This is a genomic window from Shewanella canadensis, from assembly GCF_003966225.1.
GTDB lineage: Bacteria > Pseudomonadota > Gammaproteobacteria > Enterobacterales > Shewanellaceae > Shewanella > Shewanella canadensis.
In genome coordinates, this window is record NZ_RXNU01000003.1 from 230686 (window position 1) to 346028 (window position 115343).

At 44.5% G+C, this 115343-nt stretch carries 102 protein-coding genes and 2 pseudogenes (1 of these 104 running past the window's edge); 61 read left to right on the forward strand and 43 right to left on the reverse strand.

From position 1 onward, the window contains the following. A protein-coding gene (locus EKG38_RS07145; RefSeq protein ID WP_126519596.1) for an acyl-CoA dehydrogenase C-terminal domain-containing protein crosses the window boundary here: on the forward strand, nt 1-1004 show its 3' portion. The gene continues 787 nt to the left of window position 1, outside the view; only the last 1004 of its 1791 coding nucleotides appear in the window; its start codon lies beyond the left edge, outside the window; the stop codon is at nt 1002-1004. Nucleotides 1005-1179: 175 nt separating this feature from the next. Here the strand turns inward: EKG38_RS07145 and EKG38_RS07150 are convergent, their stop codons facing one another. The 4 genes from EKG38_RS07150 to EKG38_RS07165 form a co-directional block, all read right to left on the reverse strand. Continuing rightward, on the reverse strand, nt 1180-2394 hold the full coding sequence (locus tag EKG38_RS07150) for a YibE/F family protein (protein ID WP_126519597.1): 1215 nt from the start codon (nt 2392-2394) through the stop codon (nt 1180-1182). A 391-nt stretch (nt 2395-2785) separates the two neighbouring features. Next, nucleotides 2786-4921, reverse strand: a complete 2136-nt coding sequence (locus EKG38_RS07155) for a bifunctional metallophosphatase/5'-nucleotidase (protein ID WP_126519598.1) — start codon at nt 4919-4921, stop codon at nt 2786-2788. Nucleotides 4922-5505: 584 nt separating this feature from the next. Continuing rightward, nucleotides 5506-6108 carry a DUF938 domain-containing protein gene (locus EKG38_RS07160; RefSeq protein WP_126519599.1) on the reverse strand — a complete coding sequence of 201 codons (603 nt, stop codon included), beginning with the start codon at nt 6106-6108 and terminating at the stop codon, nt 5506-5508. A gap of 115 nt (nt 6109-6223) precedes the next feature. After that, nucleotides 6224-8404 (reverse strand): M3 family metallopeptidase, encoded by a 2181-nt coding sequence (locus EKG38_RS07165; RefSeq protein WP_126519600.1) that lies wholly within the window; start codon nt 8402-8404, stop codon nt 6224-6226. Between the two features lie 278 nt (nt 8405-8682). On the opposite strand from EKG38_RS07165, the gene EKG38_RS07170 reads away from it, so the two are divergent. Together EKG38_RS07170 and EKG38_RS07175 are read left to right on the forward strand one after the other, a co-directional pair. Then, entirely contained in the window at nt 8683-10197 is a 1515-nt protein-coding gene (locus EKG38_RS07170; protein WP_126519601.1) for a dipeptidase, read from the forward strand. 289 nt (nt 10198-10486) lie between these two features. After that, nucleotides 10487-12061, forward strand: coding sequence for a methyl-accepting chemotaxis protein (locus EKG38_RS07175; protein ID WP_126519602.1), 1575 nt, complete (start codon nt 10487-10489; stop codon nt 12059-12061). Nucleotides 12062-12151: 90 nt separating this feature from the next. Here the strand turns inward: EKG38_RS07175 and ggt are convergent, their stop codons facing one another. After that, the gene (gene ggt, locus EKG38_RS07180) at nt 12152-13900 is read right to left on the reverse strand and encodes a gamma-glutamyltransferase (RefSeq protein WP_126519603.1); all 1749 of its coding nucleotides are present in this window, start codon (nt 13898-13900) and stop codon (nt 12152-12154) included. A 100-nt stretch (nt 13901-14000) separates the two neighbouring features. Here ggt and EKG38_RS07185 point away from each other — a divergent pair, with 100 nt between their 5' ends. After that, nucleotides 14001-15197, forward strand: a complete 1197-nt coding sequence (locus EKG38_RS07185; RefSeq protein ID WP_126519834.1) for a GNAT family N-acetyltransferase — start codon at nt 14001-14003, stop codon at nt 15195-15197. Between the two features lie 84 nt (nt 15198-15281). On the opposite strand, the gene EKG38_RS07190 is transcribed toward EKG38_RS07185, so the two are convergent. Both EKG38_RS07190 and hppD read right to left on the reverse strand, forming a co-directional pair. Continuing rightward, nucleotides 15282-15899, reverse strand: a complete 618-nt coding sequence (locus EKG38_RS07190; protein WP_126519604.1) for a LysE family translocator — start codon at nt 15897-15899, stop codon at nt 15282-15284. Between the two features lie 119 nt (nt 15900-16018). Continuing rightward, nucleotides 16019-17059 (reverse strand): 4-hydroxyphenylpyruvate dioxygenase, encoded by a 1041-nt coding sequence (hppD, locus tag EKG38_RS07195; protein ID WP_126519605.1) that lies wholly within the window; start codon nt 17057-17059, stop codon nt 16019-16021. A gap of 314 nt (nt 17060-17373) precedes the next feature. Between hppD and EKG38_RS07200 the strand changes: the two genes are divergently transcribed. Both EKG38_RS07200 and EKG38_RS07205 read left to right on the forward strand, forming a co-directional pair. Further along, on the forward strand, nt 17374-18267 hold the full coding sequence (locus EKG38_RS07200) for a LysR family transcriptional regulator (RefSeq protein ID WP_126519606.1): 894 nt from the start codon (nt 17374-17376) through the stop codon (nt 18265-18267). 430 nt (nt 18268-18697) lie between these two features. Further along, nucleotides 18698-19054: a DUF6508 domain-containing protein gene (locus EKG38_RS07205; protein WP_126519607.1), complete on the forward strand. Its 357-nt coding sequence runs from the start codon at nt 18698-18700 to the stop codon at nt 19052-19054. Between the two features lie 82 nt (nt 19055-19136). Here the strand turns inward: EKG38_RS07205 and EKG38_RS07210 are convergent, their stop codons facing one another. Both EKG38_RS07210 and EKG38_RS07215 read right to left on the reverse strand, forming a co-directional pair. Next, entirely contained in the window at nt 19137-20129 is a 993-nt protein-coding gene (locus EKG38_RS07210; protein ID WP_126519608.1) for a cytochrome-c peroxidase, read from the reverse strand. Nucleotides 20130-20359: 230 nt separating this feature from the next. After that, complete coding sequence (locus tag EKG38_RS07215) at nt 20360-20587, reverse strand: PGPGW domain-containing protein (RefSeq protein ID WP_126519609.1); 228 nt, start codon at nt 20585-20587, stop codon at nt 20360-20362. 213 nt (nt 20588-20800) lie between these two features. Between EKG38_RS07215 and EKG38_RS07220 the strand changes: the two genes are divergently transcribed. Further along, nucleotides 20801-21532 (forward strand): substrate-binding periplasmic protein, encoded by a 732-nt coding sequence (locus EKG38_RS07220; RefSeq protein ID WP_126519835.1) that lies wholly within the window; start codon nt 20801-20803, stop codon nt 21530-21532. Nucleotides 21533-21666: 134 nt separating this feature from the next. Here the strand turns inward: EKG38_RS07220 and EKG38_RS07225 are convergent, their stop codons facing one another. After that, entirely contained in the window at nt 21667-22074 is a 408-nt protein-coding gene (locus EKG38_RS07225) for a YccF domain-containing protein (protein WP_126519610.1), read from the reverse strand. Between the two features lie 205 nt (nt 22075-22279). Here EKG38_RS07225 and EKG38_RS07230 point away from each other — a divergent pair, with 205 nt between their 5' ends. Then, on the forward strand, nt 22280-23200 hold the full coding sequence (locus tag EKG38_RS07230; protein WP_126519611.1) for a 1-aminocyclopropane-1-carboxylate deaminase/D-cysteine desulfhydrase: 921 nt from the start codon (nt 22280-22282) through the stop codon (nt 23198-23200). A 326-nt stretch (nt 23201-23526) separates the two neighbouring features. Here the strand turns inward: EKG38_RS07230 and EKG38_RS07235 are convergent, their stop codons facing one another. Beyond that, nucleotides 23527-23700, reverse strand: a complete 174-nt coding sequence (locus EKG38_RS07235; protein WP_012143017.1) for a hypothetical protein — start codon at nt 23698-23700, stop codon at nt 23527-23529. An 831-nt stretch (nt 23701-24531) separates the two neighbouring features. Here EKG38_RS07235 and EKG38_RS07240 point away from each other — a divergent pair. Further along, nucleotides 24532-25470, forward strand: coding sequence for a chemotaxis protein CheV (locus EKG38_RS07240; protein ID WP_126519612.1), 939 nt, complete (start codon nt 24532-24534; stop codon nt 25468-25470). Nucleotides 25471-25510: 40 nt separating this feature from the next. Here the strand turns inward: EKG38_RS07240 and EKG38_RS07245 are convergent, their stop codons facing one another. Further along, the gene (locus EKG38_RS07245) at nt 25511-26176 is read right to left on the reverse strand and encodes a hypothetical protein (RefSeq protein WP_126519613.1); all 666 of its coding nucleotides are present in this window, start codon (nt 26174-26176) and stop codon (nt 25511-25513) included. A gap of 117 nt (nt 26177-26293) precedes the next feature. Next, nucleotides 26294-26653: a DUF2750 domain-containing protein gene (locus EKG38_RS07250; RefSeq protein ID WP_126519614.1), complete on the reverse strand. Its 360-nt coding sequence runs from the start codon at nt 26651-26653 to the stop codon at nt 26294-26296. Nucleotides 26654-26913: 260 nt separating this feature from the next. Here EKG38_RS07250 and EKG38_RS07255 point away from each other — a divergent pair, with 260 nt between their 5' ends. The 4 genes from EKG38_RS07255 to EKG38_RS07270 all read left to right on the forward strand — a co-directional run bounded on the left by EKG38_RS07255 (nt 26914) and on the right by EKG38_RS07270 (nt 30006). Next, nucleotides 26914-28101 (forward strand): lytic murein transglycosylase, encoded by a 1188-nt coding sequence (locus tag EKG38_RS07255; protein ID WP_342775824.1) that lies wholly within the window; start codon nt 26914-26916, stop codon nt 28099-28101. Nucleotides 28102-28271: 170 nt separating this feature from the next. Then, the gene (locus tag EKG38_RS07260) at nt 28272-29144 is read left to right on the forward strand and encodes a WYL domain-containing protein (RefSeq protein WP_126519615.1); all 873 of its coding nucleotides are present in this window, start codon (nt 28272-28274) and stop codon (nt 29142-29144) included. 82 nt (nt 29145-29226) lie between these two features. After that, a complete protein-coding gene (locus tag EKG38_RS07265) occupies nt 29227-29709 on the forward strand; it encodes an FKBP-type peptidyl-prolyl cis-trans isomerase (protein WP_126519616.1) in 483 nt (160 codons plus the stop codon). 75 nt (nt 29710-29784) lie between these two features. Further along, nucleotides 29785-30006 carry a DUF3389 domain-containing protein gene (locus EKG38_RS07270; RefSeq protein WP_126519617.1) on the forward strand — a complete coding sequence of 74 codons (222 nt, stop codon included), beginning with the start codon at nt 29785-29787 and terminating at the stop codon, nt 30004-30006. 85 nt (nt 30007-30091) lie between these two features. On the opposite strand, the gene EKG38_RS07275 is transcribed toward EKG38_RS07270, so the two are convergent. After that, on the reverse strand, nt 30092-31105 hold the full coding sequence (locus EKG38_RS07275) for a glutathione S-transferase family protein (protein ID WP_126519837.1): 1014 nt from the start codon (nt 31103-31105) through the stop codon (nt 30092-30094). Nucleotides 31106-31274: 169 nt separating this feature from the next. Between EKG38_RS07275 and EKG38_RS07280 the strand changes: the two genes are divergently transcribed. The 3 genes from EKG38_RS07280 to EKG38_RS07290 all read left to right on the forward strand — a co-directional run bounded on the left by EKG38_RS07280 (nt 31275) and on the right by EKG38_RS07290 (nt 35024). Further along, nucleotides 31275-31946, forward strand: coding sequence for an alpha/beta hydrolase (locus tag EKG38_RS07280; protein ID WP_126519618.1), 672 nt, complete (start codon nt 31275-31277; stop codon nt 31944-31946). A gap of 365 nt (nt 31947-32311) precedes the next feature. Beyond that, complete coding sequence (locus tag EKG38_RS07285) at nt 32312-34225, forward strand: bifunctional metallophosphatase/5'-nucleotidase (RefSeq protein WP_126519619.1); 1914 nt, start codon at nt 32312-32314, stop codon at nt 34223-34225. A 355-nt stretch (nt 34226-34580) separates the two neighbouring features. Further along, nucleotides 34581-35024: an Hsp20 family protein gene (locus EKG38_RS07290; protein ID WP_126519620.1), complete on the forward strand. Its 444-nt coding sequence runs from the start codon at nt 34581-34583 to the stop codon at nt 35022-35024. A 127-nt stretch (nt 35025-35151) separates the two neighbouring features. Here the strand turns inward: EKG38_RS07290 and ilvN are convergent, their stop codons facing one another. The 6 genes from ilvN to EKG38_RS07320 form a co-directional block, all read right to left on the reverse strand. Further along, nucleotides 35152-35646, reverse strand: a complete 495-nt coding sequence (gene ilvN / locus EKG38_RS07295; RefSeq protein WP_126519621.1) for an acetolactate synthase small subunit — start codon at nt 35644-35646, stop codon at nt 35152-35154. Next, entirely contained in the window at nt 35646-37367 is a 1722-nt protein-coding gene (locus EKG38_RS07300; protein ID WP_126519622.1) for an acetolactate synthase 3 large subunit, read from the reverse strand. The genes ilvN and EKG38_RS07300 overlap by 1 nt, the downstream gene beginning before the upstream one ends. 556 nt (nt 37368-37923) lie before the next feature. Further along, nucleotides 37924-39150 (reverse strand): multidrug effflux MFS transporter, encoded by a 1227-nt coding sequence (locus tag EKG38_RS07305; RefSeq protein ID WP_126519623.1) that lies wholly within the window; start codon nt 39148-39150, stop codon nt 37924-37926. Nucleotides 39151-39406: 256 nt separating this feature from the next. Next, nucleotides 39407-40039 (reverse strand): class I SAM-dependent DNA methyltransferase, encoded by a 633-nt coding sequence (locus EKG38_RS07310; protein ID WP_126519624.1) that lies wholly within the window; start codon nt 40037-40039, stop codon nt 39407-39409. 170 nt (nt 40040-40209) lie between these two features. Next, nucleotides 40210-40680, reverse strand: coding sequence for a glutaredoxin family protein (locus EKG38_RS07315; RefSeq protein ID WP_126519625.1), 471 nt, complete (start codon nt 40678-40680; stop codon nt 40210-40212). Between the two features lie 206 nt (nt 40681-40886). Continuing rightward, on the reverse strand, nt 40887-41552 hold the full coding sequence (locus tag EKG38_RS07320) for a glutathione S-transferase (protein ID WP_126519626.1): 666 nt from the start codon (nt 41550-41552) through the stop codon (nt 40887-40889). Between the two features lie 218 nt (nt 41553-41770). Between EKG38_RS07320 and trhO the strand changes: the two genes are divergently transcribed. After that, nucleotides 41771-42760 carry an oxygen-dependent tRNA uridine(34) hydroxylase TrhO gene (gene trhO / locus EKG38_RS07325; protein WP_126519838.1) on the forward strand — a complete coding sequence of 330 codons (990 nt, stop codon included), beginning with the start codon at nt 41771-41773 and terminating at the stop codon, nt 42758-42760. 154 nt (nt 42761-42914) lie between these two features. Here trhO and EKG38_RS07330 read toward each other — a convergent pair whose 3' ends face one another. Together EKG38_RS07330 and EKG38_RS07335 are read right to left on the reverse strand one after the other, a co-directional pair. Further along, a complete protein-coding gene (locus tag EKG38_RS07330; protein ID WP_126519627.1) occupies nt 42915-43715 on the reverse strand; it encodes a slipin family protein in 801 nt (266 codons plus the stop codon). After that, nucleotides 43696-45171 (reverse strand): NfeD family protein, encoded by a 1476-nt coding sequence (locus EKG38_RS07335; RefSeq protein WP_126519628.1) that lies wholly within the window; start codon nt 45169-45171, stop codon nt 43696-43698. The genes EKG38_RS07330 and EKG38_RS07335 overlap by 20 nt, the downstream gene beginning before the upstream one ends. Before the next feature lie 233 nt (nt 45172-45404). Here EKG38_RS07335 and EKG38_RS07340 point away from each other — a divergent pair, with 233 nt between their 5' ends. From EKG38_RS07340 to EKG38_RS07350, 3 genes are all read left to right on the forward strand, one after another. Next, entirely contained in the window at nt 45405-45914 is a 510-nt protein-coding gene (locus EKG38_RS07340; RefSeq protein ID WP_126519629.1) for an aminoacyl-tRNA deacylase, read from the forward strand. A 175-nt stretch (nt 45915-46089) separates the two neighbouring features. Then, nucleotides 46090-47472 carry a molecular chaperone gene (gene yegD, locus EKG38_RS07345; protein WP_126519630.1) on the forward strand — a complete coding sequence of 461 codons (1383 nt, stop codon included), beginning with the start codon at nt 46090-46092 and terminating at the stop codon, nt 47470-47472. Continuing rightward, nucleotides 47469-47960 carry a CreA family protein gene (locus EKG38_RS07350; protein WP_126519631.1) on the forward strand — a complete coding sequence of 164 codons (492 nt, stop codon included), beginning with the start codon at nt 47469-47471 and terminating at the stop codon, nt 47958-47960. The genes yegD and EKG38_RS07350 overlap by 4 nt, the downstream gene beginning before the upstream one ends. Before the next feature lie 141 nt (nt 47961-48101). Here EKG38_RS07350 and metG read toward each other — a convergent pair whose 3' ends face one another. Beyond that, nucleotides 48102-50180 carry a methionine--tRNA ligase gene (gene metG, locus EKG38_RS07355; RefSeq protein WP_126519632.1) on the reverse strand — a complete coding sequence of 693 codons (2079 nt, stop codon included), beginning with the start codon at nt 50178-50180 and terminating at the stop codon, nt 48102-48104. A gap of 161 nt (nt 50181-50341) precedes the next feature. On the opposite strand from metG, the gene apbC reads away from it, so the two are divergent. From apbC to EKG38_RS07395, 8 genes are all read left to right on the forward strand, one after another. Further along, entirely contained in the window at nt 50342-51457 is a 1116-nt protein-coding gene (apbC, locus tag EKG38_RS07360; RefSeq protein ID WP_126519633.1) for an iron-sulfur cluster carrier protein ApbC, read from the forward strand. A 12-nt stretch (nt 51458-51469) separates the two neighbouring features. Continuing rightward, nucleotides 51470-52105 (forward strand): uridine kinase, encoded by a 636-nt coding sequence (gene udk, locus EKG38_RS07365; protein WP_126519634.1) that lies wholly within the window; start codon nt 51470-51472, stop codon nt 52103-52105. A 251-nt stretch (nt 52106-52356) separates the two neighbouring features. After that, nucleotides 52357-53172, forward strand: coding sequence for an aminodeoxychorismate lyase (gene pabC, locus EKG38_RS07370; protein WP_126519635.1), 816 nt, complete (start codon nt 52357-52359; stop codon nt 53170-53172). After that, nucleotides 53169-54176 carry an endolytic transglycosylase MltG gene (mltG, locus tag EKG38_RS07375; RefSeq protein ID WP_126519636.1) on the forward strand — a complete coding sequence of 336 codons (1008 nt, stop codon included), beginning with the start codon at nt 53169-53171 and terminating at the stop codon, nt 54174-54176. Before pabC ends, mltG begins: the two co-directional genes overlap by 4 nt. Further along, nucleotides 54173-54805, forward strand: a complete 633-nt coding sequence (tmk, locus tag EKG38_RS07380) for a dTMP kinase (RefSeq protein WP_126519637.1) — start codon at nt 54173-54175, stop codon at nt 54803-54805. The genes mltG and tmk overlap by 4 nt, the downstream gene beginning before the upstream one ends. Then, nucleotides 54805-55719 carry a DNA polymerase III subunit delta' gene (holB, locus tag EKG38_RS07385; RefSeq protein WP_126519638.1) on the forward strand — a complete coding sequence of 305 codons (915 nt, stop codon included), beginning with the start codon at nt 54805-54807 and terminating at the stop codon, nt 55717-55719. Before tmk ends, holB begins: the two co-directional genes overlap by 1 nt. Nucleotides 55720-55726: 7 nt before the next feature. Then, nucleotides 55727-56053, forward strand: a complete 327-nt coding sequence (locus tag EKG38_RS07390) for a PilZ domain-containing protein (RefSeq protein ID WP_012142984.1) — start codon at nt 55727-55729, stop codon at nt 56051-56053. Nucleotides 56054-56164: 111 nt separating this feature from the next. Continuing rightward, complete coding sequence (locus EKG38_RS07395; protein ID WP_126519639.1) at nt 56165-56953, forward strand: TatD family hydrolase; 789 nt, start codon at nt 56165-56167, stop codon at nt 56951-56953. Nucleotides 56954-57171: 218 nt separating this feature from the next. Here EKG38_RS07395 and rsmF read toward each other — a convergent pair whose 3' ends face one another. Continuing rightward, nucleotides 57172-58608 (reverse strand): 16S rRNA (cytosine(1407)-C(5))-methyltransferase RsmF, encoded by a 1437-nt coding sequence (gene rsmF / locus EKG38_RS07400; protein WP_126519640.1) that lies wholly within the window; start codon nt 58606-58608, stop codon nt 57172-57174. Between the two features lie 178 nt (nt 58609-58786). Between rsmF and EKG38_RS07405 the strand changes: the two genes are divergently transcribed. Next, nucleotides 58787-60013 (forward strand): nucleoside recognition domain-containing protein, encoded by a 1227-nt coding sequence (locus EKG38_RS07405; RefSeq protein ID WP_126519641.1) that lies wholly within the window; start codon nt 58787-58789, stop codon nt 60011-60013. A gap of 84 nt (nt 60014-60097) precedes the next feature. Here the strand turns inward: EKG38_RS07405 and EKG38_RS07410 are convergent, their stop codons facing one another. Both EKG38_RS07410 and EKG38_RS07415 read right to left on the reverse strand, forming a co-directional pair. Further along, nucleotides 60098-60991 carry a hypothetical protein gene (locus tag EKG38_RS07410; protein WP_126519642.1) on the reverse strand — a complete coding sequence of 298 codons (894 nt, stop codon included), beginning with the start codon at nt 60989-60991 and terminating at the stop codon, nt 60098-60100. A 323-nt stretch (nt 60992-61314) separates the two neighbouring features. Then, complete coding sequence (locus EKG38_RS07415; protein ID WP_126519643.1) at nt 61315-61686, reverse strand: diacylglycerol kinase; 372 nt, start codon at nt 61684-61686, stop codon at nt 61315-61317. Between the two features lie 308 nt (nt 61687-61994). Here EKG38_RS07415 and EKG38_RS07420 point away from each other — a divergent pair, with 308 nt between their 5' ends. Further along, nucleotides 61995-62840 (forward strand): DNA ligase, encoded by an 846-nt coding sequence (locus EKG38_RS07420; RefSeq protein ID WP_126519644.1) that lies wholly within the window; start codon nt 61995-61997, stop codon nt 62838-62840. A 296-nt stretch (nt 62841-63136) separates the two neighbouring features. On the opposite strand, the gene EKG38_RS07425 is transcribed toward EKG38_RS07420, so the two are convergent. The 3 genes from EKG38_RS07425 to EKG38_RS07435 all read right to left on the reverse strand — a co-directional run bounded on the left by EKG38_RS07425 (nt 63137) and on the right by EKG38_RS07435 (nt 65918). After that, a complete protein-coding gene (locus EKG38_RS07425; RefSeq protein ID WP_126519645.1) occupies nt 63137-64165 on the reverse strand; it encodes an AraC family transcriptional regulator in 1029 nt (342 codons plus the stop codon). 200 nt (nt 64166-64365) lie between these two features. After that, entirely contained in the window at nt 64366-65589 is a 1224-nt protein-coding gene (locus EKG38_RS07430; RefSeq protein ID WP_126519646.1) for an HlyD family secretion protein, read from the reverse strand. Continuing rightward, nucleotides 65589-65918: an MFS transporter gene (locus tag EKG38_RS07435; RefSeq protein WP_126519839.1), complete on the reverse strand. Its 330-nt coding sequence runs from the start codon at nt 65916-65918 to the stop codon at nt 65589-65591. Before EKG38_RS07435 ends, EKG38_RS07430 begins: the two co-directional genes overlap by 1 nt. Nucleotides 65919-66108: 190 nt before the next feature. On the opposite strand from EKG38_RS07435, the gene EKG38_RS07440 reads away from it, so the two are divergent. The 6 genes and pseudogenes from EKG38_RS07440 to EKG38_RS25465 all read left to right on the forward strand — a co-directional run bounded on the left by EKG38_RS07440 (nt 66109) and on the right by EKG38_RS25465 (nt 71389). Beyond that, complete coding sequence (locus EKG38_RS07440) at nt 66109-66426, forward strand: hypothetical protein (protein ID WP_126519647.1); 318 nt, start codon at nt 66109-66111, stop codon at nt 66424-66426. Nucleotides 66427-66813: 387 nt separating this feature from the next. Next, nucleotides 66814-67932, forward strand: coding sequence for an HlyD family secretion protein (locus EKG38_RS07445; protein WP_126519648.1), 1119 nt, complete (start codon nt 66814-66816; stop codon nt 67930-67932). Next, a complete protein-coding gene (locus EKG38_RS07450) occupies nt 67922-68956 on the forward strand; it encodes a DUF2955 domain-containing protein (RefSeq protein ID WP_126519649.1) in 1035 nt (344 codons plus the stop codon). Before EKG38_RS07445 ends, EKG38_RS07450 begins: the two co-directional genes overlap by 11 nt. Before the next feature lie 717 nt (nt 68957-69673). Further along, nucleotides 69674-70504 (forward strand): annotated as a pseudogene (locus tag EKG38_RS25455) (NAD(P)/FAD-dependent oxidoreductase); the annotation flags it as partial. 54 nt (nt 70505-70558) lie between these two features. Continuing rightward, nucleotides 70559-70939: pseudogene (locus tag EKG38_RS25460) on the forward strand (oxidoreductase dimerization domain-containing protein); the annotation flags it as partial. A gap of 39 nt (nt 70940-70978) precedes the next feature. Next, the gene (locus EKG38_RS25465) at nt 70979-71389 is read left to right on the forward strand and encodes a rhodanese-like domain-containing protein (RefSeq protein ID WP_439332646.1); all 411 of its coding nucleotides are present in this window, start codon (nt 70979-70981) and stop codon (nt 71387-71389) included. Nucleotides 71390-71731: 342 nt separating this feature from the next. On the opposite strand, the gene ylqF is transcribed toward EKG38_RS25465, so the two are convergent. Both ylqF and EKG38_RS07465 read right to left on the reverse strand, forming a co-directional pair. Next, nucleotides 71732-72670: a ribosome biogenesis GTPase YlqF gene (gene ylqF / locus EKG38_RS07460; RefSeq protein WP_126519651.1), complete on the reverse strand. Its 939-nt coding sequence runs from the start codon at nt 72668-72670 to the stop codon at nt 71732-71734. Nucleotides 72671-72861: 191 nt separating this feature from the next. Continuing rightward, the gene (locus EKG38_RS07465) at nt 72862-73701 is read right to left on the reverse strand and encodes an isopenicillin N synthase family dioxygenase (protein WP_126519652.1); all 840 of its coding nucleotides are present in this window, start codon (nt 73699-73701) and stop codon (nt 72862-72864) included. 317 nt (nt 73702-74018) lie between these two features. Here EKG38_RS07465 and EKG38_RS07470 point away from each other — a divergent pair, with 317 nt between their 5' ends. Beyond that, nucleotides 74019-74921 (forward strand): bifunctional methionine sulfoxide reductase B/A protein, encoded by a 903-nt coding sequence (locus tag EKG38_RS07470; protein WP_126519653.1) that lies wholly within the window; start codon nt 74019-74021, stop codon nt 74919-74921. Nucleotides 74922-74988: 67 nt separating this feature from the next. Here EKG38_RS07470 and EKG38_RS07475 read toward each other — a convergent pair whose 3' ends face one another. Together EKG38_RS07475 and rne are read right to left on the reverse strand one after the other, a co-directional pair. Continuing rightward, complete coding sequence (locus EKG38_RS07475) at nt 74989-76545, reverse strand: SulP family inorganic anion transporter (RefSeq protein WP_126519654.1); 1557 nt, start codon at nt 76543-76545, stop codon at nt 74989-74991. A 132-nt stretch (nt 76546-76677) separates the two neighbouring features. Further along, nucleotides 76678-80235 (reverse strand): ribonuclease E, encoded by a 3558-nt coding sequence (gene rne, locus EKG38_RS07480; RefSeq protein ID WP_126519655.1) that lies wholly within the window; start codon nt 80233-80235, stop codon nt 76678-76680. Between the two features lie 590 nt (nt 80236-80825). Between rne and rluC the strand changes: the two genes are divergently transcribed. Beyond that, nucleotides 80826-81785, forward strand: coding sequence for a 23S rRNA pseudouridine(955/2504/2580) synthase RluC (gene rluC / locus EKG38_RS07485; protein WP_126519656.1), 960 nt, complete (start codon nt 80826-80828; stop codon nt 81783-81785). Next, nucleotides 81782-82432 (forward strand): HAD-IIIA family hydrolase, encoded by a 651-nt coding sequence (locus tag EKG38_RS07490; RefSeq protein WP_126519657.1) that lies wholly within the window; start codon nt 81782-81784, stop codon nt 82430-82432. The genes rluC and EKG38_RS07490 overlap by 4 nt, the downstream gene beginning before the upstream one ends. 113 nt (nt 82433-82545) lie before the next feature. Here the strand turns inward: EKG38_RS07490 and EKG38_RS07495 are convergent, their stop codons facing one another. Continuing rightward, nucleotides 82546-83940 (reverse strand): sensor domain-containing diguanylate cyclase, encoded by a 1395-nt coding sequence (locus EKG38_RS07495; RefSeq protein ID WP_126519658.1) that lies wholly within the window; start codon nt 83938-83940, stop codon nt 82546-82548. A 126-nt stretch (nt 83941-84066) separates the two neighbouring features. After that, on the reverse strand, nt 84067-84660 hold the full coding sequence (locus EKG38_RS07500) for a Maf family protein (RefSeq protein WP_126519659.1): 594 nt from the start codon (nt 84658-84660) through the stop codon (nt 84067-84069). 337 nt (nt 84661-84997) lie between these two features. Between EKG38_RS07500 and yceD the strand changes: the two genes are divergently transcribed. The 11 genes from yceD (at nt 84998) to EKG38_RS07555 (ending at nt 93558) form a co-directional block, all read left to right on the forward strand. Next, nucleotides 84998-85522 (forward strand): 23S rRNA accumulation protein YceD, encoded by a 525-nt coding sequence (yceD, locus tag EKG38_RS07505; RefSeq protein ID WP_126519660.1) that lies wholly within the window; start codon nt 84998-85000, stop codon nt 85520-85522. Nucleotides 85523-85539: 17 nt separating this feature from the next. Continuing rightward, on the forward strand, nt 85540-85710 hold the full coding sequence (gene rpmF, locus EKG38_RS07510) for a 50S ribosomal protein L32 (protein ID WP_012142966.1): 171 nt from the start codon (nt 85540-85542) through the stop codon (nt 85708-85710). Nucleotides 85711-85725: 15 nt separating this feature from the next. Further along, on the forward strand, nt 85726-86754 hold the full coding sequence (gene plsX / locus EKG38_RS07515) for a phosphate acyltransferase PlsX (RefSeq protein ID WP_126519661.1): 1029 nt from the start codon (nt 85726-85728) through the stop codon (nt 86752-86754). A gap of 11 nt (nt 86755-86765) precedes the next feature. After that, on the forward strand, nt 86766-87725 hold the full coding sequence (locus EKG38_RS07520; protein WP_126519662.1) for a beta-ketoacyl-ACP synthase III: 960 nt from the start codon (nt 86766-86768) through the stop codon (nt 87723-87725). A gap of 53 nt (nt 87726-87778) precedes the next feature. Next, a complete protein-coding gene (fabD, locus tag EKG38_RS07525) occupies nt 87779-88705 on the forward strand; it encodes an ACP S-malonyltransferase (protein ID WP_126519840.1) in 927 nt (308 codons plus the stop codon). Nucleotides 88706-88714: 9 nt separating this feature from the next. Further along, on the forward strand, nt 88715-89461 hold the full coding sequence (fabG, locus tag EKG38_RS07530; protein WP_126519663.1) for a 3-oxoacyl-ACP reductase FabG: 747 nt from the start codon (nt 88715-88717) through the stop codon (nt 89459-89461). Nucleotides 89462-89620: 159 nt separating this feature from the next. Next, nucleotides 89621-89854, forward strand: a complete 234-nt coding sequence (acpP, locus tag EKG38_RS07535; RefSeq protein ID WP_012324673.1) for an acyl carrier protein — start codon at nt 89621-89623, stop codon at nt 89852-89854. Nucleotides 89855-90079: 225 nt separating this feature from the next. Next, nucleotides 90080-91318, forward strand: coding sequence for a beta-ketoacyl-ACP synthase II (gene fabF / locus EKG38_RS07540; RefSeq protein ID WP_126519664.1), 1239 nt, complete (start codon nt 90080-90082; stop codon nt 91316-91318). Between the two features lie 289 nt (nt 91319-91607). Next, nucleotides 91608-91976, forward strand: a complete 369-nt coding sequence (locus tag EKG38_RS07545) for a hypothetical protein (RefSeq protein WP_126519665.1) — start codon at nt 91608-91610, stop codon at nt 91974-91976. Nucleotides 91977-92083: 107 nt separating this feature from the next. After that, nucleotides 92084-92566 carry an acyl-CoA thioesterase gene (locus EKG38_RS07550; RefSeq protein ID WP_126519666.1) on the forward strand — a complete coding sequence of 161 codons (483 nt, stop codon included), beginning with the start codon at nt 92084-92086 and terminating at the stop codon, nt 92564-92566. A gap of 116 nt (nt 92567-92682) precedes the next feature. Beyond that, complete coding sequence (locus EKG38_RS07555) at nt 92683-93558, forward strand: NAD(P)-dependent oxidoreductase (RefSeq protein WP_126519667.1); 876 nt, start codon at nt 92683-92685, stop codon at nt 93556-93558. 82 nt (nt 93559-93640) lie between these two features. Here EKG38_RS07555 and cdd read toward each other — a convergent pair whose 3' ends face one another. After that, entirely contained in the window at nt 93641-94531 is an 891-nt protein-coding gene (cdd, locus tag EKG38_RS07560; RefSeq protein WP_126519668.1) for a cytidine deaminase, read from the reverse strand. 96 nt (nt 94532-94627) lie between these two features. Then, complete coding sequence (gene sbcB / locus EKG38_RS07565) at nt 94628-96040, reverse strand: exodeoxyribonuclease I (RefSeq protein WP_126519669.1); 1413 nt, start codon at nt 96038-96040, stop codon at nt 94628-94630. Nucleotides 96041-96352: 312 nt separating this feature from the next. On the opposite strand from sbcB, the gene EKG38_RS07570 reads away from it, so the two are divergent. The 3 genes from EKG38_RS07570 (at nt 96353) to EKG38_RS07580 (ending at nt 98517) form a co-directional block, all read left to right on the forward strand. Then, on the forward strand, nt 96353-97174 hold the full coding sequence (locus EKG38_RS07570; RefSeq protein WP_126519670.1) for a hypothetical protein: 822 nt from the start codon (nt 96353-96355) through the stop codon (nt 97172-97174). A gap of 23 nt (nt 97175-97197) precedes the next feature. Next, the gene (gene rlmA / locus EKG38_RS07575; protein ID WP_185826809.1) at nt 97198-98010 is read left to right on the forward strand and encodes a 23S rRNA (guanine(745)-N(1))-methyltransferase; all 813 of its coding nucleotides are present in this window, start codon (nt 97198-97200) and stop codon (nt 98008-98010) included. Nucleotides 98011-98310: 300 nt separating this feature from the next. After that, nucleotides 98311-98517 (forward strand): cold-shock protein, encoded by a 207-nt coding sequence (locus tag EKG38_RS07580; RefSeq protein WP_012142953.1) that lies wholly within the window; start codon nt 98311-98313, stop codon nt 98515-98517. 843 nt (nt 98518-99360) lie between these two features. Here EKG38_RS07580 and EKG38_RS07590 read toward each other — a convergent pair. The 4 genes from EKG38_RS07590 to EKG38_RS07605 form a co-directional block, all read right to left on the reverse strand. Continuing rightward, nucleotides 99361-100260 (reverse strand): ABC transporter ATP-binding protein, encoded by a 900-nt coding sequence (locus EKG38_RS07590; protein WP_126519672.1) that lies wholly within the window; start codon nt 100258-100260, stop codon nt 99361-99363. Further along, on the reverse strand, nt 100257-101093 hold the full coding sequence (locus EKG38_RS07595; RefSeq protein WP_126519673.1) for an ABC transporter permease: 837 nt from the start codon (nt 101091-101093) through the stop codon (nt 100257-100259). Before EKG38_RS07595 ends, EKG38_RS07590 begins: the two co-directional genes overlap by 4 nt. Nucleotides 101094-101226: 133 nt before the next feature. After that, the gene (locus EKG38_RS07600) at nt 101227-101892 is read right to left on the reverse strand and encodes a YceH family protein (RefSeq protein ID WP_126519674.1); all 666 of its coding nucleotides are present in this window, start codon (nt 101890-101892) and stop codon (nt 101227-101229) included. 155 nt (nt 101893-102047) lie between these two features. Beyond that, nucleotides 102048-102881 carry a CvfB family protein gene (locus tag EKG38_RS07605; RefSeq protein WP_126519675.1) on the reverse strand — a complete coding sequence of 278 codons (834 nt, stop codon included), beginning with the start codon at nt 102879-102881 and terminating at the stop codon, nt 102048-102050. A 428-nt stretch (nt 102882-103309) separates the two neighbouring features. Here EKG38_RS07605 and speA point away from each other — a divergent pair, with 428 nt between their 5' ends. The 8 genes from speA to EKG38_RS07650 all read left to right on the forward strand — a co-directional run bounded on the left by speA (nt 103310) and on the right by EKG38_RS07650 (nt 110972). Next, nucleotides 103310-105223: a biosynthetic arginine decarboxylase gene (gene speA, locus EKG38_RS07610; protein ID WP_126519676.1), complete on the forward strand. Its 1914-nt coding sequence runs from the start codon at nt 103310-103312 to the stop codon at nt 105221-105223. Nucleotides 105224-105273: 50 nt separating this feature from the next. Continuing rightward, nucleotides 105274-106203 (forward strand): adenosylmethionine decarboxylase, encoded by a 930-nt coding sequence (locus tag EKG38_RS07615; RefSeq protein ID WP_126519677.1) that lies wholly within the window; start codon nt 105274-105276, stop codon nt 106201-106203. A gap of 30 nt (nt 106204-106233) precedes the next feature. Further along, complete coding sequence (gene speB, locus EKG38_RS07620; protein WP_126519678.1) at nt 106234-107154, forward strand: agmatinase; 921 nt, start codon at nt 106234-106236, stop codon at nt 107152-107154. A 63-nt stretch (nt 107155-107217) separates the two neighbouring features. Beyond that, nucleotides 107218-107859 (forward strand): pyridoxamine 5'-phosphate oxidase, encoded by a 642-nt coding sequence (pdxH, locus tag EKG38_RS07625; RefSeq protein ID WP_126519679.1) that lies wholly within the window; start codon nt 107218-107220, stop codon nt 107857-107859. A 158-nt stretch (nt 107860-108017) separates the two neighbouring features. Then, nucleotides 108018-108593 (forward strand): YceI family protein, encoded by a 576-nt coding sequence (locus EKG38_RS07630; protein ID WP_126519680.1) that lies wholly within the window; start codon nt 108018-108020, stop codon nt 108591-108593. 130 nt (nt 108594-108723) lie between these two features. Continuing rightward, a complete protein-coding gene (locus EKG38_RS07635; RefSeq protein WP_012142943.1) occupies nt 108724-109080 on the forward strand; it encodes a DUF3802 family protein in 357 nt (118 codons plus the stop codon). Nucleotides 109081-109497: 417 nt separating this feature from the next. Next, nucleotides 109498-109881 carry a SpoIIAA family protein gene (locus EKG38_RS07645; RefSeq protein WP_126519682.1) on the forward strand — a complete coding sequence of 128 codons (384 nt, stop codon included), beginning with the start codon at nt 109498-109500 and terminating at the stop codon, nt 109879-109881. 221 nt (nt 109882-110102) lie between these two features. Continuing rightward, nucleotides 110103-110972, forward strand: coding sequence for a putative ATP-dependent zinc protease (locus EKG38_RS07650; RefSeq protein WP_126519683.1), 870 nt, complete (start codon nt 110103-110105; stop codon nt 110970-110972). Nucleotides 110973-111020: 48 nt separating this feature from the next. Here EKG38_RS07650 and EKG38_RS07655 read toward each other — a convergent pair whose 3' ends face one another. Both EKG38_RS07655 and EKG38_RS07660 read right to left on the reverse strand, forming a co-directional pair. Continuing rightward, on the reverse strand, nt 111021-113633 hold the full coding sequence (locus tag EKG38_RS07655; RefSeq protein ID WP_126519684.1) for a PDC sensor domain-containing protein: 2613 nt from the start codon (nt 113631-113633) through the stop codon (nt 111021-111023). A gap of 171 nt (nt 113634-113804) precedes the next feature. After that, on the reverse strand, nt 113805-115310 hold the full coding sequence (locus EKG38_RS07660; RefSeq protein ID WP_126519685.1) for a methyl-accepting chemotaxis protein: 1506 nt from the start codon (nt 115308-115310) through the stop codon (nt 113805-113807). Nucleotides 115311-115343: the final 33 nt, after the last annotated feature.

Genomic DNA, 115343 nt, shown 5'->3' on the forward strand with positions numbered 1-115343 from the left:
CAACCTGCGTGATGAACTTCGATGGCGCCATCGGTGAGTTGGTCGGTGATCCGCATCAAGGTCTAAGAGCAATGTTTACCATGATGAACCAAGCGAGACTCGGCGTTGGGGTTCAAGGACTGGGCGTGTCAGAAATCGCGTACCAAAATGCACTCGCCTATGCCAAAGATAGAATTCAGGGGCGCGGACTCAGTGGGGTTAAAGCACCGGATATGGCGGCGGATCCTATCTTAGTTCATGGTGACGTAAGACGCATGTTGATGTCGCAAAAGGCCTTCAATGAAGGGGCGAGGGCGATGATAGGTCAACAGGCGCTATGGCTCGATGAGGCCGAGCGTCACAGCGATCCGGAAAAAGCTAAAATGGCAAATAAGCTTGCCGCGCTATTTACCCCGATCGTCAAAGGGTTTGTAACCGATAGAGGCTTCAATGCCTGTGTCGATGCCCAGCAGGTATTCGGTGGTCATGGTTACATTCACGAGTGGGGCATGGAACAATTTGTACGTGATATTCGTATCTCTATGCTCTATGAAGGCACTAATGGTATCCAGGCACTGGATCTCGTTGGTCGAAAGATACTGTCCGACAAGGCAGCAACCTTGATGAGCTGGTCGGCTCTTGTGAAACAGCTTATCGAAGAGAACATGGGCAATGACGCAATGAAGCCCTATCTTTCAGGTTTGATGGATGCGTCAAAGGATCTGGAAAAAGCCACGCAATATATCGCCATGAATGCGCCGAAGAATCCGGATATTCTGGGTGCAGCCTCTATGCCTTATATGCAAATTTTGGGGATCACAGCACTAGCCTGGATGTGGACTCGCACGGCGTCGATAGCATTAGCGGCGCTGGAAACTGATACTTCCGAGAGAGAGTTTTATCAGGGCAAACTGAAAACAGCCCAGTTCTATATGGGTTATTGGACAGTGCAGACCCGCAGTTTGCGTAAGCAGATAGAGTCGAGCAGTGAACAACTGACCGAACTCGATGAGGCAGACTTTTAGTTTGTTTTGCAGGCGTCGATGATGAGCCGAATTTAGGCTGATTTAAGCGACAAGCATAAAAAAAGAGAACAGAGCTACTGGCTCGTTCTCTTTTTTTTGATTCGCTTTAACTACAGCCGTTCCGGTCTAAAGTTAACATTTTACTGAATGCTATCGTTGCCAGTCAGGTTACCAATTAAGACTCTAACGCTTGAATGTTTACATTATCTGGCTGAGCAGTAACGGATTGAGCTGTTTGGGTAACTTTTTCTGACTCATTGAGCTCGGTAACGTCTTCGGGAGCACTGAGCATGTACCTTGCGAGCCAAGCCGTAAGAGGAATGGTCAGTACGATGCCGACACTTCCGGCCAGAGCATGGATGATACTTAACGCGATAACGGGTGTATTGATAAACTGAGTCAGCGGCATATCCAGTCCCCAAACCATCATAATCGTGGTTAAAGAGCTGCCGGCAAACGCGAGTATCAAGGTGTTGGTCATGGTGCCCATGATATCACGACCGATATTCATACTGGCTGTCATCAGCTGCTTTGGACTGAGCTTAGGATCGGTAATTTTAAGTTCGTTATAGGCCGATGCTATTGATATGGCAACATCCATCACGGCGCCAAGAGCCGAGACCATGATGGCGACAAACATCAGCCAACGGATCTGAATCGGTTGAGTGGCCAGGTAGATAACATCTTCGCCCTTATCTAAGTAGATGCCGGAAAGGTGCGCAAACTCGCCAAATACCTGCGCCATAATACCTGCCGCAATGACGCCGAGCAGGGTGCCCCCCATGGCGCAGAAGCTCTTTTTGTTATAACCGGATACCAGAATAAAATTGACGACAATCTTTAACCCCATTAGGAAAATGGTGACTATTACCGGGTTCCAACCGGCAAAAATAGCCGGGATCAAGACGCCAATGATGAGCGCCGCGGTGAAGTAGAGTGAGATAACTGAATTCAACCCCTCCTTCTTACCGAAAGAGAGCAGCAACAAGAGGAAGGCAAAACACATCCAGTAGATGGCTGTCGAGCGCTTGTGGTTATAGGCCCAATACACAGTGCCGTTAGACGTATCTCTGATCATCATGATGAAGATATCGCCTTTGCCGACCAGGACATTATGTTGTCGGCTAAGAGGATTTTGTACTTCGACCACTTTACCAATTTCTTCTCCCTCTAATATCTCGGCGGTGAATACCTGCTTGCCGGTTAATATGGAGGGGACTCTGGCATCGGGAGCCAGATTATTTGAGATGACATCGACGACACGAGCCTCTACAAACTCTTGTTGCAGCGGCGTCTTAGGCTTTAAGCTGTCGCTAATACTGGGAGAGAAGTAGAAAATCAACGTCGAAATCAGCGCGATAAACAGGGTAAATCGATAGTTTTTTAACATAGGTTATGTATACCCATCCTACTCGAAGGTGCTCGTTTCAGAGGCCTTGTGCCAGTTCAATTCTAGGCGCATTAATGTAGAAATGGTTATTCCCTTTTAAGTTAGTGCAACAACGAAGTGGGCTTGCACAACGCCTTCTGCGATGGGTTTTAATGGGCTTTACTCTGTGTTATTGATTTATCTAAGGGAACGACCATTAGTGGCAATCAATGCCTTGATTAAAGACCATTTAACTCCCACTGAATCCTGCATCTTCAGGTAGGATGGGTATATACCGAAAGTTAGCAAAAATAATCATGTTGAGGCAGTTTAACACACCAATAAATACCGATAATGCCAGACTAACCAAAGCAAAAAAAAGGCCTGTTACCAGGCCTTTATTGAGTGTGATTTACTCAGTTACACAACCGGCATAATCTTTAGTCGGGTTGACAAAGTATGAGGTCGCGTCATTAACATTGACCGCGTCCAAAATCCCTGGGTACTTAGGGTTATCCGGGTCAATATTGACACAAATTTCTTTGCTTACCAGTCTATTCCACAGTGTCTGACCTGCGCCATTGTCTGTGCGTAGTAGGGTGATAGCGCCATTATCCTGGTACTGTTTAATCTCCCAGTTAGGATTAGTGAAATCACTGGCGTTAACGCCTTTGTTGGCAGCAACATATTCTGTCAGCATGTCACGGATAGCGTAGACTGGCTCGTTGACTGAATCATAATAAACATCATCACCGGTTGCCCAGCCAAACTTCTTGATGTTTGAACCCCAACGATAGCTGTTCAAGGCTACCTTGTAGGTTGCTGTCGCATCGAATGGCTTACCATCGATTTCGATGATCTCGATACGGCTACCTTCATTAGTTACCGTATAGTTTTCATCCATGGCAAATGAATCGCCAGCCAAGTCGACAACGAAGTCAATCTTACCGTCGAACTGATCGTACATGTAAGCTTTAGCACCTTTCTTAAAGGATACGGTAATGTCACCGTCTTTATAGGTATTAAAGTAAGTGTAAGACCACTCCATATAACGCTTGAGATTCGCTCCAGTCATATTAATACCGATAAGGGTATTGTCATATTTGTAGAGGTTAGTTGAATCTTTCTTAGCGTACTCTTGGCCATCAATCAGGTTAGAGCTGTCAGAGAATAGAGACGCTGCTGAGACTACGGCTTCAGACTTCTCAAGTTGGATCTGGTTGATGAAGTCCATCAACGGCGTATCCATGACTTTAGCGGTATGAATCGTTGAATATAGGCGACCCGTTTCGTGGTCGTAATCTTCATGTACGGCTTCATCGGCGCCGGTACCCGGGGTAAAGTCACCACCGACTAGACCCAGAACCAGTTGAGCATCGGCTTTAGAGATGTCATGAACATACTGGAATTGTGCGGTTGTTGTTTGACTTTCTTCGACATTTTTAGATGTAATATTGCTTAATGTCGTATCGACCATCTCCCACTTGCCGTCGGTGTTCTTCTTAAGCTTGATATCAGCCTTAGCCAGAGCCCAACCCCATTTACCAGGCTCGATGATCTTAACGCTTTGAGCGCGGTTAGATTCATCATAGGTACCTGAAAGTGTCTTATCTTCGGCAGTATCACCGCCTTCAACGGAGATATCGGTTGAAGTGATATCTTCACCTTCAGCCGCTTTTTGTATGCTTTCGATATAGGTTGCGTGTTCGTGCCCAGCTAGAATGACATCGAACTTATCGGCCATTTCAGCGGCTATCTTGTGAACACCTGCACCGCCTTCTGAGCTACGTCCGATATGGAAGGCACCGACGATAACATCTGGGTTGAACTTTTCGATCAACTCATCAACTGCTGCACGAGTAGAAGCTAGCTCTTCGTCAAACTTTAGACCCGCAAAGTGTCCGGGTGCAGAAGCTTCCCAGTTAGGTACGTTAGATGGTGTCACACCAACGATGGCAACTCTAGCGCCATCAACTTCAAAGACTTGGAAAGCACGAATGTAGTTTGCGCTGTTCTCTTCCCACTTGATGTTGTTCGATACAACAGCACCGTTGAAATGGTTCAGGTTACGGTCGATGAAGCTGCGTTCGAAGTTAAACTCATGGTTACCTGGAACCCAAAGGTCGAAATCCAGTGAGTTTAAGGTAGAAACGACAGGGTGAGTTGGGTCATCGTTGAAGAGTTGAGCCGAGTTGCCTTGAACGGTATCACCGATATCGATCAAGATCATGTTGGGGTTATTTGCTTTTACGGTTTCAAGCAAAGTTGAGATACGTGTTAAACCGGCATCTGAATCGACCGCATCGAGCGCATAATCATATCCAAAGATGCGGCCGTGGAGATCCGATGTTGCACCGATAGTAATGGTGACTTCGTCGACTTCGTTTTGACTCTTTACAACGATATCGGGTGTGTTTGTCAGTGTTTTACCTTGTGTGACTATAGGTGCATAACCACTGTCAGTATTAATTATTGTTTCATCATCCGAGCACCCAGCTAAAGCAGCGAGTACGGCTAAGCACAGTACACTGCGATTAGTTTTTTTCATTATCAACCCCGTATTATTTTTAATTGTGCATTAATTGCACATATATTGACTAAGGCGAATTGTAACTAGTTTAAATATTGCGATTAAAAAACAATCACAATATGTTTTTAATTCTCGGCAGATTGCAGTTATTCAATTTATTCTCACTTTACTTATTTCAAGAAAGTTTAAATCAGAGTTGGAATCATTTATTCCGAGAGTTAAATAATACGCCTCAGCGTTCGGTTAATTACCAAATGGTTAATTAGCTACTTTTTAATAACTTTTGATTAACCGTACTGGATTATATCGGCTTGAGTATTAATGATAGTGATCGGTTTCACACATAGCATGCTACAAAAAGATACATTTGCGTTGTAAAAATACACAGTTGAGAGTTCGGTAACCATTTTTCACGTGTAAAACGACTGGAGGCGGCATTGAATAAATAATATTAGAAATATTTTATGCTAATTGTAATTGTCTGAACATTTTGGGTAATTTACTTTTTTATCTTACACTGTTCTGATTCGTAAACAGTGAATGGATATTTTTCAACTCACAATAATTTTATATAACCTGATTATCGCTCAAAATATTTTTCATTATATTTTTGTGAGGTGAAGTAATCGATTATTTGCCGGCATGGGGTGATCCGCTGTCAATGTAAGACCTTGGTCAATTGCTAATGCCTGTATCCATTCAATGTCTCGAATCGCACTGCGATGGTCTCTCTCTTTTAACCAAATATCGAACCTGGCATTACTCTCACTGCTGTACTCGCCTGCGTAATTAAATGGGCCGTAGATACAGAGTTGTCCCGTTGGCGCTAAATATTCGCCTATGCCGCAGAAGAAAGCTTCAACCATCTCTTTTGACATGATATGTAGGGTGTTGGCGGTAAAGATAGCATCGATACTGTCTGAATTGGTTAATGGCCATGCCTTGGTGACATCCAATACCAATGGCGATTTTAAATTGGGAATGTCTGTCTGGGCTAGACGCATCTCTATCCCTTCGAGATAGTCCGCTTGGTCGCTGGTCTGCCAGATAAGATGAGGCAGGTATCTGGAAAAATAAGTCGCATGTTGTGCGCTGCCGGTGCCAATTTCTAATACATGGGTCGATTGCGCAAAAGCACGCTTAATGACGTCCAGTATCGGGGCTTTATTGTTTTCACACGATTGAGAGAAGGGTAACTGGCTCATAGTGACTGCTTACTCAGATTATTTGAGAGATAAAAAAGCACGGCAATAGCCGTGCTTTTAACTGTTCTATCAATAGCCAAATCGATAGCTAAATTGATAGCGATACCAGGAAAGCTTACTTAGCGAGTAGGCCACGGCTACGAAGCAGAGGGTCGATTCCCGCTTCTTTACCACGGAACTGCTTGTAAAGCTTCATTGGATCTTCGCTTCCGCCTTGTGATAACACGTTATTTCTAAATGCATCGGCGGTGGCTCTATCGAAAATACCGTTTTCTTTGAACGCTTCGAAAGCATCAGCCCCTAAGATATCAGACCATAGGTAGCTGTAGTAGCCCGCAGAGTATCCACCAGAGAAGATGTGTGCAAAATACGTGCTGCGGTAACGCGGCGCAATTTCGCCGATCAATCCCATCTTGCTCAATGACTCAGCTTCGAATGCCGCCGCATCTTTTGGCGTGAAGTCAGTGACTGTGTGCCAATCGAGATCAAGTTTAGTTGCGGCCATATATTCGACGGTAGCAAAACCTTGGTTGAACTTACTGGCTGCCTGGATCTTCTTAACAAGCTCCTGTGGGATCACTTCACCTGTTTTGTAGTGTTTAGCAAATTGTGCCAAGACTTCAGGTTGTGTCATCCAGTTTTCCATCACTTGAGATGGGAACTCAACATAGTCACGTGGTACAGAGGTACCCGCTTGTGAGCGATACTTAACATCGGAAAGCATACCGTGCAGTGCGTGACCAAATTCATGGAATAGGGTGCTGGCTTCATCGAATGTTAATAGTGCAGGCTCATCGCCAACCGGACGAGGGTAGTTCAATACGTTAACAATGATAGGCTTAGAATCTACGCCATTCATATTGTATTGCTGACGGTAGGAGTTCATCCATGCACCGCCACGCTTAGAGTCACGTACGTAGTAATCGCCCATGAAGATGGCCATTAGTGAACCATCTTTGTCGAACACTTCCCATGTACGTACTTCATCGTTGTACTTAGGCAGATCGGTACGCTCTTTAACTGTGATCCCGAAGAGACGATTAGCCGTGTAGAATACACCTTTTAGTGTATTTTCCAGTGAGAAGTACGGACGAGTCTGCTGCTCATTGAAGTCGTACTTAGCAACTCGGATCTTATCTGAATAATATGCCCAGTCCCAACCTGCCAACTTGAAGTCACCGCCTTCAGAGTCGATAAGTTCCTGCATTACGGCGACTTCAGCTTTCGCTTGTCCGAGCGCTGCAGGCCAAACCTTATTTAAGAGTCCATAGACATTTTCAGGTGTTTGGGCTGTACGCTCTTCGAGCACTAGATGTGCATGGGTCTTGTAGCCCATCAATTGTGCACGTTCGGCACGAAGTGCAGCCATCTTGGCTAGAAGCTTTTTATTGTCGTTAGCGTTGTCGTTATTACCGCGCTCGATGTAACCGTTATAGATTTTTTCGCGTAGCTCGCGATTATCGGCATAGGTTAAAAACGGTGTGATAGAAGGACGTGATGTGGTGAACACCCATTTCCCTTCATGGCCGCGCTTGGTCGCAGTTTGCGCTGCATTGCTAATCACATCGGCTGGCAGGCCTGCAAGGTCGGCTTTATTGTTGATGACCAATTCAAATGCGTTAGTTTCTGCAAGCAAGTTATCGCCAAATTCAAGGCTCAGCTTGCCAATCTCTTCATTCAATGTTCTAAGCTTGGTCTTATCAGCTTCGCTTAGGTTCGCTCCACCACGAGTGAATGACTTGTAGGTGTCTTCCAAAAGCTTAGACTCAGCAACGTCGAGGTTTAATCCTTCACGTTGTTCGTATACCGCTTTAACTTTTTGAAATAACTGATCGTTTAATAGGATGTCGTCACCGGCAGCCGAGAGTAGTGGTGAAATCTCTTTAGAGAGCTTCTGTAACTCATCATTTGTATCTGCGCCGGTCAGGTTATAGAAAACGCTGGCGACTTTCGTTGTCAGCTCTCCGGCAAACTCCATCGCTTCGATGGTGTTAGCGAAAGTAGGTGCATCCGGGTTATCAATAATTGCTTGAATTTCAGCTTTATGTTGTGCAATACCGGCTTTAAAGGCGGGTAGATAATGCTCAGTCTTGATCTTATCGAAATCTGGAATACCCATATAGGTATCGTATGGCTTAAAGAAAGGATTCGTTGCGTTATTTTCAATAATTTGTTGTGCAACGACATTCGGTGCCACGTTAGCTTCATTTGTTGCAGTAGTAGATGAGCTACATGCGCCAAGAGCAAAAGTCAGTGCGATAGCTGACACGAGTGGTTTGAGGGTTAATCCCTTCATATTTTTATCCCCGGTAGATTGTTTGAATATTGCTTGTGTTAATAAGTTTAATCACTGCGTTGGTGATCACAGTCAAAATAAAGACCGATATTTACTGTAGGTAAAAAGTCTTAATCTGACGTTAAAGTCTTTTATTTATCATGGTTGAAGGTGTCAAAGCTATCAAAATATTGTTTTGTTTGTAACAAATGTTGTGAAATAGGTGTTTTTGTACTTAATTCGGTTATTTTTATGGCAAACTGACTCAGATCTTTGAAAATAATAACAGATGGAAAACCATGAAACAGACAGCTGTCGTTTTACCTTTATTTCTCGCATCAGTACTGCCTCTATGTGCACAAGCATTAACGCCTCAATCGGAGTCTACGGCTGAGTATGCCGTGAAAACTTACGAAGCGGGAATGTTAGATTCATTAACCCGCTTGGTCAGTTACAAGACCGTTAGCGCTGAAGGCCTTACTCCGGATTCTCACCCTGAATTCATTGGTTTTAAGCGTGAATTAAGCCAATTGAGCCAAAAGCTTGGTTTAGACTACTCTGATCATGGATATGTGATCTTAATTGGTCTGGGTAACAGTAAAAAGAAGTTAGGGGTCATCACCCATGGCGATGTGCAACCAGCCAATCCTCAACTATGGCAAAGCAATCCTTTTGTGCTCGATATGACATCCAAACCTGGCAAGTTAATTGGCCGGGGGACTGAAGATGATAAAGGCGCCATCGTCACTGCTATGTATGCGATGAAGTCGATTCAGGACAAGGGATTGATATTAGACAGACGGATAGAGTTGATGGTGTATCTCGCCGAAGAGACCGATTGGGATCCGCTTAGAGCATTCTTGAAAACCTATACTCCGGCCGATATCAATATCACTATCGATGCCGAATACCCAGTGGTCACTGCGGAGAAAGGCTGGAGCAAGATTAACTTCGTTATCCCACCCCAAGCGATAGCCACTTCGGGTGATACACGTGCTCAGCTAATCTCATTTTCTGGTGGCGTTTTTTCGAGTCAGGTTCCACAACAAGCCTATGCAGAACTGTCGGGGGTGAGCGATGAGTTACAAACGGCCCTTAAAACGCAAGGGGAGCGACAGCAAGGCATGCAATATCGCTTCGAATCTGATGGAGAAGCTCTCACTATCTTTGCCGACGGCAAGGCGGCACATTCATCGGCACCCGAAGATGGTGTTAACGCGGTGACTCACTTAGCCGAGTTACTCTCGATTCATCACTGGCCTAGATCTCAGGCGGCCCTGACACAGAGTTTTATTCACGAGATGGTAGGGCTGGGGATTTATGCCGAGCAGTTTGGTGAGATAGGTTATAAAGATGACTTTATGGGGGCGATGACGTTAGCCCCTACAGTGATCAAGCAGACTAAAGATGGCACTGAAGTTGTGATGAACCTGCGTAGACCGACAGGGAAAACCCCAGAGTTACTCGACAAACAAACGTTTGTAGCGCTCAATGATTGGCAAGATAAGCATGAAATATCGCTCACAGATATAGATACTTATTGGGGGACGCCTATGGTGATGGATGATGCACCCCATCAGGAGACTTTGCTTAGCGTGTTCTCACACTTTACTAATGTTAAAGACCCTCAACCCGTTGCCATCGGCGGTTCGACAAACAGCAAGCTCTTTCCAAATGCCTTGAGCTTTGGCCCTACTATGCCGGGCGTCGAGTATACCGGGCACACAGAAAATGAATTTATGACCCATGAACAATTTATGTTGAATTTAAAGATGTATACGGCGGCATTCATTGAGTTAGCGGTCGAACAGTAATTGCTTCTGTTTCTGACCTGAGTGAATTGATACTTTAACGTTTCCCCGTTTGGGCCAGTCTTAGTTTGAATCCATCGCTAAGACTGGTTTTTTAGATGTGTAAACCATCTGTGCTATATATTCCAATAACAGACCGCTTATCATGCATTTAAATTAAATCTTATACTCTGGTACGTGAGTGTTAATTAGTTTGTTTTTCTACATTTAAATTGACAATAATCAATTATTTACTATGCGACATTTGTAACAATGCTGCTCATTCCTTCATCAGCTAATAAGAATTATATCAATGCGCAATAATCAGCCTGTGACGCAAAAGGAAAAGACCCTAACCGATAACTGTATCTTACTCTCCACGACCGATCTCGATGGCAACATTAAATATGCCAACGAAGGGTTTACCAGTGTCAGTGGTTACAGTTTCGATGAATTACACCGCCAGCCTCACAACCTGGTGCGACATCCTGATATGCCTGAAGCTGCATTCAAGTCGATGTGGGAGAGAATAAAACAGGGCAAGCCTTGGATTGGGGTGGTGAAAAATCGCGCCAAGAGTGGTGACCATTACTGGGTCAATGCCTACGTGGCGCCCGTCTATGAAGATGGAAAGATTCACGAGTACCAGTCTGTCAGAAGGAAGGCGACCGCGGCTCAAATTAATAGCGCCACGCGTATTTATGCCGACTTACAAGCTGGAAAGAAGCCTAAGGCACTCAGCAAAGGTCTATTGGGGTTTAGTGGTAAGCTATTTGTCTGTTTACTGCTTACTGTGCTGTTAACTGCGGCACTTGCCAGTTACTCGCCCCTTGTGGCAGTCATTGCGGCCGCTATTTTCGGCGCTATCGGTTTGAAGCTTATTCTTACCCCTTTTAATGCCTTGCTCGAGAAGGCTGTGAATATTATTGATGATCCACTCGCTACCGGAGTCTATGCGGGCAGGCAAGATGAGTTAGGTAAAATAAGTTTTGCCCTGCAGTTTCTCATTACCGAAACCGGCGGAGTTGTTGGGCGTATGGCCGATTCAGCAGGCTCAATAGAAGGGTTGAGTGGCAGTTTAAACGATACGATATCCAATACCCGTGAACGCGCCGACAGTCAGAGTCAACAGACGAACCAAGCCGCGACCGCCATGGAGGAGATGAGCGCGAGCTTTGCCGAAGTGAGCAGTAATATCCACAATGCCGCCGAAGAGATGACGACGAGTTATAAGGCAGCACAGGAGGGGCATGAGCGGATGGAGATGGTGATTGAAGCCATCAATCAATTAAACGATGAAGTCGGAAATTTCTCTGCCGTTGTGGCTTCTATCGAACAAGATAGCCAAGATATCAATAACGTACTCGAGGTCATTCGCGGCATTGCCGAGCAAACTAACTTACTTGCCTTGAACGCCGCTATCGAGGCTGCTCGAGCCGGGGAGTCGGGGCGTGGGTTTGCCGTTGTGGCTGATGAAGTACGTCAACTTTCTAGTCGCACAAGTGAGTCGACCTCTCATATCGAAACCATAGTGAGTAAATTCCGCGAAAGTACGCTCAAGGCAACTCAAACTATGGAGTCTGGCCAACGCAAGGCGGAGCAGTCTGTAGGACTAGCCCAGCAGGTCGATGAGTCTTTTGAAGAGTTACGTTCATCGATAGGTAAGATGAATGTGATGAGCGATGAAAATGCGTCTGCCATGTCACAACAAACAACGGTTGCGAATGATATCAGCCATTCTATCCAGGTGATCAATGAGTTGGCTCTGGAAAGTCTTGAACAGACACAAGATGCGACGGAGCGTGGTCAGCAAGTATCGAGGTTGTCGGCTAAGACTCATAATTTATCTAAACAGTTTTGGCGCCAAAGTGTGCAGAGAAACTATTAAAGGTACAGACTATTATTGAAATATAGATGGGGGAAGCATAATGCTTCCCCCATTTTTTATCGCTGTTGATTAATACCAATCGGTATTAAGTTAATACCCTGCCGTTTCGCTACCGGCACGTCTGGGATCCGATGCGCCGAAAATACCTTGCTCAGTGACCATAATCGATTGGGTCGAACCTATGGCATTGTTGACTTTTACCTTGTGCCCTTTGCTCTCAAGGAGCTCTATGGTGTCTCTGTTGAGACTCTGCTCGACTCTGAGGAGATCGGGTAGCCACTGATGATGGATCCTTGGTGCTGCGGTGGCCTCGGCGATATTCAGATCATGATCGATAACATTCATGATGACCTGCATCGTGGTGGTGATGATCCGTGAGCCTCCGGGGCTACCCGTGACGATAAATGGCTTGCCATCTTTCATCACTATGGTCGGGCTCATGGAGCTCAGTGGGCGTTTACCTCCTTCGACCGCGTTAGCTTCACCGCCAACCAGTCCATAACCATTTGGCGTACCGGGTTTCGCCGAGAAGTCATCCATCTCATTATTGAGCAGTATGCCCGTGCCTTTTGCGACCAGGCCAGAGCCATAACTGAAGTTCAGGGTATAGGTGTTAGAAACGGCGTTGCCCCATTGGTCGACAACGGAGTAATGGGTGGTTTGATCACTTTCATAGGCCACTAAGTTGCCAGGTTTAATATCACGACTGGGTGTTACCTTATTCATTTTGATTTGGCTGGCCAGTTTCTTTGCGTAATCTTTGTTGATCAGCGCCTGAACCGGTACGTTATAAAAATCAGGATCGCCCAGATATTCACTGCGATCCGCATAGGCTCGTTTCATCGATTCTGTCATCAGATGAAGTGTGGCCGCGGTATTGTGCCCCAGCTTATCGATGGGAAACGGCTCTAACATGTTGAGCATTTCGATGATGTGTATGCCGCCCGATGAAGGAGGAGGCATCGAGACCACCTGATAGCCCCGGTAATCACCTTGTACCGGTTTACGCTCGACAACCCGATAGTTTTTCAGGTCCTCGAGTGTCATAATCCCGCCGGCATCTTGTACTGCAGAGACTATCTTCTGCGCCGTCTCGCCTTGATAAAAGCCCTTGCTGCCATTGGCGGCGATAAGCGTGAGGGAGTGAGCCAACTCAGGCTGCTTGAGCGTCTCCTTGACACTATAATCACTGCCGTCGGCTTTATAAAATATCTCCGCAGAGCTAGGCCATTGGGCGAGGCGCTTCTTCAGGCCTGTGAGTGAAGTCGACAGGTCTGGCGTCACTTCTATACCCTCTTTGGCCATTTTAATTGCGGCTGCCGTGACCTGTTTCATCGTCATGGTGCCATATTTTTGCAAAGCCAGTTCCATTCCCATGACGGTGCCAGGTACACCAACGGCTAAGCCATGTTCGCGACTTAAGCGCGAGTCGGGATCGCCTTTTTCATCGAGGAAAATATCTCTGTGAGCCTTAGCGGGCGCCATCTCCCGATAATCGATGGCGATAGTCTTGTTGGGCTCGGCAAGATGTACCATCATAAAGCCGCCACCACCCAGATTACCGGCTCTGGGCAAGGTCACTGCAAGGCTAAATCCTACGGCAACGGCCGCATCTACCGCGTTTCCTCCCTGTTTTAATATCTCTACTCCTGCACGCGTCGCCAGAGCTTCCTGACTCGAGACCATGCCATGTTCGGCCCATATAGGTTGCACGGTGGCCATATGGCTATATATTGAAGGTTCAGCCGCCTGTATAGATGGCACATGCAGTGTTGCAGATATACTGAACAGAGGTACGGCTATGGACATGGCGACAAATAGGGTCTTTAACGGGCGCATGAATTATCCCTTTTAGTTTTTTTGATTAGTTATCAGTGCAATGTGACGTGAAAAAATAAAAAAAGCAAGTCAGCAAGCCAGGAGACGTTTTTTGAAAAGTATGGAAAATCAAGAGTTCAGAATTGAGTTTGCCGATGAGATTGCATCGATCCCTGCTGAAGAGTGGAACCTGTTGATGTCTGAAAAGGGAAAGGCTTGCTGTCCATTTAATCGTCATGAATATCTGTCGGCACTGGAAACGAGTGGTGCCGCGAGCCCGAAGACCGGCTGGACCCCCATGCATCTGACGGTTTTTATGGATGAGAAGCGTATCGCCGTAATGCCACTCTACAGCAAGATGCACTCCTATGGAGAATATGTATTCGACTGGGCTTGGGCCCAGGCCTATGAGCGTAATCAGGTACAATATTATCCTAAGCTGTTAAGTGCGATCCCGTTTACACCCGTAACGGGGGCAAGGCTTGGCATTAGTCAAGCATTAGAGACGACTCAGGTTGAGGCTGTCTGGTCTAATATTGTGAATGCCCTAAATCAACGACTCGAAAAAGATGGCTTCTCCGGTTGGCACTGTCTGTTTCTTCCCCGACAGCAGTCCGCTCGGCTGGCTAAGCGACAGGCACTGATGCGGACAGGGACTCAGTTTCACTGGTTAAACAGAGGCTACACTTCCTTTGAAGATTTTTTGTCTCGGATGAGTGCGAGAAAGCGAAAAAATATTCGAAAGGAGCGTGACAAGATCAGCCAATATGAGTTGAAATTCACGTTTATCGACGCCTGTAACATCACAGATGCTCAGTGGCAAAGTTTTTACCTTTGTTATCAAATGACCTACGCGAAAAGGTCGGGGCATTATGGGTATCTTAACCTGTCTTTTTTCAAAACCCTTGGGCGAACCATGGCCGATAGCGTCAAGTTGCTGATTGTTGAGGAGTCTAATCAAGACGTGGCAACAGCAAATCTAGTTGTTGCCTCTGCACTGTATTTTAAAAGTGCGACTCATCTATATGGGCGTTATTGGGGGGCATTGCAAGACTATGACGCTTTACACTATGAGGCCTGTTATTACACCGGCATAGAGTACTGCATTAAGCATGGTTTAGCCGTTTTCGATGCAGGGGCACAGGGGGAGCATAAGTTAGCCAGAGGGTTTGAACCGATGATCACCTATTCTAATCATGAGATTTCCCATCCGGCTTTTCGTGAAGCGATCGAGGCGTTTACCGAGCAAGAAACTGAGCAGATCAGACGTTACATGAAGGACGCTGTCAAGTTATTGCCATTTAAAGGTGAGGATTAGGCTTGTGGGCTTGAATACTTGAGGGAGAGTCGCCTTTAAGCTCTATGGCTTTGTTTGTCGTATTTTGAGTCTTGTGACGAAAAGCTAACTTAACACTAACCAGAAGCCCACACCTACCATGAGTGAACCTGCTATACGGTTCATCCATTTGATATTATCGCCTTTAGTCAGGAACACTTTCAGGCTCTTTCCGCCTGTAGCATAAGCCGTCATGCTGACAAATTCGGTAAACATGATCACACTTAATAGGGCAATGAACTGCGGGGCGAGCGCTTTATCTGCATTAATGAAAGGAGGCAGAAGGGATATCATAAAGGCCCAGCCTTTAGGATTTGCAATGGCAGTGATAAAGCCTTGAGAAATCAATGCGCTGTTGCTGATACTGCTTGATTGGCCGTCAAGCTTGGCCATTTTTCCTTTGGCCCGCCACATCTGCACGCCGATATAACCCAGATAGAGCCCACCCACCCACTTTAGTACTTCAAACAGTTGCGGGTAGTTGAGCATGATGCTCGCGACCCCCATAACAGCAGAGGTGGCCACTAATGCTACGCCAACAAGTTCTCCTATCATCATCCAAAAGGTACGTTTTACCCCTATGCTCATGCCCAGTGTCATGGCGAGCGTCATGCACATTCCCGGCGTAATCGATACGAAGAAGAAGGTTGGGAGGAAAACGGCGAGTAAAGTGAGATCTAGCATGGGTCTGATGGTGTCTATTATTCGATTCGGTGGCTCAGTGTAGATAAATAATCGCTGCGTGAAAACAAAAAACCAGCCAAGTTGGCTGGTTTTACTTTTAGTTAACTAAGTTTAAACTATTACAGCACACCGCGGCGCTGTTGATCTCGCTCGATTGACTGGAACAGGGCGGTAAAGTTACCCTCTCCGAATCCCTGGTTATTTTTACGCTGAATGATCTCGATAAAGATGGGCCCGAACAGGTTCTTAGTGAATATCTGTAACAGGTAACCCTCCTCGTCGCCATCGACCAAGATCTGATGATGTTTAATTTTTTCTCTGTCTTCTGTCACCTGTGGCAACTTTTCGAAGATGGTGTCGTAATATTCAGGGATGATATCTAAGGTTTTTATCGATGAGCCTTCCATCGCATCTAACGAGGCGACAATATCACGACTCCGAAATGCCAGATGCTGAACGCCGGGTCCATCATACTCTCTGAGATATTCATCTATTTGATTCTTGTCACTGCCTTTGCCTTCATTAATCGGGATACAGAAGCTGCCGTCGGGTGAACGTAGTGCATAGGAGATTAAGGCCGTTTGGGCCCCTTTAATATCGAAATAGCGCACTTCTGTGAAACCAAAAATATCTTTGTAGAAGTTGGCCCAATGATCCATCGTCCCTTTGTAAACATTGTTGGTCAGGTGATCGACTTCGATAAAGCCTTTCTCCTGAGTGATCACAGGCTCTTCAAGATCGACGAAATCGTTTTGGTAGATATTATTTTCACTGCCGAACAGGTCGATAAAGTAGATCAGGCTGTCGCCAATACCGTAAATAGCTGGATAGGGATGGTCTTTATTGTCGTCTGCTGCGGGTTTAGCGCCGCGTGCTACAGCACCTTCGAAAGCAAATTGAGCATCTTCTACACGCCAGCCCATCGAACAGATCGCGGGTCCGTGAGTTTTAGCAAAATCGGCTGAAAATCCCCGAACCTGATTGTTCAACAAAAAGTTAATGTCGTTCTGCTTATAATAGCTAATGTCTTTCGTTTTACTTTTCTTTAGTTTAGAAAAACCGAAATCAATAAACACTTGATGCATGAAATCAAGATCTGGGGTGGCAAATTCTGTAAATTCTATGCCCAATAAACCCAGTGGATTTTGTTCGCTTGCCATTGTCTTGTCCTCGTTTAATTTGTTACTACTCGCAGCCACTCTTCGATGACTTGCGGGTGACGCTGATGCTCGACTTAGCCGGTTATCACCCCTGGAGGCGGTAGCGGTTTCATGTATCTCAACAGATGCATGAAATTTCAGTTTTACCCATTAACTATTGTGGTCAACTGCTTCGGATGGACTCGGCAGTTTTAATTAATTTGTGACGCACCTATCAATTTAGTTGCTCAAACCAGCAAAAAAAAGAATAATAATTCCGGCAACTCAATCATAATTTTAGATTGTATTCTTAAGTTTACACTGGTGAGGTGGATATGCGGGTCGATGTGGATGCATTTAAATTGCTGGAGGTGTTGGTCGAAGAGGGCAGTTTCTCTAAGGCTGCAGAGCGTTTGCATAAGGCTCAATCTGCGGTGAGCTATCAGGTGAAAAAACTCGAGCAGCACTTAGGTGTAAACCTATTTTGTCGAGATCAGTACCGGGCAGAATTAACACCTGAAGGAAAAGTTATCCTTGCCGAGGGGCAAAAGTTACTGCAAAACCTTGCAAATATTGAACATTTGGCAAGCCGATTTAGTGAGGGATGGGAACCTAAACTTGAATTGGTGGTTGATGGTTCTCTTCCTATGGAGCCAATAATGAAGGCCCTGAAACGTATGGCATCCAATCAGATCCCAACAAAAATCCAGCTAAATATGGAGTTTTTAGGTGGCGTTCAGGCCAGGTTTGAGCGAGACAATGCGGACCTTATGTTAGTGAAAGACTATCGAACCGGGCCTAATTATCGTCCTCGACCTCTTCCTGATATTAAGAGTGTATTAGTGGTTAGCAGCGATCATCCACTCGCGGGTGAGAAGAAGGTGTCACTGTTTGATCTGCAACGATATGTCGAGCTGACGATTGAAGACTCATCACCCGAGAGCAATTATCGAGATGACCTTCAGTTTGGGGGTGACAAAGTTTTCTACCTTTCAGGCTTTATCATGAAAAAAAATGCACTGGAGATGGGGTTGGGATTTGGTTGGATGCCTGATTTTCTTATTCATGAAGAGCTGAATCGTGGAGAGTTAGTTGAAGTCGACTTTCAAGGCGGCAGTCGATATAGCTTTACGCCGCAGTTAGTGTCAACGATGGAACGCCCACTGGGTAAAGCGGGTCGGCTATTTACGGACTTAATTCTCGAAGAGTTTGCCAACGCGAGTTTATAATACCAATCGGTATAACAGCCAATGTAGTTGAGGTATCTCTGCTGCATTGGCAGTGCTGCTTACTCAAAGTTACGATATTGCATTTTTGCATTGCAAAATGAAAATAATGAACAAATTTTAAACCCATCTAATTGGGTTTGAAATATTATTTAAGCCTCATTTCTGCGTGGATTTTATGCTCTTGAAATATTCTCATCGACTTTTAGGTTTCAAGTGATTGTTTATGATATCAATAGTTAAAATGGTCAATTAAACCCTACCTCATACCGTTAAGCCTGAGTACAGCATGCCAGTTATATACTCGATACATGTTCAAAACTCGGATGAGTGGTATGGCATATGCAGCACATGGTTAAGCACTAAAGAGTGTTGTGAATATGCCGATAAAATATCATAACACTGGATAATCCGAGATTGTTGGAGGTGTTAGATGAACCATATATTCTTGAAGCATACATCGGGCATTTATGCTAAATACGTTAATGATTTAGCATGTGGTGAGAGGCCCATTTCAGTTTGTCGGATCCAGGAGTTCACGGATGATCTTGCCAAAAGCTCAATGCTATTGAGTGAGTTCCAGTGGGACGATTGGTATCATAATAGCCATTTAGTTGACAGGCCTGAGTATATTGCGGATGCGACGCTGCATGAGTGTAAGTTATTGCTAACGGCCATGACCCGATTAGAGCGATTCAGCCCGGGGGTGTTGGATAATATGCGCCGTCAGGGAGTACTGCTCGCGATTATTGAGCGCTTCAATAGTTTCCCATTCAAGCTAGTGGGTTAAAGCAAAACGCCAGCATATTGCTGGCGTTTCGCTTTGAGAAAATGGGTATCTTCTAATGATGCGGTACGCTATTTAACTAATACTATTTACCGAAAGGGACGGGCTTAGGTGTATTCGCATTCGATGGCGGCAGGATCGGTAACACTATCTTGGGCTGCTCTCCGGTAAGTGACTTAAGAAATGCTACCATCTCAACTGTCTCTTTCTCAGATAATTGCTGACCAAGCTGAATATCAGCCATTGTGTTGACCGCTTCCTCTAAGGTCCAGGTCGCCCCATCATGAAAGTAGGGGTAGGTTAGTTCGATATTGCGTAGTGTCGGAACTTTAAAGACATATTTATCAGCCTCTTTTCCTGTTACTGCGATTCGACCCTCTGCCGGGTTTTTAGTGTGGAATGGTTTTACTAGTCCCATCTTCATATACATGGTGCCACCAACTGCGGGTCCATTGTGACAGCTGGTACAACCTTTATTTTTAAAGAGTTGATAACCTGATTTTGCTTCGGCAGTAATCGCGTCCTGCTCTCCTTGAAGATAGAGATCGAAAGGACTGTTCGGCGTGACCAATGTTTTTTCAAACTCGGCGATGGCATCGGTAATATTGTCAATGTTGACCGAATTTTTCCCATAAATGGCTTCAAATTTTGCCTGGTAGGCTGGCATAGAGTTTACAGTGGAGACGGCAAGCTCATGGGTGTAACCCATCTCTCCAGGATTAGCGATTGGCCCACCGGCTTGTTCTTTGAGATCTTTTGCGCGCCCGTCCCAAAATTGTGCCAGACCGTATTCAGCATTCAAGACCGTAGGAGAGTTAATCGGGCCCTCTTGCCAGTTGTGCCCAATAGAGGTTGGAAGCGCATCGACACCACCAAGTGATAAGTTATGGCATGAGTTACAGGAGATAAAACCAGACTTTGAGAGTCGTGGTTCGAAGAACAACATCTTACCCAATTCAACTTTTTCCGGTGCCGTGATCTTCGCAGGTTTGATAATTTCAATCGGCTCTTTCGCTACGGCTGGTGCAGTAGTGATTGCTGCCAGGATAGCCAGACAAAGGGGAGAAACTAGTTTCATTTGAGACCTCACATTAAGACTTGTTTTTTATGTGGTTATTTAGTGAGGGTATCTTATTAATCTAAACGAAATTTAGATAACGCTTTGTTTCGATAGGGACTATCGTGGAATTGGATTGGGTTTTCGTGAAGAGTGTCTCGGTTCAGTTCGCCATTCTCAGGCAGGCTGGTCGTTTGACCCCTAAAAAATCGCATTTATGCGACTTAAGCCGTAAATGGTGCGACTACAGATTAAGACTTCATTTTTCTTAATAGGATTTTTCTATCCAGCCAGGCGGCCGAAGCACGTAGTTGACGTTGACTCTTACGCAGCCACACTTTCGCCCAAGGATATTCCAGACTCAGGATGGCCAAACCAACGGGAAGCAGCAACCAGGCAGGTCCGGGTAAAATTAACAGGGCCGCGCCCACTAAGGTGAGTACACCTCCGCTTATCGTTATCATTGTTTTACGTAACATTGGCACTCCAGTTTTGGCCTTCTGATTATTACTCTCTCATTATTGAACGCGCTTAGACCAGTCAACAATTGTAACAAAGCTTAATCTGTCAGCCTGATAAAGAAGCTATACTGAGAATTGATACTCTTTGAAGGGGCGTTAGACATCGGTGGGAAGAGGGCGTTAAGCGGCGTGCGCAACTACATATTTTTCATCGCTATTCTGTGTCAGTTTATGCTGGTTATCGGAAGTTTTGCCGTGCCGGAAGCAAAAGCCGACACACTTCATTTGACCTCGCTTCACTGGCCTCCCTACTCGGGCAGTACCTTAGAGAAACAGGGGGCGACTATTGCAATTACCCGGGCGGCAATGAGAGCGATGGGGCATGAACTCATTGTTGGCTTTTTCCCTTGGAGCAGAGCCATAAGGCTCGTCAATCGGCCCGAGTCTAAATATGTTGGATACCTTCCGGCCTATAGCTATCCAACAGATGAATTTATTTTTTCAGATCCATTAGGTTCCAGTCCTTTAGGTTTAGTTGAACAGCATCTGCATCCCATCAGCTGGTCCAGTCTCGCAGATCTTAATCAGTACAGGCTAGGTGTGGTGAGAGATTACACAAACACGGCCGAGCTAGATGCCATGATTAAGCTGGGAACCCAAAGGGTCGAAGTTGTCAATTCTGATGAGCATAACGTAAAGAAGGTGGCTACCGCTCGCATCGATGCCGCTGTTATCGACCTACACGTTTTTGGCTACCTGTTATCTCAAAAAGAGTTGAAGTCACTCGCGGGGAAATTACAGATAAACAAGAAGACGCTTGAAGATAAGCAGATGTTTATCGCATTTAGAAACACGCCTGAAGGCCATTACTGGCGAGATATGTTTAATGCTGGCTTATCGAAAATTGATGCCGAATTGATTCTGGATGAGTATATGTCAGAGGTGAAAACAGGCAGTAAGTAAGCTTGCTGCGTAAACGAAAAACGCCGAACTAATGACAATTAATTCGGCGTCTTGGTTATGCGGTTAATGAGTGACCGGGAGTGTGACCATGTTTTACCGAGTCACACGTTAAAACGTATTGTTTAAACACCGCTCTAAGCTTTGGTGACAACCGTCTGCCCAATAGGGGTTAAGCTTAAAAGCGCTAATTTCAGGTGCTGAATACCAAATGGGATCCCGATAATGGTAACGAAACATGCCAACGCATGAGTAATGTGACCTATTGCAAGCCAGATCCCAAATAGTAAAAACCAGACGATATTGCCTAGGGTACCAAATGCGCCAGTACCTATATCCTCACTGCCAGTCAGGCTCCTTCTGCTCATATGATCTTGCCCAAATGGCCAGAAGGTCATTTCACCGATGACAAAACAGGCTCGACCAAATGGTATGCCGATAATACTGATATAACAGAGTAAGCCCGCTACCCACCAGGCTAAGCCCATAACAAATCCGCCGAGAACAAACCATGCAATGTTAAAGATTAAACGTAATACTGCCATTAAAAACTCCTTATAAAGGCAAAAGTTAAGCTGCGCTATACAGTTAATAAGCTAGAAACGTGCCAATTAAGTATCATTATGAAATATAGGCGTTTTTTGTTTTTTCTAATATTACCTGTTAGTAAAAATTACCAGCTTTTAGTGGTTTTGCTCGATAGACTTACAGTGATAAACTTGTCAGTTCAATAGTTTAGGTTTCAGAATTATGAAATTAAGTCATACCCCAGTAGATTCCATTGAGATGTTTGACAGAGACATTTTTGTTAAACGAGACGATCTCCTGCATCCGGAGTTTTCCGGTAATAAGGCTCGCAAATTTGCCTATTTTCTTGAGCATGACTTCCCGGATGTTAATAAGGTTATCGGGTATGGCTCTGCTCAGGCTAACTCGCTGTACTCTATGTCAGCGCTCGCTAAGTTGAGAGGGTGGCAGCTGGACTTTTATGTGGACCATATCGCCTCGCACATAAAAACACAGAAAGAGGGCAATTATGTCAGTGCTTGCCAAAATGGCGCCAATATCATTAATCTCAGCGAGCAGAGTGATCGAGAGGGGCGCGATACCTTGACCTATATAGAGGAGCAAGTACTGCCTAATCAAGCGCGTGCAGTGTTTGTTCCTGAGGGGGGAAGGTGCGGCTATGCCGAATTTGGTGTGTTTAAACTTGCAGAGGAGATCTGCGCGTGGTTTAGGGAGCTGGCTCTTTCATCTCTCATCGTGTTTCTTCCTTCCGGTACCGGTACAACTGCGTTATTTCTCAATAAATATTTTGTTGGTTCGGGGTTAGATATTCGTGTCTTAACTTGTGCAGCCGTTGGCGGTGATGGATACCTGAAACAGCAATTCGAAATGCTCAGTGGTGAGGCGGCGCATCATCCTGAGATTGTTGCCATGCCTAAGAAATTTCATTTCGGTAAGTTGTATCGAGAGTTTTATGAGATGTGGAAACGGGTCTGCAATACAGGTATCGAATTTGAACTTCTCTATGATCCTTTAGGCTGGATGGCACTTGAGCACTATCTGAATATGACGGCGGATAAAACACCTATCATGTACCTTCATCAGGGGGGGCTACTAGGCAATGTCAGTATGTTGCCTCGATACCAACGTAAATATGGCGGCTAATTCAACATCTGCAGGGCGGTCTTAAATCGAAGTAAGAAGCTAGAATTTGTTGAGAGGATAGGATCAATCATTGAGGTTTTTACCGTTTGGTCAGGCTGAGTATCTGTGAAATTGATACAGCCTGAACCAAAGGTAGATGTTACTTTACTGCCTGATAGCTGATTTAATGATGTCAGTCCTATCTGTTCCCATTTTCCGGTGGAAGTTTGGGTCACTCGATACCAGTGAGAGGTAGTGTATCGATTGGCATTATTTTTTAACTAATTGTATTTCTTTATTTTATTACAAACAGACTCTTTATCATCCATTTCTTTTATCACTGTGATTTATTTGTTGCTTGATAAAAGCCATTTCATAAACGATAACGCTTCGGTGCGTTTAGAAAAGGTTTGTCTGTTTTTCCCTTGGCTATCGGTGAAAGCGATAGAAGACTTATTTAAAGAGATAGAGTCTACCGGGAAATTTACTGTGATCTCATGACCATTGATATTGTACGACATATGTCATATTCCTTTTTATATTACTGCAAACCTTTGCAGCATGTATTTAACTATAAAATATCCTTAGCATTTTTGCGAAAGATGAGTGTTATTTGTGTTTCGAGACTACTCATCTTTAACAGCTTAATCAAGCATTTATATCATCTTCAAATGTTAACGTTTGTAACAAGTTCGAATTGGATATGCTTAATCGAGTCAAATTAAATCATAAATTTATGACAGTAAAATGACGAGCTATTAGATGTTGAACCAGGTGTATTAATATATTTTGTGAGGCAGTGACGAGAGGAGTCGGACTAACAAAAGAAAATTACAAGGGAATCTCAAAATCGGTGGCCATTATATCGTCAACGCCGGCCATGTCAACCCGTATTTAAGATGAATGATACTATTTACTGGATGCAGGAGGTGGAGCAACGCAGGAGCTTGTTGCCGAGAATGACTATTAGCTTCAATCCCCCGCCTTGCCTACAGGGTTTTGAACTCCCGCTGAATGGTCAGATATTTAATGCAATTGGTATAAATTATAAAAACTGCCACTTTTAATTATAAGTGTTAGAATTTTTGAGTCTTTTGATTGCTGCTGGTGGATTTTATCATAGTCAACCCGCTTACTTGGCTAGTGTGAAGCCCCTTGGGGCCCTTCAAGCGGGGTTAAAGCAACGTTGGATAGCTAAAGGTAATCAACAGGGCGTCTCACTTCTCAGGCCTTTGACTACTTATTTGTTTTAATTAGATCTGTAACTCAGTTCTGTGGGTAAGATAAAGACTATAATTAACAAGTAATATTTTGGTTGCTAACCATTATCCCTTTACCTTGAGAGTTGTATTATGGCAAAAATTCTTGATTCGGTTGATCAACGTACAAAACTCGTTGGTGAAAATAGGTTAGAGCTTTTATTGTTTCGAATAAATGCCACTCAACTTTTTGCAATTAACGTTTTTAAAGTCAAAGAGGTGGTTAAGCTCCCTGCATTAAGCGCTGTGCCGGGCAGTCATCCCCATATCAGTGGGGTTGCCAATATTCGAGGTACCTCCATTCCGGTTATCGATCTGCGTGCGGCTATCGGTTTTCAACCTATGTCAGACGATCAAGAGTCAAACTTGATTATTACCGAGTACAATCGAAGTGTACAAGGCTTTAGGGTTGGAAAGGTTGAGCATATTGTCAACATGACTTGGGGAGATATTTTGCCTCCGCCTAAGACTGCTGGAAGCAATAATTACTTAACGGCCATTACTCGCATCGAAACGGAAGGTCATACCCAGTTGGTCTCAATCATTGATGTTGAAAAAGTGTTGGCGGAGATCATTCACTATGATATTCGTCTCTCTGACGGGGTTCTCGATGAATCACTGGTCAGCGAGATGCATGGTCGCAGAATATTGATTGCCGATGACTCGTCTACCGCTCGCAGGCAGATTAAAGAGACATTAGAGCCTTTAGGGATAGAGATCTTAGAAACTTCAGACGGGTTGCAGGCTTTGAATGTCTTGAAAAAGTGGTGCGATGAGGGGAAATCTGTTCAGGATGAGATCTTAATGTTGATCACAGATGCCGAGATGCCCGAGATGGATGGCTATAAACTGACTCATGAGATCCGTAGTGATAAACGCATGAGCGATCTGTTTATTACCTTGAATACTTCATTGAGTGGCAGTTTTAACAATGCCATGGTTGAAAAAGTCGGTTGTGACCGATTCATATCTAAATTCCAACCCGATCTACTCGTGGATGTGGTGCAACAGAAATTAAGAGAGATAGTTTAAGCTGCATTGTATTGATTAAAGGCCATAGTTTATGGCCTTTTTAAAACCAGGTATCACTATGTAGTGGCTGCCCTTGCTCCAGAGCGATATCTTTCAGCACCTGTTGCTTGACCCTTTTATGGGAAGCGATATTAATTCGGCTGATGCGAACGGCATAGCCAAATCGACTTCTGCCCACCTGTGACAGTACGGCTTCAAAAAACAGTTTATCTAACCCTAAGATACGGCTGTAATGGCTCACCGCTTTTGAAAGAGAGCGATATTTGACGCCATCAAACTCAAAGCCCTGCTCATAGTCGCCGTTATCCAGCGGAATACCATTAACACTCAGTGGCCAACCCGGTGCATTGACTCTTTCTTTGGCGATCAGGTACATCATCCAGGCACTCTTCTTGAACCCTTCGAATACTTTACAGGAGAACTCAGAGTCGATGAGCTCTTGCTCTGTCCAATTGATACCGATTGCCAGATGTTTAGCGTAGATCCGCATAAGCTCATCTTTCACTGCGATCTGACAGTCCCAAATCGAAGTTAATTGGTTCTGTTTGGCCAGTTTTAAGCACTCTTTACAGGCGGGGATACTCAGGCTCTGATGTGGAGTAATGGCTGTGGCGTGGTATTCGAAGTTACCGTTACAGGGCTCAGCGCAAAACCAACAGGTATGGCGATAATCGAATGGTATATCGATAAGAGATAGGGAAGGCATGGATATTAAGCTCGAGCATGGAGGGGGAGTCAGGCTTCTTAACCGTAATTTATCCTGTGAGGAGTGTTGTTAAGGTTAAGAAGCCACTTTCGCTCAGTAAGCGTTACTCAGCTTGTTTTATTCTTCTTCGATATTTACCAAAGACTGAGCAAGTACGATAGGATCAACTTCTAAACACTCTTTTTCGGCTTGCCAATCTGTGCCGATAAGAACGCCATCGTCGTTAAGATCTGACACCCAAAACTCCAGGAACTCAACCAGAGTGATAGAGACTGGCTGGTAGTTAGACCACTCTTCACTGCAATGTACTTTAGCATGCGCTTCAGTTGACCATAACGGCATAACATCAGTGTCTTCGTATTCAGAAGAGTCACATACAACCCAACCTTCACCAGTTTCATCCTGCAGTCCCCAGACGGCTTGGTGTTCTTTTACGTTTTCGATAAAGCTGGTAAGCAATGGATTTGTTTCAGTCATGTTAGGTCTCTTAGGTATGAATATTTAACCGACTCATTATACGGCATGAGCCGCATTCTCCAAGAAAATCTTTAGATTTAACCTGGCTAATTTTTGCAGAATAGAATAATTGCAATTTAATCTCACTTAATCGGGGATAAATACTTAATATATGCTGTCTGTATCGTTATTATGGTCTGTACTAACGGCTACAGGCCATAGCCATGATTTTCATTTTTATTGGGCCGATATCTTTTTTATGCATTCTTGGAGTATTCATTTTGATTAAACATGTCCCGTTAGCCTCCCTGTTATTTTTTTCAAGCTTATCTTCAATGCCCGCCAGCGCCGATGACTTTGCCTCTTGTGTTATTAAACTAAAAGAGACCGCGCAAGAGCAAGGGCTATCGAGAGACACCATAGACAACACCTTGGCAAAGGTAAAATATGTATCTCGAGTTATCGAATTAGACAAGAAACAGCCGGAGTTTAGCCAAACGTTCGATAACTATTTCAGCAAAAGGGTGACCGACTGGCGCGTGAAGGAGGGGAGAAAGTTACTAAAAGAGAACCGAGAACTCCTCAATGAATTATCACAGAAATACGGGGTGCCGCCTCAATACCTGATGGCGTTTTGGGGGCTGGAAACTAACTTCGGCTCTTATAAAGGGAAAATGCCGGTACTCGACTCTTTAGCAACGCTGGCCTGTGATCCCCGCCGTAGTAAATATTTCACCGGCGAATTGATGAAAGCCTTGAAGCTTAAAGAGGAGTATCAGTTTAAGTCCTCACAGATGGTCGGCTCATGGGCTGGCGCTATGGGCCACACACAATTTATGCCTAGTGCTTATGCAAAATATGCGGTCGATGGAGATGGCGACGGTAAAGCCGACCTTTGGAACAGCACCATTGACGCATTGACTTCAGCGGCAAACTTTTTGAATCAACTCGGCTGGCAACGTAATGAACGTTGGGGCCGTGAAGTCAAACTGCCCAATGATTTCAGTTATGGATACCTCGGTAAGGACAAGGCTCAACCTCTGGCCGAGTGGGTAAAACTTGGGGTGACTAAGAGTGATGATGCTCCTCTGTCTACACCGGATATGAACGCCGCACTCTATCTGCCTGCGGGACATACCGGCCCGGCATTTTTAGGCTATAAGAACTTTGATGTGATCATGCGATGGAATCGTTCTGAGTTTTACGCCATTGCGGTAGGGCATCTGGCCGACAGAATCAATGGGGGTGTTAGTTTGGCCGTTAAGCCACCCAAGCAGGACAATTTAAGTCGCGCCCGTGTCAAGTCGTTGCAGGCGAAGTTAAATGAGAAAGGATTCGATGTAGGAAAGCCTGATGGGGTGATGGGCAATAACTCCAAAACCGGTTTAAGAGCGTTTCAACTGAGTGTTGGACTGGTTGCAGATGGTTTTCCAAGTGAAGCGACCTTTAAGGCCTTAGGCGTTATTTAAGCCTGTTTGCATTAGCCACTCTCCATAATTAAGGTGTAATCACAATGATTGCACCTTTCTTTTTTATCAATTATATTATCCCTTTAATCGCTGTTAAATACCTATTGTCATTCGAATTCTGCCGACTGGTATGAATAACTGATATCTGAATCTGGAAGCTTGCAAAGCCTATGAACTCAATGGATAACCTTTCTCACGCTCAAAAACAGCGCCTCGCTTTTATCGACTTTAGTTTGCAGTATTTTGGGCAGGTATCCCGTCAGGATCTCATTAAGAAATTCGCAACGGGCCTTGCCGCCGCGACGCGTGATTTTGCCAGTTATCGAGAGTTTGCACCGGTTAATATGACCCTGGTGCATCAGACGAAGAGTTATCATAGAAAACCTGAGTTTAAAGCCCTGTTTCAGCATGAACCCGAAGGCATTTTACATGGTTTAGCGAAAGGCTTTGGTGATGGGCTGTCTCAGCCTATTTCGCCCAGTGAAATATGTATCGATGCGATTCAGTTGATCCACCCTGATACCGAAATTATTGCGGCATTGATGCGCGCTATTCAAAATAAGCGGGCCTTAAAAGTTAAATATGTCTCGGTCTCCTCGGGTGAAAGAGAACGTGAGATAGTGCCCCATGCTCTGGTTAATAATGGTCAGAGGTGGCATGTCAGGGCATTCGACAGGACTCACCAGGTATTTACCGATTTCGTGGTGACCCGTATCAAAGCCATCTCAAGTGCGAGTAGTGAGCCTAAGTTCAATGAGACTCAGGTAAAAGACACTCAATGGGATAATATGATCACTTTGAACCTGATCCCTCATCCAAGCCTAGATCACCCTGAAGCGATTGCACTGGATTACCAGATGCAAGATAACAAGTTGGAAGTGGTGACAAGAGCGGCGTTAGCGGGATACCTGTTAAGGCAATGGAGCGTAGATTGCTCAGCAAAACATCAAATTAGCTCAGGTGTTTGCCAATTAGCGCTGTTGAATCTGGACGTTCTCAGTCAGGTTGAACACCTTACCATAGTGCCCGGTGGCGGGCGATAATTTAGGTTAGGGCTAGAGAGTACAAATGAGTTTTGCTAAGCTGCGACTCAAAACAGAGTCAACAGACAGTTAAGGACATTTAATGAGCATTAAAAACGATATGGTTGTTCAGTTTAATTACACATTACGCGATGAACAGGGAGAGGTGTTAGAGACAAATGAAGGTCTCGATCCAATTGCGTATCTCCATGGCCATGACAACATGATGCCGGGTGTCGAAGATGCGATTAATGGTAAACAAGCCGGTGAGAAGTTTTCTGTCACCCTACCTGCGGCAACAACCTACGGCGAGCGTAATGAAGATTGTGAGCAGCGCGTATCAGTTAAGCACCTAGAGGGCGCAAAAATTTGGAAGCCGGGAATGCGTGCGCTAATCAACACAGATCAGGGTCAGCGTCAGGTGACCATTATTAAAGTGGGTAAGTTTATGGCGACGGTCGACATCAACCATCCGTTAGCCGGTCGTGAATTGACATTTGACATTGAAATTGTCGATGCACGTGATGCGACAGATGAAGAGAAAGCACACGGTCATGCCCATGGTAAGGGCGGTCATCATCACTAATAAATGAGTGTATGAAGAAAAACCAGCAATTTTTTGCTGGTTTTTTTGTTTTTATGAAGAGATAAAGGTTGGCGTATGGTTATCGAATTTTCACAAGGCAAAATTATTCTGACTCCTTTCGAAGTTCAGGTGAGGTTATCCACTTCAGGTACGACCATGTATGCCATGGTGGAGGATATTAAGTTCAATGACGAGGCCTTGATCATCAATGCCGATGCCGGCGCCGTCAGATGGAGCCTGAGACTAGACACGCTCGAGCAGCTTAACGCAATCCGCGAAGAGCTCGGCATCGGGTAATCAATATACGGGCCCTTAGGAACGATTCTGCTTCAAGCAACAGAACTCGTTCCGTAATGGCCGATTCGTATGGGCTTAGTATCGACTAGCGTTTGTCAGCCTTGTCTCGTCCATGCGGACTCAGGTAATCAATAAACGGGCCCTTAGGCACGATTCTGCTCGGATTAATCTGATCGTGGCTGAAATAATAGTGTTGCTTAATATGTTCAAAGTTAACCGTCGCTTTGATGCCTTCAACTTGGTATAACTCTCTCAGATAAGCTGAAATTGAAGGGTATTGCTCGATCGTCTGTCTGTTTGCTTTAAAGTGGCCCACATAAACAGAGTCGAATCGGATCAGGGTGGTAAACAGACGCCAATCGGCTTCGGTTATCGTCTCACCTGTTAAGTATCGCTTCCCTTGTAATATCTTTTCTACCTTGTCCAGGGCGTCAAACAGACTGTCGAAGGCTTCATTATACGCCTCCTGACTGGTTGCAAACCCGGCTCGGTAGACGCCATTATTTATCGAGGAGTAGACCCAGTCATTGATCTCATCGATATCTTCTCTCAGTGCCTCAGGGTAAAGGTCTATTGTGTTCCCGGTGAGGTGATTGAAGGCGGAGTTGAAGATTCGAATGATATCCGAAGATTCATTGTTCACAATCGTTTTCGTTTTCTTATCCCAGAGTACGGGTACTGTTACCCGGCCTGTGTAATCAGCAGAGGCGGCCTGATAGATTTGATACAGGAAATCTTTGCCGTTGAGCCGGTCGGTTTCAGCCCCTTTGATGTGCGAGGCTGCATCGCTCTGATTCGGGCCGGAGAACTCCCAGCCGTTATCTAACATATGGGGTTCTACCACAGAGACGCTGATATAGGCTTGCAGAGATTTTAGCTCCCTGAATATCAAGGTTCGGTGCGCCCACGGGCAGGCAAGGGAGACATAAAGATGATAGCGCTGCGCTTCGGCGATAAATTCGGGTTCGTTTTCATTCACAGACTCTCCTTCGGAGGTTATCCAGTGCCTGAACTGTGACTTCTCACGTACAAATTTACCGCCGTTCTCTTTGGTTGGATACCACTGGTCCTTCCACACGCCGTCTTGAAGTAATCCCATAACTTTTCTCATTATCGTCTCTTTGATGTATTGAGTGTAGGCGGTGATATTCAACAGGAAAAGCGAAAAGACTCGACAAGAATGAACGATTTTATTGAACGTTTGGGTCATAGCCATCGCTAAGGTATGATGTCGGTCACAAAATTGATGGCAAATTTAAAGGAAAAGAATGTCTACAAGAGTATTAGAGCGCATTACTATAGAGCCTGAATCAACCGCTACGGCTTGTGTGATCTGGTTGCACGGTTTGGGCGACTCGGGTGCAGGCTTTGCGCCTGTCGTACCGGCTTTAGGACTGCCTGATGATCACAGCATCCGATTTATTTTCCCCCATGCCCCGGAGCAGGCAGTAACCATTAATCAAGGTTATGTGATGCGAGCCTGGTATGACATTAAGGGCATGGATCTGCATAACAGGGCCGATATGCCGGGCGTGCTTGAGTCTGAAATTGCTGTTTGTGGATTAATACAGGAACAGATAGATGCCGGCATTCCTGCCGATAAAATCGTATTGGCTGGCTTTAGTCAGGGGGGCGTCATGAGCCTCTTCAGTGGATTAAGGTTTCCTGAAACGTTAGCGGGGATCATGGCACTGTCTTGTTATCTGCCGACGGCAGATCAATTACCCTCAGAGCTGAGCGAGGCGAATAAGGCGACACCAATTTTACAGCACCACGGTGAGCAAGATGATGTCGTACCTGTAACAGCCGGCAAGATGGCTAACGAGATGTTAATCACTAATGGTTATGATGTAGAGTGGAAAACCTACACTATGCCTCACACCGTTCTGCCCCAACAGTTGACCGACATCGCAAAATGGCTCAAAAGTAGATTAGCTTAAGTTAATGCTTGGTTAATAGAATGGTGTTTGGTGGTGTTGGTGTGTAACGACTTGTTCATAAATACAGACAATCGTTTTGAAACGCGTAAAGCGCTAACGCGTTGAAATAAAAAACTAAGCCTGGTGGGTGTACAGGCTTTTAAAAATTCCCTTCGCACCACCCTGAACCCCTGGTTCTTTCTGTTCTTATATGTGGACAATAGGTTATACAATATGCTTTGAAAATAAACATTTAGCCCACGTTTATTCATAAAGTTGACACAATTTCGATATATTCTTTGCTATGATGCTGTCAGCGAGATCATAGAATCCGTAATTGTAAAAAATGATGGTAATTAATTAAAGATAATCTAGGGGTTGATTGAATGACTAGTAAATTAATAAAAGGCTTAGTTGCCACAGCAGTATTAGCGGCATTAGCGGGTTGTAATAGTAATGATGATACTGTTGCACCAGAAAGTACTAAATTTAACTTAACAATTGCGCATATTAACGATACGCACTCAAGCTTTGATCCGACTTCTGTTGATTTTACAGCTCAAATTAATGAAGAAGATTTTAGTGTTCGTAGTTCCGCTGGTGGCTATCCTCGAGTAGCTACAGCATTAAAAAATGCACGTTCAGCAGCTAATGATTCCGGTAAGCCATTTCTTGCTTTACACGGTGGTGATGCTTTTCAAGGCTCTCTATATTTCAACGTACTTAAAGGTGCAGGTAATGCAACTTTGTTACGTGAGATGAATCTTGATGCAATGACAATCGGTAATCACGAATTTGATTTAGGCAATGAGCCATTGATTGAATTTGCTAATAAAGTCGATTTTCCTATTCTGGCGGCAAACCTTGATATTAGCGCTGACTCACAAATGAGTGATGTTTCTAATATCATGCCTTATATGATAAAAGAGTTTAATGATGAGAAAGTCGGTGTCTTTGGTCTTGTTCTAGAAGATATGGAAAGTATTTCATCTCCAGGTAAAGATCTTGTCTTCAAAAAAGAGATAGAAACTGCCCAAGCGACTGTTGATGCATTAAAAGAAATGGGAGTTGATAAAGTCATTATGGTAAGCCATATAGGCTTAGACCGTGATATCCGTATTGCAGAAAGTGTAAACGGTGTTGACGTAATTGTCGGCGGCCATTCTCATACTTTACTCGGCGATTTTAATAATATCGGTAATGGCAACGGCTCTGCGATTGCTGGTTATGCAGAGATGTTCACTAACCCTAATGGCACTACCAAGACGTGTATTGTACAAGCTGGTGACATTGCACAGGCAGTTGGTCAGGTTGATGTTAGTTTTGAAAATGGTGAGATAACTGTGTGTGAGGGTAACAATACCTTACTTATTGATAATGATTTTAAACATAAATATGACGGTGAAAATCGTGAAGCACTGACCGAAGCAGACCAGACTTCAGCTGAAAAATTTGTGTCTGAACAAAATAATATCGCCATCACAGAAGAAGATGCTCTGTTGCGCAGCATTATTGACATTGATTACAAACCATTAATTGAAGAGTTTGAAGGTAAAGTTATTGGTCAAGTATTTGATGCCAATGATCCAACCGATACTGGCATGTTAGATCATGTTCGCCAACCAGGTGTTGCACGCAAAGGTGCATCTTTACCTGTCACTGGTTCAGAAGCTGGCGCTCAAGTAGCTACTTCGATGGTTTGGAAACTTAATAAACAAGGCTATGGCGTTGATATGGCCATCACCAATAATGGTGGCGTACGTAACAGTATCGTTGCAGGGCCAGATGGATTGACTGCTGGATATATCGTCGGTTCGCTTCTTTACTTTAGTAATGAACTCGCCATTGTTGAGCTTAAAGGCGCTGATATTACTCAATTGCTTGAAGATACTATCAACTATTCGTTGACTACGTCTTCGGGATCTTTCCCAACTTTTGCTAACGTTGAGTTTACGTTTAACGGTCTAGCTGTTGCTGGTGAGCAGATTGAAGGCTTAAACATTTGTCCAGAAGGTGTTTCAGCGGGTAACTGTTCGGCGATTAATTCTGATACTGTCTATAAAATTGCGACAAATGCCTACATTGCTGGTGGTAAAGACGGTTACGAGATTTTTAATACTAAGAAACAGTCGGATGTTGTTCTTTCTGGATTTGTTGATAATGAGTCAATGATTGAATATGTCGAGGCATTGACATCAGAAGGTAAAGCATTGGAAGAAATTCCTACAGGCCTAACCTTTATAGCGCCAGCTGGATTCATAATTGACAACCCTATTGTTAAATCGGAAGACAATCAATAATCTGAACGCTGAAACGAGATTCTACTTTACTTAACTATTGATTGGGTTGAATCGAAATTCAAAGTGTTGTCTAACTAAAACTGCCGCTAATTAGCGGCAGTTTTTTTAAGTATTTATCAATGAATTATCAGTAGTGGCTAAATTGTTTATTTCATTTCAATCAGAAAAGTTAAGGCTATGGCTTGAAAATTATTTTTACGTCCTTATATCTAATAGTAGAGTCGCTCAACGAGGGCTCTACTACTTTTTAACTTTTAACTTTTAACTTTTAGCTCTGAGGAGTAAAAGTTGAATCGAATAGCGCGGCATTGTCGGCTAATTAAATTATATATTGCTTTATAAAAAGGATATACACATGCGTAATTATGATCTCACTCCCCTATACCGTAGTGCCATTGGTTTCGATCGTTTAGCCCAGCTTGCAGAGCATGCGGCCTCGAACAAAGGCAACTCAGGTTATCCCCCGTATAATATCGAACTGCTTAACGAAAACCGTTATCGTATCACCATGGCCGTCGCTGGCTTTACAATGGATGAACTCGATATCACCAGCGAAGGCGATAAGCTACTGGTAAAAGGTACTAAAGCCGAGCAGCAAGAGAAAGAACGTAAGTACCTCTATCAGGGCATTGCCGAGCGTGGTTTCGAGCGTACATTCCAGTTGGCCGATTACGTGACAGTGGTTGGCGCCAACCTTGAAAATGGCTTACTCAATATCGATCTTCAACGTGAGATCCCAGAGGCATTAAAGCCACGTAAAATTGAGATAGGTACTTCGAGACTGATCGATTCTGAATAGTTGGTATTAGTTTACGGCCTGGACTCTGTGAGCTAAAACTGATTCAAATAGAAAATGATTCAAACAAAAAGGGAGCCTGAGCTCCCTTTTTAGTACCTGACTTAGCACTTGAGTGCTGAAACGATTATCAGGCTCTCATCGCCTTCTCACCGCGGGCTATTCCTACAACACCTGAGCGTGAGACTTCAACGACTTTGGTGACATCACCGACTGCAGTAATAAAGGCATCGAGTTTTTCACTCGTTCCTGTGAGCTGCACCGTATAGAGATCGGCAGTAATATCGACGACCTGTCCACGAAAGATCTCCGCTGTGCGTTTAATCTCTTCACGCATACTGCCCTTGGCTTTTACTTTAACCAGGGCTAGCTCTCTCTCAATATGATCCGACTCGGTAATGTTTGATACCTTGAGGGTATCGATAAGCTTATGCAGCTGTTTCTCTATCTGCTCGAGTGCCGCTTCATCAGCCACCAAAGAGATGTTCAGACGAGATAACGTGATGTCATCTGTCGGCGCAACGGTTAACGTTTCGATGTTGTAGCCGCGCTGAGAAAAAAGCCCGACAACCCGTGAAAGCGCACCAGGTTGGTTTTCAAGTAATACAGATATAATACGACGCATTAGCTTTTCTCCGTTTTGCTCAGCCACATTTCGCTCATCGCTCCACCGCGGATCTGCATGGGGTAAACGTGTTCAGTTTCATCGACATTAATATCGACAAATACCAGCTTATCTTTCATGGCCAAGGCTTTTTCAAGGCCGGATTCAAGTTCTGCAGGATCGCTGATGGTCATCCCCACATGTCCGTATGCTTCGGCAATTTTGGCAAAATCCGGTACCGAGTCCATATAGGAGTGAGAGTGACGCCCGGCATAGATAATATCCTGCCACTGTTTAACCATACCTAAGAAACGGTTATTGAGGTTGATGATTTTAACCGGAGTATCGTATTGCAGCGCGGTAGAAAGCTCCTGAATGTTCATCTGAATCGAACCATCTCCGGTTACACAGATAACGGTCTCATCAGGTTTCGCCATCTTTACTCCCATCGCTGCAGGAAGGCCAAAGCCCATAGTGCCGAGTCCACCGGAGTTGATCCAACGACGTGGCTTATCGAACGGATAGTAGAGCGCGGCAAACATTTGATGTTGGCCCACATCGGATGCAACGTAGGCATCACCCTTGGTTAGCTTATGAAGCGTTTCAATTACTTGTTGAGGTTTGATTTTTTCACTGCTTTTGTCGTAAGCCAGGCTCTTACGGCTGCGCCAATGACTGATCTCACTCCACCAAAAGTCGATAGCTGCTTCATCAACAACCACTTCACCGCTCGAGTCCAATTGCGCTAGCATCTCATCGAGGATCTTTTCGGCAGAGCCAACGATGGGGATATCGACCCGAATGGTTTTCGAGATAGAGGAAGGGTCGATATCGATATGTAATATGGTCGCGTTAGGGCAATACTTGTCAATATTGTTAGTGGTGCGGTCGTCAAAGCGTACACCTATGCCGAAGATAAGGTCGGTATTGTGCATCGCCATGTTGGCTTCATAGCAGCCGTGCATACCAAGCATACCTAAGCTATTTTTATGGGTGCCGGGAAATGCACCCAATCCCATCAATGTGCTGACAACCGGAATATTTAACTTTTCAGAGAGGGCTAATATCTGCTTATCACATTCAGAGATAATCGCGCCACCACCGACATACAGAACGGGTTTCTTTGCTTTTAACAGCGCTTGAACGCCACGACGGATCTGCCCTTTATGCCCAGTTGTTGTTGGGTTGTATGAGCGCATACTGATGTCATCAGGATATTTATATTCATGCAATATGGCTGGATTCATGCAGTCTTTCGGTACATCGATAACCACGGGGCCGGGACGGCCACTGGCGGCGATAAAGAAGGCTTTTTTGATGATCTCGGGAATGTCTCTGGGATCTGTGACCAGAAAACTGTGCTTAACGACGGGTCTTGAGATACCTATCATGTCGCACTCTTGGAATGCATCGTTACCGATTAAGTTACTCGGTACCTGGCCCGAGACAATAACCAGTGGAATTGAGTCCATGTAGGCTGTGGCAATACCCGTGATCGTATTGGTGGCGCCGGGTCCTGAGGTGACGAGTACTACGCCGACTTCACCCGTTGCACGCGCATAGCCATCGGCCATATGTACGGCTGCTTGTTCATGACGGACGAGAATGTGTTCGATTTTTGATTTTTCGTGTAGGGCATCATAGATATCTAACACCGATCCGCCTGGATAGCCGAATATATGTTTTACGCCTTCGTCAATAAGAGATCGGACGATCATGCTGGCGCCTGATAGCTTTTCCATTTGTAAACCCTCATAAGTTACCGCTACGGTATGCAGTATCTCGCTACAGCGACGGTAATCGCTTGAATTTATGAGTTTGGATGGTGATCCTAAACTCTCGATATGTCGATTAACTTAAGGTATGAAGTTAACGTTCACCTTGTAAGGTGCGACACCTGTTTCAAATGAACAGAATTTCATCATATAAAATTAAGCGCGCAATTCAAGCCTTTTATTGAAAAAATAGAGATAAATGAAAAAAATTCACTGTTCATCATAGATCTTCATGGCTGATTGTAAGGTTATAAGTTGAAAAGTGATAAATATGTAGAGGTTAAATCTTAGTATTCAGGCAGGTGAGAACATCAGACAACACATGAACTCAGCTATTACAGAGTGTGAAAATGGCAGGTATGGCAAAGGTAAATGGTTACTTTTGTCCTAAACCGTAGGGCTAAAGCGTAAAAACGCCATAACGACTATTCTTACACTTAAACCCTGTCTCGATCTCAGCCTTTAATAATTATTACTCAAAGCTGGAATCTATTCTCAGATAAGGGTGTTATACCAATTGGTATTAACTCTGGTTTTGAACGCCCGTCGGTGCGTAAAACTGACACACTCCCACTAAGACCACTGCGCTCAGCATCAGAGCCGAGAAGGGCACCGCAGTCCCTGTATAAAACAGGGCTAATAATGGACCCGCTAGCGCACCGCATCCGAAACGTAGTGTGCCAATGACCGCGGTAGCCGTGCCGGTCTCCTGTTTAAATTTCATTAACACTATCGCGTCGGCATTGACTGACATCACACCAAGAAATCCCATGAAGGGAATAAGGGTCGCAACGGTAAAACTGAGACTTAACCCAAACCAATTTACCGTAAATAGCGCGGAACCGGCCAGCATGGCGAGTATGGTCGATACCCTGAGCATTCTCTTCGAACCATAACGACCTACGATACGGCTGTTGATCACGTTGGCCAACATAAGTGCGCCTACATTGGTACTAAACAGTATGGCGAACAGAGACTTATCAAGACCGAAAACCTCCATATAGACGAAGGGGGAAGCGGTGAGATAGCAAAAAAAGGCAAATGAGGTTAATACCCCACTGGCAATATGCAGTTTGACTCCGGGTTTAGTGAATACGACCGCATAGGCACCGAAGAAAGACTTCTGGCTGCGGCTTCCTTTATCACTGTCACTGGGCATTTTTAGCTTCCATAGCACCAGAGATAACAGGATACAGGCATAGAAAGCTAAGATAAAAAAGATAAGATGCCACTCGCCAAATTCTAAAATCAAACTACCCAGGCTGGGGGCTAATAATGGTGCCAGCATCATGATCAGGCTGACATAGGACATACCTTTGGCCGTATTTTCTCCATAGACCTCTTTTATATACCCTGGCACAACGACGGTTGCGGCTGCGCCGATAAATGCCTGGGCGAATCGAAGCGAAAGAAACGCCTCGATACTGGTGACAAAAGCCAATGCCAGACTGACAAGCATAAAGCCTGTTAAACCGATGATGACCAGAGGGCGTCTGCCTATTCGGTCGGCTAATGGCCCAAAACTGAGCATACCCAGCGAGTAACCCGCTAAATATAGACTTAAAGATTGCTGTACCGTGGTGATGTCGGAATGAAAGCTTGCGGCTAAGGTCGACATGGCCGGTAGGTACATGTCGATCGCCAGCGGTGTTATGGCCACGATTGCCGATAACATAGGGATCAATAGGGCAAGGTTTAAGATGGCTGAGGGTTTTGAAACGGTCTGCGCTTGAGTTGGATCTGTTTGCACTGATACCTCTTAAGATAAGAATAAAATCAAAATGAATAAAGATTGGTCATTGGATGACGATTTTTTACCGGAAACACTATCTAATACCGATTGGTATAAGCAGGACTGGAGCCTGTCATTTGTGAGAGCAAATATTGTACGGTTAATGATGAATATTAGCCATGGCTATTTATCCTTTTTACCCGATTTGAACATTAAAATTTGTAACTAAACTTTCGCTTCCAAACCTAGGGGGGGGCCCACAGGTTTAATATCGCTAAAGTTGTGCGATGATAAACAGATCAGTGTTGTCAGTTCCATCTGGTTTAGAGGTAGTTTTACGATTCACATCGATAACTTTAAACCCGCTTTCGTGCAAGCATCGGGTTAAATGTTCGGCCCGATGAAAGTGAGTGAAGACCCTGTCTCCTGAGCTCGACACATCAAATTTAGAGGCTTCATAATCGCCCTCCATGGTGCTGATATAGATGATGCCTTCGTCTCTCAATAAACCTGAGGCATCAGCTATTAGCTTTCTTGCATCATCTTTAGAAATGTAAGGTAAACAGAATCCACACATAATCGCATCGTACTTGCTATCTACCTTGTGAATCTCTCTGCAGTCCATCACATCAAACGTCGCGCCGGGATTGTTCAACTTTGCCAGTTCAACCATATTGGGCGCCAAATCGGTACCATGAATGGTTAATTGTGGACACAGGTTTAATAGGAGCCGACTGATATTGCCTGGTCCACAACCAATTTCGAACAGTGAGGGGCTGTCTTTATCATTTAGCCGCTGACAGAAAAGATCGAAGGTGTCGTCATAAAGCGCCATATCCATATATTTGTCTTGATATTTTTGGGCTAATTTATCAAATGTATTGACGGTAATGCTGTATTTATCCAACGGTATGACCTCAACGGAAATGGCATAAAAAGGTGTTTAACATGACATTAGATTTACAAGATACACCATCAAAATTCAAGTTATCACTTTCAAACAGCTTGTTTGAATATTAAATGATAGCCAGCTTCCGATATTCAGGTGAACTGCTGTGATATTTGCGCAGTTAACTTTTAGGATTTGTATCGCCGTTCAAAGCCGGATGCACTAAAACCATGCATCTTATGTTTTTTACCTATGAGTATTAATGGGTAGCCGGTCCCTCCCTTTTTCTTAAACTCCTTCATCCGCTTCAGCAGCTTCTCGACATCATATTCAATATAACGGATCTTGTTATTTTTAAAGTAGTTTCTTGCCTTTTCACAGTATTGGCACCAGGAGGTAGCGTACATGACGATTTTTTTCTTTACACTATTTTTCGGCTCGCCAGAGTCGGCGTTTTCTGTAGATGAAGTGAGGGCTGAAAGCTGAGTTGTCGGACTCAGTATCACATCGACAGGTTTTACATTGCTACTGATCGGAGGCTGATCGCCAAAATGGACATTACCATCACTATCCTTCCACTGGAACACCTCTGCGAACACAGTCACAGAGAATAACAGGGATATGATTGTAACCAAGATAATCGATGCTGTTTTGCCCATAATTAGAATTGCAATCCTTTGTCTATGGTTTTGTTATGCCCAAGCTAAATACAGCTCTGTCGACCGATTATTTAGATTCTTTCTAAAACTACAGCATTTCTTTATATTACTAAACTCATTTTCTGTATCGGATGTTCAGTGGCTGATTCGGGCTTGTTTAGAGCAATGAGTTAAACACTCACCAGGTTCCCTCGCTATCCCGGTTATCATTTCTGCTTTGTCTCTTTGCCGAACAGAAACGCCTCTTCACTCTCAAGCCAAGTGGGGTATTTCTTCATGATATGGGTAAAGGTCGTGCTTGCCAGATGGTGACTCAGCCATCGCTGCACATTAGGGTAGGGTGACGCTCTGAACCAGGGTTTGTTTACATGGGCAAATTGACGCACAAAGGGGAAAATGGCAAAGTCGGCGATACAGGGTTTAGATCCCAGCAGTTGTTCATGTTTAGCGAGTAGTGTTTCAAGTTTAGCTATAAATTGTTCACCCTGTTCTCGGTAATTTTCTTCGCGCTGCTCAGGGTGTCGATCGGCATATTTATACTTATCAAGCCAAGGTTTAAATTTATAATCGTTGGCGTCGATCAATGCCTTAGCTATCTCCTGCTTGTGTGGCTCCTCTATAAGCAAGAGATTGTCTGGATCATCGCGCTTCAGGGCCCATATCATGATATCCAGGCTTTCATCGATAACCTCACCATCTTGTAGAATCAAAACCGGGACGGTACCTTTGGGGGAGGCATCGAGCATGGGCTGAGGTTTATGTTTTAGGACTATTTCACGTAATAAAACCTGAGAACCCGAAAGGTAGATGCCTAAGCGCGCTCGCATGGCATAGGGGCAACGTCTGAATGAGTATAGGGTTGGCAGCGTCATATGAGGCTCATTTTTATTTGTGATTATGTTCATATGATGTGGATTTTTGGGTCAAAAAACAAATCTGTCCTTTGTCACCATAATACCCCTACATTTTGTCTCTGTTTGTTTATCTGTGACTCGGGTAGAATTCTCGGCTATTTTGTATGCCTGCTCACATTTTTGAGCTGGCTTATTTTGCACTGGGGATTAAGCTCCAGCGAGCAGTTGAGGTTGATATGTCCCAGGTTGTTGTGTGTGCGCTTTATAAATTTGTTTCTCTGCCCCATTTTGAATCGATACAGAAACCCCTGTTGGCGGTGATGGAAGAGTCTGGTATTAAAGGGACCTTACTGCTGGCCAGTGAAGGGATCAATGGTACGGTTGCCGGAAACCAAGCCGCTATCGACAGCTTGTTGGTTTGGCTGAAGCAGCAACCTGGACTCGATAACATAGTGCATAAGTTCTCTTTCGATGAACAGATGCCTTTCTACCGCACTAAGGTCAAACTTAAAAAAGAGATCGTCACTATGGGGGTCGAAGGAATCGATCCTCTGAAGGTAGTAGGCACTTATGTTAAGCCGAACGACTGGAACAAGCTGATCTCAGATCCCGATGTGTTGTTGGTGGATACCCGTAATGAATATGAGATCCAGATAGGGACGTTTAAGAATGCCGTGGACCCTAAAACCGATACCTTTCGTGAATTCCCCGCCTATGTGAAAGATAATTTGGATCCAGCGAAGCATAAAAAAGTGGCTATGTTCTGTACCGGTGGTATTCGTTGTGAGAAGTCAACGGCCTACCTGAAAGAGCAAGGTTTCGATGAGGTGTATCATCTTGAGGGAGGCGTGCTTAAGTATCTCGAAGAGGTTAAGCAGGAAGAGAGCCTATGGGAAGGTGAGTGTTTTGTATTCGATAATCGCGTTGCGGTAAATCATAAATTGGAAAAAGGTCAGTATGATCAATGTAATGCTTGCCGTATGCCAATCACTGAAAATGAAAAAGCGAGCGAAGCCTATGTTCAGGGGGTGAGTTGTCCCCACTGTATCGATTCTACATCAGATAAACAGCGCCGTCGTTTTGAAGAGCGTGAGCGTCAGATGCTTCTGGCAGCGAAACGAGGTGAGGCGCATATTGGCAGCGATGTCAGCCAGGTTATCTTATCGAGGCGCAGTGAGAAAGAGGATCAGAGACAAGCACAACTTAAGCTGAATAAAAAAGCTTAAATACAATATGTCGCCTACACTCCTTTGTAGCGTGAAAGGGTTATGCTGTATCGGGCGATAACTTACGCAGTATTTAAAAAAGCCATCTAGTGCTAGCACTAGACGGCTTTTTTATTGGGCTCCCCCCGTCCTAAATAAGGTTGTTACTGACTATTTAGTTCTGTTTATCTGAATCCTTTGATGACTCACCCTTACCTTTGTTAAGCACTCCATTGAGCAAGTCCATCGGCATCGGAAATAAGATGGTCGAATTTTTCTCACCGGCAATCTCGGTCAGGGTCTGTAAATATCTCAGTAAAATAGCATTGGGTTCCTGAGCAAGCTTAGTTGCTGCTTCAACCAGTTTTGCCGAGGCTTCCATCTCACCGGATGCATGAATGACTTTGGCTCTACGGGTTCGTTCGGCCTCGGCTTGACGTGCGATGGCTCTCACCATGGTTTCATTGAGGTCCACATGTTTTATCTCAACATTTGAGACTTTAATGCCCCAACCATCGGTACGTGTGTCGAGAATGCTCTGTATGTCGGTGTTTAGCATCTCTCTATTGGCGAGCATCTCATCGAGCTCATGTTGTCCTAGGACCGAACGCAGCGTCGTTTGAGCCAGTTGTGAGGTAGCCTGTAGGTAATCCTCCACATTGATAATGGCTTTTTGAGAATCGATCACCCGAAAGTAGATCACCGCATTCACTTTGACCGAGACATTGTCCCGGCTGATCACATCTTGGGTTGGTACGTCCATGACAACAGTACGCAGATCGACTCTGACCATCTGTTGAATAATGGGAATAACAATAATGAGTCCAGGCCCTTTCACCTTGTAAAAACGCCCGAGCAGGAAGATGACTCCACGTTCATATTCTCGCAAAATTCTAAATGCGCTCAATAGCAGTGCGACAACCAGAAATACTATCGCAAGGCTAAACATAGCGCCATTATGAAGGATGGGATCCATTGTCACGCTCCTTGTTGTTAGAACAATTCTCAACACCTGATGCAAGCTTGTCCTGAGTATTGTCGCTTGTTGCTTTCAAAATAAGGGTTAACTCTTTAATACTAACCACGGTGACTCCTTGGCCTTTGTATAGTGGGGTATCGGTCATTGCTGCCCAGCGTTCACCACCAAGTAATACATATCCCTGCGTATCAAAGTCGTCGAGCACCACCGCTTCTGCGCCAATGATGGCTTCCTGGCCACTGACAATGCTGTTCTTTCGTGAGCGCCACAGAAAGCTTAAGATGAAGAGGAAAAACAGGACACTGAAAGTGGTGACTGCGGCAATAACCGGAATAGAGATTTGAAATTGAGTCTGCTTGGTATCGATAAGAAATATTGAGCCTGTGGTGAAGGCAATAATTCCGCCCACACCAAATATGCCAAAGCTCGGCATCATGGCTTCGGTAATAAGCAAACCTATTCCCAAAAGCAGCAAAGCCAGACCCGCGTAGTTGATCGGTAAGAGTTGAAACGCATAAAGGGCGATGACCAGACAGATGGCTCCTGTGATCCCTGCGACGCCAATCCCCGGACTATAAAACTCGAGTAATATGCCGTAGATGCCCAGGATCATCAGGATATAGGCAATATTCGGGTTGGTGATGGTGGATATAAATTCGTTGCGCCAGTCAGGGATAACGGGTTTCAGACTCGCCTGTTTTAGTGACAGGGTACGCGGCTGATCTTTAACCTTTACTTCCCATCCATCCAGAATGTTCAACAGATCCTGAGGGGAGTCGGCAAGAAGCGTGATCACATTTTGTTCCAGTGCCTCTTTAGCCGTTAATGTCGCTGCCTCCTTAACGGCTAACTCTGCCCATTCTTCGTTGCGTCCACGTAACTGGGCCAGAGAGCGTATATAAGCGATAGAATCGTTGAGGACTTTCTTCTCCATCGCAGATTTGGTCGGTGCCTTGTCTTGGTCTTTGTCGTCTTTACCTGTCGGTGCGGCGGGGCCGCCTATACTGACCGGTGTTGCGGCGCCCAATGTTGTTGCCGATGACATGGCCGCAATATGACATGCATAGAGTATATAGGTCCCAGCACTGGCGGCACGTGCGCCCGGTGGATGTACCAGACAGGCAATGGGGACATCAGAGTTGAGTATGACTTGGTTTATGTCGCGTAAGCTGGAGACTAAGCCGCCAGGAGTGTCGATGACGATAATGACCAGAGGAGCAGCGTTGTGATTGGCGGCCTTAATCTCAGTCATCAGGTAATCACTCACGGCCGGGCCTATTGCCCCTTTAATACTTAAGACCGGCACCTCTTGCGTAGTGTCAGACACTGATGTTAACAGGACCGAGCTTACCTGAGCCTGTGCAAGTGCCAGGAAAAAAAAGGGAAGTAAAGCTGTTATCAGTTTAAGGAAAGTTAACCTCAAAGCCGATAACTTAGAGATAGATGCACACATAAGATAACTCTTCGATAGCATTATCTTTTAGTTTAGGCGATATAATACCAGTCGGTAGAAGAAAGTGATCTACTCAGCGTTTTTTTGGCAAACTAATTCAAGGCGAATGGATGAAGGAATGGTGCTCCCTTAGATATTATTTATGCCCATAAAAGCGTCGTTTGTTCAGCCTTAGCTATAATTAGCTTAGCGTCATTTCACGTTCAAATTACCAACGATGGGAGGTTATTATCATGGCCATAGCAATGACTCTTGAATCGTTTCTTAGTGACAACAAGGTTAAATACTCCCTTGTTAAGCACCGCAAGACCTTGTCATCTCTCGACTCATCGGCATCGGCGCACCTGCCGAGTTCTCAGGTAGTGAAAGCTGTGTTATTAGTCAATAACGAGGGCGATTTCCTGATGGCTGGCGTGGGTTCCGGCCATAGGTTATCTGTATTAAAAGTCAGTGAGCAGATGGGGGAGGCTTACCACCTGGCTGATGAAACTGAGCTGGCGACTCAGTTTGCCGATTGTGATGAAGGCGCCATTCCTGGGCTTGCCGAGGCGTATGGGTTAAAAATGATGTTAGATAATCGGTTATTCGATGAGGAAAAAGTGTATCTCGAAGCCGGAGATCACCGACATCTTATCGAGATCAATCATCAGCAATATACGCCATTACTGTCAGGTACCCTGTTAGCCGATATCGGAGGTACACCGATCGGTGCGCCGGAATTTGGCGATCTTGAGCAAGCCTGATTTGAAACATGGGTATTAGCGCAAGTTAATACCCCATTTTCTCAAAATTGAGTCAGGATCGTAACGATGAGCTTAACTTTTGTCATGAAATGACGCTTCCCCCTTTTTACTCCCGCCATAGTGTGCTATTTTTCACGGCTTTTTTATTTGTTGCTTTTACCTTTGGGGCGAGTGAATGTTTGTTGGTTTTGATTATGGTAGTGCGAATTGCGCCATAGGGGTTATGAAAGGGGATGGCGTCAGATTGTTGCCTTTGTCGGTGGGATCAAACTATCTGACCTCTACTCTTTATGCGCTCGACAGAGAGCTTATCGCAGAAGCGGTATATCAGCAGATGCCGACTCACCTGAAAGCCGATTATGCCAAAGCCCGTTCGGCTCAACTGAGCCGTGCTCGTCATGCAAGACGCGAGTTAGATTTAGATAGTGACGAACAGGCTGTTTTCGTCGGTGAACAAGCCGTTAAGGCATACTTGGATATGCCTGAGGATGGTTTCTATGTCCGTTCGCCAAAATCATTCTTAGGGGCTACAGGTTTAAGAGCCGATCAGGTGGCCCTGTTTGAAGATATCGTCACTATGATGATGCAGCATATAAAGCAGATTGCCGAGTCGAAACAAGGCTTAGATAGTCAACACGCCATTACTCACGCTGTTATCGGCAGACCCGTAAATTTTCAGGGGATCGGCGGTGAAGAGAGTAATAAACAAGCCGAGTTGATTCTTCGCCTGGCGGCAAAAAGAGCCGGTTTCGTCGATGTCGATTTTCTGTTTGAACCTTTAGCGGCGGGAATGGACTTTGAGGCGAGCCTAAACGATGACAAAGTGGTTCTGGTCGTCGATGTCGGTGGTGGTACTACCGATTGCTCAGTGGTCAAGATGGGACCATCACATATTAACTCAACCGATAGGACGGGTGACTTTCTCGGTCATAGTGGCCAAAGAGTCGGCGGAAATGACTTAGATATAGCACTGTCTATGAAGGCCTTCATGTCTCACTTAGGCCTAGGTTGTCATATGGTCAACGGTCTGCCTGTACCGAGTAAACCTTTCTGGAATGCCGTGGCCGTTAACGATATCAGTGCTCAACGTGACTTTTCATCATTAAGCTCTCGCAAGATGATTGAGGAGTTGATTAAAGATGCTAAGAAACCTGAGCTGTTAGAAAGGCTACTCAAGGTGCAGCGAGACCAGTTGGGTTATCGAATCGTTCGCAGTGCCGAGCAGGCGAAAATTAGTCTGTCGGATAATGAGTCTGTCACAATGAAGCTCGATTATATCTGCTCTAAGCTCAGTACCGATGTGAGTCGGGCCCTGTTCGCCGAAGCGGTAGCGGCGCCGAGCGCAAAAATCGAAGCCTTGATGCGAGAAGCGTTAGCGACTGCCGGCGTTGAACCCGACGTGATCTATGTGACCGGTGGTACGGCAAGAAGCCCGGCTATCTATAACAAGATCGCAGGATTATATCCCGCTATCCCTATCGTAGTAGGCGATCATTTTGGTAGTGTAACGGCAGGATTAACGCGATGGGCGCAAAAAGTATTTAAGGAAGGAAGATGAAAGTGTTGACGACGCTCGGCAAAATAACCGCTGCAGTCATTTTGCTGGGAGGCCTGAGTGCCTGCGGCGATGATGTAGGTAAAGTCAGTCTGGGGCTCTTTACCACTAAAGATGTGATTATCGATGCCAGGCAAGATCCTAAGCTCGCCGGTGTAACTTGTCATATCAGCCGTATCGAAGCCAACTTGAGTCTGGCCGATCCTTCTGACATGAGTATCTCTTGCAGACAGACAGGGCCAATTTCGGCGATGGAGATTGCCAATATCGATAAGAGCAAGAGTGGTGAAATTGTTTTTAAACAGTCACTCAGTATCTTGTTTAAGACGCTAAAAGTGCGTCGTATCTATGATGAGGACAGTCAAACGTTACTCTATCTCTCTTATTCGACCAAAGAGACCAAGGGTAGCCACAAACACGCTCTGTCGACCGTGCCCCTTTATGGCACCGATGCGTGGATTCAATCTGGTGTGCCGATTGAAAAGCCCTAAGTGCTGTTAATTCAGGAGCAATCCTTAGAGGATAACCAAGCCTCGTTTTACAGAGCGAAATGATTAAATAAAAAGGGCCGCATCACTGCGGCCCTTTCTTATGTCTAACTGTCACTTACTGCGGGGTCACTCACTGGGGAGTTACTTCACTCGCATACCAGGCTGTGCACCTTCGTGAGGCTCCAGTATCCACAGATCTTTGTTACCGGGACCCGCGGCCAATACCATACCTTCTGACATGCCAAAACGCATCTTACGCGGGGCAAGGTTTGCCACCACGACGGTGAGCTTACCTTCAAGATCTTCAGGCGCGTAGGCTGACTTGATGCCGGCAAAGACCTGTTTGGTTTCACCGCCTAAGTCTAACTCTAGCTTAAGTAGCTTGTTCGCTTCCGGTACATGTTCGGCCTTAGCGATACGCGCGATACGAAGATCTATTTTGGCAAAATCTTCGAAGCTTATCTCATCCGAGATAGGGTCACTTTCCAGTGGACTGCGAGTATCTACCACGATGTCACTGGTTTCAGCCGTCTTTTTACCTTTCTTGGTAGCCGTTGGCTCAGTGGTTGCCTGCAAGTTGTCTTTCGAGGCTTCGATGATCGCTTCGATGTTCTTCATATCGATGCGTTGCATCAAGGCTTTGAATTTAGCGATTTCATGACCGGCGAGATCGGCGCTCAAATTATCCCAAGTCAGTGGGAACTGAAGGAAGGCTTCGACATCATCAGCCAGTTTTGGCAGTACAGGCTTAAGGTAAGTCACTAAGATGCGGAAAAGGTTAAGTGCATTACTGCAGACCTGATGGGCTTCTTCTTGCTTAGCTTCATCTTTAATTAATTGCCAAGGCGCTGCATCGGCAACATAAGCATTGGCGAGGTCGGCCAAAGCCATGATCTCACGCATCGCCTTACCGAACTCACGATTCTCATATAACTCTTCGATCAACGTTTGCTTACCAAGGAAAGTCTGCTCAAGGCTGGTATCAGCAACTTTAGCTAACTTGCCATCGAAACGCTTGCTGATAAAGCCAGCGGTGCGTGAAGCTAGGTTAACCAGTTTACCAACCAGGTCTGAGTTAACACGCTGGGCAAAATCTTCAAGGTTAAGATCGAGATCGTCAATACGGTTGCTGAGCTTAGCCGCATAGTAATAACGCAGGTATTCAGGGTCTAAGTTGTCAAGGTAAGTACGGGCCTTGATAAAGGTGCCTTTAGACTTTGACATCTTAGCGCCGTTAACCGTGACATAGCCGTGAGCGAATACACTGGTAGGTTTACGGAATCCCGCACCTTCGAGCATGGCTGGCCAGAATAAACTGTGGAAGTTAACGATATCTTTACCGATGAAGTGATACACCTCGGCGGTTGAGTCTTTAGACCAGAAGTCGTCGAAGTTAAGATCTTCACGTCTGTCACATAGGTTTTTAAACGAACCCATGTAACCAATAGGAGCATCCAGCCATACGTAAAAATATTTACCTGGCGCATCAGGGATCTCGAAGCCGAAGTAAGGGGCATCACGGCTGATGTCCCACTGCTGTAGACCCTGTTCGAACCATTCGGCAAGTTTGTTGGCGATCTCATCTTGAATCGCGCCAGAGCGAGTCCACTCACTTAGCATGGTTTCAAATGCAGGCAAGTCGAAGAAGAAATGCTCAGAGTCCTTCATCACAGGGGTTGCACCAGATACGGCCGATTTAGGATCAATCAGATCCGTAGGGTTGTATGTCGCGCCACAGTTATCACAGTTATCGCCGTACTGATCTTCGCTCTTACACTTAGGGCAGGTGCCTTTAACGAAGCGGTCCGGAAGAAACATCGACTTTTCTGGATCAAATAACTGCGAGATAGTGCGAGTCTTGATAAAACCGGCATCACGTAACTTGAGGTAGATTTCACTCGAAAGTTCGCGGTTTTCAACACTGTGAGTGCTGTGGAAATTGTCAAATTTGATATTGAAGTCAGCAAAATCCTGCTGATGCTCTTTATTGACCTGAGCAATCATCTCTTCCGGTTCGATACCCAGCTGCTGAGCCTTAAGCATGATAGGCGTACCATGGGCATCATCGGCACAGATATAGTGACATTCGTGTCCACGAAGTTTTTGGAATCGTGACCAAATATCGGTTTGAATATATTCCAGCATATGGCCTAAATGGATAGGTCCATTGGCGTATGGAAGTGCGCTTGTCACTAGGATTTTACGTTGTGAATTTGCCATCTTGTCTCAAAATCAGTAAGGAGCCCAAAAAGAATGGCATAGATACTAACCGATCCCAGCGAGACTTTCATCAAAAGGTGATTTAAGTGGGTTAAATCTACACGAATATTCGGGTCATTTTCTGGTACACTTGGTCAAATTTTTTATAGGGGGTAGCACTTTTGTCTTCAGCTTCTCAGAATTACCGTCTCAACGACGATCTTCTCGGGCCAGTTTTGGCCATTTTGGACGCATATCAAGATCCGTATTTAGCACAAGGTTTGGTCAGTGCTGGCTGCGTAAACAAGTTATCAATGAACGGTAAACGTTTGGAGTTGGGTCTTTGTTATCCATATCCTTGCATGACACAGTACCGTGATACCGTTATGGCGATAACGAAAAAGCTTGCTGTGCTAGATGCAATCGATGAAGTGGAGTGCGAAATAGACTTCCAACCTGCCTCTATCTCTGCCATTGGCGGTGTTGAGCCGATTGAGAATGTGAAGCAAGTGATTGCCGTCGCCTCCGGTAAAGGTGGTGTAGGTAAATCAACGACTGCGGTCAACTTGGCATTAGCCTTAGCAGCCGAAGGCGCTAAAGTGGGCATCCTGGATGCCGACATCTATGGTCCCTCTATTCCGTTAATGTTGGGTGTGACTGACTTTAAGCCTGTCTCGCCTGATGGAAAAATGATGACGGCAGCGACAGCCCATGGCATTACGGCACAATCTATCGGTTTTATGTTAGCCGATGATGAAGCCGCTGTATGGCGTGGCCCTATGGCTGCCGGTGCATTAGCCCAGTTGTTGAATGAAACTCAATGGCCGGAGCTCGATTATATGGTCATCGATATGCCACCGGGGACGGGTGACATTCAACTCACTCTCTCTCAAAAAGTGCCGGTGACAGGTGCGGTGGTGGTGACAACGCCTCAGGATATTGCCCTTGCTGACGCCAAGAAAGGCATCAGCATGTTCCGCAAAGTGAACATTCCTGTGTTAGGCATTGTCGAGAACATGAGTTTTCACCTGTGTAGCGAATGTGGTCATAAAGAACATCCTTTCGGCAGTCATGGTGGCAGCAAGATGGCCGAGCGTTATCAGGTTCCTCTTTTAGGAGAGTTACCGCTTAAACTCAACATCCGTGAAGACGTAGATAATGGCACACCTACGGTTGTTGCCGACCCTGACGGTGAAGTGGCAGCACTTTATCGTGAGATAGCAAGAAAAGTGGGAGCTCAGCTTGCACTCACCAAAGTACAATCCAGTGTTTCAATCAGTATTTCAGATGACGAATAAGGTTTTATCAGCATGAATTCTCAGTGTGTCATTATCGGTATCGCAGGGGCGTCAGCCTCTGGAAAAAGTTTAATCGCAAAAACCATCTACGAAGAGTTGTGCCGTGATCTAGGCACCGACCAGATAGGTGTTATTGCCGAAGATGCTTATTACAGAGATCAGGGACATCTGTCGATGGATCAGCGGGTACTGACTAATTACGATCATCCTAAAGCACTCGATCATGAGCTTTTATGCAGCCATTTAACGGCCTTGAAGTCCGGTGAGGCGGTAGAGATCCCTACTTACAGTTATAACGAACACACGCGTATGGAAGAGACCATTAAGATGACGCCTAAGAAGGTGATCATCCTGGAAGGTATCTTGCTGCTGACCGATCCGGTTCTTAGAGATACTATGGATGCGAGTGTCTTTATGGATACGCCTCTGGATATCTGTTTTATGCGCCGCCTTTCTCGCGATGTTGCCGAGCGCGGCCGTACTATGGAGTCTGTAATGTCACAGTACACTGAGACTGTTCGTCCTATGTTCTTGCAATTTATCGAACCATCTAAGCAGTATGCGGATATTATTGTTCCTCGCGGTGGTAAAAACCGTATTGCGACCGATATTCTCAAGACTCGAATTCAGCATCTGTTAGCAAAATAATACGCTTTATACCCGAGCTATTTCGTGAAGGCCGCCATGGAGGGTGGAGATGTCGTTTATGTTGGGGTGACTAACGACCTTAAGTTGTGCATATTGGAGTCGCTTGGCTATAGAAAGCGAACCTACATTTTGATTCTATTTTCGTCACAGTAACGAACATAGTGAGCACAACCCAAGGACAGAGGAGTGTATGGGTTTTAAAGGGAGTAAGCGAATGGCTATATTTGCGCCAAACACAGGTTTGTGTGGTCATGACTGAAGTTTGGGTGAATGGGAAACAAGATTACCAGATTGACCCACTCGAACGTGGATTAGCCTACGGTGACGGACTGTTTGCGACCATGCGTTTCAGTGGTGGTGAGGTTTTGTTTTTACGGGCCCATTTGCAGAGGCTGACTCAGGGCGCGAAACGGTTAGGTTTCGACTGGTGCGCCAGTGATCCGCTCATTGCTCAGATTAAACACCTTGCGATGACCCATGGTGATGGCTGTATTAAGCTATTACTTGGCCGGGGTGTCGGCGGACGTGGTTATGCTGCGCCAACTTCCGGACTCATTACAGAAGTCATCTCTATACATGCTATCCCCAGCCATTATTCACAATGGCAAATTGCCGGAATATCGTTGAAGAGCAGCGATGTTAAGCTGGCACATCAACCCTTGCTAGCCGGTATTAAACATCTTAATCGTCTCGAGCAGGTATTAATAAAATCAAAGCAACTCGCTTCCGGTTTTGATGATTGGTTAGTGATGGATCAAAAGCACAATGTTATCGAGTCATCGATGGCCAACCTGTTTCTGGTTGATGGGAATAGAGTCGTCACACCAAGCATTGCTTTGGCGGGGGTTGCAGGAGTGATGAGAGAGCAGGTCATCTATGCACTCATAGAACGAGGTTTCGATCTGCATATTACTGACGTTAGCTATCAGCAACTGTCTCAATTTGAACATGGGTTTATTACTAACAGCCTGTTTGGCCTTGTCGATATTAACCGAGTTGATGATCTTACCTTTGAGCGGTCACCTTTTACAGATTCAATAAGAGACTCTTTGCACCTTACCTTATGAAAAAAATTGTTATAGCGCTTGTCGCAATCAGCTTTACTCTGCTTACTCTCGCTGGTGGGGTTGGTATTTGGGGTTATAAAAGCATTACCTTGTATAGCCAGTCGCAACTCAACCTTATTCAGGCTGAAGATCTTGAACTCAAACGCGGTACCTCATTTTCACAGCTTGTGACGACGTTGGAGAAACGGGAATTAGTGACCGATGGCTGGAAGTTGAAGGTATTGGCTCGTCTTAAACCAGAACTTGCTAAAATTCGCTCAGGATTTTACGTTATAGAGCCCGGTGAGACCGTTAACGAACTGCTTGAAAAGTTGGTTGAGGGAAAAGAGAAAGTCTTCAGTGTGACGCTTATAGAGGGTCAGAGCATCAATGAGTGGTTGGCGATATTGGAAGCCTTACCTCAAAGTCAGTTTGTTGATGATGTATTCAGGCGTGTTTTAGCCGATCAGGGAGATGAGTCAGGTCTGCCTGAAGGTAAATTTTATCCCGACACTTATCACTATGTTGCCGGTGATGATATTCAGTTAATCGTAACTCAAAGCTATAACAAAATGCAGCAAGAGTTAGCCGCCGCCTGGGCGCAACGGGCTGAGGACCTTCCCCTTAAGTCTCCTTATGAGTTATTGATCATGGCATCGATAATTGAAAAAGAGACCGGCAAGGCCAGCGAACGTCCCTGGATATCGGCTGTATTTGCTAATCGCCTCAATAAAGGGATGCGTTTACAAACCGATCCAACCGTGATTTACGGCATGGGAGACAGGTACCAAGGTAATATTACGCGCAAGGACTTAAGAGAGCTAACTCCCTTTAATACATATAGAATTAATGGACTGACACCAACTCCTATTGCGGCGCCAAGTGGCGCATCACTGCTTGCTGCGGCGCAGCCAGCAGACGTGAACTACCTCTATTTTGTTTCCAGAAATGATGGCAGCCACGTATTTTCAAGAACATTAGTCGAGCACAACCGTGCCGTAAACAAGTATCAGAGAAATCGATGAATAGCGAAAACACCAGTAAATTTATTGTGATCGAGGGGTTGGAAGGCGCAGGCAAGTCCAGTGCAATATCCCTTGTTCGGGACTTTATCGAGAAGCACACAGGTAAGGCTCCTGTGTGTACCCGTGAACCCGGCGGTACACCATTGGCTGAACGTATGAGAGATCTCGTTAAAATTGCCGATGAGAGTGATCCTCTCTGTGACGAGGCTGAGTGTCTTCTCCTTTACGCGGCAAGAGCTCAGTTAGTCGCCAACGTGATTAAGCCGGCCCTAACTCGTGGAGAATGGGTGCTTGGGGACAGGCATAACCTTTCGTCACTGGCCTATCAAGGGGGAGGACGGGGCTTGATGGAGTTAGTCGAGGTCGTGAGTCAAGCCACGCTGGGAGATTTTAAGCCTGATTTGACTATCTATCTGGATATCGATCCTGAGTTGGGGTTAAGTCGCGCCGCAAGCCGGGGTGAGTTAGACAGGATAGAGAAGCAAGAGCTGGATTTTTTTGAACGTGCTCGTGGGACATTTCTCTCATTCGCATCGAAAGATGATTCCATTGCCGTTATCGATGCAGGTCAAACGATGGCTGAAGTACATAAAGATATTCTTGCGTTATTACAATCAATGGAGTGGTAATGGATCTGCCTTGGTTGACCCCAGTTATCGGTGATTTTTGTGAGCAACTAAAGTCTCAACATATCGGTCATGCTTACCTTGTTGGGGTGCACAGCGGATATGGCGGTGAAATCCTCTCCTTAGCCTTTGCCAAGGCTGCGCTATGCCAGACGGTGACATCGCAGGGAGCATGCGGGTTCTGTAAAGCGTGTCTGTTAGTCGAAGCGAATAACCATCCGGACTTTTATCATATTGTGGCCGATGGTAATCAAATTAAGGTCGATCAGGTGAGGGAGCTTTGCCGAAAGCTGACCGCGACATCACAGCAAGGCGGGAGGCGCGTTGCCGTTATAAGCAACTGTGAAAAATTAAACCAGGCCTCGGCGAATGCCCTACTAAAAACTCTCGAGGAGCCCGGTAAAGAGACATTATTACTCCTACAGTCAGATACGCCTTCGCGGTTGATGGCTACCATAAGTAGTCGCTGTCAACGGATCCATTTTCAGGCACCAACACGCGAAGAGATCAAGGCTTGGCTACCACAGGGAGCGGGTGTTAAATCCGATGTAACCTGGTGTCTGCCGGTGATGGGCGGGCCCTTGGAGTTAGCTAATGCACTGGAAGGTGACCGATATGCCGCCTTGCTTCAGCTAAGAAAAGACTGGTCTCAAAGTTTGTCCTCTGGTCACCTGTGTGCTAATTTAATTAATATAAATGAAAAGCAAGTTTCTGATGCACTTAAAGTTTTATACCTACTTTTAAGGCAGAAATTAGTGAAACAGACAGAATTAGATGCATTGTTGAGAGTGAGAATAACAGAGTTCAGCGCGAAGGTGATGGCGACTTACCATCGTCTTTTACTTATGCCGAATGTAAATTATTTAGCCTTATTTCAATCATTTATATTAGAATACAACGAGATGGGTAAAAAGTGATCGGTTTATGATAGATCTAGTTGTTAATTTTGACACCCTACATCAGCTTTACCGCGCTTACATGCCCTTTATTAAGCCGGCAGGTTTGTTCGTTGCGACCACGGAAAGCCATTATCTGGGGCAAGAGTTAACGATAGCGTATCAACTTCCCGGCTCAACCTCTAAGCACCAGTTTGAGGGGGTCGTGGTTTGGATCAATCCATTAGGAGCCTCAGGTGGTCGGCCCGCAGGGATTGGTGTGAAAATATTAACGGATCCCGATACCCACAAGCACCATATTGAAAACCTGTTATCCAGAGAGCTCGCGTCCGGTGATTTGACCTGCACCATGTAGGTCTGTATCCTTCCATCCTCTGTTATTACTCAGCAAAATCCCGGCTAAATTAATCACTGCTTGGCTTTACTGATTAGATTTTTTTGTACCAATTAACTGCTGGAAGTTCCCGTGCTCATCGATTCTCATTGTCATCTTGACCGTTTAAAAGCGGCGCCCGATCATCAAAGTATTCAACATATCCTTAAAGAAGCTAAAAGCAGAGGGGTTGATTATTTCCTCTGTGTTAATGTCCGTCAAAATGGCTTCGAGTCTATGCGCGATAAGATGGCTGATTTTGATCAGGTGTTTCTTTCGGCCGGTGTTCACCCTCTGGATGTCCAAGAGGGGTTAGATGCCGTTCAGCTACAGGAGTTTGTAAAAGAGCCTAAGGTGATTGCCATAGGTGAGACCGGCTTGGATTATTTTTATGCCAATGAAACAAAGGCCCTACAGCAGACTTGCTTCGAGCAGCAGATCGAGCTGGCAGTTCAAGTCAATAAGCCTTTGATCATTCATACCCGTGACGCTCGTGAAGATACACTGAATTTTTTGAAAAATGGACACGGTGACAAGGTCGGCGGCGTGTTGCACTGCTTTACCGAAAACTGGGAGATGGCTAAGGCCGCTATTGATCTAGGTTTTTATATTTCGGTTTCGGGTATTGCGACCTTTAAAAATGCGGGTGAGTTGAGAACCGTCATTCGTAAGGTGCCTAAAGACAGGCTGCTTGTCGAGACCGATGCGCCCTATTTAGCCCCGGTACCTCATCGCGGTAAAGAGAATCAACCCGCATTCGTCAGGGATGTGGCCGAGTTTATTGCTGAGTTACGTGGCGAGAGCTTCGAGGAATTAGCTCAATACACCACAGATAACTTCTTTAATCTGTTTACCGATGCAGCCAAACTTGCAGGTCGATAGCTAATAGCTCGATAGTGAAATCTGTCGAAAAAAAGACAAAAAAAGACCCAAAACTATTCCAATTGTTCTGGGTCCAGGGGAATGGCTCTGTTTAAAGAGCCGTGCGCTACTGGTGAGATCCTCGCGGGAATTAACTCTCTGGCTATTAGTGTAGTAGAGAGTGAAAACTCCTAGCGAGAATATTACTATTTTTTAATATAGCTTTGTAACTAAATGTTTCAGACCGATGTACTTGCATCCGAATTGGCAATTTTATCCCGCACTAAATCTCTCGGAAGAGTGTTTTTAAGTCGGCTTCCCAAATGTTTTGCAACCCCTAATGCACACCCATGATAGGTCACTATCAGTTCTCCCTGAGGCTTACCGCCATCAACGAGGGGGATATCTCTTCCCATCAGGTACTCTATGGCCTGCGCTTGGGAGAGTTCATAGCCTGTCGATTTTTCGGCTAAGGCCACGATGGCTTCATGCCTCGCCTTAAATCCTTTTTTCAACCCATCGGCGAGCTTTAAGCCAATTCTTTGAAACCGCATTTTTCCGATCAACGTTTTCATACCGGCGGGAAACAACCAATACTCCAGATCTCGCACCATAAGCATGTCATCGGTGGGAATGTCGATGTCGAAGGTTTGTTTGAAATACTGGCGCAGTTCAAGCTCAACTTTCGAGGATATGGGGGTAAACGGAAAATTCTTCTGTCTCTTCGGCTCAGGTTTTTGTCTTTCAACATCGCAGGTCTTGGTTATCTTGGCGATGAAGAATCCCTCACTATCATAGATCTGTGGCCATACGTGAAGGAAGCCTTCATCCGTGCAAGCTTTGTCTGCGTCGGGGAAGAGAGTGGCAAGGGATTCAAACTCAACCGCCTCAGGAAAGGTGGATTTGAGGTGTTCACACACGTCTTGATTTTCTAATCTGCTCAGTGCGCAGGTGGAATAGACTAAAGTCCCGCCTGTTTTTAACGCCAGGAAAGCCGATTCAAGCAGTGCTTTTTGGGTTTCGGCGATGGCGCTGTTTTCCTCTAAGCCCCAATTATTAAGTGCTAAGGGATCTTTTCGAATGGTGCCTTCGCCGCTACAGGGGGCATCGAGTAATATAGCATCGAATTGGTCATACAGGTATTCACCGAATACTCTGGCATCGAAGTGGGTGAGGGCGGTGTTACTGATTCCCATTCTAAGTACATTAGCATGAAGTACTTTCACACGGCTCGATGAATATTCATTAGCGATGAGTAGACCAGAGTTGTCCATCATTGCCGCTATCTGTGTGGTCTTAGAGCCGGGAGCCGAAGCCATATCGAGTATGGTGTGTTCAGTCTTGTCTGTTAATGCCGAAAAGAGCGCTATGGGTGGTAACATAGAGCTTGCTTCCTGAATATAAAACAGACCCTGTAGGTGTTCTACTGTGTTACCTAACTGCACGTCATTGTCGAGTGAGATCCAAAAGCCGTCCTGACACCAGGGGATCGAGTCGAGTGTCCAGCCTTTAGGCGCCATCAATGCAATGAAATCCAGGGATGAAATTTTTAGGGTATTGATTCGGATGGACGGTCGCAAAGGTTTGCTGCTGTAGCTGATAAAATCATCCATTGAGAGGTGAGCAGGCATATCTTTAGCAATGCTCTTGATAAAATCTTGATTTAGTTGAACCATAGGACTCTGACAGTTATCTAGCGGTGTGTCTTTTAACGCGATTATACCATAGCATTTAGTGGCTCGCTCTTAAGCGAACGCCATTGAGGTCGTGAGCATCACGTTTTAAGCGGCAATGAGAGTGCTTGGGTTTGTTAATCTGATAGCGCAGATTCAGTTCTAATTAAAAGGAAGTCGTGTGTTAAATCGGATTTGGTTTTTTTTCTTTATGACGGCCATGCTGGCTATTGGCGTCCAACTCTTTAATGGTCAGCTGGATGTACTCTCCGTGTCAGTGACCGCACTATTTGATAGCTCGAAACTCGCGGCCGAAATAGCCTTGGGATTAATTGGTGTGCTCTCTTTATGGATGGGTCTGATGCGAGTCGGCGAGAAAGCCGGAGTTGTCGGTTTTTTCGCAAAAATTTTTGAACCCCTCTTGTCCAGATTAATGCCTGAGGTGCCCAAAGGACACCCTGCGTATGGCAGTGTCACCATGAACCTGACGGCCAATATTTTGGGCCTGGATAATGCGGCAACGCCTCTTGGTCTTAAAGCGATGCAAGATCTACAGACGCTGAACCCGCAAAAAAGTGTCGCAACCAATGCACAGATCCTTTTTTTAGTACTCAATACTTCGTCGGTGACCTTAGTGCCGGTTACCGTTTTTCTTTACCGGGCACAGCAGGGAGCTGCGGCGCCGGCGGATATTTTTCTGCCTATACTTCTGGCAACCTCTGCTTCAACCATTTCCGGGGTGTTGGTGGTTGCGATGTTTCAGCGTTTGTCTTTGTTAAATAGCGTGATCTTGGGCTATGGCGCGTTAATTTTCGGCTCAATAATGGCGTTGGTCTTCTATTTGGGGACACTAACCACGACGGCGATAGGAACGCTGTCTACCGCTATGGGCAACGGTATACTCCTGTTGCTAGTGTTTAGTTTTATTCTTGTTGCCGGACTGCGCAAGGTTGCTGTCTATGATGAGTTTATTGTCGGTGCTAAAGAGGGATTTGCACAGTCGATAAAGCTTATTCCCTACCTGCTTGCCATGCTGCTGGCGATTGCCATGCTCAGGGCATCGGGTGCCTTAGATTACCTGTTACATCTGATCTCTTCGATTGTCTCTGCAGTGGGGGGAGATACTCGTTTTGTCGATGCCCTGCCGACGGGAATAATGAAACCATTTAGTGGTTCAGGTGCCAGAGCCATGATGTTAGAGACCATGGAACACCATGGTGTCGACTCGTTTGCCGGGCGTTTGGCAGCGATATTTCAGGGAAGTACGGAGACCACTTTCTATGTGTTGGCCGTGTATTTTGGTGCGGTGGGGATCCGCAATGGTCGTCATGCGCTGGTATGTGGCTTAACGGCTGATCTGGCGGGTATTCTTGCCGCAATTTTTGTCTGCTATCAATTCTATGGTTAAAGGGGATAGGACAGCTGGTGAAAGGTGGTCAACAGGGAGGCTGCTGCGAACCCTGCTGCCAGTTATGGCTGAGTTTTTGATAAATTAAAAATGGTAGCTTACAGACAGCATAGGTCCGATAAAGCTGTATGACAGGTTGTAATTGGCAATATTAACGCCATCAATACCCGATTTTTGCTCGTAGTCGACATCGACCTCATAATAGTTAAATGCGGCGGTCATATGCCAGTTCTCGGATATTTCGGCTTCAATTCCGGCTCTCACATCTATCAGTCGCCCATCTAAGTCGTCGAGTTTTATTTGAAAGTACTGTGCGTGAGCCCTGAAACTGAATCCCGGTGAGAACTCATAAGTACCAAAAAGCCCTATGTCGGGAAGTGGCGCTGTTATTTTTTCATCTACAACATTCGGGATCGCGGCTATTCCACAATCATCGATATTTTCACCCTCGATACAGGCGCCGACAGTGCCTTCAAAGCCGGTTTTTACAAACATGGCGTGAAGACCCAGAGATACGCCCATGTTGTAGTTGTTGCCCTGATAGAAGCTATAGCCATAACCAATTCTGGCGATATCGATATTGAGCGTGGTCTTGAGCTGACTGCCGACTTTTACATCGAAGATTTTATCATCAAGATCGACCTGAAAAGGTGTCGATATACTTTGAACCTCTGCACTTCTATGTAGTTGTTTCCAATCTATAAATATTAGGTGTTTATCGTTGAAGTGATGAAATATTTCGAAAAAAGGGAGGAATTGAGATTCTTCAAGATTCAGATCTTGTTCGAAATCAATCTTAAAGTCTTCACCTAAAATGGGGTTAGTCACATCCATGCTGGAGTTAGAATTAGAGTAAAATCCTCCAATTCGAATCACAGTTTTGCTATCAGCTTCATTGACTAACTGACTATTATCCGCGGCTAAACAGGGGGTAGCAGCTATCAGAGCTAAAACTGAGATGCCTAATCTTTTTATCATTAAGGCGACTCCACAAATAATATTTTTACCATTTAAGACGACTCCACAAATATTTTTATTATTATTTTAAGTTATTGATTCTATATAAATGAATCTGCCTGTGACTTTTATACTAACATTTTGTTTCAATTTGTGGGTGATTTGTATCAATAAATGTAAAAGTAACCGCGTTTTTATTATGGGTTTGTAGGCTGTGTCGCTGAAATAGTCGTATTTGGGTTGTGAACTAGCAAGAGCCTATCGGCCAAGGGAGTCTCAGAGGGGAAAAGATAAGGGAAAAGGAGTCATCGAGTATGACTCCTGGTTCTAATTGGAGGCTTAAGTTAAAGGTATCGGCTTGTAAGTATGACTGCCCATGTAATGCCACATAAGGCCAGACTCATAAATACAGCGGCCGAAGCGACATCTTTGGCTTGGCCACTCAGAGGGTGGATCTCATGACCAATCCTGTCGACAACGGCCTCTATTGCCGAATTTAACAACTCTACGATGAGGACAATAAAGAGGGTTAAAATTAAAAAGAGTCGCTCAATTGTGGTGATATCAACCAACAGCGCTATCGGCAGCATAATAATGGCTAGCATCAGTTCTTGTCTGAATGCGGCTTCATGCACCCATGCTAGTCTGAGTCCCTGCATGGAGAAGCCAGTGGCCCTAAATATGCGTTTTAATCCGTGATTATTTTCAGGTTTCATAACATTCCATAAGTTTTATTTTAACGGGTGCTTTACTTGTCGAGCCGATTGCGCGTGAGTATATCACCGTCAATTGATGAGACAATCGTATTTTGGCCTCACCATTAGTGTATTTGCGGCATTTGTATGATTGAAGCAATCTGAAGAGAGTATAGTGTTGGTCTGCGCGTCACTACTTTTGAGAATAACAAGATATTTGGGGGAAATGAGCATCATGTTCTACACTGTTTTCTGTGGCGGGATTAAATCTTAACTTGCTGCAGAGCTGAAGGAAGCAGCTTGAGTCATCACACGAAGGAGCGTTCATAATGTCATATGCCCAAGCATGTCGGTTGTCCTTATCACTTATTCTCATCTATTTTTCCATCGGTCTTAGTGAAGCACATGTAAATGATATTCAGCTTGCTGTCGAGCAGCGGGCCGATGCGCCGATCAGTGAATACCTTGTTAGCGAAAAACTCGATGGAGTGAGAGGCTATTGGGATGGCACTCAACTGTTTACGCGTTCAGGAAGGCTGATATCTGCGCCACAGTGGTTCACTCGTGGATTTCCAGATTATGCACTCGATGGCGAGTTATGGATGGGAAGAGGGACGTTTGAGCAGATTTCGTCATTAATAAGAAGCAAGCACCCCAATCAGGAACGCTGGCGTGAGGTTACGTTTATGGTGTTTGACTTGCCATCGCATAGCCAAGTGTTTGCCGAGAGATATTCTATAGCAAGAAGGGAGTTAGCGACCCGCTCTATCTATTTATCGGTTATAGAGCAGAAACGTTTCGACAGTGTACAAGCGCTCGATACTTGGTTTAGCCGAGTCATCGAGCAAGGCGGTGAGGGTTTGATGTTACACCACAATCAATCTCTTTATCTTAGTGGAAGAAACAAAGACGTAATAAAACTTAAGCCACTTTATGATGCGGAGGCTCGGGTGGTGGCTCATCAAGAGGGGCAAGGTAAGTTTAATGGGATGTTAGGTGCTTTAGTGGTTGAAACTCCGAGTGGGATCCGTTTCAAACTTGGAACCGGATTTACCGTGAGTGAAAGGCGTGATCCTCCACAGATAGGCTCTTTGGTCACTTATCAATACTCTGGACTCACGCAAAAAGGTACCCCTAGGTTTGCCAGTTTTCTTCGGGTAAGATTGAAAGAGTGATGATTCTTAACTGGCAGATGTGATGACACAAATAACCTCCGTCCTCTTTGTATGTATGGGTAACATACTAGTCTGGCGTTATGCGTTTTAAAATCAATAGCTTGTGGTTGCCCGCATGTATTCGCCAACACCTCCCCAATACTAGACAACAGACACTTTCCGATTTCGGCATGCGGTAATCGTCACTGAGGTTGAGTTCATAAGCTTGTATTGGAATAGATCAAAGCAGGGATAAGGTCGCGGCTTCGCGCGGTCTATCTTTATTCGTTATACGAGCTTGAATTTGGTAATACGTATTAGCGTATTATGCCTCTTACCTCATCTAAGCACTCAATATATTGTTTTGGGGTTAGCTGGTGAGCTTTTTTAAAGGCTTTAACAAAGCTTTGTGAATTGCTGAAGCCTAGTTCATTCGTAATATCTTCTATTGCTCGGTCTTCTACTAACATGTTAGGTGCCAAAATATAGATAAGTTGATACTTAACAAGCTCTGAAAAGCTATAGTTTTCTTTTTGTAGCTTTCGTTGCAACGTGAGTGGAGCAACTCCCATAATTTGAGCAATAAATTCAAGTTTAGGGTAACCATAGGCTCTAGCATAGTCAACAGCCTCAAATACACACCGAGAAAAGTCGTTTCTGTCTGGCATATTCAAGTATTTCAACAATTGCAGATCTGATGCATTGTAGGCTGGTTTATTCATCGTTTTACTAAAGGTAGGCAGCAGAGAGATATCAAACCATACCTCTGTTCTTTTTGCATTCCAAACAATCGGACACCCAAAAATTTTTTCAGCTTCTCCTTTTCCTCCCAATCTTGAACCTGGGAGATGGATAACCAATGGCTCAAAATCATCACTACCATAGTGACGTAATACGTGTATAAACTTCCAAACAGCAACAAAGCTGTCAAGCAAGCGCTCAGATAGTACTGGAATTGAAGTATCGTAACACCACTTGGTAACTTGGCTTGTGCGTTCGGTATAGCATTTAGCCCCCGATTGTAAAATTGTTGCTAAATAATTGAACCGGACAATAGCTGTAAAGAGAACAGGCGAAGATAAAACGATATTTTTTAGGAGCGGGAAGTTGTTGAAATCAAGCTTCGAGCACCCCTTTGCTACAAATAATGGGTCATTAATGTGCTCATCCAGTATGCCAAAATAGCGGGTTATCTCGTTCAACGGCATTAGGCGCATTGGTTCGTCAATTAAACTTTGAGGCAAATTGACCTTTTTAATACATCCACCATAGTAATCGTCCATGGCTTTAAGGAAAAGCCAAAACATACCTGTACGGCCAAATGAGATACCTGAACTTCCTGTCATCTTATAACTCTCAATTGCTGAAACTTAATTAGAGTAACGGTAGCATTAAACGGTTGCAACTGCATTGTTGTAAAAGAAAACAGGTTCCTATAAGCAGAGGTTCTGTAGATTTATATTTCATTTTCAATGAAGCACTCTAAGTCTATTTTAGTCAGACTTAGAGTGCTTATTTATACATATTCGTTATTCTAGTTTTGAGCTTATAACGAGTGGAAATAGTATATTTGAGATTTCATTCTGATAATGATCCCCCTAACGACATCTAAGAAAGCCATAAAAGCAATTGGTTTTTCTCCAGAAATCCATGCTAGCCCCACCGCCCCCACAGGTACATCGCTACCTTCCGCTTCGTCTATTTTCAATCGAACAAAATGGTGTTTGTTATATGCATTTTTCACTGTGGTATTTCGGACAGCAGCTTCAACAGAAACCAAGCTCCCTTGTGACTCTCCAGTTGCTTCAATTATTCCCTCAACTGTCGCGTTGAAAATTTTGCCAGGATAGATAGCGCTAGTGAATTCTGCTCGTTGGTTCCTCCTTACATTTCGAAGAGCTTGGTGGTTGACACGCATAAGGACATACTTCTCATCTGTATACATATGAATTCGCGGTGCAGCCCCAACGTATTGCCCTTCACGCATTATAAAGTTGGTAACGTAACCATCTGCCGGAGCATATATTTTGGTATGTTCCAAATTCCATTCTGCTTGTTTTAGCGCTGCAAGTGTGCGTTCATGCTCAGCTTGAGCGTCAGTGACTTTTGTAATTGCCTTCTCAATTTCTTGTTGTGCTTGTATCTGCGCAGTACGAATTTTGTCGATATTATTATCTAGAGCTACGACTTCAGCAATAGATTGATTAATTGCAGCTTGTTGTTGGTCTAGTTTTGATTCTGTTACCGTATTCGGTACTATTTTATTTTGGGTCTTATAACGTTCTCCAGTTTTATTTTTCCAGTCTAAATCTTGATTGGCAGCAAGTAAGCGTGCTTCGGCGATTTTTGCATCGTCTTCAAGACTACTTGCGGCGTGTTTTGTTATGGCGACATCATTTACCGCCATATCGATAGCCGCAGACTTACTTTTCAACTCAGCTCTGGATTGAACGACAGATAGTCGGTAAGGAGCATCTTCGAGTTCATATATTAATTCGCCTTTTGATACGCGCTGGTTAGGCTCTACATAAATCGCTTTAACGTTTCCAGTTACTTGAGTAGAAGCCGGGCGTAGTTGAATATGGGGTGATTGAACAACGGAACCTCCTGACATATCCATCGGTGTATAATTAAGTAAACCAACCCACACAAATAGTAGCCATAACCCACCGCCAGCAAATGAAAACAGCTTTGTCCCCTTATTCCAAGGCATACCAACTAATCGAAGTATATAAATTAATAATGTCCAAACCGCTAAACCTTCAATCATTACTTTGATTCCTCTAACTGTTGAGTGCTTTCAACACTACTGGTATGCCATATATCTCTAATTTTTCTAACCGCAGATTCAAAGTCCGTAAATGCGATAATAACTGCAATGACCCATACCCAGTGCCAAATAAACCCAATCCAGGTGAGTACGGTTATTAATCCGAGTTGACGGTGTTCTGATTTGTGTGCTTTATCCATGGGTAATTCGTGTATTTTCCAAAAACCAATAGCAGCTAATACAATTGTTGCCACCATTACGACAAATGCCGCTATATGCAGGCCAGTATCTGCACTTGTTTCTACAAATGGCATCGATAATAAACTCATCGTCATCTCTCTCCTCAATTAATCTCCACTAATTATGAAGGGAAATGTTTTTTATTTTTAACTTTTAACCAATCCTATCTAAAGAAGTGATTGGAATGATATAAATGCTCCAATGTGTTCGTAAGTAGGGTTTAATCCAATACTTTATAGATGAATTGAACTGTTTTTACCTATAAAGAGGACATTAAAGATGAGTAAATATGAAACATCGAGAGAGTTATTCCAATTAGCGATACAGAGTTTAGCCAATGAAGGAAGCTTTCGAAGCCGCTTGTCGCGGTCTTTGTCCATTATCTCAGTAATCAACCCGGAAAGTGAGCTACCAAGCCATACCTATGATGAATTCCAAGCGCTTAGAAGTTTGTCACATATAAACAATACTGATGATTCAGACGATGTCAGTTCTTTGTATGATAACTCGTTAAATACAATGCAGATCTCTTGTGTTATCAATTCATTTGTTCATATCTATCGATGTTTAGAGAGTATGGAGGTTTCAGTGAAATAGGGGCTAATGTAAGTGTCTTATTTAGGGGTGATGCCGTCCAAGCTCTATGTATATGACATAGGCTAGTAAGTGCATCACTGCAAATATTCTATAAATAGTTACTAATCACCTGACCGGCTAAAAGATGATTCTCATTTAAGGTGGGGCATCGAATGAACACGCGATAGCAAAGCAGGAATCCCTTGAGGAACTAGTGTTAGAGAGATGGTGTCCCATATCGAACCTATCTGATGGGGTTATTCCATTCTCACACATAAAGTATTAACGATTTATATACTCTCCAAACAAACTCAACTCAGATTACTAACTCTGGATTGACGCTAAATACGTGATGTCTAACTATTTAAAATAGACTACTATCCATTAACCAAGCGAGTAAAATTTACCATGAAACAAGAAGCTTTGAATTCAGTACAGAATGCTGATGACAAAACAGAATCAGTCGTTCAGAAAAAGTTTCAAATACTTACACTAGGCATGGCACTGTTTTCATTGGTAATATTGATATGGTATATCGCAGCTGATCAAATCACACCGTTCACTGATAACTCTCGAGTTCGAGCGTTTGTTACTCCAGTCGCCTCTTCAGTGTCTGGGTATGTAACTAGCTTACCGGTTAAAAATAATCAATTGGTGCAGCAGGGGGAGTTAATTGCCAGTATTGACCCTGAGCCATATCAACTAGCCGTTGAGCAAGCCAAAGCAGAATTAGAGTTAGCAGGGAAGGATGTGGGAGTCAAAACAGCTCATGTTGCAACAGCGAATGCTAACTTTGTAGAAGCAAAAACACAGTTGAAGCTAGCCGAGCTTAATTACCAACGAGTATATTCAATAGGGCAACAGGGGTATGTCTCTAAGTCCGAAATTGATGATGCACGGACATCTTTGGAAAGCAAAAAAGCTTATGTTGCGGCGTCGCTTGCGGAGCTTGAACAAGCAAAAGTTGATGCGGGGACCAACTTTGAACATAACCCGACACTTACAAAAGCGTTAGCGAAGCTTTCTCAGGCCGAAGTTGATCTAAAAAACACCTCGATTTACGCTCCAAGAAAGGGGATTGTTTCTAACTTACGATATGACACCGGTGTTTATGTAAGTGCAGGCTCACCTATAATGACACATATTTCAGTGACCAATGTTTGGTTAGAGGGGCACTTAAGAGAGAATAACTTACAAAATATTCAACTCGGTAATGCAGTTTCTATCGTATTTGATTCAGCTCCGGGTAAGGTATTTCAAGGAAGAGTTCGTTCCATTAGTTATGGTATTCAATTTGATTCCAGCTCGATAGTAGGCCAACTTCAGGCTTCTATTCCCAAAACTGGATGGCTAAGGGATGCTCAACGATTTCCAGTAATCGTTGAATTTACAAGTGAGATCCCTCCTGGTATTAAACGGGAAGGCGGTCAAGCTGACATAATTGTGTTCACCCAAGATAGCGGCTTATTAACATCATTGGGTCATGCGTATATAAGTATTATGAGTTGGTTGAGTTATGTCTATTAATGCTATGAATACTTCTCGTGGTGATGGGTTTCTTAAGGATATGATTCGTTATGTGTTGGCTGTTATGGTCCCTGTAATCATTACGATGATTTGGCAATGGGAGCTCGCATACATTTGTCCTACATTAGTCACGGTATTAGTCGCTCCGAAAGCTCAGGTCTTATCCAAACATCAGGTGTATTCACTGCTACTGGCAATGTTGGGATCTTCCATCGTGAGTATACTATTAATAGGACTAATAAAGCCCTATCCAGTGGTGAGCATAATAGCGACTGGTTGGGTATTGTACTGGACTTTTCGTTTTCAGGCTAAAGGAGGGAGCTTGCTTGTTGCGTTATTATGGTTGTTGTCGACGTTGAGCTATCCTGCTTTTGCTGTGTTAGACATGCAATTTACCATCAATAACATAACCGGGCTGTTAACTTCTTACTCAATCGCGATCGCTGCTTCTATTTTCTGTTTCGCGCTCATTCCCAATAAAAACACAGTTAACCAGACAAGAAAAAGCGAAGAGTACAATGAACATGAAGTTTCCCGTTTTGCTTTACAAAATACATTAGTGTTACTGCCTTTGTTTACTGCTTTTATTATGTTCGAACTACAGTATGGAATACTGTTTTTGATCTATGCTTCGTTGTTGGTCACTCAGGGCAGTTTGAACCAAGGGTTAAAGAGCCTTGTTGGCTTAATGATGGCTAACGGATTGGGCGGGTTAGTCGCTATTATCGCATTTGAATTGAGTATCATGGCACCTATTGCTCCTTTTTACATGTCGGTAGTCTTATTATTCTCAATGATATTTACGTATAAAACCTTCACGAAAGGGGCTCTCTATTCGAGTGCGTTTAGTTGTTTTTTGATATTGCTTACAGATGTGACAACCACGATTGGTTATTCAGTTGATACGTTTTTCTATGAAAGGTTACTATTTATCGCTTTAGCTAACTTGTATGTACTTTGTGCGTTTATAGTATTAAAAGCTGGCAACGCACTTAAGTCGTCACCAAAACCAATATATAGTTAATCCTTGTTCGTTGTGATGAGACATCAATTGATTTTATTAGCGATGTGATCGGAATCCACAACATTTGCAAAGGCTTAAAGCTCGTATCTATATTTAACACATTAACAGTTCCGTGCTATCGTACTAATTATCAATAGCTTACTGTGCCTGTATAAGATTCAAACTAATGAGTAAGGTCAAAACTGTGGAGCAATCCAAAAGAGTTGGTGAGGGGGATTGTAGATGCTAACTGTTAATCAATGAATTCGGTAATTGACCGATTATATCAAAAACCTCCAAAAGCTGAGATATACAGTCTATTTTGATCTACCAGAGTGGTTTTAATTTATGATGTTATACATATTATAAAGCTTAGTAGGAAATAATGAAGTCAATAATATTATTAATATATAGGGTGAGGGAAAAGAGTGTAAAAGACTTTTTAATTTATTTATGAAAATGTTTTCAGTTTCAAAGTATACAGCAATGGGGTTAGTGTTAAGTTTTAATGAGGCGTGAGATAACTTAAATCGCATTCATACAATTATCATCATTGATTGGTGGGATAAATAAAAGAAAATTAGAATTGTTAGCAAATAAGTTGCTACCTGTTATTAATAGGAGGTGGGACTTGTTACTTTATTTTCTACTTTTACCTTATATGGAGTGACATGTTTAGCTTTGTTGGAACTTTGCTACAGCAGCTTTAGCTCTTTTCAAAAAATCACTGGAGTTTATATGAGAATTTTAATAGTTGGCGGCGTGGCAGGTGGAGCATCTGCAGCAGCAAGATCTAGAAGACTTAACGAAAATGCAGAAATCGTAATGTTTGAAAGAGGTCCAGTAGTGTCGTTCTCAAACTGCTGTCTTCCTTATCATATTTCTGGGGTTGTTGAAAAAGAAGAGACGCTAATTTTGATGAATCCTAAAAAGTTCAAGGCATGGTTTAACATAGATGCACGTGTTAACAGTAATGTCATTTCAGTCAATAGCGAAGAGAAATCAATTAGGGTAGAAAATACACTAACGGGGGAGATAACCACGGAACAATATGATGCCCTAGTTGTTTCACCAGGCGCTGGTGCGATAACCCCTCCATTCAATGGCCTAGATAAGATCAATTACTACAACTTAAAGACAGTTGCTGACGTTTCTAAGATTGTGTCTTTTGCTACTGAGAAACGACCTAAGCATATGACTGTTATTGGTGGTGGATTTATTGGCTTAGAGGCTGCTGAAAATTTACGCGAACGTGGCATTGATGTCACTATCGTAGAAGGCTCAGATCAAATTATTCCTTTTGTTGATCGCGAGATATCTTACTTTGGTCAAGCTGAACTGGTGAAGCACGGCATTGAAGTCATTACTAATAATCTCGTAGAATCTTTCGATACACGTAAAGTTATTTTGAAATCAGGCAAACAAATTGAAACTGACGGTGTCATTTTAGCAATAGGCGTTAAACCATCGACGGATTTCCTAAAAGGTTCCGGTGTAGAGCTGAGTGACAGAGGCTACATTAAGGTAAGTGAGCGCTATGAAACAACCGCAAAAGATATTTACGCCGCAGGTGATGCTATTTTGGTCAAAAACCAGCTTACAGGTCAAGATTTCCCCTTAGCGATGGCTGGACCTGCCAATAAGCAAGGACGCTTGATTGCAGATAGCATTCATGGTCGAAAGATCCTTAATAAAGGCTATATTGGCAGTGGTGTCGTGAAGTTATTTGGTATCAATATAGCCTCAACTGGCTTATCAGAGAAAATGCTAAAAAATACCGAAATAGACTATGAAGTAGTTTATGCCGCTCCCCCGGGTATTGTTGGCATCATGCCTGGTGCGCATCTAGTGTATTCTAAACTGCTCTTTGAAAAAGGAACGGGAAAAATACTGGGCGGACAATTTGCTACAAAGGGATCACCTGATAAACGTGCAGATGTGGTCGCTACGGCCATAAAAGCAGGCCTAACGGTTGAAGATTTAGCTGACTTAGAGCTCTGTTACGCGCCTTCGTTTGGAACCGGTAAAGATGTCGTCAATAAGATGGGCTATATTGGGTCCAATCTGAATGAAGGTACTTTTGAACAAGTGGCATTTACAGAGGTTCATGATCTACTACAAGCAGGCGAACAAGTTATCGATGTACGGGAAGAGATCGAATATCAGGCAGGTCATATTGAAGGAGCTGTCAATATTCCTATGAGTTCTATTCGTCAGCGTTTAGATGAGTTGGACATGACAAGAACAGTGTATGTTCATTGTCGTACAGGAGAGCGAAGCTACAATATGGCTATGATGCTTGGGGCAAATGGTTTTAATGTGAAGAATATTGCTGGTAGCTATGTTTTTGTTAAAGCCTATGAAGATATGATGCAATACAACAACCCGTTGCGTAAGAATATCCTCATTGGTGATTGTAATGCTTGTGCAAGTGAACTAGAAAAGCGTAAGTAATGGCGTTACATTTATAAATTAGTGAAATCAAGAAGCCATTCTAAGGCTTCTGGTTCTTTTATTGATAAATGCAGAGCAGGAAATGATAATTTGATTGTTAAATTATCAGCAAACTCAGTTTAAATCGGATTGTGTGGTTGGTGTTTGGATGACCATTTGATGTTGATATAAAAGCCAATATTTTGAGTATTGGCTTTTATATCTCTGAGCCTTTATTTTGCTAGAACTTAGAACTTAGAACTTAGAACTTAGAACTTAGAACTTAGAACTTAGAACTTAGAACTTAGAACTTAGAACTTAGAACTTAGAACTTAGAACTTAGAACTTAGAACTTAGCATATCTTACTTATATCGTTTACCCGCACGCTTTAATCTTTCAGCTTCCTGCTTAGCCTGTTTTTTTGCTTCTTTTTCAGCGACTAACTTAGCGACTTCTACTTTTTCAATATCGATCATCTCTGGGGTTTCCAGAGACAGATGGCCAATTTTTCCAGAACGGAACTCATGTAGTACAAGCTCAGAAACTTTATGAAGGTCGATGCGTCCACCGGGACGTAGCGCTCCTCTTTTACGACCTATGGCTTCGAGAAGTCCAATATCGGTATCGGGCAATTCTTTAAGTTTATAACGCTCAGCAATCGCTTCAGGATAAGCTTGTAGAAAGTATTCTGCGGCGAACATGGCGACATCTTCATATTCCATGGCTGTGTCTTTAATGGCACCAGTTATTGCCAGGCGATAACTACTTTTTTCATTATCTACTTTTGGCCACAAGATCCCCGGAGTATCAGAGAGAACGATACCGTTTCTCAAGTTGATACGTTGCTGCACCTTAGTAACCGCAGGTTCATTACCTGTCTTAGCGATGGTTCTGCCTGCGAGTGTGTTGATGATGGTGGACTTTCCGACGTTCGGGATCCCCATGATCATGGTGCGGATATCTTTTTCAAGTTTGTCACGGCTGGGAACAAACTTTCGACAGAGATCCGGAATGATCTTGACTTGAGCAGCCTGTAAAGTGGTAATCGCCATCGCTTTTACCCCTTGTTCACGCTCCAGGTATTCGATCCAACGTTGGGTTACTTCAGGATCTGCTAAATCAGATTTATTCAGCAGCTTAATACAGGGCTTATCACCACGGAGTGTTGAAACCACTGGGTTTTCACTACTATATGGGATCCTTGCGTCGAGCACTTCGATAACCAGATCGACCTGAGGCATGACCTCTTCAATCTCTTTACGTGCCTTATGCATATGTCCCGGGTACCACTGAATTGCCATTTTAACGCTCTGTATTAATTCTGTTAGGGGGATTTTACCTTGTTAAGGAAAAATTTCATCAACAAAAAAGCGCCAATAGGCGCTTTTGTATGCGGGTTACGAAAAGTCCAGCCCAGTAATGGCCGTGAATTCATGCATAGCCTGATGTGAGCGTGACTCCTTCTCTCTTTTTGAGAGAGAATTTATTGGGATTAGATAACCCCGAGTTCTCTTAATCGTTCCATCAGATAGCTGTCAGCCGTATATCTGCTGGAGAGAACGACTTCCGGTTTAGGATGTAAAAATAGGGGCAGCGAGACTCTCGCTTTAGAGGTATCGGCGCCTTCAGGGTTTACGACTCTATGTGTAGTGGAAGGGAAGTAGCCTCCGGAGGCTTCTTGTAACATGTCGCCGATATTGATGATGAGGTTACCGAAATCACAAGGCACATCTAACCAATTCCCATCTTTGGCTTTTACCTGTAATCCGGGTTCATTCGCTGCCGGCAAGATAGTCAGTAAGTTAATATCTTCATGAGCCGCAGCGCGAATGGCACCGAGTTCCTCATCTCCTGACATTGCCGGATAATGTAGAACGCGCAGTAAGGTTTTATGGCTCTCTTCTATCATCTTAGGCAGGGCGATAGAGTAATTCACTGCGACATCGGCAGGCGTGTGTGTTTCAACCCATTGCAGCAATTCGGCTGCCAACTCATTTGCCTGTTGATAATAGGTTAAGATGTTTTCTCTTAGTGAATCAGGGATCCGGCCCCATGGATAAACGTGGTAATACTCCTTGATATCTTTAACGGTATGACCCTTAGCCGTTTCAGATATTTCTGAGGGGAAAAAGCCATCTTGTGTTTCCGGTTTAAACATAAAATCATGTTTCTCCGGGCTATTGAAAAATGCCTGCCACTCTTGGTAGATAGCTTCTACCAGGGATTTATCTATGGTGTGATTGGAAAGTACGCCGAAGCCGGTGTCTCGTAAGGACTGTACAAATTTTTCTGCACTATCATGTGCTTGATAGTTAATTGTTTCTAGTTTCATCTCAATTCTTCTTGTTTTATGACCCCGGCGCATTCTAACCAGCAGATGACTAACTCGCAACTAAGTGTGATTGAAATCACGTTTTTATTGTCTGGTATCTACGCCAATGTTATTTGTGGGTTCAAATACTTCCATATTAATAGATGGATAGAGGAAAACGAGGTGAAAAAAATAAAGTCAGATTAATTCCGACTAAAATGATAGGGATTAGGTCGTTTGGGTATAGTTGTCGAGCGGGATTGTCGCTTAGGGAAGTGAAAGGGATAATACTTATATCGGGTCTAATGAATATGATTTTCTAAGGTAGAGATAGCGTCATGAGTAAATTAACCGAATTTGAACAGTTTGTTATCGAGGATAAAGGGACTGAACGACCTTTTAGTGGCGAATATCATCTGCATGATGCTAAAGGCGTCTATCTGTGCAAACGTTGTGATGCCCCCCTGTATCGTTCTGAGAGTAAGTTTAATGCCCATTGCGGTTGGCCGGCATTTGATGATGAGGTCAAAGGGGCCGTTCAACGAGTTGCTGATAGTGATGGCATTCGCGTCGAGATTATCTGCGCGGCGTGTGGTGGCCATTTAGGTCATGTCTTTGAAGGTGAGTACCTGACGGATAAAAATGTCAGACATTGTGTCAACTCAGTCTCTTTACGTTTTAAGTCGAGCGATGAGGTTAATTTGAAGTCCGAAACGAGTTTGGCGACATTCGGGGGTGGTTGCTTCTGGTGTATCGAGGCCATTTATTCTGAACTAAATGGCGTTACAGATGTAGACCCCGGCTACAGCGGCGGTGATGCCGAGACGGCTAACTATAGAGATGTCTGTGGTGCGTCGACAGGCCACGTCGAAGTGGTACAGATTAAATTCGATCCTGAAACTATCAGTTTCGATGAGCTGTTGGAGGTCTTTTGGATGAGTCACGATCCAACGACACTCAACCAACAGGGTAATGATGTGGGTCCGCAATACCGCTCAGTAATTTTTGCCCATGATGCGCAGCAAGTGGATAGCGCAAACCGCATGATTGAGCGGTTAACAGAGGCCAAAGCCTGGGACAGGCCTATAGTGACAGAGGTCACCGCATTTAAGTCATTTCACCCAGCTGAGTATTACCATAAGGATTATTTTGAGCTTAATGGTGAGCAGCCATACTGCCAGATGGTAATCAAACCTAAGGTGGATAAATTTAGACTGGCATTTGCTACTAAATTAAAATAATCAGGCATAAAAAAGGCGAGTTATTCACTCGCCTCTCTTCAGTATTGTCTCGCTGTGAGATAAATTATTAATCTAATTTATCGTCGGCAATTTTGTAGTGAGGATCTTCGATAAGGTTAACTTCAACCAGATCACCAGCCTTGTGTAGTAACTTCTTACAGTCATTACTGAGATGGCGTAGGTGCAGCTTTTTACCGTTTGAACCATAGCGCTCTGCAAGGGTATCGATGGCATCCAGTGCCGAGTGATCACATACCCGAGAATTTTGGAAATCAACAATCACATCGACAGGATCGGTATTTGAGTGGAAAAGCTCTAAAAACTCGGCGACCGAACCAAAAAATAGTGGTCCATTAAGCTTGTATACTTTCCAGCCATTAGCATCTTCGCTGATATCTACATTGATGTGCTTCGCATGCTCCCAGGCAAAAACCAGGGCTGACACGATAACACCGACGAATACGGCGAAAGCTAAGTCAGTAAATACGGTGACGATAGTGACCAGTATGATAACAAAAGCATCGTGTTTAGGTACTTTGCTCATCACCTTAAAGCTGGCCCATTCGAAGGTACCAAGCACAACCATAAACATTACACCGACGAGTGCTGCTAACGGGATCATTTCGATGAGTGCAGAACCGAAAAGGATAAAGGCGAGCAGGGCAAGTGCTGCTGTGATACCAGATAAACGTCCACGACCACCAGAGTTGATGTTAATCATAGATTGACCAATCATGGCACAACCACCCATGGCACCAAAGAAGCCACTGGTAATATTACCTACACCTTGGCCGATACACTCTTTGTTTCCTTTACCACGAGTGTTTGTCATCTCATCGATAACGGTCAGTGTAAGCAAAGATTCTATTAAACCTACTGCTGCCAAGATCAGTGAATAGGGAAGAATGATGTAGAGCGTTTCAAGGTTAAATGCAACGGCAGGAATAGAGAAGCTAGGTAGGCTTCCCGCTATTGTCGCATTTTCGTCACCACTCATGGATTTTAGAAAATCCAAAACGGTGCGGGTATCAAGATCTAAAAATACGACCATTAAGGTCACAGTCATGATTGCTGCCAACGAAGAGGGGATGGCAGTGGTGAGTTTTGGTAAGAACTGAATAATCGCCATTGTTAACAGCACAAGGCCCATCATCAGCATTAACTGGCCTTGAGGCAACCAGATTAATACACCATCGGCGTTAGGTACCTTAAATTGCCCAAGCTGGGCAAGGAAAATAACAATCGCCAGTCCGTTAACAAAACCAATCATCACAGGGTAAGGAACGATTCGAATGAACTTACCTAATTTCAGTAGACCAAAGGAGACTTGAACTAGGCCGGCTAGAACGACTGCGGCAAAAAGATATTGCACTCCGTGTTCAGCGACCAGAGCAACCATAACAACAGCCATAGCGCCGGTAGCACCCGAGATCATACCTGGACGACCGCCAATAAGCGCAGTGATAAGCCCCATAATAAAGGCGGCATATAAGCCCACCATAGGCTCAACACCTGCGACGAAAGCAAATGCTACGGCTTCAGGAATAAGTGCAAGTGCCACAGTTAAGCCCGATAGAAGATCGGCTTTGCTGCTGGCGGTTTTGTGACGAATGAGATCGAACATTTAGCCTCTGTTATAATTTTGTTGATTTAGATTGAATTGCGGCCGCGCATACTAACAAATAATCCGCTGTAAGAAAATAAAAAAGCCATGCTGTGATGCATGGCTTTCTTGTTAATACAGCTTAACTATAGGTTATGGTTTAGCCATTTCCGAGTTTGCCGTATTGGCCGTTCTGGATTTATCGCTCGGTGCAGCAGATTCTGAGGCAGCATATTGACGGCCTGAAGGCGTCGCAATATTTGCTCGGTTCTCTACAACAGGCTTAGTCATATCAGAGGTGACCATAGTGCCGAATCGACTCGAGCTTACAGATTTTGCTTTTGGAGCCTTTTGAATCTGTGGAGTAGTCTCAGTCGGAGTCGATACTTGCGTTTCAACAGGAGCTTCAACTTTAACCGGAGTCTCTGCTTTTACAGGAGCGGCAGGTTTAGCTGGTGCTGCCGCTGCTACAGATGCTTTGGCTTTAGCTGGAGCCTCAGTTTTAACAGGAGCCTCAGCTTTAACTGGAGTATCAGCTTTAACAGGAGCCTCAACTTTAACTGGAGTCTCAGCTTTAACAGGAGTTTCAGCTTCAACCTGAGTCTCAGCTTCAACCTGAGTCTCAGCTGCAGCAACAGATGCTTTAGCTTTCACTGGGGCTTCTGCTTTTACTGAAGCCTCAACTTTCACTGGCGCGACTGGTTTAGCAGGCGCTGCTGCAGCAACAGATGCTTTAGCTTTAACAGGGGCTTCAGCTTTCACTTGTACTGCTGGTTTAACTGGCGCCGCTGCGGCAACTGATGCTTCAGTTTTCACTGGTGCCTCTGCTTTCACCGGTGTGGCTGGTTTAGCTGGCGCCGCTGAAGCAACTGATGCTTCAGCTTTAACTGGAGCGGCAGGTTTTGCGGGTGCAGCCATGGCTTCAGATATCACCGTTGCTTTAGGTTTGGCTGGTGCCTGTGTTTTAGCAGGAACCGCTGGCTTTGTCGGAGCGGATGCTGCTACAGATGCCGTTGCTTCAGGCTTAGTTGCCACAGACTTAACTGGAGTGTCTGCTTTTAACGTATCTTCAACCAGACTCTCTGATGTATCAGGTTGAGCCGGAGTAGATACAGCGATAGAGGTGGCTTTAGTCTCATTGGCCTGATTTTCTACTTCAGTCTCATTTGAAACGAATGCCGGAGTTGCATCAGATGAAGATTCACCTTCGGTATCTTCATCGCGACGACGACGTTGACCAGCTGCGCGAAGATGGCGAGGGCTACGACGACTGCGACGTTGACCGTCACGTGGTTCACGTTGCTCTTTGTCATCAGTGGCTTCAACTTCTTCTGAGGAAGACATTTCAACCTGGTCGGCGTCTGTCACAGGTGTCGTTTGAATCGAATCAACGGCTACCGGTGCAGTCTGCTCAACTTTTGCTTCAACTTTGACTTCAAGAGTCTCAGTTTTAACAGTCTCTGTTAGCGATATGTCAGATACTTCGGCTTTAACCTGAGCCTCTTGTGTCGCTTCCTGTTGAGGTTTTGGCTTATTTGACTTTCTTGGTTGACGCTTTGGACGCGTGGTCTTTTCTTCACTTACCGTCGCAGTTGTCGGAGTTTCAGCTGAAATCTGGATCTCTTCAACTTGAGCTTGCTCATTCTCAACGCGGACCTTACGACGCATATTACGGCGTTGACGACGTTCTCTGGCAACTTCTTGCTTAGGTTGTTCTGCAGATTCAACTTCGCTTACCTGAGCCGGGCGACGAGGTTTATTGTCATTGCGAGGTTGACGCTTGGCTTGCTCGTCTTTCTCTTTGACTTGCTTCTCTACGTTGCTAGTGTCTGCGCTCTTATTGCGGTTACTGCGGTTATTGCGTGCGCCTTTGTCACCCGCTTGATCTTTGTCATCACGATTACGTCGATTGTCATTACGACGAGTGTTACGACGATTATTGCGGTTCTGACTGTCGCGGTTCGACTGAGGTTTCTTTTTTGGTTCCTCTTTTTTCTCTTCAGGCTTGAACAACGCGCTGATGGCAGAGAATAGCTTAGAGATTAAACCGGGTTCAGCATCTTTTTTGGACTCAGTTTTGACATCTTTTTTGATACTAGATGGCTTTTCAATTTCCTTTGCCGGCGCTGAGAAACCTTTCAGTGCAGGTTGAGGTGGTGCAGCACGTTCAAGTTTACGAGGTTCGTAAAGTTTTGCTTCAGGCTGGTCTAATAGCTTATAGCTGGACTCACTGATCTGATCATCTTTACGATGACGCACGACACGGTAGTCAGGGGTAGTCATGTTTGGATCTGGGATCACATAGACTTCAACATCATGACGCTGCTCTGTAATTCGAATGGCTTTACGCTTTTCGTTAAGCAGGAATGCGGCTACGTCAACTGGAACTGTAGCTTCAATTTGAGAGGTGTTCTCTTTAATCGCTTCCTCTTCCATCAAACGAAGAATAGAAAGGGCTAAAGACTCTGTCCCACGGATTGTACCTTGACCATGGCAACGAGGGCACAGGTGAGCTGCTGACTCTTCAAGAGATGGACGTAGACGCTGTCTTGACATCTCCATGAGTCCGAAGCGAGAGATACGACCCAGTTGAACTCGAGCTCTGTCATGATGCACAGCATCACGCATTCTATTTTCAACTTCACGTTGATGACGCACTGGTGTCATATCGATGAAATCGATAACAACCAAACCACCCAGATCACGCAGGCGTAGCTGGCGAGCAACTTCATCTGCCGCTTCTAAGTTGGTATTCAGTGCCGTCTCTTCAATATCACTACCTTTCGTCGCTCGTGCAGAGTTGATATCGATTGAGGTCAGGGCTTCAGTGGGATCGATAACAATCGAGCCACCGGAAGGAAGACGAACTTCACGCTGGAAGGCCGATTCGATTTGTGTTTCGATCTGGAAATGAGTGAATAGTGGCACTTCAGCGTCATATTGCTTAATGCGATCGACAAAGTCTGGACGTACCAAAGCAACATGCTGTTTGGCATCTTCAAAAATACGTGGGTGGTCGATAAGTACTTCACCAACATCACGACGAAGGTAGTCACGAATCGCACGTACGATGACGTTACTTTCTTGATGGATCAGGAAAGGGGCCGGACGGCCTTCAGACGCTTCTTTAATCGCAGTCCAATGATGCTCGAGTACTTTTAGGTCCCATTTAAGTTCGGTTGAATCTTTACCTACACCGGCAGTACGGACAATCAAACCCATACCTTGAGGTACTTCAAGTTCAGACATAGCCGTTTTAAGTTCGGTACGCTCATCACCTTCGATTCGACGGGAAATACCACCGGCACGAGGGTTATTTGGCATAAGAACCAGATAAGAACCCGCCAAGCTGATAAAGGTAGTTAACGCGGCACCTTTGTTGCCTCGCTCTTCTTTATCAATCTGGACAATAACCTCTTGACCCTCTTTAATCACCTCTTTGATATTGGGGCGACCTTGGAATGAGTATCCTTTTGGAAAGTATTCTCTGGCAATCTCTTTTAATGGGAGGAAACCGTGACGATCGGCACCATAGTCAACGAAAGCAGCTTCGAGAGAGGGCTCTACGCGGGTGATTTTACCCTTGTAAATGTTCGCTTTTTTCTGTTCGTGACCAGGACTTTCAATATCTAGATCGTATAGTTGTTGCCCATCAACAAGGGCAACGCGCAACTCTTCAGATTGAGTTGCATTAATTAACATCCGTTTCATTATGACGTAATTCTTCTAAAATAAGGTCATCAAACGATTTTTTCGGTGCATTACGGGCCTAGCATTATTAACAAGACCTCACGGTCGGTGTCTAGGCAAGGTGCGCATTTCTGTAAGACGCATTCGCTGCGTGTCGCATCCATTTATGGCTTATTTTTTAATATTTACAAAAACAAGGAATTCGTTTTAAACGTCAACCAACCCCATAAATTATTCAGTACTTTCCGGTAATGCCAAAATCGAATTAGTGTGCGTCTGATGATAAGTTAAAATTAAACTTCGAATTTTGGGTGCGTTTTTTAGAGAAACCACCTTGTAATGTGGCTTTTCCTATTTGTTTAGTCGTTAAAACTCATTTTCGGTTTTAGATTAATAAAACGACTTGCAAATCAATCATTTGCGACAAATGGAAAAGGTTTTTAGTCTCTACTTCTTGCACTAGTGATGGGGGATTTATGAACACTTTATTCACTGATTATCCCCAACCGCCGATGAAATATAGCAATAATCAATTAAATCAGCAAATGGAAAGACACAATATTCTTGTAACTTGATGTACAATACGCTTCCTGATGTACAAAAGGCGCGCCATGAATACCGAAGCACCCAAACTTAAAGTTCAGCTGGTCACAATCGACGAAGATAATGTTGGACAACGTATAGACAATTTCCTACTGACAAAACTAAAAGGTGTGCCTAGAAGTATGATCTATCGGATCGTGCGTAAAGGCGAGGTCAGGGTTAATAAAAAACGAATTAAACCAGAATATAAGTTACTCGATGGCGATATCGTTCGGGTGCCGCCTGTTCGCATGGCAGATAAAGACGAGCGTCCTGGACCTTCGGCAAATCTGACCAAAGTGTCTCAATTAGAAGAGCGTATTCTATTTGAAGATAAACACCTCATTGTCTTGAATAAGCCTGCAGGGCTTGCCGTTCACGGTGGCAGCGGTATCGATTTCGGCATTATCGAAGCCATGCGTTCGCTTCGGCCTACTCAGAAGTTCCTGGAGCTTGCACATCGCTTAGACAAAGACACCTCTGGCGTATTGCTTATCGCAAAGAAGCGTAGCGCACTGCGACATCTTCACGACCAACTTCGTTTTAAGAAGATGCAAAAAGATTATCAGGCTCTGGTTAAAGGGACTTGGCAAGCTCGTGATAAGGCCATTAAAGCGCCTTTACTTAAATTAACTCTCAAATCCGGTGAGCGTATAGTACGCGTTAATCAAGAGGGAAAAGAGTGTGAGACCCGTTTTAAGATTATTCAGCGCTATCAAGGCTCAACCCTCGTTCAGGCTAGCCCTGTGACGGGGAGAACTCATCAAATTCGTGTTCACTGCCAGTATACCGGTCATCCAATCGCTTGCGATGAAAAATACAGTGAGCAAAAGTATGATGACAGCATAAGAGCGCTGGGGCTTAATCGCTTGTTTCTGCATGCCGCTCAGCTTAGGTTTACTCACCCGGGAACCGAAGAGGTGATGATAGTCAAAGCGCCTTTAGATCCAGTTCTTATTAAAACATTAGAGAAATTGGTCAAAGTATGAAGCAATATGAGTTGGTGATATTTGACTGGGATGGAACCTTAATGGATTCTATCGGTAAAATTGTGGATTGTATGCAACAGACGGCGCTGACACTGAATGTCTCTATGCCTTCAGAGCAAGCCGTCCGCGATATCATCGGCTTATCTATGAGTGAGGCGCTTAATGTTCTTCATCCCGATGGGAGTTCGGATTTCCATGGTGAGATGATTGAAGTTTATCGCCAGCAGTATCTCAAGCTCAATACGACACCTAGCCCGCTATTCGATGGTGTCGAATCACTGCTAACTCAGCTTAACCAAATTGGCTACCAGATTGCCGTTGCAACAGGTAAAGCGAGAGCCGGTTTGAATCGGGTCTTGGGGGAGACGGGTTTGGACTCTCATTTCATTGCCAGCAGAACTGCCGATGAGGCGCAGAGTAAACCTAACCCTGAGATGATTTTACAGTTGCTCCATGAACTGAATGTAGCGCCGGGAAAGGCCGTCATGATTGGTGACTCAGTACACGACCTTAATATGGCCAACAATGCCGGTATCGATGCCATTGGGGTTGATTATGGTGCTCACGGCATAGAACAGCTGCAACAAGCGAACCCTAAGGTGATAATAAGCTCACCGTTAGAATTACTTCAGCATCTGGGACATTGAATCTGAGGAAGAGAGTTTAATTTATTTTGAATATCTCTTTCTACCCTTTCTTTTTGGCTGGAAGAGTTTATTAGTAACATCATTCTCGACCGATATAGAACGCTCCCTCCTGCTCACCCTAAGTCCGAATCAAGTTGCAGATTTTCAAAACCACATTTGGCTTTTTTCGAGTTATACATCTCTTTGTCAGCCTTACAGATGATTGCCGATAGATCGCTATCGTCATCATCTGCAATATAACTGCCGATACTGGCGCTAACTGGCAAGTGTTGCCCGTTTACTTCAATATTCATCCTTAGCTGGGTTAAAAGTCGTTCGCTAAGTGCCTCTAGCTCTGCTTGATAGCTGGATTGTGGCAGACCGTAGGTAAAACTTGCTAATACAACAAATTCATCGCCTCCTATTCGAGAAATAAGCTCATTGGAGCCTGCGCAATCTTGAATGCGAGTGGCAACGTCTACGAGCACTTTGTCTCCCTGATGGTGTCCGAATCTGTCGTTGATCTGCTTAAATCCATCCAAGTCAATATACATAACGGCTAACTGCAGTTGGCCCGCCTTCTGGGCGTTAATTTTGTGTTGGATCTCTTCGAATAACGCCCGTCTATTGGCTAATCCGGTGAGTGGGTCATGATTGGCAAAGTGCTCAATCTCTACTTTAGCAGCGTGGATCTCACTAATATCATGGGCAGAGACAATGACTCCTATTAGATTGCCACTCTCACTGTAGTAGGGGTTATGGTGAACATTGAGATATATGGGGGCATTTTGGTTAGGCGGGTGGATCCAAGTTTGTGTATTAATGGTTTCACCCGCTAATGAGCGATCCAGCAGAGGTTTTAAATGTTGACTAAATACTTCCTCTCCATGGATCTCTTCAACTGTTTTTCCTACAAACTCCTGCACGGCGCGACCAAACATGGTCTCGTAGCCCTTTGAGACAACGTGATAGCGGTAGTTAATATCGACAAATGACATAAATTGCTCTGAAACGGCGATCATCTGTTTATGTAAGGCAAGTTCACGGGAGATGAGCAGCCTTTTATACTCAACCCCGATCCTCTGTGCCAGCAGTCTGAAAAACTCCCGGGATTTGATTGAGTCTGCCTGAGGCTCTGTGTCCATGACTAATATGTGGCCTATGGGAGTGCCATCGTCAGCCAATATCAGCTCAGCCTGATAACTATTAGCCCCTAAATCTTTAATTAATTTAAAATTCGGAAATAGCGACTGAAGATCTTTGGGGTAAAGAATATGAGTATCGGGATATCTGAGTTGGTAAATTGTTTCGCAAGGAGAGCCTTTAAGGTTGAACTCAAAGCCGGGAATACTGTGTTTCAGATCGCAAAAGGCAACAACTTCAGCCATACCTCTGTTCTGTGAGGGTCTTCCAAACGCAGCCCACCGACACTGTGTCACCAGTGCGAGTGCCTTTAAGGCTCGTTGGAAAAACCGCTCATCGGTACAAGGAGCTGCGAGTAGCGCTAATGCTTCTTCTATATCTGTCATCAACCATTTCCATTGAGCAGTCCTCTGCTCGAATAACTATATTGTAGTGGCTATGGTAAGATTATTCCTTGTTTGACTTTGCCGATATGAATGAGCCTGTAAAGGCCCTAATTTAGCCTACCGTGGCTATTCATGATGGTCCAAGACCGCATAACCTTGACGAGAAAGCATATCGATGAGCGTTATCAAGGGGAGTCCGATTAACGTATTGGGATCTTTCCCCTCTAATTGATTAAACAAGGCAATGCCTAAGCCTTCGCTTTTAAAGCTACCGGCGCAAAAGTATGGCTGCTCTTTTTTCAGATAGTATTCAATTTGTGCTGTGGTTAACGCTCTAAAGTGAACCCGAAATGTTTCGCAGTGGGCTTCGCACTCACCGGTGGTGATATTGTGAAGTGCAATACCCGTATAGAAGGTGATCACTTGATCCGATGCTGCAGTTAACTGAGATACCGCGGCCTCATGATTTATCGGTTTGCCGACAATCTTGCCATTGATCACGGCAACCTGATCGGAGCCAATCACAAGTCCTTGTGTAAACAAGTCTGCACCGGCGCGGGCTTTATCTTTAGCTAATCGAACAACATGTGCTTCCGGCGTCTCTTGTTTGAGCGGAGTTTCATCAATATCCGGTGAGCAAGTACAAAAAGGAATGCCTAGCTTAGAGAGTATCTCTTTTCGATATGATGATGTTGAAGCTAAAATAATCTGAGATGGCATAAATAATGTGTTCCTGAAGATAAGAGTTGGTATTGTCCGAGAGGTGATTTTTTCACAATAAGCTAAGATTTAGTACCGGGCAGATCTGATTCGACTGGAAGTTTAGCTTTGTTTCATGTCGAACATCACTCTCTTTTGATATTTCTACGGCTTAATGTGCACAACCGCTTCTATTTTAAGCATGGGCTACTTGAGTAAATCTGGCCGCTTGGGTAAAATCTGCAATCCATCAATTTTTGTTTTTAGGGTCAGAATGTGTGGTTGATTTAGCTTCTTATTTAAAGAAGGTGAATTTTCCTTTGACTCTGAGGATTTCAAACTATAATATGCGCGCCTTATGCAAACAGTAAAGATACCGGTTTCAATTGATCCAATACGCGCTTCGGCGAGTCAGCTTTCTTATGAAGGTGTGATTCCGCATAAGCAATTAAAACGATTAAATGAGTTAAGTGCCGGCGACTGTTCCGATGTGACAGTGTCGTTGGAATGTGGCGTAGATATACAGGGGATAGTCTACCTTAAAGGGAAGGCTGTGACGGAGCTCACTCTGAATTGTCAACGTTGCATGACGCTATTTACCACTGAGGTTACGGTCGACTTCAACTTTAGTCCCTGTGGGAATGAAGATGAAATCGATGAGCTCCCGGATGCGTATGACCCTATTGAGTGTAATGAAATAGGCGAAGTTCGTCTGCATCAATTGATTGAAGATGAATTGATAGTCGCTATGCCTTTAATACCCATGCATGCTAACGAAAGTTGCAGTCAAGGTAGTCAAGACATAGTAGTAGGCGAGATCGAACCCGCTCAACAGGAGCGTCCAAATCCGTTTGCAGTGTTAGAAAAACTGAAGAGCAAGTAATCTAGGAGACAGGTCAAATGGCTGTACAGAAGAACAAAAAATCTCGTTCAAAGCGCGGAATGCGCCGTTCACACGATTCATTGAGCACGCCTCAATTATCAGTGGATTCAACGAGTGGTGAACTACACCTTCGTCACAACGTGACTGCGGATGGTTTCTACCGTGGTCAAAAGGTTATCAACAAGTAATTTGTTGCTACCTTTATGACTAATCTGACGCTTGCGTTAGATGCGATGGGGGGCGATTATGGTCCCCGCATCACAGTGCCTGCAGCCTTGCAGGCACTTCGTTTATATTCCTTTCTAAATTTTTATCTTGTTGGTAATAAGACAGACATTGAGAAATACCTTTCTCAGGTTGAGTCTGATGTTCTTCGACGCATTGAAATCATTCATACGACAGAAGTTGTCACCATGTCTGACCGTCCCGCACATGCGCTCAGAAACAGAAAACAAAGCTCTATGAGGCTGGCAATTGAGTTAGTCAGAGATGGCAAAGCCCAAGCCTGTTTAAGTGCCGGTAATACTGGTGCGCTGATGGCTATGTCAAAAGTGCTTCTTAAAACGCTTCCTGGTATTGACAGGCCTGCGCTTGTGAGTTGTCTACCCGCTGTTAATAAAACCCCGGTTTACCTTCTCGACTTAGGTGCCAATGTCTCTTGTTGTTCTGAAACACTCTTTCAGTTTGCCGTTATGGGTTCTGTGTTATGTGAGGCTGTTGATAAGAACCGTTCGCCCAAGGTCGCTCTGCTTAATGTCGGCATTGAAGAGATTAAGGGAAATGACCAGGTACAACAAGCGGGTCAACTTTTACAACAAAGTCCACAGATCAATTATACTGGTTTCATTGAAGGGAACGATCTCTTTTCTGGCCGTGTCGATGTGATTGTTTGTGATGGCTTTGTAGGTAACATCACTTTAAAGACATCTGAAGGTATAGCTCGTTTATTGGTACATCAATTAGAAAAAGGCCTTACCAAAGGTTTTTTTGTACGGTTAATGGCCAAAATGATCGCTCCCCGTATAAATTCTGTCCTGAATCAGATGAACCCCGACCACTACAACGGCGCAAGTTTGATAGGATTGCGCGGAATTGTAGTAAAAAGTCATGGAAGTGCCGATGAATCTGCTTATTTACAAGCAATTAGTCTAGCTGTTACAGAGGCACAACGTCGACTCCCTCAGATGATTGAAGAACGTCTCGAGTCGATTCTTTTAGACATTAATAACTGATATCTCCTTATATGCATACAAAAATTCTTGGAACTGGTAGCTATCTACCAGCGCAAGTGCGTAGCAATCAAGATCTGGAACAGATGGTTGAAACCACTGATCAGTGGATTGTTGAACGTACAGGTATTTCAGAGCGCAGAATTGCTGCCGCCGATGAGTCCGTTTCTACTATGGGCTATGAAGCTGCGGTAAAAGCACTCGAGATGGCAGGTGTCGATGCCAATGAACTCGATATGATCGTGTGTGGCACGACGAGCGCCAGTAATGCGTTTCCGGCGGCGGCTTGTGAAATTCAGGCAAAGCTTGGTGTTCATACCATTCCTGCGTTTGATATCGCAGCGGCCTGCTCTGGCTTTGTTTATGCGCTTTCGGTCGCCGACCAATTCGTTAAATCGGGTGCCGCTAAAAAGGTATTAGTGATCGGTGCAGATGTGTTATCCCGACTATGTGCGCCTGAAGATCGCAGTACCATTATCCTGTTTGGTGATGGTGCCGGTGCTGCAGTCGTTGGTGCTTCGAGTGAACCTGGTATCTTGTCTACACATATCTTTGCCGATGGCAGGCAGGCTGATCTGCTGAAATGTTCTTTTCCTCCTCGAACGGGTGAAGCCACAGAGGCGGTCGGTTACATGACAATGAAAGGCAATGACGTTTTTAAAGTTGCCGTGACTCAACTGTCACAGGTTGTCACAGATACATTACGAATCAATCAGATCGATAAATCTGAAATTGATTGGCTGGTTCCGCATCAAGCCAACTTCCGAATTATTAAGGCTACGGCTAAGAAGCTCAACATGAGCCTAGATAAGGTTGTTTTAACCTTAGCTAAACACGGTAATACCTCTGCGGCTTCGGTACCCATCGCTTTGGATGAGGCTGTCAGGGATGGCCGAATTCAGCGTGGCCAGCTGATCATGCTCGAGGCTTTCGGTGCCGGGTTTGCGTGGGGAAGTGCACTCATTCGTTTTTAACTCTTGCTTAAAACAGTAAGTATTATTTTTTGAATTGTCATAGGTAATAAATGATGGAAAATTTTGCTTTTATTTTTCCAGGTCAAGGTTCTCAAGCGATTGGGATGTTGGCCGACCTTGCTTCAGAGCATCAAATCGTTGTTGACACATTTTCTCAAGCGAGTGATGTATTAGGTTATGATCTGTGGGAACTTGTTAAACAAGGTCCAGCCGAAACGCTGAATGAAACAGATAAGACTCAGCCTGCACTGCTTACCGCGAGTGTTGCCATTTGGCGAGCCTATGAAGCTAGCGGTAAGGCTATGCCTACATTGCTTGCCGGCCATAGTTTAGGTGAATATTCTGCACTTGTTTGTGCGGGTGTGATCGACTTTATCGATGCCGTCAAACTCGTAGAGTTACGAGGTCAATTGATGCAACAAGCCGTGCCGGCGGGCAGCGGTGCGATGTTCGCAATTATCGGTTTAGATAACGAGTCTATTGCGAAGGCATGTGAAGACGCTGCACAGGGTGAAATAGTGAGTCCTGTGAACTATAACAGTCCTGGCCAAGTGGTTATTGCCGGAAGTAAAGCGGCAGTAGAACGAGCGGCGGCCTTGTGCAAAGACAATGGTGCAAAAATGGCGGTAGCCCTTCCCGTTAGCGTACCTTCACATTGTGAACTGATGCGTCCGGCAGCAGAAAAGCTAGCGTTGGCACTAGAGGCTATCGAGTTTAAAACACCCAAAGTAAAAGTGATCAATAACGTCGATGTTGCCAGTCCTGAAACTGCGACAGAGATCAAAGATGCCTTGGTCAGACAGCTATATTGTCCTGTCAGATGGTCTGATAGTGTGACTGCTATGTCTGAAACTGGCATCACTCATCTTTATGAGGTAGGGCCGGGTAAAGTGTTAACCGGGTTGGCAAAACGAATTAATCGATCGCTTACTGCAAAAGCGGTCAACGATGCTGCATCATTCGCGGCATTGACCGAATAGGAGATATTCATGAGTGTAAGTATAGATTTAACAGGCAAAGTGGCGCTTGTTACAGGTGCAAGCCGTGGGATTGGCCGTGCAGTTGCCGAAACGCTGGTTGCTGCAGGTGCGACAGTGGTAGGGACTGCGACGAGCGAACGTGGCGCTGCTGCTATTCAGGAATATTTGGGTGACAAGGGTTTAGGCTTAGTCCTTAATGTTACCGATAGCCAGTCTGTTACGGATCTTTTTGCTCAGATCAAAGAAAAATCAGGTGATGTCAGTATTCTGGTTAACAACGCCGGCATTACGCGTGATAATTTATTGATGCGCATGAAAGAAGATGAATGGAGTGATATCATAGATACCAACCTTACATCTCTATTTCGTACCTCAAAGGCCGTCATGCGACCTATGATGAAAAAACGTCATGGTCGAATCATCAATATTGGTTCAGTCGTCGGTTCTATGGGAAATCCTGGACAAACGAACTACTGTGCTGCTAAGGCCGGTTTAATCGGTTTTACAAAATCTCTTGCAAGAGAGGTTGCATCTCGTCAAATAACAGTGAATGCTATTGCTCCTGGATTTATCCAGACTGATATGACTGATGATCTGACGGAAGAGCAGCAACAAGGTATCTTGTCTCAGGTTCCAATGGAGCGTCTAGGACAGGCACAAGAGATCGCTAATGCTGTGGTCTTCTTAGCTTCAGACTCCGCTGCATATATCACGGGAGAGACTCTCCATGTGAATGGTGGCATGTACATGGTTTAAGGGTAATAGGTAAATAATGCGGTTAATTATTGATGATCCTTATCAAAATGTGTTTAAATTCGTGGTTAGACCACAAAAGTTAAGCTTGCATTGTTTGCCAAATTGAATAAACTACTCTCAATCTTGCGCAAGTGCGTAATTTGAATAGGAAAGAAACTAATGAGCAACATCGAAGAACGTGTAAAGAAAATCATTATTGAGCAGCTAGGTGTTAAAGAAGAAGACGTTAAGTCAGCAGCATCTTTCGTTGACGACTTGGGTGCAGATTCTCTGGACACTGTTGAGTTGGTTATGGCTCTGGAAGAAGAGTTTGACACCGAGATCCCTGATGAAGAAGCTGAAAAGATCACTACTGTTCAAGCAGCGGTCGACTACGTTTCAAAGAATCAGTAATCCTGAATTCTAGAAAACAGGCAGCATTTATGCTGCCTGTTTTTGTTTCTGGCTACTGGAATTTTTCGTTCAACTATTTCATGATTTGAACCCCACTACTTTTCGAGTTGTTGAACTCTGTATTTTAAAGTGGTTTGGGTATATATTTTATTCCTCTGGTTAGAAATTCTCCATCGCAGCGTTAAATCGCTGTCGTCGATTAACTCAATGTATATAGGTGAAAGTGTGTCTAAACGTCGTGTAGTCGTAACAGGACTCGGTCTGGTGACTCCTGTAGGGAATACTGTAGATTCTTCCTGGAAAGCCCTTGTTTCAGGTAAAAGTGGTATTGCGCCAATAACTAAATTTGATGCCAGCGAGTTTTCGACTCGTTTTAGCGGCTCGGTCAAAGATTTTGACGTCGAGCAATATATGTCTAGAAAAGACGCTCGTAAGATGGATCTGTTTATTCAATATGGTATGGCCGCCGGTATTCAGGCTGTAACCGACTCAGGTCTCGATATGGATAAGCTCGATCCTGCCCGCGTAGGTACGGCTGTTGGGGCTGGAATGGGCGGTATGCCGCTTATCGAACAAGCCCACTCCGCGCTGTTAAAAGGTGGCCCACGTAAAATATCGCCATTCTTCATCCCGAGTACCATCATCAACATGATCTCTGGTCATCTCTCGATTAAATACGGTATGACAGGGCCTAACTTTGCCGTTACTACAGCCTGTACTACCGGTGTGCATAATATCGGTTTTGCCGCCCGGACTATCGCTTATGGCGATGCCGATGTGATGGTTGCCGGTGGTGCTGAAGATGTGACTTGTCCGTTAGCCGTTGGTGGTTTCGGTTCGGCTAAGGCGTTATCGACCCGCAACGATGATCCGCAAGCGGCGAGCCGCCCTTGGGATAGAGACCGTGATGGCTTCGTTATGGGTGACGGCGCAGGTGTCATGGTTATGGAAGAGTATGAACATGCTAAAGCACGGGGAGCGACCATTTATGGTGAGCTTGTTGGTTTTGGTATGAGTGGTGATGCATTCCACATGACATCGCCTCCAGCCGATGGTGCGGGCGCTGCAGCGGCGATGGTCAATGCCATTCGTGATGCAAAACTTGCAAACGAAAGTATTGGCTATATTAACGCTCATGGCACATCGACCCCGGCGGGTGATAGAGCCGAAGCCGCAGCTGTTAAATCCGTCTTTGGCGATCATGCTTATGATCTGCTCGTTAGCTCGACTAAATCGATGACGGGCCATCTATTGGGTGCTGCAGGTTCAGTTGAAGCGATTATTACCCTGCTTGCACTTAGAGATCAGGTTATTCCTCCAACATTGAATCTGGATAACCCTGATGAAGGTTGTGATTTAGATTTCGTGCCTCACACCGCAAGGGATCACAAGTTTGATTACGGCCTGTGTAATTCATTTGGCTTTGGTGGCACAAACGGCTCTCTGTTGTTTAAGAAAGTATAATTGTTGAGTCACTCCTTAAAAAGCGCCTATGGGCGCTTTTTTTTTGCTTTTGTGTAAATCGGTTATGTCATAATTCAACCTATGCTAACAAGTGCAAGGGAAGGTGATAGCGCTTAGGTAACCTGGCTCCTAGTTTAGGTTTACACTTTGCAACCAGTTTGTAACATCATGATTAGTCGTCAGATTAACCAGGATCTACCGTCAGATTAACCTTAGTTCATCTCTATTGGATCTTGCTTTGGATAGGCAGATAATTGCGATCTGTAACTTCGGTTTTAAGGAACCTCACGTGTTAAATCTTACTGTACTTCCCCTACTGCCGCTTGTCGGTGCATTAACGGCAAACCTGAATGAGCTTATAAGAGGTGAAACTGTCAATGTGCACCCGAAGTTACCTATTGGAATGAAAACTTTCAGTGTTGCCGCCGCAGGCTTTGCTATCGTGTGGTTTGCCCTGTTGGTGACGGCCATTTATGCCGGAGGGGAGGCCGATAACATCGCTGGTATCGAGGTGTTGATACTGTTCTTGGCTGGCTTCATCATTCATTCGGGTATCCAAGCCTCGCGCTTACTGAATGAACGTGTTCAACTATGGGTTTACCGACTCGCAATTCCTTTTATTCTCGTTACAAGTTTTATCGTTCTAAAATTTGGCTAACTGATTAAAACATCGCTAAGACAGTCATAAATCTCATATTATACTTGTACGTCATTTACTATTTATGGCGTACACTTACAGCATCCTCCAATTGTTTCGAGATAAAAATGGCCGGTAAAGAGCGAGCGATAACCTTAAGGTTTCTGGCAGAGCCTGCTGATGTGAACTTCGGTGGAAAGGTGCACGGTGGCGCCGTCATGAAGTGGATCGACTTAGCCGCTTATGCGTGCTCGGCGGGCTGGAGTGGTAAGTACTGCATTACAGCCTATGCCGGCGGGATCCGTTTCGTGAAGCCTATTCATGTGGGTAATATTGTTGAAACGACGGCTAAAGTCATCTATACGGGACGCTCATCTATGCATTTGGGTATCGATGTTCGTGCCGGAGACCCTAAGAACTCTGAACGTCATTTGACCACTCACTGTGTGGTTATTATGGTCGCGGTTGATGATGCAGGACATCCCACCGAAGTGCCTGAATGGGTGCCTCAAACAGATGAAGACATTAAGTTGCGTGATTCAGCGATTCGGTTAATGGAGATGCGTAAAAAAATCGGGGCTGAAATGGAAGCTCATGTAACCTTAGCTTAATTAAATATTTTACGTAAAAGGCACCTTAGGGTGCCTTTTTTCTAACCCGCTTTTATAAAAAATGTACAGGGTGATAGACTAGCTCAGCTAAGAACTAAAACTAATAAGGGATAAAAATGGCAAAAGTAGCATTTATCGGTTTAGGTGTTATGGGTTACCCAATGGCAGGCCACTTGGTTAGAGAGGGACATGATGTCACCGTATACAACCGCACTGAGGTTAAAGCTGAGGCTTGGGTCAACGAATATGGCGGACAATCCAAATCTACCCCTAAGCTTGCCGCACAAGGCCAGGAGATTGTATTTATCTGTGTCGGTAACGATGACGATCTGCGTGAGGTTACCTTAGGTGAAGCGGGCGTACTCAAAGGAATGGAGGCGGGAACGATTCTTGTCGACCATACGACCGCCTCTGCCGATGTAGCCCGCGAGATAGGTGAAATGGCATCACAAGCCGGTATCGGCTTTCTGGATGCGCCAGTGTCTGGCGGACAGGCTGGAGCTGAAAATGGCGTGCTGACTGTGATGACAGGCGGTGATGTGGAAATATTTGAGCAAGCCAAACCCATTATCGATGCCTATGCTCGCTGTATCGAACGTCTTGGCGATATTGGCGCAGGACAACTGACTAAGATGGTCAATCAAATCTGCATCGCAGGTGTGGTTCAGGGATTGGCAGAGGGGCTTCATTTTGCTCGCAGTGCCGGACTCGATGGTGAGAAGGTTGTCGAAGTGATCAGTCAAGGGGCCGCACAATCCTGGCAGATGGAGAATCGCTATCAGACGATGTGGCAGGGAGAGTACAATTTAGGTTTCGCCGTAGACTGGATGCGAAAAGATCTCAATATTGCATTAGATGAAGCCAGAAAGAATGGCTCTCATCTGCCTCTGACCGCACTGGTCGATCAGTTTTACTCAGAAGTGCAGGCTATCGGCGGGAATCGCTGGGACACGTCAAGCTTGTTGGCAAAACTGGAACGTAATCGAAAATAATTATCGAAAATTAATACAAAAAAGGACTGCTTCGGCAGTCCTTTTTGATTGAGTTAAACGCTCTTATACCAATCGATATTAATTACTCTGGGTCGAGGACGATATGTTCAAGCTCTACGGCCGCAACAGCATGGAGAGCATCCATAGTCGCGCCAACCAGGGAGATTTTTCCACCTGCAGATTCGATCAATACCGCACGAGAGATCTCACAGAACTCTCTGTTATGTCTGGCCATGGTAGAAAGTGCCATCTGCATGGGTAACATAGAGGGGTTAAACGCCGCATTTTCGGCGTATCGGCCACAATAGGTCGCACCATCTTGTGTTTCCAGGACAACAGCCGCATAACTACTCGTATAAGGTGCATAGCTTAAGCTTGCATGGTCCAAAGCCTCGATGATCATAGGGTCTGAGCTGTCCAGGCTTAGCTCATGCTGCTGCTTGGTTAGCAAGGGCTCGGTAATGTTCAGATCGCTCGGGCCAAAGGCATAGGGCAGATAATGAGACAGTGGTTGAGTTTGTTGTTCTGGAAGGTGGATTTTCACCTTCTGGCCTTCAACCAGCTCGTTCATAAATTGGCGACAGTGGCCACATGGTGAAAAGTTAACGATGACATCTTCAATTTGACGTTCACCGCTCAGCCATGCATGACTGATAGCACTCTGTTCTGCATGCACCGAATGGAATAGTGCCTCACCTGTGAGTTCCATATTCGCGCCCATGTAGATATCACCACTCTTACCCTTGGCAATGGCACCGACATAAAATTCACTGATAGGCGGTCTGGCCAGTGCTGCGGCAACAGGAAGCAAAGCTAGAAGTAGCTCACTTTCCTCTAGTCCACTCTTGGTGATAAGCGTGTTTAGTTGCTGGGCATCGATATGGCCGGCAAAATCGGCATTCAACATGGGTACCAATGCATCTGATAGCGGTTTTGGCAACTCTGCGATGCACTTTATAAATCTATCTTGCATGTTAATGGTCCTATAATTGTTAAGATAATGAAAATCATTTTAGTAATCGTTTTACAATGATGATGAGATCTACCTCCCATTTATCTCAGTAAAATCCTACAAATTGCTAAGATAATGACATAAAGCTGTAAGTAATTTTTGTTTGTCTTCATTTTGAGCTGTTTCATTCACTAGATTTTCTAACTTCAACATATAATCGGGATCGTTGAGTCTCGACTGACAAAAATCACGCCACTTCATGGATTCCATCTCATCGAATGTCTCTGGGTAATTACGGCCTCGGTATCTGAATAGCATCTCTTTGAGTCTCGAATCATCGAACTCAAGCTCAAGTGCCGCAAGATTCTGCGGTGAGGTATGACGAATGATTTCCATCTTCTCTTTATCTGCAGAGCTGAAAAATCCGCCGCTATATAGCTGTAGGTCGGGGTCCGTTGAACCTGACTCATATTCGACATCGAAGACGGCGACTAATTTTTCTCGCAGCTCCGAGTGTTGCTTCAATAGTTTAAACTGCTCTCTGGCAAATGCCTTATCGATATTGAGTCTCTCGGCATTTTCATCACTGAGTGTCTTAGCGGAAGCGATAAAGGGACATTTATTGATGTGTATCTGTTTAACGCTGATAGGGAGTTCATCTTCACCAAGATCGGCTCTTCGCGTATACATACGCTCTCTGATCTGCTCGACACTGAGCTCGATAAGAGGTGAGATATCCATGGCTAAGTTAACGCAGATAATGGCATTTTTATTGGTGGAGTGATGTGCCACCGGCGCAATGATGGTTGTACAGCCATGGAGTGAACTGATTTTCGAACTGACATGTACCAGAGGCTGCATGTTAAGCACATCGATGAGTTTAGACACCTCTTGTTTACGTCTTAAGGTGAAGTAATAGTCGAATAGTTTAGGTTGCTTCTGTTTAATCAGCTTTGCCATATCTATGGTGGCATAAACATCTGACATGGCATCGTGTGCCTTTTCATGACTTAAGCCGTTGGCCTGGGTCAAATGCTCTAACTTAAAACTGGGTGAACCATCCTCTTTGACCGGCCACTCGATACCATCGGGTCTGAATGCATAACAGGCCCTGACGAGATCGATAATGTCCCAACGTGAGTTGCCTTGCTGCCACTCACGGGCATAAGGGTCATAAAAGTTTCGGTAGAAACCGTACCGAGAAACCTCATCATCGAATCGAATGGAGTTATACCCGGCAACGCAGGTATTGGGCTGACTAAAAAGATCATGGACTTTAGCCATAAACTCGGCTTCTGGGATCCCTTTCAGGTTCGCCAATTGTGGAGTGATCCCAGTGATTAAAATGGCTTCGGGTGAGGGGAGGTAATCATTGGCTACCTTGCAATAAAAAGTCACCGGATCCCCAATAATATTAAGATCCATATCTGTACGGACCCCAGCAAATTGGGAAGGACGGTCTTTAGACGGGTTCGCACCGAAAGTTTCGTAATCGTGCCAGAAGATGGTTGGGTTATTGCTGGGAGACATAGATAATTATTTTTGGAAGATACTTGCGACTAATCATAGCATTCTACTTATCGCTTTGTCCTTAATGGTGAGGCTAAGGTTCATAAGCAACCCAATGGGGCTGTAGCTGAATTATTGTGTCGAAACGATTTTGTTGTGAATGTGTTTTTAGCACATAGAAGGTAAAGGGGGATTGAGAGCGGTTTCATCGTGATAATGAAGCTAGTTTAAAATATAGCATGGTGGATATATGGTTCAATTTTAACCATTTTCATCGCTGGTACAAATAAACTAAGCCATGTACAATCCCTGACCCAATAGAGGTGTTGTACTATGTTTGAACCCCTGCTGACACAGCCTGAAATTTTAAAACTCGATCATCACTCCAGACTGATTGTCACCTTGCACGAAAGCACAAGTGACTTTAGCTTATTACAAGTCATGAATGGCCATATTGGTGAGTTCGTTATTGTCTCCATCAGCGATGACTCCTTGTCTGTCATGGTTCGATTGCCCCCTTTTCTTTCTATCACGGTGGAGCCATCGACTGCAGATATTAGCTCACTACTCGATGATAATAGGGCTGCATTGACAAGAAGTGCAGGGCAAGGGTGGCGTCTATTTAGTGCGCTAGGCATATCTCCAAAAATGTGTGCTGGGCAACTCAGAGAGGGCTTGTTCATAGACGTCGGTTTTAAGTCACAAGCGCAGTTCTCTATTGTACAGTCCAAAATGTGGCAAATTATCGCGTTAGAGCAAGACAATCGATTATTTCATGGGCCCAGAGAGCTTATGCGGGCGAGGGCGCTTGTCGCCAGAGCGGTTCAACATGAGCTCAAGACCGAAGAATTATTGCTCGAAATAAGCGAGTTAGAAAATGTCAGGAGCGATCTTTCTACCTTTAGTTGCAGCGAGCTGGTTAGACGTCATCCTGAGATCAGTGCTGAAGTGACTAAATTAGATGCGCAACTATTGAGAAAAAAACAGTGGTTGTCCCGCAGTTACAATCAATCTGTGGAGCGGGTGAGTTGGCAGTACTCTGCTAACCATGCTTCAATAAATGAATTACAAACACGAAAGCTGGAATATTATAAGCTGTTATCGACCACAGCGATTAACGACATGGTTCAACAACTGATTGTTGACGAAGAGTAAACCAATAAATCAACGGAAAAATGATGAAATATCGTTGTCCCCTATGTAAACAAGCTTTGTTACTGAAAGACAGAACCTGGTATTGCCCTGATAATCACAGGTTCGATTGTGCCAAAGAGGGTTATGTCAACTTACTGCCTGTACAGAAGAAGCGCTCCAAAGATCCTGGCGATAATAAGGAGATGATGTTTGCTCGCAGAGAGTTTCTCAATAAAGGGCATTACCAACTACTCAGCGACCGAGTGAATGAATTAGCCCTACAGCACGCTCATGGTGCGAAAGCCGGATTAGATATCGGTTGTGGTGAAGGTTATTACAGTCATCGTTTATATGATGCAATGTCTGAAGAGATGAATTTTTCACTTCAAGGCCTGGATATTTCTAAGTCTGCGCTGAAATACGCATCGAAAAGGTATTCAGATATCAGCTTTTGTGTTGCAAGTGCATTTGAAATGCCATTTGCGGATGAGAGTTTTGATCTGATGCTGCGTATCTATGCCCCCTCCTTAGATGAAGAGTTAAGGCGCGTGGCTAAAAAAGAGAGCATATTGATCACAGCCTCTGCTGGAAAGAACCATCATTTTGCGCTTAAAGAGCTGATATATGAGAAGCCAACTCCCCATATAACCGAGAGCAGTCAGATTGCTGGTTTTGAGCTGCTTCATCGGGAAAATTTGGAGTCGACTCTGGTACTCAGTGAAGGAATTGAGATCACTCATTTTCTTAACATGACACCTTATAGCTGGAAGTTGACCGACGAACAGAAAGCAAAATTGGTAAAAAATGGACTTAAATGCGAGTTAGATTTCAAAATTGAGGTTTTTAAAGCCATTTAATTAAAAACAAATGGGCGCACGATTAAAAAATGACCAACTATCTGTTTTTAGTGTTTTTACACCATGTTCACAATCATCTCAATAAAACCAAGCAACAGATAACAAAGCGAAAAGATGGTTTTCCGGTGATTTGATTGTTGACATGAGCAGAGAATGATTTATAGTAGTTGCAGCTCGAAGGTTGCATTTATTTTTATGTTCCAATACGATTTGTTCGTCCTGTTAACATAAGTAATACCGGCATTTTCAAGCTCTACTGCCGTTTAGGCTATATTTTATTTAAGTTACAGGATTTATATCATGTCTCAAGTTACTGGCGTTGTTAAGTGGTTCAACTCTGACAAAGGTTTTGGATTTATCGAGCAAGAGTCTGGTCCAGATGTTTTTGTTCACTTCCGTGCAATCAACTCTGACGGTTTCAAAACTCTTGACGAAGGTCAGAAAGTACAATTCACTGTGACTCAAGGTCAGAAAGGTCCACAAGCTGAAAACGTAACTATCGTTTAGGTTTGAGCCTTTGATTAGCTTTTAGCTAATCCAAAAGAATTTTTAAGAGCTGCGATTTATCGCAGCTCTTTTTTATGTCTGTAAAACAATCAAGATAAACCGAAGACACCCCATTATCCGCTCTCATCCTATTTATAACCTTCTCCTGAATTTGTAGAGCCCCACCAGAAACCTCTTTATTAATTCGTTCCTCAGGTATGAATTCAGCAATCTTCATAAGCTATTTTTAGATGAGGCTGTTCAGCGCACCTGAGATTAACAGTATCTAATCTAATAATGACTGAGTAATACCAATCGGTATAAAGATGTGATCGCTCAGCGAGAATTTAGCGCTTCTGAGGCAAGGTCATTAATTGCTCCTGCATAAATGACATTCACAACATCTGACCTCCAAGGATGGAGGAAATGTCTTAAGTATGTAGGGAACATACAAGACCATGTTGCTCGCAACGAGTGAAGAGCATAGTTGTTATACGTTCAAGCTCGTTAACGCAGCATCGGATGCGCTAAAACTCGCCTGTTAGGCGTGTTTTTGGCTGCCTACTTCTGCGTTGAATGGCCTCACAAGGGAACAACCATTCCATCATCCATTCGCCTTGAATTAGTTGCCAAAAAACACGCTGAGTAGATCACTTTCTTATACGGATTGGTATGACTGGAAGCGAGAAACGGATAAGTACCCTCAGGGACTTTCAAATTAGCTACTTTCAAATTAGCTACTTTCAAATTAGCGACTTTCAAATAAAGGGCGTTGATAAAGGATATGTCCAGGAGAATAAAAAAGGCATCACAGATTGTGATGCCTTAAATGATTGCAGTGTCTTGTCCTGGTATTAGCTTACTCTATGAAAAAAGTTTATCTTCAAGGGTTCTGCCTTTCAGCAATGCCCGGTATTTCCAACCGTTTTTCGATATAAGAGTAAAAAACTGAACTTCGATATCATGGATCTCTTCGGCGGAATAATGGATTAAATATTCATTTTCCTGCTTCTTAGTGACACTGTTTATACCAGTTAGGCTCTCAAGTGCCGAGACGAAAAGTTCATCTTCGCATTCTTGCATCGAAACCGTGAGATATTCATCGGTCATGTTTTCCTGTATCGAGACAGACTGCCCAAGCTTACCCTGATCGAGATAGAGCACCTGATCGCACAATTTTTCAAGCTCATCCAGATTGTGTGAGCTGATCACGAAAGTGATATCGGATGACAAGGCTCTGACTAGCTCACGTATCACCTTCGCATTTGCCGGATCCAGACCCGCCGTTGGTTCATCCAATAAGACCAGCTGAGGCGAACCAATCAGAGCCTGAGCGATGGATGCCCGTTTACTCATGCCATGGCTTAGCGATTGTGGTTTTTGTTCCACAACATGGGCAAGGTCTACCAGAGACAATACACGAAGGCTCTCAGCCTTTGCTTGTTTAGCCGTTAACCCTTGCAGAGTACCAAACAGAGTAAATTGAGTGATTAGATTCAGGTTAGGGTCCAGAGTGGCATCTTGTGGTAGTGACGCCACTTTACCAAGCAGTTTACGACTGCCGGGTTTCTCTCCCATGATTGTCACCGAACCACAGCTCGGTATTAAATAGCCACACAGTAAGCTGAATAGGGTGGTTTTACCTGCGCCATTGGGCCCTACAAGGGCTATCGGTGACCCGGACTTAAGCTCAATTGAGACTCCGTCTAGCGCGAGTTTGCTGCCATAGGATTTAGTCAGCATCTCACATTTTATCAGACTCATAATGAACTCCTTTTCATGTAGGTTCTACCAAGGAAAAGTAACACCAGAGTCTGGATAACAGGGATTGGAGCATAAACAAAACTGCCCATTCCTTGTGTATTGATCATCAAACTTAGCTGCGCACCAGGCAAGGTCCAGTGAAGGAGTCCGGCGATTGATGGAATGTAGTTATTGATTATGGCAAGTACGATGGCACTCACAGCCCAAAGCAGAATGGCGTAGATAGTCGCCTGCCTGGCGGAGTTGGCATACAAGGAGAGAATGGCCATCAATGCCGTGAAGGGGGCAAGAATAATGATCATATTGATAAAAACGATAACCCCGGAAGTGAGCGCCGGCAGAAGTAATGTTGCGTCACGTGACATCGCAAGGAGCACGGTGGCCAAAATAGTAAACAGGAGCAATAGCGTTTGAATCAGCATATGGCCGATGTATCGACCAAGGAACAAACTGTCGCGCCCCGTCCTCAGCGTGAGGAATCTAAACGTGCCTCTTTGTCTGTCAGATGCAAATTGGTCGGCTGAAACAAAGATACTGAAAAGTGGGAAAATATAGAGCGCCGATATCCAAAGTATTGCCATCTCGGCCACCTGCCATTGAAACAATTGGCTAATAGACTCTTCACCAAATACGCCGGCAATCAGCTGTTTAAAGTCTGGGTTGAGCAGGAAGCTGGATGCACTACGAATAGGGTACAAAAGGAGCAGTAACCACACGAGTGAGAATGCGACAAGCGCGATCAACCCTCTGGGGTTAAACAGTAATTTTTTTAATTCAAATTTGGCCAGTATGAGCGTATTACGCATCAAGCCCGAGTCAGCGTTAGGTTCCAATGTGATCCCTTTTGGTTTGCTATTCCGATTGATAGGTACGATAACACCCTAGAGCACCGATTAGTTTCATCCAACGGCACTCTGGTGATCTTTATTTTGTAACTCTTTCTGTTAGAGTCAGATTTTTTGTCGGTCAGTTAAGTAATTCGTGCAGTGCTTCTTTCAACATGACGACCTCTTTTTCTAATAGTGTCACCCGGGCCGATAACTTTTCCATCTCATCACTCGTATGTGGGCTGTTGTCGCTTTGTGGAGCTGGTGCCGATTGTTCCTGGATAGGGGCAGACACTCCCTTTGACTGTTCTGAAATTAACTCTTCGTAGCAAGAATCCCTTCTGCCGGGTTCTCTGGTGAGTTGATGAACGATGGCCGGATCGGCTTGCGCTAAAGTGAGCAATGTTCTCTCTACTGCGGCGACATCTTCGAAATTGTGTAATCGGTTACTTCTGGTCCTTAATTCACCGGGAGTTTGAGGACCGCGCAGAAGCAGGAGGCAGACGAGGGCATATTGAGCAGGACTCAATTGAAGGTCGCTAAACTCCGTATTGCAGAATCGGTGTTTATATTTGACCACTCTGGAGCCAAAACCGCTTTGGTCTGTGACCAGCCTTTGCTTCATCAAAGCGTCTACGGCCATTTGTGTTTCGGTTTCAGTCATCGACAGCACCGGCTCACGGCTCGACTTTTGATTACAGGCAAGGGTAAGCGAGTTTAAAGAGAGGGGATATTGCTCTGGAGTGGTGACCTCTTTCTCGAGAAGGCATCCGATAACTCTTGCTTCGTGGAGTGTTAATTTCATTTCAGGAGACTCATAAAAAAAGCATAACTTTGTTATAACAGAGTCATGCTTTTAATCAAAGCTTCGAATTATTATCAAGCATTTTACTGCTTGAAAACTAGTCGAATCGTCCTAAGTAACCTGAATTCAGGTTATACCAATCGGTATTAGACAACTCAATCGACCAATCTGATTCCATCGACAGATATGGTGATCTGTTTTGCTTTATATAAGCCACCGATACTCTTCTTGAAGGCTTTCTTACTCATAGACAGCTTGGCATAAATGGTATCGGCATCCGTCTTATCATTTAACGGTAGGAAACCACCGGCTTGTTTAAGCTTAAACATGATAGTCGTCGAATGTTTATCTAACTCTTCCTTGACCCCTTTTTGCAAGATAAGGTCAATTTTGTCATCACTGCGAACTTGTTTAATGAAACCTTTCATTCGCTGGCCGAAGCTTAGTGTGCGGAACACTTCATTTTTGAAGATCACGCCCCAATGGCTGTGATTAATTATCGCCTTGTAACCAAGATCCGTCGTGCCACCAATAATCAGATTCACCTCTTCACCAGCATCATAGGGAGGGGGTGTTTTGTCGAGAAATCTGTCGATTTTTGAAGAGGCTACAATGCGATCATCGACATGACTTTGGTAAATGTAGACAAGGTAAGAGCGACCTTCCTCTATTTCACGGTGTTGTTCACCGAAAGGAAGCAGTAGATCTTTGTCTAAACCCCAGTTTAGAAATGCACCGAATTGTCCGGTAGCGACGGCTTCTAAATAGGCGAATTGGCCAACTTCAGCTAAAGGCTTACGCGTGGTAGCAATGAGCTTATCTTCTGAGTCCAGGTAGATAAACACCTCTAACATATCGCCTAAGTTACACTCTTTTGGCATGACCTTGGTCGGTAGAAGTATTTGACCGAGTTCCTGTCCATCTAAATAAACGCCAAATTCAACGATTTTGACGACTTCGAGTGTGCTGGTTTTGCCTATCTGTATCATGGAGTTCTCTATTGCTTACGACATATCTATGGCTGCTGATTATAGTGGAAAAAGAGTCATTAATCTGTAAGTGATTTGAATCTAACTGGACTAATTGAGTGAAATTTAGTCGCGCAGAGTGCTCCGGCTAACTTTCATGGTAATCTTCATCGATATAGTGCAAGTTAAACTTCACAAATTATGTGATGCAACTACTTGCAAAATAGTCATTTGAGGTGTCTAATCGCGCTCCTTTAATTTGGTTATTTCCGTCTATAACGAATAGATTTAAGCTAGTATAATGATGTTTTACTGCATATTGACTGGTTCGACGTAAATTGATGTTTTGCGCCTAAAGACGAATAGCTTTGCTAAATTAGTTTTAAATAACAGTACCGACAATCAAGCACGGTACTACTCTATCTGGCTTATATACAGGTTTAAAGAATATGAGTGATTGGTCTATTAATGATGCCCGCACCGGGTACAACGTTAATTATTGGAGTCAGGGGCTTTATGGGATTAGTGACACCGGGGAAGTAACCGTCTCGCCCGATCCCTCTCACCCTGAATACAGTATAGGGCTAAATGAACTTGCCAAAGATATGGTCAAGTCTGGCGTTGCCTTGCCTGTGCTGATTAGATTCCCTCAGATCTTACATCATAGGGTAAACAGCGTTTGTCAGGCGTTCAACCAGGCAATACAAAAGTATGAATATCAATCTGATTACCTGTTGGTCTATCCGATCAAGGTCAATCAGCAGCAAACGGTTGTCGAAGAGATCCTGGCCAGTCAGGTTTCTAAAGAAGTGCCACAATTGGGGCTCGAAGCGGGTAGTAAGCCAGAGTTGATGGCTGTACTTGCCATGGCGCAGAAAGCCAGTTCAGTGATCATCTGTAATGGTTATAAAGATGTCGAATACATTCGTCTGGCGTTAATCGGTGAAAAACTGGGTCATAAAGTTTATATCGTTTTAGAAAAGTTATCTGAACTTAAGATCATTCTGGAAGAAGCTGAAAAGCTTGGTGTTACGCCTAGATTAGGTTGTCGGGTACGTCTTGCGTTTCAAGGTAAAGGCAAGTGGCAGGCCAGTGGTGGAGAGAAATCGAAGTTTGGCCTTTCGGCTTCTCAGGTACTTACCGTTATCGACTCATTGAAACAAGAGCAGATGTTGGACTCCTTGCAGCTGTTACACTTTCACCTTGGTTCTCAAATTGCCAATATTCGGGATATTCGTCAGGGAGTGAGCGAAGCCGGGCGTTTCTATTGCGAGCTTCAAAAGCTTGGGGCTAATGTTAAGTGCTTCGATGTCGGTGGTGGTCTGGCTGTCGATTACGACGGCACCCGTAGCCAAAGTTCCAGCTCGATGAACTACGGATTGACCGAGTACGCCAATAATATCGTGAGTGTACTTACCGATCTTTGTAATGAATATCAGGAGCCTATGCCAAGAATTATCTCGGAGTCGGGTCGTTTCCTTACGGCACATCATGCTGTGTTGATCACCGATGTCATAGGCACCGAAGCGTATAAGCCAGAAGTTATTGAGGGGCCAGAGAACGAGGCACCGCAGCTACTGCATAATATGTGGCAATCTTGGAGCGAAGTCAGTGGCAGAGCCGATCAACGTGCCTTGATTGAGATCTATCATGATTGTCAAAGCGATCTGAGCGAGGTGCATTCACTGTTTGCCTTAGGTCAATTGAGTTTATCTGAAAGAGCATGGGCGGAGCAGGTTAACCTTAGAGTTTGCCATGAACTTCGTGATGTGATGAGTCCGAAATATCGTTTCCATCGCCCCATCATCGATGAGTTAAATGAAAAGCTGGCCGATAAGTTTTTCGTTAACTTCTCGCTATTTCAGTCACTGCCTGATGCCTGGGGAATCGATCAAGTGTTTCCTATCATGCCGCTATCTGGTCTCGATAAGGCGCCTGAGCGCCGTGCGGTCATTTTAGATATTACCTGTGACTCAGATGGTACAATCGATCAATATGTCGACGGTCAGGGCATTGAAACCACAATACCTGTACCAGCCTGGAGTGCAGAGAGTCCGTATCTGATAGGCTTCTTCCTTGTTGGAGCATATCAGGAGATCTTGGGTGATATGCATAACCTGTTTGGCGACACTAACTCGGCAGTCGTACGTCTCGATGACGATGGCAGAACCAATATTGAATCGGTTTTGGCTGGAGACACGGTGGCGGACGTACTTAGGTATGTGAACCTCGATGCAGTATCATTTATGCGTACCTATGAAGAGTTGGTCAATAAGCATATTCAAGAAGCTGAGCGAGCGAATATACTCGAAGAGTTACAGCTAGGGTTGAAAGGTTATACTTACCTGGAAGACTTCTCATAGGGTAATTAGAGCAGGCTCATAATGGGCCTGCAACTGGGTAACTCAACTGTATGTTTTTTGAAGGTTCAGAAAAAAAAATTGAAGTGGTCGTATCCTCTACGACCCCCTCTTTACGCCAATTGGGCGATGGTTTTTGGGCAGCGATAGTCGCAAGCGCAAATGCAGAAATTCTCTCGAAGATGTCTAATGCTTATTGTGACGCTTACATTTTAAGTGAGTCCAGCCTTTTTGTCTGGGACCATAAGTTTCTGATGTTAACCTGTGGCACGACTACGCTTGTCGATGCGGTACTCCTGTTTGTTGATAAGTTGGGTGAAAACGCGATAGCGTCTGCCAGTTATCAGCGAAAGAGTGAGTCGCTTTCCCACCTTCAAGCAAGCAGTTTCGAATGCGACCTGTCACGGCTCAGAGAAAAACTCTCGGGACGCGCCTATCGTGTTGGCCATTTAGATACTCATCATCACTATATTTTTTGCGCCGACACGAAAGCGCAATGGAGTTTCCCCCAGAATAGTTGTGAGCTGTTGATGTATCACATCAAGGGCGATGTCGCCGAATACCTGAGAAGCGATAAGCAGTCGAGCAGAGGGATCAGAGATATGCTTAGGCTCGATTGTCTGTTCCCGGATTTCGTATTCGATGATCATATTTTCGAGCCCTTTGGTTACTCAATCAATGGTCTGTGGAATGAGAAGTATATGACGATACATATCACCCCACAGGAAAAGGGGTCCTATGTGAGTATCGAAACAAACTTGCACTTTCCTCAAGGCTCGTTCAATATATTCTCCGACCTGTTAAATATATTAAACCCTCGAAGTTGGGATGTTATCGGTTTCAATACCGAAATCACCTCAGAAGGTTTTCCCGCTTGTATATCGGTGGCGAGTTGTTCTCTACCGATCACCCCAAGTGATACTGTTTATTTCAATCAATATCATCAGCAGAGTAATGAAGTGCTGATCCCTGAATCTTTGTAATGATGATTCTTATTAATTTATGGAGCTTTTATGACCACAATTGCAGATAAACCTGATTACTCTCTCTATTCCAATGCATTTGGTTATCTAAGACAACCTTTAGATTTTAACCCTATTCAAAGCGATGCCGATGTTGTGATCTTGGGTCTGCCTTTTGATATGGCCACCACGGGTCGTTCTGGCGGCCGCATGGGACCTGGGGCGATTCGTCAAGCTTCGATCAATCTTGCCTGGGAAGAGACTCGTTGGCCTTGGGACTTTAAGCTTAGTGAGCGTTTGAAAGTTGTCGATGCCGGCGATCTGGTTTATGACTGTGGTGATGCAGCCGACTTTACCCAGCGTGTTGAAGACTTCGCGAGTGCGATTCTTGATGCCGATAAAGCCTTGTTAAGTTTTGGTGGCGATCACTTCGTGACACTGCCATTGTTAAGGGCGCACTATAAAAAACATGGCAAAATGGCGCTGTTACATTTCGATGCTCATACCGATACCTACAGTCAGGGGAGCAAGTACGACCATGGTACTATGTTCTACCATGCGCCAAAGGAAGGGATCATCGCACCGGAAAATTCACTACAAATCGGTATTCGAACCGAATACAATCATGACGACCACCAGTTCCAGGTTATCGATGCGGCAAATGCAAACGACATGACTGCGGCAGAGATCGTGGCGCAGATCAAGCAGCGGGTAGGGGATATGCCTCTCTACATAACGTTCGATATCGATTGCTTAGATCCTGCTTATGCCCCGGGTACCGGCACGCCCGTGTGTGGTGGCTTGACCAGCGACAAGGCGATGAAAATCATCCGTGGTCTGCGAGGCATGAACGTCGTTGGAATGGATGTCGTTGAAGTTGCCCCAGCATATGACAGCGCAGAAATAACAGCGCTAGCCGGCGCGACGCTGGGTCTTGAGATGCTGCATGTGTGGTGTGATTCGAACAAGTAAAACAACGAAAGGTGATATGGTTAGTATCACCTTTTATCTGAACAAGAGTAGGGACAAGCAGAAATGTCAAAGCTGAGTGATATCAGGCGTGAGTATACGCTTGGAGGGCTTCATAAAGAGGACCTTCCCGGCGATCCTATTGAGCTATTTTCAAAATGGATGGAACAGGCCCGCGACTCAGAGGTACTCAGCGATCCGACGGCCATGTCGGTCGCAACGGTAGACGCTGATGGTCAACCTTTTCAGCGGATCGTTTTGCTGAAGCGGTTCGATAAGGAAGGCTTTGTTTTCTTCACTAATTTAGAAAGTCGAAAATCGCAGCAGATAGCAATAAACTCGAAGGTGAGTTTATTGTTTCCGTGGCACTCACTGGAACGTCAGGTCGCGATCACCGGCGAGGCCGAGCCTCTGTCGACGGCTGAAGTGATGAAGTACTTTATTACCAGACCCAAAGAGAGCCAGATTGCAGCCTGGGTCTCTAAACAATCCAGTAAAATATCGGCAAGACAGGCGCTTGAATCTAAGTTTGCGGAGATGAAAGCGAAATTTAGCCAGGGTGAGGTCCCACTGCCTAAGTTTTGGGGAGGCTATATTGTTAAACCCACCAGTATTGAATTTTGGCAGGGTGGTGAGCATAGACTACATGACCGTTTTCTCTACTCTAAAGACGATGCTGATTGGGATATCTCACGGCTTGCGCCATAGACTTAACTATTGAGGGGAATTAATCGTTATTTCCCTTATATTTGCTCAATGAATTCATATCATTTACATATTCTCATTTTCATTCTTATACTTATAGCTGTGTACATTCGATTTTTATAAATTAGCGACTAACTACTTTTAGATAGTGAGGATAAGGTATGAGAACATTCGTTATAGGGATATTGCTTTTATCATTTGGTTTTATGGCATCGGCTACGCCGTGGTCTATTGATAATGACAGCTCAAATATCAGTTTCATTTCAACGAAGAAAGTTGATGTTGCCGAGATCAATCATTTTAAGACTTTTTCCGGTCAATTAACCGGACAAGGGCATTTTACCTTAACCATTGAACTTGCCAGTGTTTGGACCAATGTCGATATCCGTGATAGTCGCATAAAAGATATTCTCTTCGAAGTCGGTGCATTTCCTAAGCTTACACTGAACGCGACGGTCGATATGGATAAGCTCAAAAAAATTCAAGTAGGTGAGACTGAAGAGATGGAGATCGCTGCCGATATAAACCTGCATGGTAAAATGCAAACAAAGACACTTTTTGTCACAGTTGCTAAACTTAGCGAACAACGCCTGTTGGTTTCGAGTACACAACCGACGATTGTTAATGCTGCGCAATACGGGCTCTCATCAGGGATCGATAAATTGAGAGACATTGCAGGTCTCACATCAATTAGCAAGTCTGTACCAGTCTCATTTATTTTGAATTTAAGTCATTAAGCTCAAAGTACAAAGTAAAATCGAGACTCTAGGTCAAAACTGTTTCATAATGCCAAATAAATGTCTTTTAAACTGGATAATGAGCATAGTATCTACCATGCTCTAACTGAGTACATGAATAGGGTCGAAGATGGTTACAGATAAAGATGGGTATATGCATCTCATTCAGTTCCTCTCAGAGCATTTAGGGCTATTTGAGGGGAAAGAAGCTGCGGCTTTGACAGATGATACCGTTATGGAATTATTTGAAGAGCAGCTTTCTGCACAGATTATTATGGTGTGTGGCCAGAATCCATCGCTAACCTTTGCTCAACGTAATCAAGTTATTCGAGAGATTGACGCCATCGTCTATGATCTCGAAGAGATCTTGGCGAGCGTTGCAAACCGAAAAGCTACTCCCAAACAAACGTTATTTATCACCGAATTTTCTGGCCTGATCAAAAACCTGTTCGATCAGGAAATTTCAAAAGTCCTTATCACCGAGTAACTGTATAATTGCTTACAGAATTTTACACCTGGCAACTTGTGCCGTATGAAGAATACGCCTAATGTTGGATTAGATTCACATTAGGAGTATTCACCTGAATATGTGGAAAAATTCTTTCGAGCAACAACATTTTGTTGTCTATTTTGCCTTACTGGTATTTTGGGGGCTAGTACACCTCTTTAGCCACTATGCCTTTGGTTTAGGATGGGGCTTCTTTCCATTTGTGATCACTTTGCCCTTTATTCCATTTATACTTGTTTGGTTAGGCGTACAATTTTCACGACATTTCAAGCGTTATCAAGAGGGGGTATGTAGAAGCCTTCATGTATGTCATTGCTTCTGTACTGCCACTCTTTTTAGTTTGTTTGTATTTCATTTTGTGTATTAATTTCGGTTAGCAGATGCAAGGAGTGCGCGATGCTTAAATTATTAAGTGGCTTTGACCATGATACGGTCGCTATCAGGGCGTCGGGAGTGGTCACGGGTGAAGATTATGACCAAGAGCTGTTGCCTGTCATCGAAGATAAATTGAAAGATCATGCGTGCATTAAACTTTGGTACGAATTTGATGAAGCCTTTGAGGGTATTTCTGTTGGAACCCTCTGGGATGATGCAAAACTCGGTCTGTTTCATTTGACCGACTTTTATCGTGTGGCGTTTATTACTGATAGTCGGTTGGTCGCCGGAATGGCGAATGCATTAGCCTATATGATCCCCTGTCCGGTTAAGGTCTTCGAGCGAAGTGAAACAGAACAAGCTTTACTATGGATGAAAGAGTCAGAGACAAGCGAGACTGTTTGAGTCGTATTAAATGAAAGCCTTGTAGCTGGTATTAAATTTTTATCGTAAATTTTGTAGTGAATTGTAATTATTAGTTAAGTGTCGGCCTCGAGTCGGCATTTTTATGTTGGAATAATTTAAAATGTCAGGTAAAACAAGCCAGAATATAGTCTTTTGCCGATGTGTATTGTGTAGTATTAGGTTAGGTATTAAACATTAGGTATTAACATTAGGAATTAGGAATGCTGAAAAAAATTGGCTTTTGTATGTTACTCGTTTCAAGTACCTGTTGGGCTGGAGATAAAGCAATCATAGGTTCATCTGAGCTGATGTCGGTCGAACAGACTGGATTAAGTTATGAGGCCAGAATTGATACGGGCGCGGTGAATACCTCTCTTCATGCTTTCGACCTGGAAATCGAAGGGGGCAGTGAAAAGAAGATGAAAGACAATGTGGGGAAAACCTTGATTTTCACCACAGAGAATGAAGAGAGCCTTCAGAAACGTCTGCAGGCTAAGATTGTTAAAACCTCTACCGTGAGTAACTCTCAGGGTAGGGAAACACGTTATATGGTTGACCTTAAGGTCGGTTTCCCGGGCAAAGAGCGAAAAGTCCGGGTCAACTTGAGGGATAGAAGCCATATGGATTATAAGTTACTCATAGGTCGTAATTGGCTTAAAGATAAATACATAGTCGATGTGTCAGAAAAGAAAGTCATAGGGCCTATAGCGCCGATTAGTATTCTTGAGTCGGGTCTTACTTTTGAAACCCGTATCGACACCGGAGCCGTAGAGAACTCACTTCATGCCGTCGATCTCAAGGTGGAGAATGGTGAAAAGGATATGGAGAAGAATATCGGCAAACGCTTGAGCTTTACGACCGAAAATGAAAAAGGGGAGTCTCATCGGGTCAATGCGATGATCGTTGAAACCTCATTGATCCGTAATGCTCAGGGGAGTGAAATACGGTATATGGTCGAGTTGACCGTGGGCCAGCCAGGACAAGAGTATAAAGTAAAGGTTAACCTTAAAGATCGCAGTAAGATGAGTTATAAATTTCTTATCGGTCGAAATTGGTTACAGGGCCATTATATGGTCGATGTTTCGCTCTAGTTAATACCAATAAAAAAGGTGCTTTAAGCACCTTTTTTTATTGTGGCACTAACGTTTAAGCGGGAGTGTACAGATCACCCGGGTAAACGTGTTCAGTGCCGATTTGACTTCTAATGTACCGTTGAGTTCTGATCTTACCCAGGCATCTAAACTCGAGAGTGTGCCTGAGTAGATATTAGATCCCAGTTGTGAATTCAGGGCCGCCAGTTTGTCATCAGCGATCCCCTGACCATTATCTTCTACAGTGATGATTAAGTTATCAATTTCCTGCACGACCTCTATCGACACTTGCTTGAGTTTTTGCTGCCCGGGGAATGCATGAGAAAGACAGTTATTGATCAAGGAGTAAAATATCAGTAATAGATCCCATGAAGAGCGATTGATACTCAGTTTACTATCACAAACGACCCTTACCTGTATCTCTTGTTCGGTGAGCTGTGGCTCCATAACGACGAGGAAATGCGATAGATAGTGTGACAGGTTAATCGATTTAATTGCCATCTCTTTAGTCACAATCAGATGTTGGAAATGGCGTAATTTATTGGTATGTTCTGTCAAGCGACCGACGATCTCATCATAATTTTCCTGACTAATGCCCGCTTTGTATTTGCAGATGAGTGACAGTAACTTGTCTTGCTCTTGAGTGTGTTGCTTTATCAAAGTTGCGAACAGTTGTGGAAATAATTCATGATTTTTGACCTCCACACGCTGCAAATTATTGAGCTTATTGATGGTTAATTCGAGTGTGTTTGCCTTCTCTTGCAGCTGCAGACTCTCCTGCTTACTCATCAATAGCTGATGTGAATATTTTGCCAGCTCTAAATTGAGTGATTTATTCTTATCATGTAACTCCTGACTGATTATTTTTTGGGAGCCGATCTCAAACGCCATGCTGCCTATCGAAGTCATGGTGCCATCATCATCCTTAATCGGGAACTTAGTAACTTGATAAACGATTTCACCTTGCACCGAAGGGATAGGCTGTTCGAAGCTCTGTGGACTCTGTGTCTTTAAGGTGATGTTATCGTGTTTCAGAATTAACTCGGCAATATGAGGCGGAAAAATCTGGCTGTCCTTGGTTCCAATGATACTGTGTCTTTCAATACCGATAACTTCGCAAAATCTGTCATTGACTAAGATATAAGATCCATCGATATCTTTGATGCTAATGAGGTTCTGCGATGAATTCAGTAGCGAATTAAGCTGCTTCTTTCTCAGTTTTAACTCTGTTTGAGCAATCCTTTGAACGGTTAGCTGCTCCTCTAAGGCTAAATTACTGGCATCGAGGCTGGCGAAAGCCACCTCCAATTGATGACTTCGAGAGATAAATGCTTTAGCTAATTGTCCCAACTCATCCTTACTTATCGTGGCTTCTAACTCTAATTTTGCTAACTGGTTCCCCTGAAGTGCGTTAACCATTCTGGAAATGGGCCTGATGAACAGCTTATGTTGCAGCATAAACAGTAAAATCAGCGCTGCCAGTTGCATGAGTAGCAGGTAGATCCCCATTCTGGCGGCAATGATATTGGCCTTATCATTCATCGAAGAAAGTGGTGTGACGAGTACAATCTTCCAAAAAGTCTTTGGCATCATGAAGATGGATACCAATGTCGGTTCATCGAGAATAGGATCATGACCCAGCTCGAAGGAGGCCACTAATGAGGTCGATTTGGGCTTACCCTGCGCATTGAGGTTGATGAGTGCGGTAAGTTTTTCTCTTTGTGAAAAATGGGTGGTGTCCATCAAATCGGCTAGCTGAAATTGATTATAAGCAGGGTTCTCCAGTGACTCTTCAATCAACTTGGCGTCCAGTTTAATCAATCTTTCATTTATGGGTTCAAATACGGGGTGATTGGAAGTGAAGCTTGCAAAGGGTTTGAAGAAAGCACGCTTATCAAAAATTTTATTTCGATTATCTTTTTTGGGAGCCGCCAATACTCTGTTGCTGTGATCCAGAGCAAACATATAGCCATGGTTATCATTCATCGCCTGATGAAAAAAGTGACCTAAACCCAATAGCGTGACATCGACCGTAGAGACGCCCACGAATTGATGTTCAACCCACATAGGTACAGACGCTGTGATCATTGCTTCATTGGTAAATGGGTCGATATAGGTTTCAGACCAAAATGTGGTCCCACTGGGATAGAAGCGGGTAGGTTTGTACCAGCTCTCAGAATGATATCCGGGCCCATTTAGGCTGTTATAGTCATCGACCCGCTCCAGCTCCAGAGCCTTGTTTCTGGCCCAGAATAGACTATCGAGTTGTTTAGTTTCATCGAAGCTGCCCGGTTCCGGCCAGATCCCACCGCCGGAGATCAGATCATACTTTCCATTCTTGTCCAGCAGTGCAGGAATGGACTTCTCCAATACCTGACCGTCATGGCGGTATATCTCACCTAAAGAGGCGATAGAGACGGCCAGACTTTCTATTTTCGACGTTGTTTGTTGCAGCTTTGCAACTATGGCCAAGCCTTGGTTCTGGCTTAATGTGATCTGGGCTTGTAGCTGGTGGCTTTTCTCTATGGTGAAGAGTATCCATACACTGGATATGATGATCAGTGAGGCGATAATAAACTGAATAAAAGAAAATTTGACCGGTAAACTATCGCTCCAATGCAGAGCCTGCATTCTAGGTTTACTGATCTTGGAGTTGCCCATATATCTTTTCAATCCTCTTATGGCATCCGATTATGTCACTTAGCTTTATTCCGGCTATCAAAAGTTAGCTTATCGACTATTTTCATTGAATCGAATAACACGAACAGTTTACCGCTTGCGTCTGTCTAAACTGTTCGTGATCTACGCGTACCGACTCTCTTGTATTAATGACTAGATCTTCAAGCCAACAAGCAGATCATCTAACTGCTCGGCAGTGGCATGTAGCTCGTCACAACCTGAAACCGATTCGTTTGCCGATTGCTCTACATTGTGTGACTGATTGCGGATCTCCATCAGGTTAGAGGCAATTTCATTGGCAACCGATGATTGCTCTTCAGCGGAGGTTGCAATGAGTACACTCATCTCCATCACTTTAGAGCTATGGTGTGCAATTGCCTTGAGATCCTCACCCGTGTCCAGTACATGCTTTTTGCCATCATTGGCCTTATCTACGGTGCGCTTCATCACCTGAGTCAGGTTCTGAGCACCGGATTGAAGTGCTTCAATCATAGATTTGATCTCGACGGTCGCTGACTGAGTTCGTCCCGCAAGGGTTCTGACCTCGTCGGCAACGACGGCAAAGCCTCGTCCTTGCTCACCGGCTCTGGCAGCCTCGATGGCGGCATTGAGTGCAAGCAGGTTGGTTTGCTCGGAAATGGCGTTAATGGTCGTGACCACTTCATCTATCTTGGCCGCATTCTCATTGAGATCATGGACGGCGCTTGAGGCATTGGCTATCTCATTGGATAAACCGCCGATAGCGACAACGGTCGTCTCGATGTCTTTGGAGCCGGCATCAACCTGACTATTGGCTTCCTGAGTCTCGGCCGAAGACTGTTCGGCATTTCTGGCAACTTCAATCACGGCCGCAGTCATCTCCTCCATTGCGGTGGCGAGTGAGTCCAGATGCTGACGTTGATTTGCAGCCAATGACTGACCTTCCTGCGCATTTTGTCTGAAAGACTCTACGACTTGACGGATCTGTGTGCTGGCCTGTGTGATCTGTTTGACCAGGGTATGTTGTCTTTCGACCAGTGTATCTATGCTGATAGCCAGTAAACTGAACTCGTCCTTAACTTCAAAAAAGTTGAGGCGACTGGTGAGATCTCCGTCGGCGGCTCGCTTAAGGGCCATCACACTGGTGTAGAGTGCGCCTCCGACAAATGTCGAGATGTAGTAACCTGCGATTAAGATGAACACAACCATGAACGCGACAGACATCACAACAGATAGCCAATGTTCGTTACTGGCGAGACTCTCGAGAGGGGCGACGGTCGAGGTCGTGACTAATTGGTTGTTACTGACTCTACTGACCGACTGTAAACCGGAATTGGTCTCAAGGTTACCGCCTCCGCGCTGCGCGAGGCGCTCACTCTTGCCATCGAGCTTGCTTACGATTTTAGTATTGGCGACCCGGTTAATTTTCTGCAGATATTGTGCACGTTGTGCCTCAGGAATAAAGTCATAGCTGATATCAATCACTGAATTTATGCTTTGAGCCTGGTTCAGGCTTGCATTGTTATGCGTATCGAGCAACTCCGATTCAAATTGGCTGTTAAGCATAAATGCCAGACCTACCAGGGTGAAGATGGGAACGATAGCTAAAATAGCGAATTTGGTTTTCAGGGTCATATGGATAAGGTATTGATCTATCCAGCGGAATTTAACTTCTTTCATAAGGCTCTCTCTGTCGGTTATCTTAATTATTCT

Coding starts and splice junctions, on each gene's coding strand:
- EKG38_RS07150 (WP_126519597.1), bottom strand. CDS start 2,394: ATGTTAAAAAACTATCGATTTACCCTGTTTATCGCGCTGATTTCGACG.
- EKG38_RS07155 (WP_126519598.1), bottom strand. CDS start 4,921: ATGAAAAAAACTAATCGCAGTGTACTGTGCTTAGCCGTACTCGCTGCT.
- EKG38_RS07160 (WP_126519599.1), bottom strand. CDS start 6,108: ATGAGCCAGTTACCCTTCTCTCAATCGTGTGAAAACAATAAAGCCCCG.
- EKG38_RS07165 (WP_126519600.1), bottom strand. CDS start 8,404: ATGAAGGGATTAACCCTCAAACCACTCGTGTCAGCTATCGCACTGACT.
- EKG38_RS07170 (WP_126519601.1), top strand. CDS start 8,683: ATGAAACAGACAGCTGTCGTTTTACCTTTATTTCTCGCATCAGTACTG.
- EKG38_RS07175 (WP_126519602.1), top strand. CDS start 10,487: ATGCGCAATAATCAGCCTGTGACGCAAAAGGAAAAGACCCTAACCGAT.
- ggt (WP_126519603.1), bottom strand. CDS start 13,900: ATGCGCCCGTTAAAGACCCTATTTGTCGCCATGTCCATAGCCGTACCT.
- EKG38_RS07185 (WP_126519834.1), top strand. CDS start 14,001: ATGGAAAATCAAGAGTTCAGAATTGAGTTTGCCGATGAGATTGCATCG.
- EKG38_RS07190 (WP_126519604.1), bottom strand. CDS start 15,899: ATGCTAGATCTCACTTTACTCGCCGTTTTCCTCCCAACCTTCTTCTTC.
- hppD (WP_126519605.1), bottom strand. CDS start 17,059: ATGGCAAGCGAACAAAATCCACTGGGTTTATTGGGCATAGAATTTACA.
- EKG38_RS07200 (WP_126519606.1), top strand. CDS start 17,374: ATGCGGGTCGATGTGGATGCATTTAAATTGCTGGAGGTGTTGGTCGAA.
- EKG38_RS07205 (WP_126519607.1), top strand. CDS start 18,698: ATGAACCATATATTCTTGAAGCATACATCGGGCATTTATGCTAAATAC.
- EKG38_RS07210 (WP_126519608.1), bottom strand. CDS start 20,129: ATGAAACTAGTTTCTCCCCTTTGTCTGGCTATCCTGGCAGCAATCACT.
- EKG38_RS07215 (WP_126519609.1), bottom strand. CDS start 20,587: ATGTTACGTAAAACAATGATAACGATAAGCGGAGGTGTACTCACCTTA.
- EKG38_RS07220 (WP_126519835.1), top strand. CDS start 20,801: ATGCTGGTTATCGGAAGTTTTGCCGTGCCGGAAGCAAAAGCCGACACA.
- EKG38_RS07225 (WP_126519610.1), bottom strand. CDS start 22,074: ATGGCAGTATTACGTTTAATCTTTAACATTGCATGGTTTGTTCTCGGC.
- EKG38_RS07230 (WP_126519611.1), top strand. CDS start 22,280: ATGAAATTAAGTCATACCCCAGTAGATTCCATTGAGATGTTTGACAGA.
- EKG38_RS07235 (WP_012143017.1), bottom strand. CDS start 23,700: ATGTCGTACAATATCAATGGTCATGAGATCACAGTAAATTTCCCGGTA.
- EKG38_RS07240 (WP_126519612.1), top strand. CDS start 24,532: ATGGCAAAAATTCTTGATTCGGTTGATCAACGTACAAAACTCGTTGGT.
- EKG38_RS07245 (WP_126519613.1), bottom strand. CDS start 26,176: ATGCCTTCCCTATCTCTTATCGATATACCATTCGATTATCGCCATACC.
- EKG38_RS07250 (WP_126519614.1), bottom strand. CDS start 26,653: ATGACTGAAACAAATCCATTGCTTACCAGCTTTATCGAAAACGTAAAA.
- EKG38_RS07260 (WP_126519615.1), top strand. CDS start 28,272: ATGAACTCAATGGATAACCTTTCTCACGCTCAAAAACAGCGCCTCGCT.
- EKG38_RS07265 (WP_126519616.1), top strand. CDS start 29,227: ATGAGCATTAAAAACGATATGGTTGTTCAGTTTAATTACACATTACGC.
- EKG38_RS07270 (WP_126519617.1), top strand. CDS start 29,785: ATGGTTATCGAATTTTCACAAGGCAAAATTATTCTGACTCCTTTCGAA.
- EKG38_RS07275 (WP_126519837.1), bottom strand. CDS start 31,105: ATGGGATTACTTCAAGACGGCGTGTGGAAGGACCAGTGGTATCCAACC.
- EKG38_RS07280 (WP_126519618.1), top strand. CDS start 31,275: ATGTCTACAAGAGTATTAGAGCGCATTACTATAGAGCCTGAATCAACC.
- EKG38_RS07285 (WP_126519619.1), top strand. CDS start 32,312: ATGACTAGTAAATTAATAAAAGGCTTAGTTGCCACAGCAGTATTAGCG.
- EKG38_RS07290 (WP_126519620.1), top strand. CDS start 34,581: ATGCGTAATTATGATCTCACTCCCCTATACCGTAGTGCCATTGGTTTC.
- ilvN (WP_126519621.1), bottom strand. CDS start 35,646: ATGCGTCGTATTATATCTGTATTACTTGAAAACCAACCTGGTGCGCTT.
- EKG38_RS07300 (WP_126519622.1), bottom strand. CDS start 37,367: ATGGAAAAGCTATCAGGCGCCAGCATGATCGTCCGATCTCTTATTGAC.
- EKG38_RS07315 (WP_126519625.1), bottom strand. CDS start 40,680: ATGGGCAAAACAGCATCGATTATCTTGGTTACAATCATATCCCTGTTA.
- EKG38_RS07320 (WP_126519626.1), bottom strand. CDS start 41,552: ATGACGCTGCCAACCCTATACTCATTCAGACGTTGCCCCTATGCCATG.
- trhO (WP_126519838.1), top strand. CDS start 41,771: ATGTCCCAGGTTGTTGTGTGTGCGCTTTATAAATTTGTTTCTCTGCCC.
- EKG38_RS07330 (WP_126519627.1), bottom strand. CDS start 43,715: ATGGATCCCATCCTTCATAATGGCGCTATGTTTAGCCTTGCGATAGTA.
- EKG38_RS07335 (WP_126519628.1), bottom strand. CDS start 45,171: ATGTGTGCATCTATCTCTAAGTTATCGGCTTTGAGGTTAACTTTCCTT.
- EKG38_RS07340 (WP_126519629.1), top strand. CDS start 45,405: ATGGCCATAGCAATGACTCTTGAATCGTTTCTTAGTGACAACAAGGTT.
- yegD (WP_126519630.1), top strand. CDS start 46,090: ATGTTTGTTGGTTTTGATTATGGTAGTGCGAATTGCGCCATAGGGGTT.
- EKG38_RS07350 (WP_126519631.1), top strand. CDS start 47,469: ATGAAAGTGTTGACGACGCTCGGCAAAATAACCGCTGCAGTCATTTTG.
- metG (WP_126519632.1), bottom strand. CDS start 50,180: ATGGCAAATTCACAACGTAAAATCCTAGTGACAAGCGCACTTCCATAC.
- udk (WP_126519634.1), top strand. CDS start 51,470: ATGAATTCTCAGTGTGTCATTATCGGTATCGCAGGGGCGTCAGCCTCT.
- pabC (WP_126519635.1), top strand. CDS start 52,357: ATGACTGAAGTTTGGGTGAATGGGAAACAAGATTACCAGATTGACCCA.
- mltG (WP_126519636.1), top strand. CDS start 53,169: ATGAAAAAAATTGTTATAGCGCTTGTCGCAATCAGCTTTACTCTGCTT.
- tmk (WP_126519637.1), top strand. CDS start 54,173: ATGAATAGCGAAAACACCAGTAAATTTATTGTGATCGAGGGGTTGGAA.
- holB (WP_126519638.1), top strand. CDS start 54,805: ATGGATCTGCCTTGGTTGACCCCAGTTATCGGTGATTTTTGTGAGCAA.
- EKG38_RS07390 (WP_012142984.1), top strand. CDS start 55,727: ATGATAGATCTAGTTGTTAATTTTGACACCCTACATCAGCTTTACCGC.
- rsmF (WP_126519640.1), bottom strand. CDS start 58,608: ATGGTTCAACTAAATCAAGATTTTATCAAGAGCATTGCTAAAGATATG.
- EKG38_RS07410 (WP_126519642.1), bottom strand. CDS start 60,991: ATGATAAAAAGATTAGGCATCTCAGTTTTAGCTCTGATAGCTGCTACC.
- EKG38_RS07415 (WP_126519643.1), bottom strand. CDS start 61,686: ATGAAACCTGAAAATAATCACGGATTAAAACGCATATTTAGGGCCACT.
- EKG38_RS07420 (WP_126519644.1), top strand. CDS start 61,995: ATGTCATATGCCCAAGCATGTCGGTTGTCCTTATCACTTATTCTCATC.
- EKG38_RS07425 (WP_126519645.1), bottom strand. CDS start 64,165: ATGACAGGAAGTTCAGGTATCTCATTTGGCCGTACAGGTATGTTTTGG.
- EKG38_RS07430 (WP_126519646.1), bottom strand. CDS start 65,589: ATGATTGAAGGTTTAGCGGTTTGGACATTATTAATTTATATACTTCGA.
- EKG38_RS07435 (WP_126519839.1), bottom strand. CDS start 65,918: ATGAGTTTATTATCGATGCCATTTGTAGAAACAAGTGCAGATACTGGC.
- EKG38_RS07440 (WP_126519647.1), top strand. CDS start 66,109: ATGAGTAAATATGAAACATCGAGAGAGTTATTCCAATTAGCGATACAG.
- EKG38_RS07445 (WP_126519648.1), top strand. CDS start 66,814: ATGAAACAAGAAGCTTTGAATTCAGTACAGAATGCTGATGACAAAACA.
- EKG38_RS07450 (WP_126519649.1), top strand. CDS start 67,922: ATGTCTATTAATGCTATGAATACTTCTCGTGGTGATGGGTTTCTTAAG.
- EKG38_RS25465 (WP_439332646.1), top strand. CDS start 70,979: ATGGGCTATATTGGGTCCAATCTGAATGAAGGTACTTTTGAACAAGTG.
- ylqF (WP_126519651.1), bottom strand. CDS start 72,670: ATGGCAATTCAGTGGTACCCGGGACATATGCATAAGGCACGTAAAGAG.
- EKG38_RS07465 (WP_126519652.1), bottom strand. CDS start 73,701: ATGAAACTAGAAACAATTAACTATCAAGCACATGATAGTGCAGAAAAA.
- EKG38_RS07470 (WP_126519653.1), top strand. CDS start 74,019: ATGAGTAAATTAACCGAATTTGAACAGTTTGTTATCGAGGATAAAGGG.
- EKG38_RS07475 (WP_126519654.1), bottom strand. CDS start 76,545: ATGTTCGATCTCATTCGTCACAAAACCGCCAGCAGCAAAGCCGATCTT.
- rne (WP_126519655.1), bottom strand. CDS start 80,235: ATGAAACGGATGTTAATTAATGCAACTCAATCTGAAGAGTTGCGCGTT.
- rluC (WP_126519656.1), top strand. CDS start 80,826: ATGAATACCGAAGCACCCAAACTTAAAGTTCAGCTGGTCACAATCGAC.
- EKG38_RS07490 (WP_126519657.1), top strand. CDS start 81,782: ATGAAGCAATATGAGTTGGTGATATTTGACTGGGATGGAACCTTAATG.
- EKG38_RS07495 (WP_126519658.1), bottom strand. CDS start 83,940: ATGACAGATATAGAAGAAGCATTAGCGCTACTCGCAGCTCCTTGTACC.
- EKG38_RS07500 (WP_126519659.1), bottom strand. CDS start 84,660: ATGCCATCTCAGATTATTTTAGCTTCAACATCATCATATCGAAAAGAG.
- yceD (WP_126519660.1), top strand. CDS start 84,998: ATGCAAACAGTAAAGATACCGGTTTCAATTGATCCAATACGCGCTTCG.
- rpmF (WP_012142966.1), top strand. CDS start 85,540: ATGGCTGTACAGAAGAACAAAAAATCTCGTTCAAAGCGCGGAATGCGC.
- plsX (WP_126519661.1), top strand. CDS start 85,726: ATGACTAATCTGACGCTTGCGTTAGATGCGATGGGGGGCGATTATGGT.
- EKG38_RS07520 (WP_126519662.1), top strand. CDS start 86,766: ATGCATACAAAAATTCTTGGAACTGGTAGCTATCTACCAGCGCAAGTG.
- fabD (WP_126519840.1), top strand. CDS start 87,779: ATGGAAAATTTTGCTTTTATTTTTCCAGGTCAAGGTTCTCAAGCGATT.
- fabG (WP_126519663.1), top strand. CDS start 88,715: ATGAGTGTAAGTATAGATTTAACAGGCAAAGTGGCGCTTGTTACAGGT.
- acpP (WP_012324673.1), top strand. CDS start 89,621: ATGAGCAACATCGAAGAACGTGTAAAGAAAATCATTATTGAGCAGCTA.
- EKG38_RS07550 (WP_126519666.1), top strand. CDS start 92,084: ATGGCCGGTAAAGAGCGAGCGATAACCTTAAGGTTTCTGGCAGAGCCT.
- EKG38_RS07555 (WP_126519667.1), top strand. CDS start 92,683: ATGGCAAAAGTAGCATTTATCGGTTTAGGTGTTATGGGTTACCCAATG.
- cdd (WP_126519668.1), bottom strand. CDS start 94,531: ATGCAAGATAGATTTATAAAGTGCATCGCAGAGTTGCCAAAACCGCTA.
- sbcB (WP_126519669.1), bottom strand. CDS start 96,040: ATGTCTCCCAGCAATAACCCAACCATCTTCTGGCACGATTACGAAACT.
- EKG38_RS07570 (WP_126519670.1), top strand. CDS start 96,353: ATGTTTGAACCCCTGCTGACACAGCCTGAAATTTTAAAACTCGATCAT.
- rlmA (WP_185826809.1), top strand. CDS start 97,198: ATGAAATATCGTTGTCCCCTATGTAAACAAGCTTTGTTACTGAAAGAC.
- EKG38_RS07580 (WP_012142953.1), top strand. CDS start 98,311: ATGTCTCAAGTTACTGGCGTTGTTAAGTGGTTCAACTCTGACAAAGGT.
- EKG38_RS07590 (WP_126519672.1), bottom strand. CDS start 100,260: ATGAGTCTGATAAAATGTGAGATGCTGACTAAATCCTATGGCAGCAAA.
- EKG38_RS07600 (WP_126519674.1), bottom strand. CDS start 101,892: ATGAAATTAACACTCCACGAAGCAAGAGTTATCGGATGCCTTCTCGAG.
- EKG38_RS07605 (WP_126519675.1), bottom strand. CDS start 102,881: ATGATACAGATAGGCAAAACCAGCACACTCGAAGTCGTCAAAATCGTT.
- speA (WP_126519676.1), top strand. CDS start 103,310: ATGAGTGATTGGTCTATTAATGATGCCCGCACCGGGTACAACGTTAAT.
- EKG38_RS07615 (WP_126519677.1), top strand. CDS start 105,274: ATGTTTTTTGAAGGTTCAGAAAAAAAAATTGAAGTGGTCGTATCCTCT.
- speB (WP_126519678.1), top strand. CDS start 106,234: ATGACCACAATTGCAGATAAACCTGATTACTCTCTCTATTCCAATGCA.
- pdxH (WP_126519679.1), top strand. CDS start 107,218: ATGTCAAAGCTGAGTGATATCAGGCGTGAGTATACGCTTGGAGGGCTT.
- EKG38_RS07630 (WP_126519680.1), top strand. CDS start 108,018: ATGAGAACATTCGTTATAGGGATATTGCTTTTATCATTTGGTTTTATG.
- EKG38_RS07635 (WP_012142943.1), top strand. CDS start 108,724: ATGGTTACAGATAAAGATGGGTATATGCATCTCATTCAGTTCCTCTCA.
- EKG38_RS07645 (WP_126519682.1), top strand. CDS start 109,498: ATGCTTAAATTATTAAGTGGCTTTGACCATGATACGGTCGCTATCAGG.
- EKG38_RS07650 (WP_126519683.1), top strand. CDS start 110,103: ATGCTGAAAAAAATTGGCTTTTGTATGTTACTCGTTTCAAGTACCTGT.
- EKG38_RS07655 (WP_126519684.1), bottom strand. CDS start 113,633: ATGGGCAACTCCAAGATCAGTAAACCTAGAATGCAGGCTCTGCATTGG.
- EKG38_RS07660 (WP_126519685.1), bottom strand. CDS start 115,310: ATGAAAGAAGTTAAATTCCGCTGGATAGATCAATACCTTATCCATATG.